The sequence below is a fragment of the Sedimentibacter sp. genome (assembly GCF_032080165.1).
Classification (GTDB): domain Bacteria; phylum Bacillota; class Clostridia; order Tissierellales; family Sedimentibacteraceae; genus Sedimentibacter.
Genome location: NZ_DAMASY010000012.1, coordinates 1 through 110,122 on the forward strand (window position 1 = coordinate 1; position 110,122 = coordinate 110,122).

The window sequence follows — 110,122 nt, forward strand, 5'->3', positions numbered from 1 at the left end:
CTCGTTTAATATTTTTCCTTGCTCAAGCTTTCGCTTAGCTTTTTTTACTTTGTTTTGTTTGTTCAATTTTCTTAGAACCGCAGTCTCATTCACCAATTTATCTGCTCCTTGCGTCGCATAAATTGGGAATTCGTTGCGAATGACCTACCATCAATTTTTCTCTCCCTTGCGGTCGAAAAAATTGGGTTAGGGCATCTTTTCAGGTTTCTTATGCTGTTTTATTGTCTATGTTCGGTTTTTCGCCGTCTCTTGAGACAGCTTGAACAGTTTATCACATCTTTTTGATGGTGTCAACTGTTAATTTTTTCTTGTTGCTCCCTGCTCTTTTAAGACAGGATTGTCAGTCTAACACGAATCATGTCTTCTGTCAACTGACAATTTTTTCTTATGAAATCCTTCAATCAAGAAAATCAAAGCTTTGTTAGTTTATCACAACTGATTTTAATTGTCAATAAATTTTTTACTTATTTTTCAACTAAATTTTACATTTTTCAAATAAATGCTTTATTATTTTAGCCTACTTGATTACCTTTGTCAATCCCCTATTTTACATTTTATCCAACTCTGCTCTTATACTAAACGCGACAGGATCGTTCGGATTGATTTTTAATGCAGTTTGTATATCCTCTTTTGCTCTGTCTAACTGGTTGTTATGCATATATGCTACTGCACGATTGCAGAACACTTCACAGTTACCCGGGTCAAATCCTAACAAATCCGAAAACAATTCAGATGCTTCTACGTACTTACCCCTACAGAGCTTACATAATCCTAATTCATTTAAGGCATCCTTTTGATTCTTTTCTATTTTTAATACATTTTCAAAATATGTTTCTGCTATATCGTATTCTCCAAGCATTCTATATGCAAGTCCTATAAAAAACAACAAGTTCCACCAGTTTCCGAATTCCTTAGTTAACGGCAACAGTAAATCTAAACCTTTTTCAGGTTGATCTTTCAATATAAGATTATAACCGTTTTCAAAATCAACATATGGCTGCAATTGAATTAGTTCATTTCTTATTTCATCTATTCTCAGAGCATCATCATCATATTCCTGATGTCTCTCCCAAATAAGTTTTGCTTTAATATACTGTTGGCTTCTTTTGTAATAAAATCCTAACTTATAATGTGCCAATGCAGATTTATTATTATAATCTATGCACTTTTCAAAATACTTGTTAGCTTCCTGCAAATAATATCCACTTAATTCATCCTTATCATCAGAATATAACTTAAGTCCCATTTTTTCTAAGACGCAAGCATAAACGAAACAGCTTTTTTCGTTTTCTTCTATATTAATTAATGCCTTACCATAAACTAATCCGTCCTCGTGTTCATTTTCATCGAATTTATTTATACAATATATTATATAAGATGTAACATCAAATTTTAACGCTTCAAAAATTCTATGGTAATCTTCTGAAAATTCAAAATCTATATCAGAGCCAAATAAATAGATTATTCCATCTATTATATTGTTAAGTGAAATACCATCCATTTCTTTTTGCTTCTCTATATCTTTTAATAGATTAGAAACCCTGATTGGTATAGCAAGCTCCTTATCTGATATAAAAATATTGTCCTTAAAATTAATTGATGCTCCTTTTTTTATAGTAATAAATGATATGTCGCTTCTTTTCTTTTCATAAAACTCTTCAAAGAATTTATCTCTTTTGTTCATAATTTATCTCTCCAATCAAATCATTTATGGTATATGTGTTGCATCTGTTAAAAATATTTTCTTTATCCTTGTATATAAATAATGTCGGATTATTATTTATATCAACTATTCTAAAGTCATTTACTATTTTTTCATTTCTCTTTGATTCTTTAAAATACTTAGTTATAAACATTAAATCATTTGCCAGGTGCCTTTTAATGAGTTTGTATTTGTCTTCTGCATTTCTGTTCAAATAATCGGGCAAATCCTCAAACTGATTATTAAAAACATAATCATAGCGCATGGAATGAATAAATTCATCGGTCAATTTATCATTATATTTTATATAATCAAACAATATTTTGTAAAGTTTTTTTCTGCTGTGAGACATCCTGTATAAATCACTTTTCTGCCAGTATATGCTGAAGGATTCATAAAATTCAAAAGCTGATTCAATATATATGTGATTGAATATATAGTTTAATGATTTTTCAAAGTATTTTTCATTGTAATACTTATCCACTATTTCTTCAATATTTTTTAACCTTAATAGTTCATTAAGGGTTATATATTTTGTACAAATTACTTCGTAAGGTGCTGTCTTTCTATACCTGATTTCATGCTTGAATCTATCATTATAAATTCTGGTTCCCTTTAAAACCTTTAAAAATCCAAGCTGTATTTTTTCTGCATTAAGCTTATGAATTCCATCAAATGACCTTTTAAATGTATCATAATTTTCATAAGGTAATCCTGCAATTAAGTCAAGGTGAATATGTATATTGCTGTTTTCTCTTATTTTCTCTATGACCTTATTAAGCTTTTCCACATTCATATGTCTGTTTATTTCAAACAAGGTTGCTTCATTTAACGACTGTACTCCTATTTCAAACTGAAACATATTTACAGGAAGCTTTTTTAAAAAATTAATAAATTCTTCATTTATTATATCAGCAGTTATTTCAAAATGGATTGTCATGTTGTTGATGTTGTGTTCAATAATAAAATCTATTATTTCCATTGACCGCTTATAATCAGCATTGAAGGTTCTGTCCACAAATTTAATTTGTCTTGCCTTTGTTTTTAAGAGCATAGATAAATCCTTCTTTACTCTGTCCATTGAAAATACTCTCATTCTTTTGTCAATTGAAGACATGCAAAAGCTGCAGCAGAATGGACATCCTCTTGATGATTCATAATATATTATTTTATCTTCAAATTTTTCGTCCTCATCATATGGATAATTTATTGTGTCTAAGTTTAGGATGGGTTCTCTCAGCTCATTAATTACAATATTTTCGTTTTCTCTGTAGCTTAATCCTTTTACACTGCCATAATCGGTCTTCTCTTTATAGAATTCCGTAATAAATTCTTTGAACGTAATTTCTCCTTCTCCGGATACAACAAAATCTATATACGGTTCATTTTTCATAAATCTTTCTACTTCAAAGGAAACTTCAGGACCACCGCATAAAAGTTTTACATTCTTGTTTGTTTCTTTAATTATATATGCTATTTCTTTTACGTATTCTACATTCCATATGTATGTTGAAAAGCATATCAAATCAGCATTAACCGATAATATTTCATTTAATATATATTCTAATTTCTGATTGATTGTAAACTCCTTAATTTCAATATTATCATCCTTGCAGTATTTTTTTAAATACCTTACCGCAAGATTAGCATGAATGAACTTTGAATCAAGAGTTACCAGTAATATTTTCATATGTTCACCTTTATTAATCCCGATTTATTTCTTATTATAACTTGTTTATCATCTCTTTTAACTACCATGCATTTCCCTAATAGCGGGTGAGTAAATGAAGAATATTTTAAAAATTCTTTGAATTCAGGCATATTTGCTTGGGGTAATTTCAATTTATCCGGACTGATAATTCCTTTCCTGAGCTTATATAAATATGCCGAAAAACTATTTAGTACTGATTCTTTTTCATTCTCTGTTGTTTCTATGGATTTGCCATGCAGTATATAATTAATTGACTTATACCTATTTATAATCTCTTCAGATAAAATATCGTTGGTTAATAATTTAATTCTTTCTTTTTCGAATTCAATAAAATCGGATTTTTCTATAATAATATTATTTTTTTCTGAAAACTCCTTTAATGAAAAATCAATTATCCTTTCCTTGGTAATTTCATTTATCATTTCATAATCTGCGTTATTATTACTTAAATATACATCTATGGTCGAAGATAATATAATTGCATTTAACAATGAATTTTTATTTGATGAATATATTGTTGCGGTTTTTAAAGCTTCGTTTATTAAGATGTCCCAAATTGTGTTAGCAATCACAATCGGTATTATCTTTGATTCCAAAAGATTATCTTCTTTATTTGAAAGCTTATTATTAATAAAATAATTATCTATAACTTCATCCTCACCATTTTTATATAATTTAAATATTTCAAGCTCTTTTTTATATCTTTCAACCTCAATAAAACATCCTATTTTGTCTTCATAGGGGACAAGTGATTTTACGCTGATTAAAAATAATTGTAAATCTATATTGGGTATTTTATCGCCAAAGTTGTCTTCATAACAATTAATTAATAGATTATATATTTTAGATTGCATCTAACCCTCACAAAAAAATAGAATCAATTACATGACTGATTCTATCAGATTGATGACAAAGTCATCAAGATGGCAGGCTGTTGAAAAAGTTCATCCTGCAAGGCGCCGGAAGACGGGCAACCGCAGCGTATTCAGACATACGTGAGGATTGACCGGCTGAACGGCAACGAAGCAGGGGGGCTTTTTCAGCAGCCTAATAGAATCAATTACTTTGATTCTATTATACATTCAATAAATTTATAAAGCAAATTAAGTATTTAAATTTTCATCAAATGATTTTTTATACTCTGTTGCAAATGTTAATACTCTCTGTGAATAATCACTTTCCGCAGGATTAGAGTTGTTTGACATGTTTTTTTCCATATAATTTACTAAACCCTGCTGTCCTCTGTTGTATGCAGTAAGAGCTTTGTGAATATCCTTGTTGTAAAGATTATACAAATAACTGATTTGAGTTATTGTTAACTCTAAATTATACCTAACGTCAAATAATTTATCCGGATCATATACGTATCCTAAATTCTCAGCAACAGGTTTTGCGGTATTTTCCATGAGCTGTCCCAAGCCACGCTCTCCTGCCTTTCCTTTAGCATACGGGTTGAAATCACTTTCTCTTTTTATAACCCCTAAGACTACAAAAGGATCCAGCTCTTTCTCTTTGCATTCCCTGATTATGAACAGGCAGTCATCATAACTGAAGTTAGTTAACTGTTGTGTATATTCTGCTAATTTTTTTTCCTTTGTTAAAGTATCTTTTAAATTAGATACCAATGATTCTCTTATAAATAAATTTTCCGGTTCAACATAGCTTTGAGACATATCCCCTGTTTCTGCTGCCATAGTCAAATCAACCATCATATAATATGACAGCATACAAATTACAAAAAGAATTGTCAAGTATTTTTCACATTTCATCTTATCACCCTTTTATGTTATATAATTAATTCAATAAGATTATTGCCCGTTATTCAATGGTTTCAGTGGGAGAAAAAACTCCCAATGAAAAAATTAAGTGGAACCCGCCGCATATAAGGCGGGGGACATCTTAATTTAATTATATTTTTACTTTATTTTCAGGTCAATGACGAAACATAACAAATAATGTTGAAAAATGCTACATTCTTTCCGGCGCTTCCATTCCTAACAGCTCCATACCTTTTTTCAGTACGGTATTTACTGTCTTTGTTAACAATAATCTTGCTTTTTTGATTTCATTATCTTCTACTATGATTGGACATTCATGATAAAAACGGTTAAATTCCTGTGCCAAACCAACAATATATCTTGTTATGAAAAATGGCTCGTATTTATCGTGTGCGCCAAGAACCGAAACTTTAAAACCATCTAATTTCTTAATAACATTAAATGCCTCTTTGTCTGTTAATATTGAATAATCAACATTATCATCTACTTTTAGCTCAGCCTTACGAAGTATGCTGCAGGTTCTTGCATAGGTATATTGAACGTATGGTCCTGTTTCACCTTCAAAGCTTAATGTTTTCTCCCAAGAGAAAGTATAATCCTTAATTCTGTTGTTAAACAACTCCTGAAAAATAACAGCTCCGATTCCCACCTGTTTAGCAACCTCTTCTTTATTTTCTAAATCAGTATTTCTTTCGTTTATAATTTCAGTAGTTTTATCAATAGCTTTGTTTAAAACATCCTCTAAGAAAACAACTCTTCCTTTACGTGTTGATAAAACACCATCTTCTAAGCTAACTGTTCCAAACATTACATGAACACAATCATCTGCCCATTCATAACCCATTAAACTTATAATTTTTCTCCATTGCTCAAAGTGTAATTTTTGCGGAGCACCAACAACATATATATTTTTATAGAAATTATATGTTTCTTTTCTGTATTTTGCTGCTGCTATATCCCTTGTAACGTATAGTGTTGAACCATCGCTTTTTTGAACAACCGCATCTGTAAGACCAAACTCTTGAAGCTCTACGATTTTTGCACCTTGCGAGTCCTTTAAAAGACCTTTTTCTTTTAGCTCTTTCATTACAGCAGGCATTTTATCAGAATAGAAGCTTTCTCCTGCATAAGAATCAAATTTTATGTTAAGCATATCATAAACTCTGTTAAATTCCATTAAGCTTACTTCTCTGAACCAATTCCAAAGCTTTATAGCTTCTTCATTGCCGTTTTCAAGCTCTTTAAACCAATATCTCGCTTCTTCCTTATATTCCGGATGTTCTTCAATTTCCTGATTGTATTTCACATACAACTTCAACAACTCCTGAATAGGATTCTTTTCAATTGCTTCAACAATTTCCGGACTTCCCCATTTCTTATAAGCTGAAATAAGCATACCAAATTGCGTACCATAATCTCCTAAGTGATTTATTGTTATGGTGTTGTATCCTAAGTATTTATAAATTTTATAAATAGAATTTCCTATAATAGTAGTTCTGATGTGTCCGATATGGAAGGGTTTAGCAATATTCGGAGATGAAAATTCAACTATAACCGTCTTTCCTTCACCTACATTTGTGCTTCCGTAACTTTCTTTTTCCTTAAATGCCGTTTTTAATATTTTTTCGGCATAATGCTTTTTGTCCACAAAAAAGTTTACGTATGGTCCCATACTTTCTATTTTTTCAAATTCTTCAACACTTCCTATTTTCTCAGTTAGTTCAGCTGCAATAGCCGCAGGTGACTTCCTGTATTTTTTAGCAAATTTAAAACATGGTACCGCAAAGTCTCCCATATCAGGACTTGGCGGTGTTTCTATTAATAAAAGAGCATCCTCTACCGATAAATCCGTTTCTATGGATGTGAAAATTCCAGCAACCCTTTCTTTAAAATCCATAATCTACCTCCAATGGTATTCCTTTTTATGTAATATTATTTCACAATAATAACACAGCACATTTTACCTGTCAATTAAACAATTAATTTGTTACAGGTCCAGCTCTGTTTCTCCGTCACCTTGTGTTATGTGCCATTTATCATGTCCTGTCAATTCCTCCAATGTAACTTTATCAGATAAAACATTTGCAATCATCATATTATTTTTGGGAGGTTTTCTTGTAATCATAAAACCATTACTTAACAGCACCTTTTTATATTCACCATACAAGCCTGTTCCGATTACCACATACTCTAAGCCATTGTCATAACAATATTTTGAAACACCGTTAGCCAATGATTTTATGTATCTTTCATTTGTAGGGTCTGTGAAAAACTCAACTGCAGATGTCATTTTAGAACCATTTGCAATAGAATTATGTAATATAGCAAATCCTATTATTTCATTATTTAATTTCATTAGTACAGTCACGTAATTAACATCAGGTCTTATATTATATCTGTAGTTACAATATTTATAATCTCTCACAAGAAGCACCTTGTATTTTGATTTGAATTTATCCCAGCATTCTTGTATATCTTCAGGAACTTCATTTAAAATTTCAAATTTAATTTCTTTGTCCATCTGCATTTTCAGCTTATTCTTCATGTACATTGAATAAACTGAATTTCCTAAAGCTGCTATGCTTCCTATTTTTATTCTTCTTCTTAAAATGTTGGTTATCAATATGGGTTTAACATACACTTCTTTTTCAAACAATGTAGGCCATCCAAATCTTTGATAAGCAGGATATGACTGGTCGTTTGCAAGTCCTATAATTACATCTACACCATCTTTCAGACCTCTTTCGCAGGAGTTTTCAGTCATCATTCTGAAAATTCCCTGTTTCTTGTAATCAGGATGAGTCATTGATTTTACCGAATGAGCCGTAAGCAGTACCTTACCGTTTACATACAGTTCATTTGGCAAAAGACCGTCACAACCTATAACCTTATCTCCTTCTTTTAATAAATACATCATATTGCCTGATTTATTGTAAGGGTTTTTATCAAAAAGCCATTCATACATTTCCTTTTTACTGTTTGTATTTTCACCAAAGGATATTACGGATAATTCTTCAAAAGCTTCAAAATCTTTATCCATATCCAATCTTACTATTTGTCTATCCATACGACCTCCAAACACAGTTTTTCTTATGATTATTGTATTTTATGCTTTTTATTCTTTATTATAATGTTTTATATTTATAAATGCAAAAGTTTATTTGAATTTCTTTTACATATCCATACTTTTTTTAAATTCAAGTTTGACATATATATTAAATTTTTGTATAATATTTAAAAAAAGAAAGGTAACATGTGGAATGATTAGATAATTTACTTTTAATTGTGTAAATGAATATTAATGAAATAAGCCCATGCGGTTTATTTTGTGATTTTACTATTGAGAGTGATTATATTCCATACCTTTATTATTATATTGAAGATATTATTGTGTAAAATAATTTTTACACTGATATTCTTTTATGGAAACTAATTTTCTCTCTATTTTAAGGAGGGATTTTTTTATGTCATTAATAAGTGTAAACAATTTAACCTTTGGATACGAAGGAAGTTATGAAAATATATTTGAAAACACATCCTTTGAAATTGATACCGATTGGAAGCTTGGCTTCATCGGAAGAAACGGAAGAGGTAAGACCACATTTTTAAAATTGTTAATGGGAAAATACAAATACAGCGGCAGCATAACAAGCTCGACAAATTTTGATTACTTTCCTTTTGAAACAAATGGAGAATTAAAAACAATAGATGTTGCAAAAAACATTATAGCTACCTTCTCCCTATGGGAAGAAGAAATGAGTAGATGCATAGCTAAAAATACTGAAAATTCAATGATTCGATATGGCGAGCTGTTAAATCTTTTTAGTTATAATGATGGTTATATCATAGATGAGCTGATTGAAAAGGAAATCAGAAAACTAAAAGTTAATGCTGATGTCCTTTCCCGAAAATTTAATACTCTTAGCAACGGAGAAAAAACTAAGGTAATGCTTGCTGCTTTATTTTTGAAAAAGAATAATTTTTTGTTGATTGACGAACCGACAAACCATCTTGATCAAGAAGGAAGAAACTGTGTTGCCGAATATTTAAATCAAAAGAAAGGATTTATTTTAATTTCCCATGACAGACATTTTTTAGATTCTACGGTTGACCATATACTTTCAATAAATAAATGCAATATTGAAGTTCAAAAAGGCAATTTCAGCAGCTGGCAAGAAAATAAAAGCAGGAGAGATAATTTTGAAATCAATCAAAATGAGAAACTAAAAAAAGAAATAAATCAGCTTGAAGAAAGCTTTAGAAGAACAGCCGGTTGGAGCGACCTCGTAGAAAAATCAAAAATAGGAACACACGTATTTGACAGGGGCAGTGTCGGTCATAAGGCTGCAAAAATGATGAAAAGGGCGAAGGCAATTGAACAAAGAAAAGAAAAATCAATAGATGAAAAAAAGAAGCTGCTTAAAAATATTGAAAAATATGATGCTTTGAAATTGATTCCTCAGGAATACCACAAAGATATCTTGATTAATGCGGATAATCTGAGCTTAAGCTTCGGTGAAAGAAAAATTTTAAGCAATGTAAGCTTTACCGTAAAACGTGGGGACAGGATTTCTATAAAAGGAAAAAACGGTTCCGGAAAATCCAGTTTAATAAAAATACTCTTGGGCGAAATTAAAAACTATGATGGGACTCTGAATATGGGAAGTAATCTCAATATTTCATTCATTCCTCAGGATACATCATTTTTGAAAGGAACATTCCAGAATTTTATTGTGAACGAAAATATCAATGAGAGTATATTCAGAACTCTTTTGGCAAAATTGGATATGGATTCCGAGAATTTTGTTAAAAATTTGGAGGAATTAAGCGAAGGACAGAAAAAGAAGGTATTGATAGCTAAAAGCTTATCTCAAAGCTCTCATATTTATATATGGGATGAACCCCTTAATTTTATAGATGTGTACTCAAGAATTCAAATTGAAGAGCTGATTAAGACCTTTGAGCCAACCATGATTTTTGTTGAGCATGATTTTACATTCAGCGAAAACATTGCTACACAAAACATTGAACTATAGCTGTTGATAAAATAGGCGGAACCCAAAGGTTCCGCTCAGGCTGCTGAAAAAGTCCCCCTGCTTCGTTGCCGTTCACCCGGTCAATCCTCACGTATGTCTGAATACGCTGCGGTTGCCCGTCTTCCGGCGCCTTGCAGGATGAACTTTTTCAACATCCTATCATCTTGATGACTTTGTCATCAATCTGGGCGGAACCCAAAGGTTCCGCTTATTTATATAAATCTCTATTTAAATGTTACCACTGTTACTCCGTCACCGCCTTCGTTGAAGGTGCCTAATCTTGATTCTTTTACGTGTTTGTGTTTTTTTAAGAATTGGGTAACACCCTCTCTCAAAACACCTGTTCCTTTACCGTGAATAACCTGAACTTCGTTTAAATTGGACATGAAAGCATCATCTAAATATTTGTCAAGCTCAAGGATTGCTTCATCTAAGTTTAATCCCCTTAAATCTATTGCAGGATTGATAGCGGAGGTTTTTAATTTTATCATCCGTGAAGTGTTTGTTTTTTGTTTTTTTTCTTCGTCAGATTTGATTTTTATTAAATCTGATTTTTTTACCTTTGTTTTAATTAAACCTATTTGAACCATTACATTTTGAGAATTATCAACATCCGATATTATGTGACCCTTCTGATTTAAGCTTCTGACTAATACCGCATCACCGTTTGACAAAGGAGTTTCATCATCGTAATTATCATCCTCAAAAATTTGCTCGGTATATTGGTTTTCTTCAAATTCCTTGGTTTTTTCATTTAAGCTTTGTCTCAGCTCATTAACTCTTCGGACTTTGTCCTTATCCATATCTAAGCTCAGCTTTCTGAGCTCCTTAATAATTTCTGCCGCTTCTTTCTTTGCACTTTCTACTATTTTTCTTGCCTCATAGTTTGCTTCATTAACCATTTTCTCACTTTTTTCGAGAGCCTTTCTTTCTTTGGCAAGGAAGCTTGCATGCTTTTTCTGACTTTCTTCATTTAATCTATCAATTTCACTTTTCTTTTCTTCAATATATATACGATTTTCCTCTATTTGCTTTAATGCATCTTCAAATTCAACCTTATCAGTTTCAATAGTTCTTTTGGCTTTATCAATAATATTCTGACTTAATCCTAACTTTTTGGAAATTTCAAAGGCATTGGATTTTCCGGGAACTCCTATCAAAAGCTTATAGGTTGGGCTTAATGTTTCCACATTAAATTCAACACTTCCGTTTATTACCCCTTCTGTCGTCAATGCATACAGCTTCAACTCACTGTAATGGGTCGTTGCCGCCGTTATAATTTTTCTATCATGCAGAGTGTCAAGTATGGAAATTGCAAGAGCTGCACCCTCTGTTGGGTCTGTTCCTGCTCCTAATTCATCAAACAGCACAAAAGATTTATCATCAACCTCTTTCATTATTTTTACGATGTTAGTCATATGAGAGGAAAAGGTGCTTAAGCTTTGTTCAATGCTCTGCTCATCCCCGATATCAGCATAAACAGCACTAAAAACGGATATTTCTGTTCCGTATTCAGCAGGCAGATGAAGTCCTGCCATACCCATAAGCGAAAATAACCCTAAAGTTTTTAACGAAACAGTTTTTCCCCCTGTATTAGGTCCTGTTATAATTAATGTGGCAAATTCATCACCGATCCACGCATCTATGGGTACAACAACATTTTTATCTATTAAAGGATGTCTTCCTTTCTTGATACGAATATATCCTCTGTCATTAAGCTTCGGCTCAACAGCATTTATACTGACGGCGAATTTTCCCTTTGCAAATATGAAATCAAGCTCCTTCAGTATATCTTGATTGGTTAACATTTCATTTGCAATTTCACCAATCATTCCGCTTAATTCCAACAGAATTCTTTCTACTTCCTTTTTTTCAGCCAACTTTAATTCAGATATTTCATTTGTCATTTCTACAATTGCAATCGGCTCAATAAACAGTGTGGAACCTGTAGATGACTGGTCATGTATAATTCCCTTTATCATGCTTCTGTATTCTTTGCGGACAGGGATTACATATCGGTCATTTCTCATAGTGACAATATTTTCTTGAAGATACTTCTGAATTGTGGAAGAGCTTACTATCTGATTAATTTTGTTTTTGATAGCATTTTGTTTTATTTGCATTTCTCTTCTTATCCGCTTTAAATCCGGGCTCGCATCATCTGCAATCTCTTCTTCACTGATAATAATATTATATATTTTTTCTTCTATATCTTTATTTGTATAAATTCCATTACACAAATCTTCTAAAATTTCGTAGCTTCTTTCTTCTTTATTGTTAAGGAGAACATAATTTTTTACTAACCTTGCCGCTCTTAAAGAATCAGCACAGCTTAACAGACCTCTGAGAGATATAATGCCTCCTACAGAGCCTCTTTTAACGTATTCCTTTATTTGGGTAAGGCCGCCTAACGGAGGAGCTCCTTTTTCTATTATTATAGAAACACTTTCCGCAGTTTGTTTCTGCTTGAATTTAACACCCTCTAAATCAGATGAGGTATCAAGTTTTTTAGCTTCTTCTTTTCCTAAAGATGTTTCAGCATACTCTGCAAGTTTTTCTATAATTTTATCAAATTCCAAAACTGATTTTGATTTTTGTTTCATGTTTTTTACCTCTGTTTTTTTATTAAAGAGAAATCCTTTGTTAACACTCAGGATGACGTAAAACCTAATTGAGATCCTTCACTGCGTTCAGGATGACATATAAGCTATTGTCAAATTCGGGGGACATTCCTTAAATGCTTGCCCCAAAGACATTCCCTTCATTTAAGGTGTGTCCCCATACCTCTAAAGGATATTTTTCAAATAATGACCTCGAGTAAAGCTGTTTTCCTTTAATATGTTTGCCGTTTTAACTCCGTTTATTTCACAATACAATGTATCAATTACATCCTCTGTATTATCAAGCCATTTTGTATCAACCATAAAATAGTCAATATTTTTGTCTGCAAAGTCCTCAGTCTTTCCTAAAATGGATAGCGGAACACTGTTGTATATATGTGTTAACCTGTTATCCCTTTCTATATTAAAATAAACACCTTTTCTGTCTTTCAAAGAATATTTGTTTCTGTGCTCACAAGTGCTGCAATCCTGTAAATTTTTGCAGTTTTTAATTAAAGACATGGGACAGTTTTTCATAACCATAAGCTGCAAATATTCATGTGACTTGATTTCTGTCTTAATAGAAGTATTATTATTTATACTTTCCATATCTCTTATGTTTGATTCCGCTGAAAGTGTTAAGCTTACTGCACCGTTTTCTTTTAGAAGTTCTGTTGAAAATGAATTTATTACGTTAAAAAATGAGCCGCAATGAATTTTTAAGCTGCTGTTTTGCTTAAAAAAGTAGAAGCTTCCTGCATTGTTAACACAAACACCGTCAAATATTTCTTCGTATAATTTTAAATTACTTTTAAATTCATTGTATTGTGCCATCGAAACTATATTCGGTATAAATAAATATTTTTCCTTAATGCTGATTTTTCCGGCTAAATCCAAATTCAAATTATAAGGTACGTAAATTCTGTCTACCTTATGATTATCTATTAAATTAAAATCCTCATCACTGTTTATTTTGACACTTATTTTAGGTTTGCTAATTTTACCTGTTTTATCGAAGCTAAAAACTTCATTGCGAGTAAAATGAATCGGTTCTCTGTTATAGACAATTGCTCCCTTTTCATAAAGCAGTTCCGTTGCAGCTCTTCTAAGTTGATTTAGTGTGCTTTTTCTGATAAAAACATTGTCTTGCTTTTCTATTTTTAATTCCCGCAGTTCATAAATTGTATTGCCGAGCTTACCTAACTGCTCCTTAATAATATCCTCTGTTACGGCGTTTTTTAAGCTGCTTTCACATGGCTCCTCACTTTTAACCAATACATTATTCTTACCGTCTGAAGCAAGCAGTTCCGCTTTTTCACCAATTTTTAATTTTATTTCAAATTTTAATACATTTCTTTTATACTCTGAAAATTCATGAGCTATATCATTATTTTCTTCTTCTATTTCATCAATGTTTTCACCCTTAACACCTGAACTAAGCCTTGCAAACATTTCATCGTCTTTGTTTGGTTTAAGGTATGAATTCGTATATCCTCTGCTGAAGGTTGACACGGCTCTTTCTCTAAGAGTACTTATATCTGTCTGTGTACCCTTGTAATAATCATCAATTATCTGTCCATAATATTTAACCACCTCGGAAGTATACAAGGGACCCTTCATACGTCCTTCAATTTTAAAGGTAGCAATTCCCGCGTCTATTAATTCATGAACCGTTTCCCCTGCCATGAAATCCTTTAGGCTGAGAACGGGCGCCTCATTAAATTCTTCTGACAATTCACCTTTTTCCTTATCATAAAAGCTGTAATTCAGCCGGCATGGCTGTGCGCATTTTCCTCTGTTGCCGCTTCTGCCTCCTAAGAAACTTGACATATAGCATTGACCTGAATAGCAGGTGCACAGAGCACCATGTATAAAAATCTCCAGGTCTGCATCAGTATTTTTAACTGTTTCTCTTAATTGCGCTAAGGACATTTCTCTCGCTAAGATAACCTTTTGTACATTGTACTGCTCAAAGAATTTTACACCGTATTCATCATAAACGGCTCCTTGAGTGCTTATATTTACAGGTAATGCAGGCATATATTTTTTTAGTAAATACAACAGTCCTAAATCCTGAACGATTACGGCATCTACGTCATTTTCATATAAAAATTCGGCATATCTTAATGCATCAAAAATTTCCGTATCCTTTAATATTATGTTTAAGGTAACATACACCTTTACATTTTTATTGTGTGCATATTTTATAACATGCTTCATTTGTTCATCATCAAAATTCTGAGAATTATGTCTTGCGTTAAATAATTTTCCTCCTAAGTAGACTGAATCCGCACCGCTGTTTACAGCAGCATAAAAGGATTCAATGCTTCCCGCAGGGGCTAATAATTCTGCTTTTCTTATCATTTTTTCTCCTGTTTTTAAAAAGGAACGCATAAGAAGCGTTCCGTAGTCTGTTGAAAAAGTTTAAACAGAGGTTTCTCTATCGAGCAAATCCAACAATTCCATATTATCTTTTTTCAGCTTCGTTATTTCCAATTGATTTTGAAAATTTTCTGCTTCTTTTCGGTTTAATTTCTCCTGAAGCTCGTTAATCGAGTTCATCAAATTTTCTTTGTCATTGTTAAGCATTAGCAACTCTTCTAAGTATTTTTCCCTCTCATCATTTATTATATCATATTTTTTCTTTAATTCATCGGCACTATACTTATATTCAACTATAGCTTTATCCTTGCCGTTGATTATTCCGTCTTTTTCATATATTTTATTTTGCAATACATTTATTTTATTATTAAGTGATTCGATATCGCTTTGCTTTGATTCGATTATTAAATTTAATTTTTGATTTTCATCATTAATATTATAAATTTTTTGAGTTTTCTCATCGCCTGTACTCTTTAAATCTCTGATAGCTTTTTCAAGCTGAAGAATCGATTGTTCTTTTTCATTAAGCTTTAATTGAAGCTTAGAAATTCTTCCGTTTAAGCTGCTCTTTGTGTTATTCATAAAGCTTAACTCTTTCGTAAAGTTTTCGCGCTCAATTCTAAGCTCTTCTATAGCTTCCTCTAATTCTTCATTTTTATTTTTTAATTCATTAATGAGCATTTCACTTTTTAATAATTGCTGCTCTTGTTCATTTATTTTATCCTGTTGCTTCGAAATTTGACTGTTTAAATACTCTCTATCATTATCTCTTGCTAAAAGCTTTTCTCTGTATCTTTCCTTTTCTAAAATTGCTTCTGAAGCTTCTTTTAGCGTCTCTTCTTTTTCTCTTATTGCTACTTCTTTTTCCTGTTTTAAATTCTGTATTTCTTCGCATATTTCTTTTTTATAATCATTAATTTCATTATTCAGCTTAATATATTTATCGACTATTACAAAGGAAGACAAAATTAATTTGTCAATCTCATTAAATCTTTTATTTGAATTAGTAATTATATTAATTTGTTCGTTTATGATATTTTCTATGTTTTTTACATATTCCGGACTTTCATCTGTTCTTACATTATATTTTTTATCACCAATTACAATTTCAATTTTATTCATATGCAAACCCCTTTATATTTTTCTTTTGACATTCTGAATAATTTATACTCAATTGTTAATTTTTTTTAATGTTATATTTATATTAATGTATACTACGCTTAATTTCAATAGGAAATAAAAATTTTTTAATCATAGGGGAATGCATCAAATGTTCTTACAATTTATTATGATAAATTTCGCATTGCTTTATAAAAGTTCTAAAAATATCGGCAAATATCGGAAGCCTGTTGTACATAACTTCAGGATGCCACTGAATACCTACTGCAAAAGTTAAATCTTGTGATTCAATACATTCTATAATTCCATCTTTTGCAAAAGCAGTCGGTCTATATCCTTTGGCAACTTCCTTAACACTCTGATGATGATATGAATTCGTTTTAAGCTCTTTGACCTTTAAAATTTCATACAGTTTAGAATCAGTATCGATATCTACATTGTGATATTCATAAGAACCGAACAAGTCATAACTATGGCTGTTAGCTCCCTGTACCTGAATGTTAATATCCTGATACAAATTACCTCCGTCTGCAACATTCATAACCTGTGTACCTCTGCAAATACCTAATATGGGTATGTCCTTTTTTACTGCATTGCGATAGAGCTTCATTTCAAATTCATCTCTTTCACAGTCTAAACGACCTATCTCTTTAATTGGATCTTCACCATAATAATGTGGGTTTACATCATTACCTCCGGTAAAAAGTATTCCGTCTACCATTTCCAAATACTTTTCAATAATTACGTCGTCACTTGTTATCTGAAACATGAAAGGAATTCCTCCATTATCAGAAATTGACTTTAAATTCCATTCGTTTAACCGTTGATAATAATACCCGTTATTGTATTCACTATCGGTTGTTATTCCAATGACTGGCTTCATTACATCCTCCATTTATTATTTATATGATCAGCTATGCTTTCCGCATCTAATCCATTTGCCTTAAGCAATTCTTCTACGCTTCCATGCTTTGTAAATTCATCAGGAAGAGTTTTTAACAGAACATCCACATCATCAGTAATTATTGTTTTTATTAAAGAAGCAATACCATATGAAGAACCCTCATCTATAATAACAATTTTTTTCGTTTTACTGACTGATGTATTAAGTAAATTATCATCCAATGGTTTAATGAACCGAAGATTAATTACCTCCGCATCAATATTTCGTTTTGCCAAAATTTCGCTTACCTTAATTGCTGTTTCTACCATTCTACCCGAACAGGCAATTGTAATATCTCTACCTTCCTTAACTATTACACCTTTACCTTTTTCTATTAATACATTACTGTTATTGATGGTTGACGCTGAATTTCCTCTCGGATATCTTACAGCGATAGGACCATCATATTCATTTATTGCAAATGTAAGCATATTTTCGAATTCGGCATAATCAGCAGGTGCCATTATAATCATGTTAGGTATCTGACTTAAAAATCCTTCATCAAAAACACCATGGTGAGTTTCCCCGTCATCTCCCACAAGCCCTGCCCTATCAACGGCAAACACAACATGAAGATTTTGAAGTGCCACATCATGGATTATCTGATCGTATGCTCTTTGTAAAAAGGATGAATAAACTGCTACCACAGGAACCATTCCGTTTGCAGCAAGTCCCGCAGCCATAGTTACAGCATGCTGTTCCGCAATACCCGCATCAAAAATTCTATCAGAATATATTTTTGCGAATTCCGTTAATCCGGTGCCATCTGTCATTGCAGCCGTAATCGCCACTACATTTTTATTTTCTTCGGCTATTTCACATAGTTTTCTTCCGAATACCTTAGAGTATGTGGGTATATCGGATTTTTTCAAGCTTTCTCCTGTTACCACATCAAAAGGAGATACTCCATGATATTCATCGGGTCTTGTTTCAGCATATTTATAACCCTTGCCCTTCTTAGTAATTATATGCATTATAAGGGGTCCATCTATGTTTTTAGCCGCTTTAAAGGATTCTAACATTTCCTCGGTATTATGTCCGTCAATCGGTCCCATGTAAGTAAGACCTAATTCTTCAAACAGCATTCCGGGAATGAACATTTTTTTAATTCCGTCTTTGGTTCTTTTTAAAAAAGATTTAATAGTTTTTCCTACTACAGGCATATCATTTAACAGCTTTTCAATATCCTTTTTTGTTGATAAATATCTCGAGCTTGTTCTTATCATACTAAGATAGTGTGACATACCTCCAACGTTTGGAGATATGGACATTTCATTATCATTAAGTACGATTATAAGCTTGGTATTGCTTCTGCCTAAATCATTCAGAGCTTCAAATGCCATGCCGCCTGTAAGAGCACCGTCACCGATCACGGCAACAACTTCATATTTTTCCTTTTTTAAGTCTCTTGCTCTTGCAATTCCCATTGCAGCAGAAATAGAAGTACTGCTGTGCCCTGTGTCAAAAACATCATAACAGCTTTCGCAGCGTTTAGGAAAACCACTTAAGCCGTTATATTGCCTTAACGTAGACATTTTATCTTTTCTGCCTGTAATTATTTTATGAATATAGGATTGATGACCTACGTCCCATATGATTTTATCAATAGGTGTATTAAATGAATAATGCAGCGCAACTGTTAACTCCACTACCCCTAAATTAGAAGCTAAATGTCCGCCTGTCTTTGAAACAGATTCAATTATGTATTGTCTTAATTCGTTGTTTAATATATTTAATTCTTCATTGTTTAATTTTCTTAAATCCTCAGGAAAATTAATACTATCCAATAACTTCATTATTTCCTCGCATTATAACAATTTTAAAATCAAGCTTTTCATTACTCATAATTATATATTGCTTACATAAATATGTCAAAACGATTTATTCATATTAATTTTTTATGACTCTTCTTCAAAAAATATACTGTACTTTTTTGGGATAATATTGTATCATATTTAGTATATTTACAGCAAATAGTGTGGCATAATTAAAAATTAACAGTAGGGAAAACTAAAAAAGCAAATTATAATTTAAAAATATTTGGAGGATGATTATGAACAAAAAGTGGGTTTATTTGTTTAAAGAAGGTAATGCTTCTCAAAAATATCTGTTGGGAGGAAAAGGTGCCAACCTTTGTGAAATGACGAATATCGATCTTCCGGTGCCTCCCGGATTAACGGTTACAACTGAAGCATGTACTGAGTTTTATGAACAAGGAAAAAAATTGACAGATGAAATAATTAGTCAAATTAAGACCAACTTATCGATTCTTGAAGAACAAACAGGCAAAAAATTTGGTGATGTAAATAATCCTTTATTGGTATCAGTTCGTTCCGGAGCTGCATTTTCAATGCCAGGTATGATGGACACAATATTAAATCTTGGACTGAACGATAACACAGTTGAAGGAATGGCAATAAAAACAGGAAATAAAAGATTTGCATATGACAGTTATAGAAGATTCATCCAGATGTTTGGCGATGTAGTTTTAGAAATACCTAAAGTAAACTTTGATAATGTTCTTGAAAATGTAAAAGAAGAAAAAGGATATAAATTCGATACAGAGCTTACAGCAGATGACTTAATAAACTTGGTTGATGAATTTAAAAAAATATATAAAAAAGAAACAAAATCAGAATTCCCGCAAGAGCCGGAAGATCAGCTGTTGATGGCAGTTGAAGCAGTATTCAGATCCTGGAATAACCAAAGAGCAATTACATACAGAAATTTATATGATATACCACACAACTTAGGAACAGCAGTAAACGTACAATCAATGGTTTTCGGCAACATGGGAGATACATCAGGTACAGGTGTTGCATTTACAAGAAACCCATCAACCGGAGAAAAGAAGGTATTTGGAGAATTCCTGATTAATGCTCAGGGCGAGGACGTTGTAGCAGGTATAAGAACTCCGTTATCAATAGATAAATTAAATGAAGTTATGCCTGAAATATATAAACAATTTTTAGAAGCTGCTCATACTCTTGAACAGCACTATAAGGATATGCAGGATATAGAATTTACAATTGAAGAAGGTAAATTGTACTTCCTGCAGACCCGTAACGGAAAAAGAACGGCGGATGCAGCATTAAGAGTTGCTGTTGAAATGGTTGAAGAAGATTATATAACTAAAAAAGAAGCAGTTATGAGAATAGATCCAAGATCATTAGACCAACTGTTACATCCTAAGTTTGATTCTACAGAACTTGAAAGCTCAGTGCCTATAGCAAAAGGACTTCCTGCATCACCGGGAGCTGCTACAGGAAAAATTTACTTTACCGCAGATGATGCTGTTGCAGCAGTTCAAAGAGGCGAAGATGCAATTTTAGTCAGAAAGGAAACATCTCCTGAAGATATCGAAGGCATGAATAAGGCTAAAGGTATTCTTACTTCAAGAGGCGGTATGACATCACATGCAGCTGTTGTGGCAAGAGGAATGGGTAAATGCTGTGTTGCGGGATGTGAATCAATAAATGTTAATGAAGCAAGTAAAATAATGACCGTAAAAGGCGAAACATATAAAGAAGGCGACTATATTTCACTTGACGGAAGCACAGGAAGCGTATATAAAGGTAAGATAAAAACTGTTGAAGCAAATATATCAGGTAACTTCAGTAAATTAATGGAATGGGCCGATGAATTCAGAGTACTTGGCATCAGAACAAATGCAGATACTCCGAAGGATTCTGAAGTAGCTGTAAAATTCGGTGCCGAAGGTATCGGATTATGCAGAACTGAGCATATGTTCTTTGAAGAAAGCCGTATATTCTCAGTACGTAAAATGATAATTGCTGATTCGGTTGAACAAAGAGAAAAAGCATTGGCAGAAATAATGCCTATGCAGAAAATTGACTTTAAAGGAATTTTCAAGGTAATGGGAGTTCGTCCTGTTACTATAAGATTGTTAGATCCACCTCTGCATGAATTTATACCTCATGAAGAAGATGATATAATCGAGCTTGCTAAAGATATGAATGTAACAGTTGCTAAGCTAAAAGATACAATTCATAGCTTACAGGAATTCAACCCAATGCTTGGACACAGAGGATGCCGTCTTGCAATATCTTATCCGGAAATAGCAAGAATGCAAACAAAGGCAATAATCGAAGCAGCAATAGAGGTTTCAAGAGAAGAAAACATAAATATAGTACCGGAAATAATGGTTCCTCTTGTTGGTAAAAAAGAAGAATTAAGCATATTGAGAAAGCTTATTATCGAAGTTGCCGAGGAAACTAAAAAAGAATTAAATTCCGACCTTCAGTACCTCATAGGAACAATGATAGAAATACCGAGAGCATGTGTTACAGCTGACGAAGTTGCAGAATATGCAGACTTCTTCTCATTCGGTACTAATGACTTAACACAAATGACATTTGGTTATTCAAGAGACGATGCAGGCAAATTCTTAAATGATTACAAGGATGCAGGCATACTTGAACAAGATCCGTTCCAAACAATAGACCAGATAGGTGTAGGTAAATTGGTAGAAACAGCTGTTAAGCTTGGAAAAGGTGCAAAGGAACATCTTCATTTGGGAGTTTGCGGAGAGCACGGCGGAGACCCTGCTTCCATAGAATTTTTCCACAAAACAGGACTTGACTATGTATCATGCTCACCGTTCAGAGTACCGGTGGCAAGGTTGTCGGCAGCACAGGCGGCGATACGTCATCACCAGTAATTGACAATGTCCTCCGATTTGGAGAAGTATATACACGAACTTAGACGTATAACAAAAAAATGATTGTTCTATATAACGGTGGTATAAGATAATAGATTGTGATTCATTCTATATGTAATAAAAAACAAAGACAAACTGAAATAAGGCTTAAAAGGATCTGAACAGAAGTTTAAAAATTAAATTTAAAACATAGCAAGGGTATTACCACTTGGTTTTTAAGGGTGATGTCCTCTTTTTAACAGAAACTATCATACATACATAAATAGATTAGGAGCGTTCTTAAACTTTCTATTCAAAATTATTGATTAACATGGTATAATTTTTATAATTCATTTGTATCAAATTAAAGGGAGGAAAAGTTAAATGAAAAAATTTGTTTTATTTATTTTTGCAATAGTTACTTTAGTTTTTATATTGAGTGGTTGTGGAGTGGATAGCAAGGAAAGTTCCCAAAGCACATCAAATGTGGATAACAAGGAAACTTCCCAAAGTACATCAAATGTTTCTCCAAGAGAACTTCCGCATTTGACTGCAATTCCTAGAGTAGAAACAATTGTACGACAGCCAACTTTTTGTGTAACATTAGAAGGATACATATCTATTCTAAATCCGTGGCTTGAATATCATGGAATAGAAGCACAAAATATAGAAGATATGGAATTCTATGAAGTCGCTGATTCAAGAGCATATGGTATCAATTTTGGCAGAGGATTCTCTTTTGTTTTTTATACGCCACTGAAAAGCGATGAAATAAACCAGATAGTATGCAGGATAGATCTCGATGCCACAGAAGAAGATATACAATCACTTTTCTTTGATATTATAAAAGCTACAATCTACGGTCTTGATTTTGATAATGCTGAAAGTATACTTACTGATCTAGATTATACAAATATAACAGACGGTGTAGAAAATTGGCTTGATAAAGACTTAGCTGGATACTCATACAGCGTGGATGCAAATATCGTTATGCTATTTATTAGTGCGATTAGTAACTAAAAATTTAATACAGAATTTTATGTCATTGATCACACATTAGATAAAGTTATCCGCGTTAGGAGATTTAAAAGCATACCAAATGATAAGAAAATTTACTCTATCGAACTCTTTAATACAATTTTTATATTAATCAATAGATTCCGTGAAGAAAAGTCTTTGAATCTCATTAAAAAAAATAGCTTTCTACAAAAATTGTTGAAGGCTATTTTTATGGCAAATAGAAGACAATTAACGGAAAAAACATAATATCATAGCAGCACCAATACAAATGAAAATGAAATTAACCCAGCAGAAAATCAATATCATTTATTTTCTGCTTTCATAGGATTTAATATGTCAATCTGTTGGGTGCACCTATCGATAGATTTGTCCACGAAAAAACTTCGCACAGAAGGAAATGTTTTAACCTGATTTATTTGTTATACTGAAATCACCACGTGGAAAGGAGAGTGCTAATGCAGACATCAGACATCATAAAATCCGGTATTACCTATATTGAGCAAAATTTGAAAACCGACATCGCCGCCGAGGAACTTGCGAACATGGCGGGATATTCCGTATGGCATTATCATCGTCTGTTTGTAAAAGTCACGGGAATGTCCGTATCTGCCTATATCGGCAAGCTACGGCTTAATCGGGCATTGAGTGAAATAGCCGGCGGTCGTCGTGCCATTGATGTGGCTTTGGAATATGGTTTTGATACTTATGCTGGATTTTACAAGGCGTTTGTGCGAATGTATGGCGGCTCTCCGAAAAATTATCTTTCTAAATCGGAGGTTTCAGTTATGTTTACAGAAAAGGAATTGCGGGAAATTCTTGCAAATTGGGACGTGCAGCAGGATTTACTGATACTTGATATTTACACCATGGATGGTACAAAGGTTTCAGGAAATGTGTGGTCGATAGGAGAGGATTATATCCTTAAAACAGGCAGCCGTGAAGGGATACTCGCGAATCTGAAGGTGGCAAAAGTGCTGGCAGCGCAGGGATTCGTGGCGTCAACGCCGGTTCCTACCAAATACGGTGAAGAATATTTGGATAGAGGACAAATCGTTGTATTGACACGCGGTATCAAAGGTAATCCGCTTTCTAAATCAGACCGTTTCGGTGAAAGCTGCCGGGAATTCGGGAAAAAATACGGTGAGAGCATCGCTCAGCTTCATAGGGCATTGACTGTGATTGAATCCGAAATACAACCAAATGAACAAAATTTATACACTCATGTCACCGAATGGGCATTATTAGAGGTCAGGAAACAAAATATCCAATTCAATATGGGATTGCCGGATACATTTTTTGAAGATTATATCAATAATTTCAGCATTTTGTTTGACAAGCTGCCGAAACAGCTGGTTCACCGCGATCCGAATCCTTCCAACATTCTGTTTGATGGCGGTGAAGTGACAGGATTTATCGATTTTGATCTGAGCGAGCGTAATGTCCGCTTGTGGGATCCTTGTTATTGTGCTACCGGGATATTGAGTGAATGGCGCGGAGTTGACGATATATATGAAAAATGGCCTGATGTTCTGGAGGGCATCATACGCGGATATGATAATGTGAATCCGCTGACGTTTGAGGAAAAGCAAGCGGTATTTTATGTGATTTGTTCAATTCAAATGATTTGCATAGCATACTTTGAAGGTGTAGACAAGTATAAAGAATTAGCGAAAACAAGCAGAGAGATGTTACAATTCATTTGGGAGAATGAAATGCATATTCGGAAGATTTTAGCATAAGCGGCACGGATTGAGGGCGAGGAGCAAAAAAACTCCCCGCCTTCGGCACGTTAATCGTAAATCAATTCGTTTCGGATAATTTTGTCAATTTACCGTAGATGTTCGGTTAATTTCCCCGAAGTCAGCAGATTAACATAAAGAACGCACTTGTGCTTTTTTAAGTAAGTTAAAATGAACCAAGGGTATTACCACTTAGATTGACTGCCTTACATATTCTTTTTAACCCTTCTTTCAGTAAAGAAATGGGGCATGCCAGATTTAATCGGATAAAACCGTCAGAGTTATCTACAAACATATTACCGCCTTCTAAAAGAACTCCTGCTTCGTATGCGAAAAACATAGGCAAGTCCTCATCCTTGTCAAAATATGCACCCAAATCCACCCATGCTAAATATGTTGCTTCAGATATTTTGAATTTTGCCTTTGGCAAGTTTTTTGAAAGATACTCCTCTGTAAATCTGAAATTCTCATCTAAGTAGGCACGCAATTCCTCCAGCCAGATTTCTCCTTTTTTATATGCTGCCTGAGCAGCCGCAATGCTTAAAGGATTATCAAAATTGTAATGTCTGTTAAGCCATATTTCCCTTAAACTTTCGTCTCTGATAATAATGTGCGAAAGCATCAGACCTGCCATGTTAAATGTTTTGCTTGGAGCCATACATGTAATCAATCTTTTATAATCCGGCATAACCTTTCCTAATGGGATATGTGTTTGATTGATACGAAGTAAATCACAATGAATTTCATCGGAAATAACCCAGAGATTATGCTTTTCTATAATTTCTCCGGCCTTTTTCAGCTCATCCTCTTTCCATACGCGACCGGTAGGATTGTGAGGATTACAAAAGATGAAGAGCGTTGTTTTTTCATCGGCAGCCTTTCTTTCCAAATCATCAAAATCTATAGTATAATATCCGTCATTATTAATTAGATCTGAGCATACATATTCTCTGCTGTTATAATCAGCTGCATACTTGAAATATGCGTATGAGGGTGTTAAGAACATAACCTTTTCATCTTCTTTACAAATATAGTTCACTAACTCATATAATGCCGGGATGATTCCATTTGACATAACAAGCTGGTTTTTATCAAATGTCCATCCGTAACGCTTCATACACCAACTTGCAAATGCTTCATAGTAGCTGTTTTCAAATACTCTGGTATATCCAAATATACGTTTATCCAGGCGTTCCTTAATTGCATCGATTATAACGTCCGGAGTTGCAAATTCCATATCTGCAACCCACATCCTTATAAATTCTTCGTCCTTATAAGGGAATGTCATTGTATCGTCTGCATGAAAGATATAGCTGCGAAACCCGTCCGTATTCATAGCATTTGTATGACGGCGGTCAATAATTTCATCAAAATTGTACATATTATCCTCCTTCAAATCTGGGGGACTAAAAAGAAGTGTGTCCCCTTTACTGTAATTTTTGATTATCCAATTTTATCAATCATTTACTCTCATGTCAAAGCAATTAAAGTTTCGTCATAGTAGACTTTTTTACTGTTTTTTTTATTTAGAATAGATTTTTTTCTTTTTGTGTGCTAAAATTTTTATATATAATAAAAACTGACCAAATATCAAGCTTTTGTATATTTTTATGAAACTTTTTTTATGAGGTGGAAACGATGTCTGAATTTAATATACATATTGGCAAACAAATCAGGACTTTCAGGAAAATACGCAAATTAACACTAAGCGAATTGTCTGATATGCTTAATAAAAGCAAATCCACAATTTCAAAATATGAAAGAGGAGAAATATCTGTTGATATAGAAACACTGTATGAAATTGCCGATGCCCTGCAAATTCATATGGAGCAGTTGCTCTACTACCCAAAAAAACGTACCGTTATCTCCTCTCAGAATAACAGTCCTGCATTTTTCAGCGGAGCATCTCAATTTTATTCATATCTATATGATGGACGAAGCAACAATATTATACGCTGCGTGTTCGACGTGCTGTCTGAGACTGAAAATCATCAATACAAAATTATGATGTATATGAACTTTAAGGATTTTGATAATTATCAGAACTGCGAAAATACATACTGGGGATTTATAGAACATTATGATGCACTTACCCGTATTTCCCTCAATAACAGGGACACACCGATGGAAAAAGCCAATGCTCAGATACTTGCGTCATATCTGGACTCTGACACCAAATGGGGTTTATTTAATGGATTTTCCTCCAGACCAATGATGCCTATTGCTATTAAAATGCTTTTTTCTAAAACACGACTGAAGGAAGATGCTGCCTTGATTAATCAGCTCAAGGTTTCCAAGGATGATATACGATTGTTGAAATTATATAATATGTTGTCTGCAACTTAGTCGGTAAATTAAATAATTCAAGATTATTATTTGGGGTACAATAATAAAAATTAAAAAATAAAAGAGAGAGGTTACTATGGCCAAAAATAATATATATACAATGAGTTTCGCAAGTATCTATCCCCATTATATCACAAAGGCGGAGAAAAAAGGACGCACGAAGGAAGAGGTAGATGAAATCATACGCTGGCTGACAGGATACAGTCAGGAGGAATTCGAAGAACAACTGAAAAAAGAAAACAACTTTGAAACTTTTTTTAAGGAAGCCCCACAGCTAAATCCTTCCCGGGATTTAATCAAGGGTGTGGTATGCGGTGTGCGTGTGGAAAATATCGAGGAACCGCTTATGAAGGAAATTCGCTATCTGGATAAGCTGATAGATGAATTAGCAAAGGGAAAGACGATGGATAAAATTTTGCGAAAATAAATTCTGATCAAGAAATATTTATTCCATATTATGGCATGGTAGTATTGTTAAATTAAAAATAGCTTGGTATAAGAAAAATGATTATCGGAGGTTACAATGGAGAATTATAAGCATCAGGAGGTAATGAGCAGGTTAAATATTGAAATAGGAACCTATCTTAAGGGAAAAATTTCTATAACCTTAAAGCAAGGGATTGAGTTTCTAACAATCCCTTTTATATATAATTAGCATAAGATTTTTTAAAAATTTCTTTTTTCTTTTTAACTTTTTTTACTTCTTTTATTTCTATCCTCTGTCTTTTTTGATAATTCTCTGATTTTGGAGCAACAGTAGTTATCATCATAGGATAAGGATTATCATATACAACTGTAATAGATTTTTTTATTAATTTTTGAATATTTATTAAATATTCTTTTTCTTCATATTCGCAAAACGAAATTGCTGTTCCAACATGACCTGCTCTTCCTGTACGCCCTATTCTGTGAACATAATTTTCAGGCACTTCTGGCAGATTATAGTTAATCACATGTGACAATTCATCTATGTCAATACCTCTGGCTGCTATGTCCGTTGCTACCAGAACTCTTATTGTCCTGCACTTGAAGTTATTCAAAGCTAACTGTCTTGCACCTTGTGATTTATCTCCATGAATAGCTTGTGCTGTTATTTTATTAGCTATAAGATCTTTTACAACCCTGTCCGCCTCGTGTTTTGTTCTTGTAAAAACCAATGCTGAATTAATATTTGCATCCTTTAAAAGATTCGCTAATAATTTCTTTTTATTACCCTTATCTGTAAAATAAATATATTGCTTAATATTATCAACAGTTGAAGAAACAGGTGTGACAACAACCTTTGCAAAATCAACTAAAATTGTATTCACAAGGTCTGTAATTTCTTGTGGCATAGTTGCCGAAAAGAACAATGTCTGCCTTTTATTTGTCATAACATTGATTATTCTTTTTACATCATGTATGAAACCCATATCGAGCATTCTATCAGCTTCATCCAGTACAAACATTGATAAGTTTTGCAGATTAACCTGTCCTTGATTTATTAAATCATTAAGTCTTCCAGGTGTAGCTATTAATACGTCTACCCCTCTTCTTAACATTTCTGTTTGCGGTTTTTGTGAAACGCCTCCAAATATTGATAAATATTTCAAATTAGTGTATCGTCCGTATACTTTAAAGCTTTCTTCTATTTGAACTGCAAGCTCTCTTGTGGGGGTTAAAACCAATGCTTTTATATAGCGTTTAGAGCTTTTAATATTTTGTTCATATATTTTTTGTATTATAGGGATAGCAAATGCCGCTGTTTTTCCTGTTCCTGTCTGAGCACATCCAAGTACATCTCTTCCTTTCAATGCATAGGGTATAGCCTGCTCTTGTATAGATGTAGGTTTATCATATCCTTCATCTTTTAAAGCTTTATTTATTTCTTCTATTAAATTTAAATCTTCAAATTTCATATTCTCTATTCTCTCTCTTTCTAATCAAAAAAAATCGGGATTTAGTTCCCGACTTTTAACGTACATAGTTATAGTATTAATTATATTCTATTTACGTTAGTTGCTTGGTCACCTTTATTGCCTTGAGTAATATCAAAGCTAACTGCTTGACCTTCTTCTAATGACTTGAATCCGTTTCCTTGTATAGCTGAAAAATGTACAAATACATCTTTACCATTATCTGCTGTTATAAATCCAAACCCTTTTTCTGCGTTAAACCATTTTACTGTACCTTTATTCATGAGGTACCTCCTAATATTTTATTTATACTCCATTGTAGTTAAAAAAAATTCACATATTTTTACAAATTATATACCAACAACATATATATAATCTCTAAAAACATGTGAAATCAATAAATACATCTGTAATACTTTCTTAATATAACATACTAATTTGATTAAGTCAACAGTTATTTAAGAAATACATAATTATCAAACTAATCTTTAATTGATATGATAGTTGACATATGAAAATTTATTGAATATAATACTACTAATTACATATCCGTATAACTACGAAATATGGTATGCATATTTCGTAGTATAAGAAAAAAAGCTGCGATAAGAATTAGTAGCAATCATGAATACAAACAGAAAGTTACCGGTTGATGAGAGGTGCCTTGGATAATGATTGTGAATACATCTTTGAGCTTTGCACCGAACATTTTTAAGTAGGCTGCAACGGAGAATAACACCCGTTATAGTGTTAGAGTATCTCATTGAATAATGACGTACTTAATAAGGTAAGCAGTGTGAGCTGCTTGCAAATATAAGGTGGTAACACGAGACGTTCTCGTCCTTTTAGCAATAAAAGGGCGAGTTTTTTATTGAATAAAATATTTCGAGGAGATGTTAATTATGATAAAACCAGAAGAGCAAATGCAGATTATCTCAAAAGGAGTGCACACCATAGTAAACGAAGAAGAGCTGTTTTTGAAACTCAACAAATCTTTTGACAAAAATATACCGCTAACTATCAAATTAGGACTTGACCCATCCGCGCCGGATATACATTTAGGTCATGCGGTTGTGCTCCGTAAAATTAAACAAATGCAGGATTTAGGTCATCACGTAGTAATTATTGTAGGTGATTTTACGGGAAAAATCGGTGATCCCACCGGAAAGTCAAAGGGACGAATTGCTCTCACTGATGAACAAGTGCAGAAAAATTCAATAACTTATTGTGAACAGATTTTTAAAATATTGGATAAAGACAATACTGAAGTTCGTTTTAACAGCGAGTGGCTTTCTAAACTCAATTTTGAAGACGTAATCAGGCTTGCCTCTACTACGACCGTTGCGAGAATTATGGAACGAGATGATTTCAAAAAAAGGTATGAAAACCAAACTCCGATAGGAATTCATGAATTTTTCTACCCATTGATGCAAGCATATGATTCTATTGCGCTTAATTCAGATATAGAATTGGGAGGAACTGACCAGACTTTCAATATATTAATGGGCAGAACTCTCCAGAAAGCATTAAATCAGGAACCGCAGATTGCTATATTCATGCCTATTCTTGAAGGTTTGGACGGTATAGAAAAAATGAGCAAGAGTCTTGGAAATTATATAGGTATTAATGAACCTGCAGAAGTAATGTTTAAGAAAGTAATGGAAATTCCCGACACCCTTATCATCAGATATTTTGAACTTGCAACGGATGAACACCCGAGTGAAATAAAAAAGATAAAGGAAAATCTCGATCACGGAACAAATCCAAAGGATATTAAACATCGTTTAGCTATAACCATAACTTCACTTTACCATACACCTGACGATGTGGAAAGGGCAGCTGAATACTATGATACCGCTTTTTGTAAAAAATCCATTCCTGACAATATCCCGGAGATTTTTATAGAGCAAGAAACCATCAATGATATTATTATACGGCTGATAAAAATGGATTATATTAAAAGTAAGAGTGATTTTATCCGATTAGTAAAACAGGGCGGCATTCAGTTAAATGGCAGCAAACTTTCACTACATGAAACCGACCGAGTTATTAACCATGACGATGTAATTAGAATCGGGAAAAAGCGGTTTGTAAAATTCAGTAAAAATATTTTATAATACTTATTAACAAAAATGATTTGAGTTCATATTAGTTCTCAAATCATTTTTGTTTTTTTCACTTACAGTATAAGCGACCGACACCAAATTAAAGATTTGGGTCGTCTGCTTATTCACATTGTTTTATATTTTTGTTTTTATATGTGTTAAATGTAAATTTTAAGCCGTTGTTTTCATGTATTTCTGATGCATATGATAAATACCAATTTTCATCAGAATCAAAGTTATGTAAAAATGTATCGGCATTTTCGATTGCATCAACCTTAGTTATAATTGCCTCACTGCAATAAGGATATAAATCATTGTATATTTTACCGCCGCCTATTACGAATATATCATCATCTTCATAGTTTTTAAGCTCTTCAAACAATTCATCAAATGAATTTACGACTATGCATCCCTCTTCATTAAAATCCCTGTCTGTTGTGAGTACTATATTTGTTCTGTTTTTTAATGGTTTGCCTTCTGGGAAAGACAAAAGTGTTTTTCTTCCCATTACTACTACCTTATTCATGGTTGTATTTTTGAAAAAAGCCATGTCATCATGTATGTTAAACAATAAATCTCCTTGATAACCAATTGCCCAATTCTTTGCTACTGCAACTATTAATTTCATAAATTACTCCTCTACACTGCTATCGGAACTTTAACCTTAAAAGGATTAAATTCATAATTAGATAATTTAAAGCTTTCCACAGTAAATTTATAAAAATCATCGATATTTTTATCAATTATTAAAGTAGGTGCTTTATGTTCTTTTTGTTCTATAAGTTCTTCTATTATTGGAACATGTCTGTCGTATATATGTGCATCTGCTATAACATGCACCAATTCTCCTGCTGTCAAACCACTTATCTGTGCCATCATATGTACTAAAATTGAATATTGAACCACATTCCAGTTGTTAGCGGCCAACACATCCTGCGAACGCTGATTTAATATTGCATTTAGCTTATTGCCGGATACATTAAATGTCATGCTGTAAGCACATGGATAAAGATGCATTTCGTGAAGATCTTGAAAATTATATATGTTAGTCATGATTCTTCTGCTTGCAGGGTTGTTTTTTAAATCATATATTACTCTGTCTACCTGATCAAACTCACCTTCTCTGTATTTATGCTTAATACTTAACTGATATCCGTATGCCTTTCCTATAGAGCCGCTTTCATCTGCCCACGAATCCCAAATACGACTGTTTAAATCATTAACGTTGTTTGATTTTTTCTGCCATATCCACAACAATTCATCAACAGCTGCATTGAAGTTTGTTTTTCTTAACGTCAATATGGGGAAGCCTTCCTGTAAATCATATCTATTAACTATGCCGAATTTCTTAATCGTGTGAGCCGGAGTTCCGTCCTCCCATTTAGGTCTTACATCATAATCAGTATCCCAAACGCCATTTGCAAGTATATCCTTACACATATTTATAAATAATTTATCTGCTGTACTCATTAGTCCTCCGCAACAAACATATAATATATAATTATATAATATCCGACCAACCAATACAAGCTAATAATATGCAGACGACCCAAATCTTTTGATTTGGTGTCGGTCGCTTATACTGTAAGTGCAAAAAGAATGTCATTCTGAGCGCAGCTAATTTGTTAAGATTATCCACAGTGTCTCCGAATGACGATTTTTTGTCTTTGTAACCATATTTATTTCATAGAATTTTGGTTTATAAAATTCTTTATTTGCATTTTTTGTTCAAAGCCTTTTACTCTCATTGCTTCAGATTCTTCGCTTTCGAAGTTTTTGAAATATATAGACATTTCTCCGTCTTTAACATCATCATATCTTATGCACCTGAAGCCGTTATCGTACATTTCTTTTATTTTCTCAAATTCGTTCATAATACTCTCCCCTTACGTTATATATACATAATATTCCCTGTTTATACTAAATTATGACTAAATTTGAGAAAAAAATATCTTATGAATTACAAAAAGCAATTCATAAGATTAAGCTGTCCATAATTCTCTTGTTTCATAGCTTTCTTCATCCAAAGAATACAGCACTTCATCATCAAATAACGAATTTGCAGAAGGTATTATTACATCACCGATATCCTTTAAGTTAATTTTGCAGCTTACTCCCGATAAAACACCAACACCTATGGCTCCTGAATTTTTTGCAAACATCATATCGTAATATGAATCTCCGACTATTGCAACTTCTTCAGGATTTAATCCATACATACTGCAGAATCTCTCACATTCATCCTTGTGAGGTTTTAATTTCATAACTCCGTCATTAGATCCGATAAAATCAAAACAATCATGTAGGTTTAATTTATCAATCATATGCATTGCCGACTGATATGAATCTGCTGTTGCAAGACCCATTTTAATTCCTTTAGAATTTAAATATTCATATAGAGCCCTGATATCAGTTAACGGCTTAATTTTAACTTCATCTCTTAAAACCTCTCCTCTGATAAGCTCTACCACATGCTTTTGGAATGGCTCTAATTCTATATTTCTGTATTTACTCAATACAAAATGAAGCTCTGCTGCTACATCCTCATGTGATCTGTTTGCTAATGCTCCAAATGGTTCAGCTCCATTTTCTTTTATGCCGATAGATTTTTTAAGCTCATTAAAAATATTATCATCTTCCAAACAATATTCTTTCATTAATTTTTTAATTGTATTAGCTGCTGCATCTATCCATAATGAGAAATCTATCAAAGTTCCATCCTTGTCAAACAATATTCCTTTTATCATCTTTTCACCTCCTTTAAGAAAATAGTAATGTTAATTTGTAAAAATATAATAATCGTTTTGTAAAAATCAGTAATTATACAATATTATAATTTAATTATATTTAATTATCCTTAAATTGTGATTAATTTAAATAAGAATAATTGTAATGTTATTGTAAATAATACCAATATTATAGAGAAAGGTTGTGTTTATATGCGAATACCAAGACATATAGGGCTTATACCTGACGGGAACAGAAGGTGGGCACAGGATAATGGATTAAATAAACAGGATGGTTATTATTATGGACTTAATCCGGGGCTTTCGGCTTTAAAATTAGCACAAGAATATAAAATTGAAGAAATTACATATTACGGCTTTACCACCGATAACTGCAAAAGGCCTAAAGTTCAAATCGAATCCTTTGTAAAGGCATGCGTGGATGCGGTCAATATAATTGCAAAGGAAAATGTATCACTCCTTGTTCTTGGTAATACTAAATCATCTATATTTCCAAAGGAATTATTAAAATATACCACAAGAACAAATATAGGAAACGGTGGAATAAAGGTTAATTTTCTGGTGAATTACGGCTGGGATTGGGATATATCAAATATTAACGTAAATTCCTCTAATCGCAAAACAATTATGGATTGTCTTCATTCTAAGGATATTTCGAGAATCGACCTGATTTTAAGATGGGGCGGAAGAAAAAGATTATCGGGATTCTTACCGGTCCAATCTGTTTATTCAGATATTTATACAATTGATGATATGTGGCCCGACTTCACACATGAACAATTTCATAAGGCAATGAAGTGGTACGATACTCAGGATGTAACATTGGGGGGATAATCCCCCCTCACTATGGTAATTCTATTATTTTTTCTTTTGATTGTCTGTACAAAACGAATTTATTGCCTATACTTTGTACGTATTCTGCTCTGACTGCTTCTGCTACTTTCTCTGCAGTTTCCTTAGCTTCAAGCATACTGTTATTTAATACGCTTATTTTAATCAATTCTCTGGCTGTCAATGCATCATCGATTTGCTTTATAACATTTTCTGTTACGCCGCCCTTGCCGATCTGCATTATTGAATCAATACCGTTAGCCATTGATTTCAAATAGCTTCTTTGTTTTCCTGTTAGCATTTTTTTCTCCTTAAATTGGGGACATTCCTTTAATGCTCACCGTCAAAGACTATCCATTCATTGAAGGTGTGTCCCCATACCTCTATTGGTGTGTCCCCTTTCCTATTTAATCCACAAAGTCAAATTCTACTCCGCAGACACTTATTAAATCGCCTTCTGTAGCTCCAAGCTCTCTTAATTTATCTATGACACCCTTATCAATTAAAACCTTCTGGAAGTTGCTGAAGGATTCAAAATCGTCAAAGTTAGTTGAATTAACCAACCTTTCAAGAAAGTCACCCTCTGCAAGATAATAATCATCTTCCTTAGTTACAACGATTGTATCTCTTTCCCTTCTGTCATAGAAGCTTTCAATTTCCAGCTCATCGATAAATTCAATTTCTTCTTCGATTTGAGTTAATCTTTCATATGCGCGTTTCTTTAACAAATCAAGTCCTTCGCTTGTTGCTGCCGAAACCTCTATTATTTCATATTTCTCAGAAAGCTCTTTTTTGATTCTTTCCAAGTTTTCCTTAACTTCCGGTAAATCTATTTTATTAAGTACTATTATCTGCGATTTATCTGTCAGTTTATCACTGTATTGCTTTAGCTCTTCATTTATTTTATAAAAATCTTCAATGGGATCTCTGTCCTCTTGTCCTGACGCATCAATTACATGAAGCAACAGCTTAGTTCTTTCTACGTGCCTTAAAAACTCAAGACCTAAACCGGCTCCTTCAGATGCACCTTCAATAAGACCCGGTATATCGGCAAGAACATAGCTGTGTCCTTCACCTATACTTACTACTCCCAAATTGGGCTTTAAGGTTGTAAAGTGGTAGTTTGCTATTTTGGGCTTGGCACTTGTTATTGAAGCAAGTATCGTTGATTTACCTACATTAGGAAATCCGACCAATCCGACATCTGCAAGAAGCTTTAACTCAAGAATTATTTCTCTAACTTCTCCCTTTGTTCCCGGTTCCGCAAAACGAGGAGTACGTCTTATGGAATTTTTAAATTTCGTATTTCCTTTTCCGCCTCTGCCTCCTCGTGCAACTACAAACTTTTGTCCGTGAGTCTTTAAATCCGCTAATATGATATTTGTTTCTTCATCTTTAACCAGGGTTCCGGTGGGCACCTTTAACACAAGGTCCTTTCCGTCAGAACCGTACTGTTTTTTTCCTCTGCCGTCTTCTCCGTTTTCTGCCTGATAATGTCTTTTATATCTAAAATCCATCAATGTCCTTAAGCCCTCATCTGCTGCTAATATTATGCTGCCCCCGTCTCCGCCGTCTCCGCCGGCAGGTCCGCCCATGGGCTCATATTTTTCACGTCTGAAAGCAACGCTTCCGTTTCCACCTTTGCCGGCCTTTACACTGATTTTCGCTATGTCTACAAACATATTCTCCTACCTTTTCTATTATACAAAACACCTACCGTTAAGGTAGGTGTTTTTTTGCATTATGCTTCTAATTCACAAGGATATACACTTACTTGCTTTCTTTGCTTGTCTTTTCTTTCGAACTTAACTTTTCCGTCAACTTTTGCAAATAATGTATCATCACTTCCGATACCAACATTTAATCCCGGGTGAAGCTTAGTTCCTCTTTGTCTGACAAGAATGTTTCCTGCCAATACAAATTGGCCGTCGGCTCTTTTAACTCCCAACCTTTTAGAATTGCTGTCACGGCCGTTTTTAGAGCTACCAACACCTTTTTTATGTGCGAATAACTGTAAGTTTAATTTTAAAAACATGTTTACACCTCCTCAAATTTAAGTGTAATATATTGACTGTAATCTTCCAGTAATAATTCTATACCTACTACGAAACTTCTATATATTACATCAGTTTTATCATTATTCTTTAATGTTCTGACACTCATCAGACCAATGTTCTCATCAACCTCATAACTTATATCTTCCGGTTCAATGCCTGCAACTAAGTTAATTGAGTTAAGAACTGTATATGATAAAATGGAAACTGATGCACATACTATGTCCATTCCTTCTTCGGCGTATCCTGAATGTCCTTCAACTATAAAACCGCTTATTTCTTCCTTGGTTTTATATACGGAAACTGTAATCATAATTATCCAACTATTTTCTCGATTTTAATTTGAGTATATGGTTGACGATGACCTTGTTTCTTTCTGTAGTCTTTCTTAGATTTATATTTGAAAATTATTATCTTTTTAGCTTTTCCTTGGTTTTCAACCAAACCTTCAACTACTGCTCCGTCAACATATGGTTTTCCAACATTTAATTTTCCTTCTTCAGCAACAAGTAAAACTTTATCGAATTTTACTTGTTCACCATCAGCTATGTTAAGTTTTTCAACTCTTATAACATCGCCTTCTTGCACTCTATATTGTTTTCCACCAGTTTCAATGATTGCGTACATAAAATTACCTCCTCTTCCCAGTCTCGCCATTGCAGGTACTTTACAGTTTTAACCTGATCCGCGCGGCTCTTGCAAATATAGATTTTAACAAATTATAATACATTTGTCAACTATTTTTGCTGTTTCACATACATACTAATATAATTTAATTTACCTGTCCTGTCAACAATTATTTCATCTGTAAGTACATTATTATCTTTCATTAAATATATTTTAACATTGTATTTTTGCTCTAATTTATTTATTATATCCATATATTCATTAAGTATTTTATAATAAAGCATGGAACCGGTTTTTAATACTATTGCTTCTGAGGTAGTATGCTTCTTAACTCTTTTTATTATACTTTCAAGCTTTAAAAATATATACACCTTTGAACCTGTCCTGCCCCCTCCATTGCAATGATTGCAATCTTCCGTAATTAAATTAAAGAAATTTTCTCTATCCTTTTTCCTTGTTAATTCCATTAAATTAAGCTTTGTCATACCGATGACATTGGTTTTAATTTTATCCTCTTTAAATATCACCTTTGCTTTATTGACTATAAAATTAATATTATCCTTGTTTTTAACATCTATAAAATCAATTATGATTATTCCGCTGATATTTCTTAAATTAATCTGCCTTTTTATTTCGTCCAAGGCATATAGATTAATAGCTAATGCCGTATCCTCAATGCTTTCACTTCCAACGAAGCTGCCGCTGTTAACGTCTATTACCGTCAATGCCTCTGTAACATCAATAATAATTGAGCCACCGTTATCAAGATCTACCTTCCTTTTAAAAAGCATGCTTATTTGTTTTTCCACATTGTATTTTTCAAAGGAATTGTCTCCATCTATAATTTTGATATCACTTAACTCAGCATATCCGGTCAAAAGTTCTGCAATTTTTTCTTTTATTTCCTTATCTTCAACATATATTTCTTTTACGGAATTATCAATATAATTATAAAACAGCTTTTCAATAAGAGAATTGTTTTCGTATAACAGCTTGGGTGCATATGAATAGTTGTATTGTTGTTCTAATTTTTTAAAAACAGTTGTAAGCATATTGTATTCTTGCTCTACATTTTCCTTTGAACAACCCTTTGAAAAAGTCCTCACAATCATACCATTTCCGTCTGTCATGATTTCCTTTCCCATTTGTTCAAGACGATTTCTTTCATCTATATCTTTGATTTTCTTTGAAAGATTTACTTCTATGCTGTTAGGAATAAAGGCAATATACTTTCCTGTAAGGGATATATCCGTAGTAACAGAAATATTTTTCTCACCCATTGGCTCCCTGACTATTTGTAAAAGGAGTTCATCACCTTTTTTTAGAACTTTACTTATATTATCAACATCTCTCTTTTTAATATTTTTTTCTTTTAAGAATTTATCCGAAAGCAGGTCGTCTAAAAATAAATACGCATTTTTTTCAAGCCCGATATCAATAAAAGCCGCGTTCATACCGGGAAGAATGTTCATAACCCTTCCCTTATAAATGTTGCCTATAACTTGTTTATTATTTTTTTCTTCATAGATATAATCAATAAGCCTGCCATCCTCCAAGATCGCGACTTGATCAAAGAATATTGAACTGTTGATTAAAACCTGCTTCATTCTATTGCTCCGTTATAACAATGATTTTTTGTTCTCGTCTAACGTATCTACCTTTAAAATAGTATAATAATCTATATTAAAGCCCTTATCTAATATAATTTTAATTAAATCATCTGCCTTCATGCTGCCGGTTTCGGTTGTTAAAAATGTTGCTTCTATAACTGTCTTGTCACCTTTTAAATATGCATTAAGGTATGTTATAAAATCTTTTGTATTGATTTCTCTTGTAATATTTTTATTTTTCTTGTTTTTTTTCTGCTTGCTGAAAACAACACCCGTTTCAATAATTTCTTTCATTAAGTCATTAAGTTTATTAAAATCAAGAGTAACAAATTCAATATTAAATAAATATTCTGTATATGAGCTTCTTGCCATTAATGAACGGCTATCGTCTGAACATGCCGCTTTTAATATCTGCATTTCTTTAGGCATAACATCATTCATTCTATTTACAAAATCATCTGGCGTAATTTCTTCATTTAACTCTATTTCAAAATATTCACCGATGCTTTCAATACCGAGCGATAATGGGAACCCGAAAGATGTTCTCATATGGGGATTAAACCCTTCTGAATACTTTGCATCAATTCCTGCTCTTTTAACTGCTCTTTGAATAAACCTCAGAACATCTAAATGAGAGATATATTTTAAATTTCCTGTCTTAGTGTATTTAACTATTAATGACATGAGGGCAGGCACCTCCTATTAATTTATGGTTAACACCGCAGTTATAGCATTGCTGCCTGCAGTCACTTGTAGTCAAGCTCTCAATTGATTTGTTGTATTCACTGATTAAAAATTTCTTAGTAATTCCCGTATCAATAAAGTCCCAAGGAAGAACTTCCGTTAATTCTCTTTCTCTTTTAGCAAAAAAGTCAGGGTCTGTATTTGTTTCTTGGAAAGCTTCCATCCATTTACTGAAGTCAAAAACATCGTACCATCCGTCAAATCGACATCCCTTTTCCCATGCTTTTATCAATGCATTTGAAAGCCGTCTGTCTCCTCGTGCAAAAACAGCTTCCAAATAGCTTAGCTTTGGTTCATGGTAGCTGAATGACACCTTTTTATCTTTTATTTCTTTTTGTAAAGATTTTGCCTTGTCATAAAATTCATCCATACTGTCCTGTTTAACCCATTGGAACGGCGTGAATGGTTTTGGAACGAAGCAGGATGCACTTACGTTAATTTTCAAGTTGCCTTTGATTTCATCCTTCGGTCTTTGGAAGAATTTATCTTTTACCTTGTAGCTTAGCTCCTTGATACCCATTACATCTTCCATTGTTTCTCCCGGAAGACCAATCATGAAGTACAATTTAACAGTCGACCAACCTAAATTAAATGCTGTTTCCACAGGTCCCAATATTTGTTCTTCGGTGAGGTTTTTGTTTATAACATCCCTCATGCGTTGAGTTCCTGCTTCAGGAGCAAATGTAAGTCCCGATTTTCTGACTTCCTGCAATCTTTCTATTATATCAAAAGTCATTGAATCAAGGCGAAGCGAAGGCAATGAAATGCTTATATTTTTATTTTCATATTTATCTAATAATTGTAATGTTAAATCCGGCAGACATGAATAATCACCGGTGCTTAGAGAAGTAAGAGATATCTCATCGTGTCCGGTGGAATTAATCAAGCTTTCAACCTGATTAACGAGAGTATTTGTGCTTTTCTCTCTGACCGGTCTGTATACCATTCCTGCCTGGCAGAAACGGCACCCTCTCGTGCATCCTCTGAATACTTCTAAAACAACTCTGTCATGAACAACATCAATATATGGTAAAATACTTTTTTCAGGATAAAAGCTTTTATCTAAGTCCTTGATAATTCGTTTTGTAATTACCTCTTTAGCATTACTGTTTAATATTTTTCTTCCCTTTATAGTACCGTCATCGTTGTACATTTCTTCATAAAACTGAGGTACGTATACACCCTCTATGCGTGCCGCCTTTTCTAAAAATGAAAGTTTATTAAAACCGCTGACCTTCTCTTTTTCGTAAAGATCCATCAGCTCAAGTATCAGCTCTTCAGATTCTCCTATTGTAAATAAATCAACAACTTCATAAAGCGGCTCCGGATTATATGCACAGGGACCTCCCGCTATGACGATTGGCATGTCATCCGTTCTGTCCTTTGATTTTAGAGGAATATCAGCTAAATTTAACATATTCAATACATTTGTATAGCTCATTTCATATTGAAGCGTAAAGCCGACGAAATCAAATTCCTTTAACTCATCCTTGCTTTCTAAGCCGTACAAAGGTATGTAATTTTTTCGCATTACCTCTTCCATATCTGTCCAAGGAGCAAATACTCTTTCGCACCATATGTTATCTTTACTGTTTAGTAAATGATACAAAATATGAAGACCTGTATGCGACATACCAACTTCATACACATCAGGGAATGCAAATGCAAATCTTATATTAACATCATTATTATTCTTAACAACAGAGTTAAGCTCACTGCCGACATATCTTGCCGGTTTTTCAACGCTTAATAGTTCCCTGTCTAATTTCTTTATATCTATCATTGTTGCTCCTTTTTATACTATCTTTTCCTAAAGTTCTCCTATTACTCTGCCACTCTCTTATAATTCTGAAATTCTAAGATATTTTAACACAATCATTTTAAATTGACAACTTATAATTAAATTATATAATAGAGTGTATAAATAAAACTGCAGGAGGTATCATGAACTATCAGGAAGCAATTGACTTTATTCACTCTACATATAAATTCGGCTCAAAATTGGGTCTAACCAATATTACAAAATTAACGGAGCTGTTAGGAAACCCACAGGATTCATATAAAATTATACATATTGCCGGAACGAACGGAAAGGGCTCAATAAGTAATATGATACACGATGTATTAATGGCTGCCGGTTACAAGACAGGATTGTTTATAAGCCCTTATTTAGAAGAATTTACAGAAAGAATTCAAATAAACAAAGCACAGATTGACAAGGATTCATTAGCAAGAATAACCGGTCTGGTAAAGGAAAAAATAGATATAATGGTGGAAGAAGGATACAATCATCCTACCGAATTTGAGGTTGTTACCGCCATAGGATTTAAATACTTTCAGGAGAAGAAAATAGATTTCTTAGTATTGGAGGTTGGCTTGGGCGGCAGGTTCGATGCTACCAATGTTGTTTCAAGCACACTGGTTTCGATAATTACATCAATCAGCTACGACCATATGGAATACCTTGGAGATACATTAGAAAAAATCGCCTTTGAAAAGGCAGGTATCATAAAAGAGAATTCCAATGTCGTGATTTATCCTCAGGATGATAATGTGGTTAATACAATAGTTGATATAGCAAAGACGAGAAATTCTAATTACTATTTAACCGATAAAAATAATATAGAAAAAATAAATGGAAACTTAACGGGTCAATGGTTTAAATACTTAAAAAATGATATATTTGATTTGCCGGTCGTTAAAATATCTTTCTTAGGAGAGCACCAGCTTTACAATGCCCTGACGGCACTCAGAACTCTTGAAGTTATAAAGCTGTCAGGTTATAATATCACTGAGGAAAGCATACTCACCGGCTTTGAAAACCTAAAATTTGCGGGCAGATTTGAAATATTACACGAAAATCCCGTCATAGTTATTGACGGCGGTCACAACATAAACGGCATTGAATATTTTTCAAAGGCAGTAAAGGAATATTTCAGGGATAATAAAATTATTATGTTTTTTGGTATGCTAAAGGATAAGAACCCTAAGGATGTACTTAACTATTTAGTTCCTCTTTGCAAGGAAATATATACATTGACACCTAACAATGCAAGAGCAATGAAAGCATCAGATTTAGCTGAATTAATTAAAAACAATTATAATATAAACGTAACATCCTTAGATAATTACGAGGATATTTTAAAAATAGTCAAAGATGCCGATGAAAGCGAATACATCGCCTTTGTAGGTTCATTGTATATGATTGGAGAAGTAAGAATACTTCTTAAAAAAGAATATTTGTTTAATTAAGCGCTATGGAAAAGGAACGGATGTTTTTATGAACTACCGTTCCTTAATATTACTTAATTGTCGGGTCTTCCATAATACCTATGAAAAGCGGTATTCCTGTTGTAACATCAACGATTCCGTATACAAAAGGTCTGTCAAATGTTAATTGTGGAATCTCTAAAGGCATTGATTGCGGCATAACAACAGATGTAACCGCAGCTGCTTCCGTACCCTTTTCATCCACCTTAATATAGGTTTTATGCTTAACCTCGCTTATAAACAAATCTTTGGTATTAGATTCATTCATTTTTGAAAAATCGGCGTTACCGGGTATAAATGGTACATTCATACCTAAATTGGACAGTTCATTCTTTAAGCTGTCTTCATAACTGCTTTCAAACTTCGGAAGCAAAAGCTCAATTTCTTTTTCTTCTTTATTTTTCATCAAATTTATCAAATCGAAAGTTGATAAATTATTAATCAAATCTCGCGGAGTATCACCTTCCTCAGGCAGTAATCCGATAAAGGCGAATTGTTCATCAAGATATGGCAGTATTACTCCCGTTACACTATTGAATTGCAAATAATCCATATTCCCTCTCCGACTCATATATTCTGTTTTCACAATTTTGTCCGGGCTATTGAAATCTCCTTCACGAGTGTTGTGAGGTAAAAACTGATATTTCCAGTCTCCGTTAAAGTAAATTGCATTAATTAAAAACATAACTACGTCATCGTCTATTTCTTCGACTATTTTATCAATTTTATCATTTGTTGCGTCCTTAACCCATTTATTTATGGTATCAACTGCCGACTTCTGTCTGAAATCAAGCTTTCGGATCGCAGCCGAATAGTAATCGGCATTAATATGTAAAAAATCCTTATTTGCCTTAAAATCGTCTCTGTACCAAATTGAATTTGTTATAGAAAGTTTAACAATTTCATCCCTGTTTATTGCATTCATCCATTCGTAAAGACCTTTATTCAAATCATCCAATGTAATATTCTCAGCACTTAATGCCTTCAGCATTTCTTCCTTTGTTTCTCCGTCTGCTCCGTTTGCAGTCATAGCCAAAGCAAAATAAACAGATGGCGGTGAAATCATCATATTGCCTTCATTGTCGATGCTCTCTTTAAACACCTTCCAGGTGAAATCCAAAACAGCTTGATTCAACTTGCTATCCATTGGTTGGGATATCCCTTTTTCATTATTTGAGTTTATACCTTTCATTAAATCATCAGAAGATGAGCATCCTGTAAGAATAATCATTATAATAAGTAACGAGCATAGAATCATATTTAATTTACATCGCATAGAAATACCTCCTTTGTTACTTAGACGCTTATTGACTTAAAATGTTCCTTTATTTACTAAAAACTCGTACTCATGACATATTTTTTTGTAACCCCTTGAATTAACATAGATTTAATTGTAATATATAATGTAAGTAAATAAATAAGTTGGGAGTTGATCATTATGGCGTATAACATGTTTAAAAATTATATTGACAATAGGGGGATAAAATTTAAATGATTCCCCCTAAATAAATGGAGGAATTTAATGAAAAACGAACTATCTTTAAAAAAAGTTGACGAAAACAATTTTATCGAGTGCTTTAATTTAAAACTTGGAAGCGGCCAAGAAAAATATGTATCTCACCCCATCCGTAGCTTAGCTCAGGCATATGTGTATTATAATCAATGTACACCCTTCGCCATTTATAAGAAAGACATTATTGTAGGATATGTTATGGTTATTTATGATTATGATGAAGAAACATATAATATTTGGCATATGATGATTGATGAAAAATATCAAGGTAATGGATATGGTACTGCAGCTGTTGTACTATGTATAGATTATATAAAATCAAAACCATTTGGGGAATCAAATGTTATTGTACTTACATGCAATATAGATAACATTACGGCTTGCCATATCTATGAAAAATTAGGTTTTAAAGATACAGGTGAACGGGACGATGAAGAAATGATTATGAAATTCACCTTAATATAGGTTTTATGCTTAACCTAAGCTTATAAACAAATCTTTTTTATCGGATTCATTCATTTTTGAAAAATTGGCACTACCGGGTATAAATGGTACATTCATGCCTAAATTGGACAATTCATCAACCCGTCCATTACATACAAAAGGATTTGTGCTTTTGCACAAATCCTTTTTATATGTAAATTTTAAAAATCAATGAGCCCTAAACTTATTTTTAAGCAATCATTAACCTCACCCATCAAGTTCGTATCAAACCTTCCTATTTTTTCTTTCAATCGCTTTTTATCAATAGTACGGATTTGTTCCAGCAATACAACTGAATCCTTAGGTAAGCTGAATTCCTCAGAACTTATTTCTATATGAGTAGGTAATTTTGCCTTGTTAATCTGAGATGTAATCGCAGATACTATAACTGTAGGGCTATATCTGTTACCAATGTCGTTTTGTACTACTAATACCGGTCTTACGCCTCCCTGTTCTGATCCAATCACCGGGCTTAAGTCGGCATAGTAAACATCTCCCCGTTTTACTATCAAACTATTCACTTCCCAATAATTTTGTTTCGTAACTTAAAAAATCTTCATAATCCCCTTCTGAGTATTCTTCTGTAATGCTTTTATTGATATTGCTCATTTCCAAATATCCGGCTTTCATCTTATTTCGGATTTCTAACTTTCTTTTCTCAATTAAATAATATCTTATGGATTTTCTTATGAAATCACTTCTGTTAGTTCCCTCTTCTTTAACTGCATTATCTAATTCCCTCAATAAATTTTCAGGGATCGAAATTAATATTTTTTTATTATCAGCCAAATCACACACCTCGATTACTCAAACTCAGTTCATTAAATATAGCTTATGTAATTTTACCACAATAATTATAATAGTAGTATGGTAAGTTTTGTATTAACTGAGAAAATTATAGTTCTTCCATATTTATTTTTTCATATAAAATAGTTTTAACTAAATTATCATTTTTATAAATAAAAATTGAATCTGGAAGCAGGTTTTCTTTATTAAAAGTTAAGACATGCTTATAAGTACCGTCAAAATAAACCAATTCTTCTGGCAGAACATCAAGGTGGTTGTCGAATTTCTTTAAGTCAAAATCATAAATCAATGAATCAGTTATATTGAAATTTTCAATTACTACACTGCTTTCAGGAAATTTATCATTGTTCAAAACACATCTGTTGCTTGATAGAAAAGCTGAATTCCAAGATTCCTTTCCTGAATCAATTTTAATACTGTAATTTGAATCCCTGCAAATAATACTAACCTTATAAGCGTTTTCGCTGTTTTCAGTATACACCTTCATTACAGCTTCTCCTGTATAATTAGCAGGAATCATAAAGGGGTTATCGCTGACTTTAGAACACCCGCAAACAGTTATCACAAATAAAATCAAGCATACTATTTTTAACTTCATAACATCAAACCTGCTCCCATAACCATATATAATAGATTATGACGTGATATAAATAAATATGCTTAAAAAGGGAACTACACATTATTTTCTTTATTCCGTTACACAAAAAGCAACAGCCAAATCAGCAGTATGAGAAATTGACACCTGAATGTTGGTTATACCCAAATTATTGGCTAAATTCAGTGCATTATTCAATAAATTTACGTATGGCTTATCTGATTCATCCTTTAATATTTCTATGTCGCATGGACCAAAGTTTGAAAATCCGGTCCCTAAGCTTTTAGATACCGCTTCCTTTGCCGCAAACATTCCTGCTGCCGTTTGATAATTAAACTTCCTTTTATTTAAATAATCAACTTCATTTGCTGAATAGATTTTTTTAATGAATCTATCATTCTGCAAATTATTCTTAATCCTTTCAACCTCAGTTATATCAATTCCTACACCTTTTATCATATGTTCTCCTTCAGAAAAAATAAATTGACAAAGAGCTTTCATTATATAATAATTATATTATATGAACAAAAGTAATACAATTCTTATTTAAACAAAGGAGTATATATGAGTAACATTACAGTAGTCTCTCACCCACTGATTCAACACAAATTAACGATGCTAAGAGACAAGAATACATCCTCTAAGGATTTTAGAGAGTTAGTCAGAGAAATCGCCATGCTTATGGCATATGAAGTTACAAGAAACCTACCGGTTAAAGATATTGAAATCGAAACACCTATAGCCAAAACAACAGGCAAATCATTATCAGGAGAAGATATTGCAATAGTACCCGTATTAAGAGCAGGTCTCGGAATGGTAGACGGCATGCTTGATTTAATACCAAATGCTAAAATAGGTCATATCGGCTTATACAGAAATGAAGAAACATTGCAGCCGGTGGAATACTACTGCAAGCTTCCAAGTGATATAGGAAACAGAATAGTGATAATTACAGAACCGATGCTTTCTACCGGCGGCTCAATGATTGGAGCATTAACATTACTTAAAAAATGCGGTGCTAAAAAAATTAAATCAATACATTTGGTATGTGCTCCTGAAGGACTTAAAAAAGTAACTGAAGCTCATCCTGATGTAGAAATCTATACTGCAGCAATCGATGAAAAATTTAATGAAATCGGTTACATAGTACCTGGATTAGGAGATGCAGGAGATAGATTATTCGGAACAAAGTGAGCGCAGTAAAGGATTTGTCACAGAAGTCTATCATGATAAAGTAAATATATATTAAGGACGTGAGTAATTCACGTTCCTTTTGTTTGAGGTAATTATGGACAATTTAACAAAGAAAAACAATGTATTTTTATCAACACTTTTAGTAATAGCAATACCTGTGGTTATTCAAAACATTCTTAGTATAGGTCTTAATATGATTGATACTATCATGGTAAGCAAATTAGGCGAAAATGCAATATCTGCTGTAGGTCTTGGGAACAGAATTTATTTTATTTTTACTACTATTTGTTTTGGAATATACAGCGGAGCTTCAATATTTATAGCGCAATACTGGGGTGTGAGAGATACTGAAAATATAAGAAAAGTATTTGGCATAGATATAATAATCGGCTCTATACTGTCTATTTTATTTTCAATTGTGGTTTTCTTCTTTAGAGAACAGATAATGAGGATATTTATTGATGACCCTGTTGTTATAGAACTTGGCGGACGATATTTAAAAATAGTAGCATTTTCATACTTTTTTACAGCGATATCTTTTGCCTACAGCTTTAACTCAAGAGCTATCCATAGATTAAAAATGCCGGTAACTATAAATGCCATAGCACTATGCATCAACACTTTTTTCAACTGGGTTTTAATAACCGGAAACTTAGGATTTAACGCGTATGGTGTAAATGGTGCTGCAATTGCAACCTTCATAGCAAGAATTTTTGAATTCACAGCACTAATTTTTTTAATATATAAAGATAAAAATCATCCTCTGGCAGGTACAATTAAGGATTTTATTTCGTGGGACAAGTCAATGCTAAAAAAAGTACTGAATACATCTTTCCCTGTAATATTATCCGAAACAGCATGGTCTGTTGGAACTTCAGTTTATTTTATAGCTTATGGCTTCATGGGTTCATATGCTATAGCTGTAGTACAGATTGCATTTAATATATCTGACTTTTTTCAAACCATATTTTTCGGCTTAGGTAATGCAAGTGCAGTTATGATAGGTAATGAATTAGGTAAAAATAATTTGGATAATGCTTTTGATTACAGTCAAAAATTTGTTAAAATTACTTTGTTTTTAAGTGTTATATTTGCTTCTCTGTTATTTGTATCAAGAGGATTCATAATTAAATACTTTAATTTAGAACCTATTACAAGCGAATTTCTAAACAAGACTTTAGTTGTATATTCGTTATATTTTACACCTAAGATGTTTACTTATCTGTTTATATGCGGTATCCTAAGAGCAGGCGGAGATACGAAATTCTGCATGATTGTAGATATTATCTCAATATGGTTCATCGGTGTTCCGCTTTCATTTATATCAGTGCTGTTGTTCAAATTACCTATACATTATGTAATAGCAATAGTATTCAGCGAGGAATTAATAAAAGCAATTGTTGTAATAAACAGATATAGAAGTAAAAAATGGCTTAATAATTTAATTATGAATTAAAAGGGAGGCTTATGAAACACATATTTATTATCAATCCAGCAGCCGGTAAAGGTAAATTACAAGAGAATATAGAAAAATCAATACATCATGAGTTAAAGACAAAAAAAATCGACTATGAAGTATATATCAGTAAATCTAAAGGTGATATAAAAAACTTTATAACAAATAAATGTGAAGATAATGTACAGAGTGTTTTTTACGGCTGCGGCGGTGACGGAACCCTTCATGAAGTTGTAAATGCATGTATAGGATTCGAGAATACTTATATCGGGGTTATACCCTGCGGCTCAGGTAACGATTTTGTTAAGAACTTTGATAATCATGATTATTTTTACAATATAGATTCGCAAGTTAATGGAGAAGTGATAAATTTAGATTTAATCAGAGCTAAAGATAAATATGCAGTTTCTGTCTGTAATATCGGCTTTGATGCTGATGCAGCTTTCAGTATGCATAAATTTAAAAAGATTCCGTTCATAACCGGCTCAGGATGCTATATTATGTCTGTTATTTATAACTTATCTAAAAAATTAGGAAAAAAATTAGATGTAATAATTGATAATAATGAAGTTTTAAAAGGATCATTTCTGCTTGGAGTTGTTGCCAACGGTCATTCATACGGAGGTGGCTACAAATGTGCTCCCTTGGCTGAAATTAATGATGGTATCATGGATTTGTGCTTCGTAAGCAATATTTCCCGATTTAAAATCCTGAGCTTATTAAGCAGCTATAAAGAAGGTACACATCTTACAAATGAGAAGCTTAAAGATATCATAATATATAAAAAATGCAAACACGTTAAAATAAAAAGTAAAGAACCTATAAATATATGTATAGACGGAGAAAACTTTATACATGATGAGGTTGAACTTGAAGTAGTAAAAAACATACTTAAATTTTGGATTCCAAAAGGCGTCCGAGTACAAACAGGGCAATCCTTTGCAACCGCTCAGGATGAAAACAATTAAGAAGAGCTATTTTTGATTGAAAATCAATCAAAAATAGCTCTTCTTGTTTTTAGTCTTATACTGCTAAAATGTGCGATTTTCAATAATGAAAATTTTGGTTGATAAACTTATAAAAATTGGTTATAATGTTAGTAGGAAAGTCGGAAATTCCCACCACGAGAAGGGAGATGATAAAATATGATATCTGAATTAAGAGCAAAATCGCAAATTACAATACCAAAGGAACTTGTAGATAAATTAGGTCTGTCTGAAGGCGACAAATTAGAAATTTACGAAAAAGACGGTGTAATATGCATTATGCCGGTTGTAGTATATCCAAAGAAATATTTGGACGAACTTAGAGAAGAAATTGAAATAGCGAAATATAAAATCGCATCCGGCGAGCTTCCTGTATTTGATAGTGTTGATGTATTATTTGAAAAATTGGAGGAAAAATAATGTCCTACCAATTCACCTTTACACAGCGGTTTCAAAAGCATTTTAGTATGCTGACTGTTCAAGAAAAGAAACAACTTAAAAAGAAATTGGAATTGCTTGCAATAAATCCCGGACATCCTTCTTTGAGAACTAAAAAAATTCAAGGCACTAAAGATTTGTTCGAATGCAGCGTAAATATGAATATCCGCATTATTTGGTATTATGAAAATAATACTATGATTATCCTTGTAGACGTAGGTCACCATGATATTTTAAAACAGTTTTAAACATATCGGCAAAACCAGATAATTATAATTTATCTGGTTTTGCTTAATCAATGGATAATCTTTCGATTAAATTGTTATTTTTCATGATAGAGTTTACTACTACAGTACCTGCGATAGTTACTACCACAAACTCTCCTACCGCTACATAAAAAGCATTCAATAAAAACGGAGTATTAAATAAATAGGTTAATTCTAAGCCAACCAGCAAAGCGTTTGATACTACGGGTCCCAAGCTTGCAATTATAAGCGCTTTTTTATTGTAGCCTAAAATCTTTCTGACAGATACTATAAACATTATAGCCAGCAATGTTGCAAATGAACCAACGACTATGTCGATTACACCCAAAGGACTTGCAAGGTTTGCCAATGCACATCCTAATATTAAACCCGGACCATATTTAGGTTCTATAAATGCAAACAATACTAATATTTCCGATACTCTGAATTGTAATTGTTCGTAGCTCATCCATGCGAATGCATAGGTAAGAGCTGCATAACCGGCTGCTATAAGAGCAGTACGTGTTATGAATTGTATATTATTTTTTCTCATTAAAAAAACTCCTTTCGAATAACGAATTCTTAGGGAGCCACAAAAAAACTTGATTTTTTAAGTGGGTGCCAAGAAAACACTGTGTTATATTTGTTATGCAATTCACTAATACTAACCAATTATATTATATAATTATTTATTTTTCAAGTATTATTTTAAGTTTCTTACCCTCACTTTTGAAAAAACTTCATCATGAGTATATCTGATATCAGTCAAAGTTGCTCTTTATCTGCTTCATCCAACTTAAGTTCTATTTCATCTGTTAATTCTGCATATTTTTCTATACTTAATACAACCATAGAGTCATGTCCATTTTTTGTAAGGTACACAGGCTGTCCTTCTTTGATAACCATATCTTCAATTTCCGGAAACTTATTTCTTAAATCTGACACTGGTCTGATATGAATCATATTTTCACCTCATTGCATTATATTTTATCATTATTTTATCGTAAAATCAATATATTTTTTAAAGTCAGTCGTTTACACTGCAAAAATTAAAACAAAAGAGCCACATCTCTGTAGCTCTTCTAATTGGAAATATCTCCAAATTATACTTACAGTATAAGCGACCAACACCAAATATAAAATTTGGGTTGTCTGCTTATCTCTTGCTGAACTGTGAAGCTCTTCTTGCTTTTTTCAAACCATATTTCTTTCTTTCCTTCATTCTTGAATCTCTTGTCAAGAATCCGGCTTTTTTAAGAATTGGTCTTAATTCTTCATCAACCTGTAAAAGTGCTCTTGAAATACCGTGTCTGATTGCTCCTGCCTGACCTGTATATCCGCCACCCTTTACATTTACTAATACATCGTATTGACCCATAGTATCAGTAATCATTAACGGTTCTCTTACTAAAACTCTTAAAGTTTCATATTTAATATAATCATCTAATTCTCTTTTATTTATAAGGATTTTACCTGTTCCCGGTACCATTCTTACTCTTGCTATTGCTTTTTTTCTTCTGCCTGTGCCTCTGTATTGTACATCCATTTAATCGTCCTCCTCTCACTAAAACTCGTACACTTGTGGTTTTTGAGCTTGATGGTTATGCTCTGGACCTGCGTATACTTTAAGTTTCTTTAACATTTTTCTTCCAAGTGAATTTTTAGGAAGCATTCCCTTTACTGCAAGATAAACAGGTTGTGTCGGTTTAGCTTGGAATAAGTTTCTATAAGGAATCTCTTTCAATCCACCCGGATGAAGTGAGTGGTGTCTGTATAATTTTTGATCTAATTTTTTACCTGTCAATACAACTTTTTCAGCATTAACTATTATAACAAAGTCTCCTGTATCAACGTGTGGTGTATATGTTGCTTTATGTTTACCTCTTAATATCTTAGCAACTTCTGTTGCAAGTCTACCTAAAGTTTTTCCTTCGGCATCGATCACATACCATGCCCTTTCAACTTCATTAGGTTTAGCCAAGAAGCTTTTCATCATGTTTCCTCCTGTATTTCTGCTATTATACTATTAAAATTATAATATATCGAAAAAACCTAACTCCGGGGCATTGGAACGGTTTTTCTCTAATCTTATCATACCTATGATATTTTATACTAAAGCAAATGATAAGTCAATACTTTTTTGTTCAAATTATCTGCTTTTCATCTGTCATTGTAATTCACGTTCATTAAAAATAATCCCTGAGCATGTGCTGTCTGCCCTAAAAGTGTTCTGTCCTTATTAATTATTGCCTCTTCTATACAATTTATACTTTTAGTGCCTTTTCCTATATCTATTAAAGTTCCTGCTATAATTCTAACCATATTGTACAAAAATCCGTTCCCGTTTATGTAAAATCTGATTAATTGATTTTCTTTAATCAGTTTTGTTTCATAAACAGTCCTGATACTTGTTTTAACATCCGACCCGGCAGCCATAAAGCCTTTAAAGTCATGTGTTCCTACTAAATACTCTATAGCGACCTTCATTTTATCAAATTCTAACCTGACAGGAACAAAGCATGAATATCTGCTGTAAAAAGGATCCCAAACTCTATCATTATATATTTGATACATGTATGTTTTATCATGAGCATCAAATCTTGAATTAAATTCTATAGGAACATCCATTGAATCAACTATTCTTATATCGTTAGGTAAAACCGAATTTAACGCAATTCTTATTTTCTCTTCGGGAATATTAGTGTCCGCAGTAAAATTTGCAACCTGTCCTAATGCATGAACTCCGCTGTCAGTCCTTCCTGAACCGATTAAATTAACCTTTTGCTTCATTATGATACATATTGCATGTTCAATGGTTTCTTGTACTGTAGCTCTGTTTAACTGGGTCTGCCACCCATGATATTGTGTCCCGTCGTAGCTTATTTTTAGCTTTATATTTCTTACCATATCTTAATCATAATTATTGCTGCAAAATATACTATAAAAATCCCTGATGCAACAAAATCACCTTTTGATATTTTTAGTTGTCTCATACGTGTTCTGTTTTCTCCGCCTCTGTAGCATCTTGCTTCCATAGCCATAGCAAGCTCATCCGCACGTCTGAAAGCACTTATGAAAAGCGGAACAAGCAGCGGAACTAAGTTTTTGGCCCTGCTCATAATATTTCCGCTCTCAAAATCAGCACCTCTCGATTTTTGTGCCTTCATTATTTTCTCTGTTTCTTCCATTAATGTTGGTATGAAACGAAGAGCTATTGTCATCATCATGGCAAGCTCGTGTGCCGGCAGACCGAATCGTTTAAGCGGATTCAGCAAGCTTTCTATACCATCCGTCAATATAATCGGGGATGTAGTCAAAGTTAACAATGACGTTCCCATAATCAGAAGAGTAAGACGTATAGCCATAAAGCCGGCCTGTCTTATTCCTTCTTCAGTTATTTTTATAAAACCAACCTGAAAAATTATTTTACCGGGCGTCATTAATAGGTTAATAATAAAGGTTATTATTATTATCATTAAAATCGGCCTTAAGCCTTTTATAACAAATTTCAGCGGAACCTTAGACACCTTTATTGCTAAAGCTAAAAACAAACCGACTACTAAATAAGTTACAAAGCTTTCAATCAGAAATAAGGATATTATAAAAACAAATGTCATTATTATCTTAACCCTCGGATCAAGCTCATGAACAGGCGATTCCACCGGGTAATGCTGTCCTATAGTTAAATTTTTAAACATTTCTCTTCCTCACTTCTTTCAAAATTTCTTCCTTTGCCTCTTCAACAGTGAGTATATCTGACTTGATATTAAAGCCCTTTTTTCTAAGTTCATTGACTATTTCTGCAACCTGAGGCACACCAAGACCGATTTTTCTTAACTCTTCAGCCTGAGAATAGATTTCCTTAGGTATTCCTTCCATATGGATTTTGCCTTTATATAAAACTATTACTCTGTTTACTAACTTAGCTATATCCTCCATGCTGTGAGAAACTAAAATAACAGTTACATTGGCTTTTTCATGAAGAATTTTTATTTTTTCAAACAAGTCATTTCTGCCTGCGGGATCTAATCCGGCCGTTGGCTCATCCAATACTAAATAGCTTGGTTTCATTGCCAATACACCTGCAATTGCAACCCTTCGTTTTTGACCTCCCGACAAATCAAAAGGTGAAGCATCTTTTATTTTATTATAGTTAAAACCGACTAACTCCAAAGATTCCTTTACTCTTTTATCTATTTCATCCTGCGGTAATTTTAAGTTCATCGGACCAAAAGCAACATCCTTAGCAACAGTTTCTTCAAACAATTGATACTCAGGATATTGAAAAACAAGCCCGACGGTTTGACGCACCTTACTGAGAAGCTTTTTATCCTCTCCTACAGTTATCCCGTCAACTATTATTTTCCCCTCTGTAGGCTTTTCTAATCCGTTAAAAAGCTGAATAAGAGTAGATTTACCCGATCCTGTATGTCCTATTATACCGAGAAAGTCACCCTCTTTAACCTCTATGCTGATATCATCTAAAGCCACTGTTCTAAAGGGAGTACCTTCACTATAAACATACTTTATATTTTCTGCTTTTATTGACATAACAAATCCACCAATTCCTTTACGTCTATTATATCCGGAGGAATATTAATACCTTCCTTTACAAGCTCCTGAGCAAGCTCAGTAACCTGAGGAACATCCAATCCAAATTTCTTAATTTCGTCAATATTTCTAAACACTTCTTTTGGAGTGCCGTCTAATTTTATGTTGCCTTTATCTATTATTACAACTCTGTCCGCTTGTACTGCTTCATCCATATAATGAGTAATTAACAAAATTGTTTTTCCGTTTTTATTTAATTTTTTCAGAGTATCCATTACTTCTCTTCTGCCTGAAGGATCGAGCATTGCAGTCGGTTCATCCAACACAATGCAATCTGAATTTAAAGCAAGTATGCCTGCAATTGCTATTCTTTGTTTTTGACCGCCTGAAAGCATATGCGGGGGTCTTTTCCTATATTCATACATACCAACCGTATTTAAGGCATCATCTACTCTCCTCCTGATTTCAGAAGGTTCTACACCCTGATTTTCCGGTCCGAATGCGATATCCTCTTCCACAATAGTTGCAACAAGCTGATTATCCGGATTCTGAAATACCATTCCCGCTGCCTGCCTGATATCCCATAACTTTGAATCATCAGAGGTATCCATACCTTTTACATAAATTTTTCCTTCTGTAGGTAATAAAATAGAGTTCATCAGCTTGGCAAGCGTAGATTTTCCGGAACCGTTATGACCTATAATCGCAGTAAATTCACCCTGTCTTATTTCAAGATTAACCCCATCCAATGCATAAACATTGCTTTCTTTATCATATTTATATTTAACATTTTCAATTTTAATTATATTTTCAATCATATAAGCACCCGTATATTTATTTTCATACTGTTTTTTTTAATGCGGACAAATATTTGTCCGTAACATAAGAAAACAGTACTTACTAATTCACTTCAAGGGAACTAATTTAATGCGAATTAGTATTACTGCAATAAATAATAACATTATTCCAATAAATTTACAACATAAAAATTGACAGTACCACCTAACTGTCAATTTAACCCAATACTTTATATACACGCTTCACTTTTTTAATAAACTTACCGATTCAATTACCATTGCTACAACTGCCGTAATATAAACATAATCAGTATTAACCCGTACAAAGTACAGAACAACGACGGCTAAGCTTAATGTTATGACTATTATTCTGCTTATTACCTTGTATTTCTTTCTTTCATTTTTACTCAAAGGCTTATTTTCATTTTCTGTAGGTGCAAGTAAAAATACCATAATTATCGAAAATAAAATTCCAACAGCTAAAATTATTTCTCCGTATGCTATTAAATACGTATTACTTAAAGCTGATATTAAAAATATTATCAGTGTTACAGAAAAACATTCTATATGTGTCTTGGCATGATAACCGCCTGCATAAACCCTAAGCCCTGAGAAAAAAATCGTAAAAATTATAAGCTCCGCTATTTTTTCTATAATAAATGCAACTACAGTAAGAATACATATGTTAATTAGCAAGGACAATATTACTTCAAAACTGTATGCATATATTTCTTTATCATCGTCTGAAGAATTTAGCTTCAAGCTAATTTCTTCAGACAATAATGCAGATAGCTTTTTAATCATTTTTTAACAGGCACTGCGGAACTTTCGGTTGATTTACCCACAGTATACAGGTCGTCCCCATCGTTGTTTGAGCTGTAGCTACCAAAAGCATGGCAATACATGATAAAAAGGAAAAAGTTTTTTTCACTTTACATCCCTCCCTTTCAAACTTAACATTATAATACAACATAATTGTATATTATTCAACAATTTTTTACAAAATTGTCTAAACGGTCGATATCAACGTCTGAACGGTACAGCTGTATTTCAGCACTTTTTTTAAAATAATAATGCATAAAATATTATTTTATATTAAGCAAGCGAATGTATATTTATTAAATTTTCATTCAGCATTTGAATATTAATTTTAAAAACATTATCGTCACTGATAATTTCCATAAATCCATGATGTTTTTCCGCAATATTTTTTATACTTTTTAATCCGTAGCCGTGCTTTGTTTTATCCTCTTTGAGTGTTAAAAACCTATTACCTTTTTTCAACAATTCTCCTTTATATGGATTCTCTGATTGTATTATAAAATATTTATCAATCATGTTTATAGATAGGTTAATGTATTTTCCATCACATTTATTATTTGCTTCAATTGCATTATTCATTATATTATTTAAAATCCGGCAGATTTCTTCTTTGTCAATCAATATTTCGTTATCGTCCGTCAAATTGGTTTGCACTTTAACATCAATATTTTTAGAAATTGCTTCTTTTATTTTAAAATTCAAAAAAGACGTTATAATATTATCACTGTCTATTTGTTGAATAAGGTGTATATCCAGCTCCTTTAGCTTTTTTTCAATATGAGCATTGATTTTATCTCTTTGATCCAATTGATTATAGCCGTGAATAATGGCAAACTCTCCTCTCATATCATGTTTTAAAATTCTTATTTCCTCTAAAACAGAATTCACATCTGAGAAATATGTATTCTCCATTTTAATTTTCTGAAGCTCTAAATCACTTTTATTCTTTTCGTCCATATCTTTGATTATTCTATCGATCATAGCAATTGCTGTTATTGACAAAAGAGAAACACATGTGGTAAGTAAAGCTAAATATTTATTAACATTTTCATCAGTTTCAATGTTTACATTCATCCAAATAACAAATATTATTGTTGTAACAGTTAATAATAAAATAGTGCCTACCAAAAAATAATATTTATTATTAAGTGAGTTAAATTTATTTTTGTCGATTCTTTTTTTCATCATTAAATAAAAATAAACATACAAGGTTTGTGATATAACCATTACTTCAAATCTGGTAAAAGTTTGTTGTGATATTAACGGCATTTTAATTCCTGTTACCGATGTAACCAAGACAGCAGCCAAAAGCTCACATATACCCATTACAGTAATAAGCAATAATAAAATGGCAGCTTTTGAAAGTAAATTCCCTTCAAAAATTATTACAGAGCTTATGTAAATCAGAAAGATATATCCCAAATAATAAAAAGGATTTAAATCAATAGATATACTAAAATTTAAGATACATAGTACTACTATCATAGCAAGGATAAAAATTTCTACCATATACTTAAAACGGAATCTTTTTTTATAATATAAACTATACGTTTTAAAAATTACAAATACTTGAAGAAAGTTAACAAATATCTCTATTATGAACCATATAACCATTGTATCCACCACCTATTATTTTATTTTAAACTTGTTTATTAACTCAGACAGACAGCGTCTGCTTGCGTCTTCTTTGTTATCGTTGATGAAAATAATAATATTTTTATTAATCTCTTTTATATTATTAAAATTAACAAGGCATGATTTACTTGACCTTATAATATTCTCATTATCTGAAAGCTTTTTTTCAACGCTTTCAAGTGTTTGTGATACGATAATCTCTTTATTGTCTAAATAATAAATATGTAATTTCCTGTCTTCCTTCTTCCTTAATATGTGTGTAACATCATCAATAGGTATGCGGTGAATGATTCCCCTTATATCCTTTACATCTAAATAATTTAAGCTTCCTCCTAATTCAATAAGACATTCATCTAATACTTTTTCAATTATAGAAAAACTCACAGGCTTTAATAAATAGTTTCTCGCCCCGACGCTATAGGATTCATAGGCATATTCTTTATGTGATGTCAAATAGAATATAGTAGCTTTATCACTCATTTCTCTTATTTTCAAACCTGTTTCAATACCATTTATTTCGGGCATTTCCATATCTAAAAATATAATATCAAATTTGTTTTCCTTAAAAGCTTGTACCAGATCATGTCCTGAATTAAATGTACTCACTTCGCAATTCGTTCTATTATTAACAACTTTTTTTATGATTTCGGTAATAATTTCGCTATATTCCTTTGAATCATCACAAACAGCAATATTTATCGCCATATTTTCACATCCTACATTAGTATATATAATATTTTATCACAAATTGTAAATTATTCAATGAATAATTAATCATAATGTAATCGATTTACAATGGATAATAATACAGGGCATGAATTAAATTAACTTATAATAATTAAAAGCGTCAAAAAAAGCAATTTAATTTACTGAAATCAAATTGCTTTTTTTATACTTACAGTATAAGCGACCGACACCAAATCGGAGATTTGGGTCGTCTGCTTAACTATACTAATTCAATTATCGCCATTTCTGCTCCGTCGCCTCTGCGTGGTCCCAATTTAAGAATTCTGGTGTATCCACCGTTTCTTTCCTTGTATTTAGGAGCAACTTCTTCAAACAACTTACTTACAGCGTTTTTATCGTATAAATAAGCTGCTGCTTGACGTCTTGCATGTAGGTCTCCTCTTTTGCCAAGAGTGATAGTTCTTTCAGCTACTCTTCTTAATTCTTTAGCTCTTGTTACAGTAGTAACAATTCTGCCATGATTAATTAAGTCAGCTGTCATATTACGAAGCATCGCTACTCTGTGGTCAGACTTGAAACCAAGCTTTCTGTGACTACCCATGCTTAGTCCTCCTTTTACAGCTAATTATCATTTTTTCTAAGAGATAAACCTAATTCCTCAAGTTTCTTAGCTACCTCGTCTAAAGATTTCTTTCCAAGGTTTCTTACTTTCATCATGTCATCTTCTGACTTGTATGTAAGCTCCTCAACAGTATTTATTCCTGCTCTCTTCAGACAGTTGTAAGATCTAACTGACAAATCCAGTTCCTCTATCGTCATTTCTAAAACTTTTTCTTTTTCATCTTCTTCTTTTTCTACCATTATTTCAACGTCATTAACGTGGTCAGTCAATGATATAAATAAGTTTAGATGTTCATTTAATATTTTAGCCCCTAAAGAAACTGCTTCTTCAGGTTCAATTGTACCATTAGTCCATATCTCGATTGTCAGTTTGTCAAAATCTGTTCTGTTACCAACTCTGGTATCTTCAACAGTAAAGTTAACCTTTTTAACCGGTGTGTAGATAGAATCTATAGGTATTACGCCAATTGCTTGACTGTCCTTCTTATTTCTTTCTGCTACAACGTAACCTCTGCCCTGCTCCATTTCCATTTCGATAATGAGCTCAGAGCCTTCCTCCAAGGTTGCAATATGCAAATCTTCATTGATTATATCTACATCTGTTCCAGTTATAATATCTGCCGCAGTAACTACCTTTGGACCTTTAGCATCTATCAGAAGCTGTGCAGGCCCAGGTACGTTCATTTTTGCAGCAAGGTTCTTTATATTAAGAATTATTTCTGTAACATCTTCTCTTACTCCCGGTATTGTAGAGAATTCATGCAATACACCTTGTATATTAATTGATGTTACAGCTGCTCCAGGTAACGATGAAAGAAGTATTCTTCTGAGTGAATTTCCAAGTGTTGTTCCATAACCTCTTTCAAGTGGTTCAACTACTATTTTCCCATATGAGTTATCATCATTTTTTTCAATTAACGTAATATTAGGTTTTTCTATTTCTATCATCCCAACCCTCCTTAGATGTGATGTTTGCCGAGGGTAATAATTCTTAATTACTTATTACTTAGAATACAACTCGACAATCAGATGCTCTTCTATTGGTATTTCTATATCCTCTTTAGCAGGTTCAGCTATTATTCTGCCTGTAAAGTTTTCCGGTTCTACCTGCAGCCATTGTGGTGCAGTCTTTTTGTGGTTTTCAACTAAAGCTTTGAATTTATCTGAGCTTTGGCTTTTTTCTTTAATTTGTATAACATCGCCAACTTGTAAAATCATAGATGGAATATCTGACTTTTTACCGTTAACGGTAAAGTGGCCGTGAACTACCAATTGTCTTGCTTCAGGTCTTGAGCTCGCAAAACCTAATCTATAAATTACATTGTCAAATCTAAGCTCTAATAATTTCAATAAGTTACTACCTGTTTTTCCGGCCATTTTATCAGCCAATTTGAAATATTGTGCAAATTGTCCTTCTAAAACGCCATAATATTTTCTAACTTTTTGTTTTTCTCTTAACTGCATGCCATAGTTAGATAATTTTTTATTGTTTTGACCATGTTGTCCGGGAGCATAATTTCTTCTTCCGATTGAACACTTGTCAGTATAACATCTGTCGCCTTTAAAATATAACTTTAATCCTTCTCTTCTGCAAATTCTGCAGACAGGTCCAGTATATCTTGCCATCTTTTCACCTCGTTTCCATTATACTCTTCTACGTTTTGGTGGTCTGCAACCATTGTGTGGTATCGGAGTAACGTCTTTTATTAAATTAACTTCTAAGCCCGCCGCTTGCAAAGATCTGATTGCAGCTTCTCTGCCTGAGCCCGGTCCTTTAACGTATACTTCTACTGTTTTTAAGCCGTGTTCCATAGCTTTTTTTGCAGCTTCTTCAGCAACCATGCTTGCTGCATAAGGAGTAGATTTTCTTGAACCCTTGAAACCTAATTGGCCTGAACTTGCCCAGGAAATTGCATTTCCCTGCAAGTCTGTAAGAGTTACAAGTGTATTGTTAAAAGTTGACTTAATATGTGCCTGGCCTTTTTCAATATTTTTACGTTCTCTTTTTCTTACTCTTGTTACTTTTTGTTGTTTTTTAGCTGCCACTTAAGTCCCTCCTTTTACTTCTTAGATTTTTTTCCTGAAACTCTCTTCGGACCTTTTCGAGTTCTTGAATTATTCTTAGTGTTCTGTCCTCTGACAGGCAGTCCTTTTTTATGTCTTATTCCTCTGTAGCAGTTTATTTCTTTTAATCTCTTAATATTCAATGCTACTTCTCTTCTTAAGTCACCTTCTACCGGACGCTTATCTATTTCAGTTCTTAATTGTTGTATTTCATCTTCTGTCAGGTCTTTAACTCTTGTATCAGGGTTAATACCTGTTGTTTTTAAAATTTTGTTAGAAGTTGCTCTGCCAATACCAAATATATAAGTTAAACCTATTTCAACTCTTTTTTCTCTTGGCAAGTCAACACCAGCGATTCTGGCCATTAAGTTACACCTCCTACCTTCGTAGTTACTTAATATTTTATCAGCTTATTAGCCTTGTTTTTGTTTGTGCTTTGGATTTTGACAGATTACCATTACTTTTCCTTTTCTTCTGATAATCTTGCATTTTTCGCACATAGGTTTTACTGATGGTCTTACTTTCATTGTAATACCTCCTTACTTTTTCCTCCAGGTTATTCTTCCTCTTGTCAAATCATACGGTGATAATTCAACATTCACAGTATCTCCCGGAAGGATCCTGATATAGTTCATCCTCAGTTTTCCAGAAATATGCGCTAAAATCTGGTGCCCATTTTGAAGCTCAACTTTGAACATAGCATTAGGAAGTGCTTCCAGGACTTTCCCTTCGACTTCTATTACATCTTTCTTGGACATTGATCACTCAACCTCCATTTCTTTAGATACACTATGCGTATAAGGATTTAGTAACCTTCTAACATATGCATCATCTAAATTTTCATTACTTTGTAACTTATCTGCAAATTCTGTCAACACTGTATTATAAATCATTAAATGTTTCACTTTCTTCTTTTTGGGAGAACTTAGCTTTCTCAGATCTCCGTCACATACAAACACGAATTGTTCATCCAAAGTCCCGCATATAATAAAGACTCTGTCTTTATCTCTGCCTGCTTTTGATTTAACTATTTGACCAATTTTTAAATCTGTTGTTATTTCCAAAATATCACCCCTATAGCACGGTTAACAGCATCGGTTCCCCATCTGTAATTGCAACCGTGTGTTCATAGTGAGCCGACGGTTTACCGTCAACAGTCACTACTGTCCAGTCGTTGTCAAGTATTTTCACATTATATACTCCTGCATTAATCATCGGCTCGATAGCAAGGACCATACCTTCCTGCAGCCGCGGTCCCTTGTCCGGTCTTCCGAAATTAGGTATTTGCGGTGATTCATGCATCTTTTTACCAACTCCGTGACCTACGAAATCTCTTACTACAGAGAATCCCTTTGATTCAGCATGACTTTGTATTGCGTGGGAAATGTCAGATAATCTGTAATTTGTTGTAGCAAACTTTATACCTTCGTAAAAGCTTTGTCTCGTTGCTTCAACTAAACGCCTTTTTTCGTCATTAACTTCACCTACGAAAAAAGTCTTTGCACTGTCTCCTACATATCCCTCAAATGTTGCACCGATATCTATACTGACAATATCGCCTTCAATCAGCTTTCTGTCACTTGGAAATCCGTGCACCACCTCTTCATTTACAGAAGCACATATTGAAAATGGAAATCCGTTATAACCTTTAAATGTAGGTATTGCATTTTGAGATCTTAAAAATTCTTCAACTAATCGGTCAAGTTCTTTTGTTGTAACACCGGGTTTGATATTGTTCCTCACTAATTCATGAGCTTTTGCTACCAAACGGCCGGCTTTTCTCATTATTTCTATTTCTCTTTTTGTCTTGAGGATAATCATATTACTTATTCCTCATTTTTGCAACAATTTCTTTGCCAACCTCAGTTATAGGTTTTTCTCCGTTTATATTAACTATTATACCTTTTTTGGTGTAATAATCAATAAGTGGTTCTGTTTGCTCCTGATAAACATTGATTCTTTTTGTAACTGTTTCTTCAGCATCGTCTTTTCTCTGAAGAAGTTCGCCGCCGCAATTGTCGCATATTCCTTCTTTTGATGGCTTGTTGAATGATATATGAAATGTTTGACCGCAGTCCTTACATATTCTTCTTCCAACAGCTCTTTCAACAAGAAGTTCTTTTTTTACTATTATATTAATAACATAATCAAGCTTTTGGTTCATGCTGTTTAAAGCATTTTCAAGGGCATCTGCCTGAAAAATTGTTCTTGGAAATCCATCTAACAGAAATCCATTTTTGCAATCATCCTTAAGCAATCTGTCTTTTACTAATTCAATTGTCAATTCGTCAGGAACAAGTAAACCTTGATCCATGTATTCTTTTGCTTTTTTGCCTAAAGCTGTTCCTTCTTTAATATTCTGACGGAATATATCTCCCGTAGAAATATGTGGTATTGAAAATTCCTTTACAATTGTTTCTGCTTGAGTTCCCTTTCCGGCTCCCGGAGGTCCCAATAAAATTGCTCTCATTTTCCTTACCTCTCTTTATTTTAAAAATCCCTTGTAGTGTCTCATCAACATTTGTGCTTCTATTTGCTTCATCGTTTCAAGAGCAACACCTGTTACGATTAACAGTGATGTTCCACCAAAGTTTATATTTAAATTAGTGAACGAGAATACTAAAGTAGGTATTGTAGCAATTATTGCCAGTGCAATAGCTCCTGCTATTGTAATTCTGTTTAACACTCTGTTTAAATAGTCTGCAGTTGGTCTTCCCGGTCTGATTCCAGGTATAAAACCGCCATTTTCTTTCAGCGTATTTGAATATTCAAACGGATTGAATTGTACCGCTGTATAGAAATATGTGAAGAATATAATCAGTAATATATTTAATACTGTATAGATATATACTCCGGGGCTCTGAGCCACTGAGAAATATTTTTGTACATTTACTGCCATATTCGGGAAGAAAAATGCCAAGGTTTGTGGTATTGCCAAAAGTGTTGAAGCAAATATTACCGGCATAACTCCTGCCATTAATACTTTCATAGGAATATGCGTGCTTTGTCCGCCGTACATTTTTCTTCCTACTACTCTTTTAGCATATTGAACAGGGATTTTTCTTTCGCCTTGCTGAATTGCTATAACTCCAACTACTATTATTAATGCAAATATCAAGAATAATACAATTTCAATTATATTAACTGCTCCGTTTTGCATATTAAATATTACTGTTCCAACATCACTTGGATATCTTGAAATTATACCAATCATGATAATCAAAGATATACCGTTACCTATACCTTTTTCTGTTATTAACTCACCCAGCCACATCAGAAATGCTGTACCGGCTGTCAATACTATTACTACTGACAGAATTGATAAAAAGCTCTGATCTATTATTGCTGAATTGAAGAATCCAACAGCGTATGCAGTAGCTTGAATCAATGCAAGAACAACAGTAATGTATCTGGTCCACTGAGCCATTTTTTTCTTTCCGTCTTCACGTTTAAATATTTCTTCAAGCTTTGGAATGGCAATTGCCAATAGCTGAAGAATAATTGAAGATGTAATGTATGGATAAATATTTAATGCAAATATTGTAAAGTCCTTAAAAGCACCACCGGACATCATATCGAAGAAATCTAATAATCCTCCTGCAGTTCCTGCGAACATGTTACCTACAATCGCTCTGTCTATACCCGGAACAGGTATTACAGCGCCAAGTCGATATATTACAAGCATTAAAAAGGTAAATATCATTTTTTTTCTTAAATCAGGTATTTTCCATGCATTTCTTAAAGTTTCAAACAACTTAAATCACCTCAGCTTTTCCGCCGGCAGCTTCGATTTTTTCTACCGCTGATTTGCTGAATTTATGAGCTTTAACTGTAAGCTTCTTAGCAAGTTCACCGTTTCCGAGTATCTTCACACCATCAAGTTGTTTTTTTAATATACCCTCTGATTTAAGAAGTTCCGGAGTAATCTCTGCTCCATCTTCGAATTTGTTTAATACTTCAACATTTATTTCAGCAAATTGAGTACCAAAAATGTTCGTGAATCCTCTCTTTGGTAATCTTCTGTAAAGAGGCATCTGTCCTCCCTCAAATCCTGGTCTCACTCCACCGCCGGAACGTGATTTTTGTCCGTTCATACCTCTTCCGGCTGTCTTTCCTTGTCCTGTTGCAGTACCTCTACCTAACCTTTTTCTGTTTTTTGTACTACCAGGATTAGGTTTTAATTCATGAAGTTTCATCATTAACACCTCCTTATAGTATTATTCTATAACCTCTACCATGTGTTCTACTTTTCTGATCATTCCTCTTATTTGAGGAGTGTCTTCCTTTTCAATCACCTGGCCAATTTTTCTCAAACCTAAAGCTTTCATGTTTTTTACCTGGTTAGGTGTTTTAGCAATTATACTTTTAGTTTGTTTTATTTTTATCTTTGCCATAATTTTCACCTCTTAGCTATAAATTTCTTCTACAGATTTACCTCTGATTTTTGCTACATCTTCAGGCTTCTTAAGAAGTTTTAGAGCTTCAATTGTTGCATTAACTACATTTCTTGGATTGTTTGATCCTAATGATTTTGTTCTTATATCTCTTACTCCGGCTAATTCAAGTACCGCACGAACAGGGCCTCCTGCTATGATACCTGTACCTTCCTTAGCAGGTTTTATAAGAACTCTGCCTGCGCCATATCTGCCAATTATTTCATGTGGCACTGTTGTGTTAATCAGTGGCACTTCAATCATATTTTTCTTAGCATCCTGGATTGCTTTTCTGATGGCATCCGGAATTTCTATTGCTTTAGCCATTCCTATACCAACATGACCATTTTCGTCACCAACAACAACCAATACACTAAATCTAAAGTTTCTACCGCCTTTAACAACTTTAGTAACACGGTTGATGCTTATAACTTTCTCTTTAACATCCAGTTGGCTTGCATCTATACGTCCACGTTGTTCCATGACTAACCTCCTTATTAAAATTCAAGTCCGCTTTCTCTTGCTCCATCTGCAAGTAATTTTACTCTACCGTGATATAAATATCCGCCTCTGTCGAAAACTACCGCATTTATACCTTTATTTTTCGCTCTTTCTCCCACTGTCTTACCTACTAATTTTGCTGCATCTGTCTTAGTAAGCTCAGCTATCTGGTTAACCAACTCTTTATCTAATGTTGAAGCTGATGCAAGAGTTGTTCCTGTAGCATCGTCAATTACTTGAGCGTATATGTGCTTAGAGCTTTTAAAAATATTCAATCTTGGTCTCTCAGGAGTTCCTACGATTTTGTTTCTTATACTATAGTGTCTTTCTTTTCTTTTTTGATTTTTATCAATTTTTTTAAGCACTAATACTCACTCCTTTCATATATTACTTATTATTTACCAGTTTTACCTGCTTTACGTCTAACAACTTCATTAGAGTATTTAATTCCTTTACCCTTGTATGGTTCAGGTCTTCTCCAGTCTCTGATTACAGCCGCATAGTTTCCTACTTGCTGTTTATCTGTACCTTTAACTACTATTTTAGCTCCTTCAACTGCTGTTTCGATTCCTTTCGGATCTTCCATTTCAACAGGATGAGAGAACCCTAAGTTCAATACTAATTTATTTCCTTGCTTTTGTGCTCTATATCCAACACCTACGATTTCAAGCGTCTTAGAAAAACCCTCGGAAACTCCAACTACCATGTTGTTAATAAGAGTTCTTGTAAGTCCGTGAAGTGATCTGTGTTCTTTTTGATCATCAGGTCTTGAAACATTGATTACTGCGCCTTCTATTTCAATTTTCATTGACTTTGGCAACTGCTGTTCAAGCTGTCCTTTAGGACCTTTAACAACTGCATAATTGTGAGCATCGATTTTTACTTCAACATTTGCAGGTATATTTACAGGTTTAATACCTATTCTTGACATCTTAGCACCTCCTATTCGTTATTTTACCATACGTAGCAGATTACTTCTCCGCCAACACCCTGTGTTCTTGCTTTTTTATCTGTAACTATTCCTTTAGAAGTAGAAAGTATAGCTATACCTAAACCGCCTAATACCTTTGGAGTTTCATCTTTTCCTACGTAAACTCTAAGACCAGGTTTAGATATTCTCTTAATACCAGTTATAACTCTCTCTTTATTTTGTTGGTATTTAAGTTCAACTCTTATAATACCTTGTTTACCGTCATCTATAACATCAAAGCCCTTAATGTATCCTTCTTCCTGCAATATATTAGCTATTTCTCTTTTAATCTTAGAAGCCGGAACATCAACAAATTCATGTTTTGAATGATTAGCATTTCTTATTCTCGTTAACATATCTGCGATAGGATCTGTCATTACCATGTAAGTAACCTCCTTCCATTTTATAAAATTTTACCAGCTGGCTTTTTTAACGCCTGGGATCTGACCTTTATAAGCCAGTTCTCTAAAGCATATACGGCATATGCCGAATTTCCTTAAATAAGCATGAGGTCTTCCACAAATTTTGCATCTTGTATATTCTCTTGTTGAGAATTTTTGTTTTCTCTGTTGTTTAACTTTTAGAGATGTCTTTGCCATTATCGTTTCCCTCCCTTACTTAGTAAAAGGCATACCCATTAATCTCAACAGCTCACGTGCTTCTTCGTCAGTGTTTGCTGTAGTTGTTATAATTATGTCCATACCTCTTATTTTATCGATTTTATCATAATTTATTTCCGGAAATATCAATTGCTCTTTAATTCCTAAAGCGTAATTTCCTCTACCGTCAAATGATGTTTTTGAAACACCTCTGAAGTCTCTAACTCTCGGTAAGGCAATGTTTACTAATTTATCGAAGAATTCATACATATGATCTCCTCTTAATGTAACCTTGCAACCTACTGCCATTCCTTCTCTTACTTTAAAGTTAGATATAGATTTTCTGGCTTTAGTTACTACAGGTTTCTGACCTGCAATAATAGTCATTTCTTCAACTGCGTTTTCTAAAAACTTTGCATTTTCTTTAGCTTCGCCAACGCCCATATTGATTATTATTTTCTCTATTTTAGGTGCCTGCATAACGCTTTTGTACTGAAACTTTTCCATCAGTGCAGGCAATACTTGTTCCTTATATGTGGCTTTTATTCTTGCCATATGGTTCGTACCTCCCTTCGAGCATTATTCAAAAACATGACCGCACTTTTTACATGCTCTTACTTTTTTACCATTTTCTATTTTCTTTTCGGTTCTTACACCTGATTTGCATTTATCGCAATATAGCATAACATTTGAAACATTAATAGAGCCTTCGCGGTGTACTATACCAGCTTGTTGCATCTGATTTGTCTGCTTTTGATGTTTTGTAAGCATATTTACATTTTCAACGATGATTCTATTATCTTTAGGCAAACTTGTTAAAACTTTACCTGTCTTGCCTTTATCGCTGCCTGCTATAACTACAACTTTATCGCCTTTTTTAACGTGCATCTTTATACACCTCCTATTAAAGTACTTCCGGTGCTAATGAGATTATTTTCATAAACTTTCCATCTCTTAATTCTCTTGTTACAGGTCCAAATATACGAGTACCAACCGGTGTTTTATCTTCTTTAATAATTACAGCTGCATTTTCGTCGAATTTTATATAAGTTCCGTCTTTTCTTCTTATTTCCTTTTTAGTTCTGACGATAACTGCCTTAACTACATCACCCTTCTTAACAACTCCACCAGGTGTTGCAGATTTAACTGCGCATACTACTATATCACCAACGCTTCCATATTTAACGACTGATCCGCCCATAACTCTTATAACAAGAACTTCTTTAGCTCCTGAATTATCTGCGACTCTTAACCTCGATTCAGTTTGTATCATGACTTAACCTCCCTTCAATTGTCTTGGGGTTTTATTTAGCTTCCTCTAATATTTCAACTAATCTCCAGCATTTTTCTTTTGATAATGGTCTGGTTTCCATTATTTTAACTGTATCTCCAATGTTGCACTTGTTTTCTTCGTCATGTGCTTTATATTTTTTTGTCATTTTAATTTGTTTTTTATAAAGAGGATGTGCTACAAGCTTTTCAGTAGCAACTACTATTGTCTTATCCATTTTATTACTAACTACTTTTCCAATTCTTACTTTTCTGTTGCCTCTTTCCAAAGTAAAGATCCTCCTTTCTTATTACTGCGCATTAATGCTTAATTCACGTTCTCTGAGAACTGTTTTAACACGTGCAATATCTTTCTTGACTTTTTTAATTCTCATCGGATTGTCAAGCTCTCCGGTTGCAAGTTGAAATCTTAAATTGAACAGTTCTGTTTTTAAATCAGAAACTGATTTATTTAACTCTTCAACTGATTTATTTCTTAGTTCATTAGCTTTCATTTGCTTCACCATCCTTCTCTGATGCCTGATCCTTCACGATAAATTTGCATTTGATAGGCAATTTATGCATGGCAAGTCTCATTGCTTCTCTGGCTACTTCTTCAGATACTCCTGACATTTCAAATAATACTCTGCCCGGTTTAACTACAGCTACCCAATACTCAGGAGAGCCCTTACCTTTACCCATACGTGTTTCGGCTGGTTTCTTTGTTACAGGTTTATCCGGGAATATTTTAATCCAAATTTGACCGCCTCTCTTAACAGATCTTGTCATTGCTCTTCTGGCAGCTTCTATTTGGTTAGATGTTATCCAAGCTGGTTCAAGTGCTTGAAGCCCATATTCGCCATAAGTTACTTTGTTGCCTCTTGTTGCAACTCCTGTCATTCTACCTCTTTGTTGTTTACGGCGTTTTACTCTTTTAGGCATTAACATAATAATTTCCTCCTTCCTTCAGGACTTATTACTTTTTGTCTCTCTTAAAATTATTGTTTGGTCTTCTTCTCTTCTTGTTATCTCTGTTGTCATTAAGTGCTTTTGTTGGTTCTTGATTGTCTGATAATAAAGAACCTTTCTTTCTTAAAACTTCTCCTCTGCATATCCAAACCTTAACACCGATTTTTCCGAATGTTGTGTTTGCTTCTGCAAAGCCGTAGCTTATATCAGCTCTTAAAGTTTGAAGAGGAATTTTACCCTCTGAATATCCTTCGGTTCTTGCCATATCAGCACCGTTCAATCTTCCGGATACACTTGTTTTAATACCTTTTGCACCTAATTTCATTGTTCTTTGCATTGCCTGCTTCATAGCTCTTCTGAAAGATATACGCTTTTCAATCTGACTAGCGATATTTTCAGCAACTAATTGTGCATTTAATTCAGGAACCTTTATTTCTTCAACATTAATTATAACAGTTTTACCGGTAATTTTTTCGATACTGTTTTTTAACATATCAACACCAGTACCGCCTTTTCCGATTATCATACCCGGTTTAGCTGTGAACACACTTACTTTTATTCTGCTGGCAAATCTTTCGATATCAACTTTAGCAATACCTGCTTGATTCAAGCTGTTTTTTATAAATTCACGAATCTTATAATCTTCGGTTAAATTTTCACCAAAATTCTTTTTGTCAGCATACCATTTTGAGTCCCAATCATTGATTATACCAACTCTCAGTCCATGAGGATTTACCTTCTGACCCATTTTTTACCTCCTTTACAGTTGTTATTCTCTTTCTTTTACTACAGCACCTACGTGACTGCTTCTTTTTAATATTTTATATGCGCTTCCTTTTGCTCTCGGTCTCCATCTCTTAAGAGTTGGTCCCTGATTTGCATAAACTTCAAAAACATATAATTTATCTCTATCCATTTCAAAGTTGTTTTCAGCATTAGCTGTAGCTGATTGAACTACCTTTTCTAAAATTTTAGCTCCCTTGCTTGGGTAAAATTTCAAAATTGCTAAAGCTTCATCAACATTTTTACCTCTTACCATATCACATACGAACTTCATTTTTCTTGGTGATATTCTTATATATTTAGCAACTGCTCTTGCTTCCATTTAAGCGTGCCTCCCTTCTTATTTAACTTTTGAAGATTTATCGTTCTTATCATGTCCTCTATAAGTTCTTGTTGGAGCAAATTCGCCGAGTTTGTGTCCAACCATATCTTCAGTTATATATACAGGAACGTGCTTTCTGCCATCATGTATAGCTAATGTATGGCCTACCATTTCGGGGAATATTGTTGATCTTCTTGACCAAGTTTTTAATACTTTTTTATTGTTGGCTTCATTCATTTCCACAATCTTTTTCAAAAGCGTTGGTTCGCAATAAGGCCCTTTTTTTAATGATCTACCCATTCACTATTTCCTCCTTTCACAAAACCTGATTACTATTTAACGTTTCTTCTCTTAACGATCATCTTGTCAGATTTCTTATTCTTCTTACGAGTTTTAAACCCGAGTGCAGGTTTACCCCAAGGTGTTACAGGTCCTGTTCTACCTATAGGAGATCTACCTTCACCACCACCGTGAGGGTGATCGTTAGGGTTCATTACAGAACCTCTTACTGTAGGTCTGATGCCCATATGTCTCTTTCTGCCTGCTTTACCGATTGTTATATTCTCATGATCCAAATTTCCTACTTGACCGATTGTCGCTCTGCAGTCCATACTGATCATTCTAACTTCACCGCTTGGTAATCTAACTTGTGCATATTTGCCTTCCTTAGCCATAAGCTGTGCTGCATTTCCGGCTGAACGTACCATTTGAGCACCTTTGCCAGGTTTTAATTCGATGTTGTGAATCATTGTACCTACAGGGATGTTTCTAACCGGAAGTGCGTTACCGATTTTAATGTCTGCATCCGGTCCTGAAACGATAGTATCACCAACTACTAATTTATAAGGAGCGATAATATATCTTTTTTCTCCATCTACATAATTAATAAGTGCTATGTTTGCGCTTCTGTTAGGATCATACTCGATTGTTGCAACTTTGCCCGGTACTCCGTCTTTATTTCTTTTGAAATCTATGATTCTATATTTTCTCTTTTCTCCACCGCCTTGATGACGTACAGTTATTCTTCCGTGCGCGTTTCTTCCGGCTTTACTTTTTAATGGAGCTAAAAGAGATTTCTCAGGTTCATTAGTTGTAATTTCTTCAAATGTTGAAACAGTCATTTGTCTCAACGCCGGAGAGGTTGGTCTGTATTTTCTAATACCCATGAGATTTTCCTCCTTTTTTTCAATTTATTAACGTTTAAATTCCTTCGAAGAATTCTATTGTTTTGCTTTCTTGTGTTAAAGTAACAATAGCTTTTTTCCAGTCAGCTCTTTTACCCACATGTATGCCTTGTCTTTTTGTTTTTCCAAGCATATTCATTGTGTTTACACTTGCTACTTTAACTCCGAATATTTTTTCCACTGCATTTTTAATTTCTGTTTTATTAGCCTTTTTATCAACAACAAAAGTGTATTTTTTTTCTGCCATTGCATCCATACTTGCTTCTGTTACTATAGGTTTTTTTATGATATCGTGTGGATCGCGCATTATGCGTACACCTCCTCCACTTTATTAACTGCTTCTTTTGTAATTAAGAAAGAATCACAGTTTAAAATGTCATAAACATTGATTGTGTTAACATATGCTGTCTTTACTCCCGGAATGTTCGCTGCAGATCTAACTACAGTTTCATCTCTTTCAGGAATAACTATTAATGTCTTTTTGTTTGCTTTAAGATTTTGCAACACCTTAACCATTTCTTTTGTTTTTGCTTGTTCAAGCGTTAAGCTATCTACAACAATTATTTCTTGATCTTGAACTTTTGAACTTAATGCTGATTTAAGTGCCAATCTTTTAACTTTTTTAGGAATCGAATAGCTGTAATCTCTCGGTTTTGGAGCAAATACAACTCCGCCGCCTTTCCATTGCGGTGCTCTTATACTACCTTGTCTTGCTCTTCCTGTTCCTTTTTGTCTCCAAGGTTTTCTTCCGCCGCCTCTTACATCAGCTCTTGTCTTTGCTGATTGAGTTCCTTGTCTTTGATTAGCCAAATAATTTTTTACAGCTTCATACATTACATGCGTATTTACTTCTACACCAAATACAGAATCATTTAATTCAATTTCTCCGACCTGGCTGCCTTTTATATCATAAAGAGCTACTTTTGGCATCTTTAATCCTCCTTTCCGTGCAATTATTTACTATAATTTCTAACTGCTTCTCTTATTTTTACTAAACCTTTTTTAGGTCCCGGTATTGCACCTTTTAAAAGTATCGCGTTCTTGTCAGCGTCAACTCTTATTACTTCAAGGTTTAATACTGTTACTTTTTCATGACCCATATGCCCATGAGCTTTTGTGCCTTTTACTACTCTTCCAACACCTGCCGAAGCTCCTAAAGAACCTCTTAATCTGTGGAATTTTGAACCGTGGCTGGCATCACCTGTATGGTGTCCGTGTCTTTTAATACTTCCTTGGAATCCCTTACCTTTGGAAATTCCTACAACGTCTACTTTTTCTCCAACTTGGAAAATATCAACACCGATTGCCTGACCTACTTCATAGTCATCAATGTTGTCAACTCTGAATTCTCTTAAAAATCTTTTTGGTTCTACTTTTGATTTATCAAAATGACCTTTTTTAGGTTTATTAACATTCTTTAATTTAATGTCACCAAAGCCAACTTGAATAGCATTGTAGCCATCTTTTTCAACTGTCTTTTTTTGAACCACAACCATATTGCCTGATTCAACAACTGTTACAGGAACAACGTCTCCTTGTTCTGTAAACACCTGAGTCATCCCGACTTTTTTACCAAGAATTGCTTTCATCTTACACCTCCTATTTTCTTACAGCGGATTACACTATGGTAATCATTCTAAGCAGAGTGTATATTTAATATATTTCTCTCTACTTTTTCTTATAATTTGATTTCAATGTCTACACCAGCAGGCAAATTCAATTTCATCAATGAATCTACAGTTTTTGGAGTAGGGTTGGTTATGTCTATCAATCTTTTATGAGTTCTTTGTTCAAACTGCTCTCTGGAATCTTTGTACTTGTGAACTGCTCTAAGTATTGTGATAACTTGTTTTTCTGTCGGCAGCGGGATAGGACCTGCTACAGTTGCACCTGTACTTTTAGCTGTTTCCACGATTTTTTGTGCAGATTGATCAATTAATTGATGATCATAAGCTTTCAACCTAATTCTTATTTTCTGTGCGTTTGCCATTTTTTACCTCCTTCTTCGTATGTCATCCATACAACTCGGAATTGCGTCGATAAACCCAGCCGGGTGTATCCTAATTTTTTTTAAAATCGCAATACCGGTCGCCCTGTTTTATAACAGGACATACTCTGCAAAAATTACCTGATTTCATTGTAAAATCAGCAACCTTTTACGTCATCGCATGTGGCAAGCTTTATTATAATATACCAATTAACCGTATAAATCAAGCATAAATTTTATTTTTTTTAATTTATTGCGAAAACTTAATAAATATTACATTCCGTTAACAATAGATCGGCTATAGATATGCTATAGATGGGCAATTGGTGAGATTTTTCGCTGTCGCTCAGGATGACAAAATAACCGCTGGTTTTGTCATTCCGAACGCAGTGAGGAATCTCATAAAAAATAGCTTTCGTCAGAAAGCTATTTTTTATCTTCTATTAATTGTTAATCAATTGCTTATTTTATGATGCTTGTAACAACTCCAGATCCAACTGTTCTTCCGCCTTCTCTGATAGCGAATCTTAATCCTTCTTCGATGGCGATTGGGTGGATTAACTCAACTATAAATCTTGAGTTGTCTCCCGGCATACACATTTCTATTCCTTCTTCAAGGTCTATTTGTCCTGTGATGTCTGTTGTTCTGAAATAAAATTGTGGTCTGTATCCGTTAAAGAATGGTGTATGTCTTCCACCTTCTTCTTTTGTTAATACGTATACTTCTGCATTGAATTTTGTATGTGGTGTTATTGATCCCGGTTTTGCAAGTACTTGACCTCTTTGGATTTCTGTTCTTTGAACTCCTCTGAGTAATGCTCCTATGTTATCTCCTGCTTGTGCCTGATCAAGTAATTTCTTGAACATTTCTACACCTGTACACACTGTTTCTGTTGGTTCGTCTGCTAATCCTACTATTTGAATCTTATCCTGAACCTTCAATACTCCTCTTTCTACTCTTCCTGTTGCAACTGTTCCTCTTCCTGTGATTGAGAATACATCTTCTACAGGCATTAAGAATGGTTTGTCAATATCTCTTTCCGGTGTTGGTACCCATTCGTCAACTGCTTCCATTAATTTAAGTATTTTATCTCCCCATGGTCCGTCCGGATCTTCTAATGCTTTTAATGCTGATCCTACTATGATTGGTGTGTTGTCTCCGTCAAATTCATATTCTGAAAGTAATTCTCTTACTTCCATTTCAACTAATTCGATTAGTTCAGGATCGTCAACCATATCTTCTTTGTTTAAGAATACTACTAACTTTGGAACGCCTACCTGTCTTGATAACAGGATGTGTTCTCTTGTTTGTGGCATTGGACCGTCAGCTGCTGATACAACTATTATACCACCATCCATTTGTGCTGCTCCTGTAATCATGTTCTTTACATAGTCGGCATGACCCGGGCAGTCTACGTGTGCGTAGTGTCTGTTTGGTGTTTCATATTCTACGTGTGCTGTAGAAATTGTAATTCCTCTTTCTCTTTCTTCCGGAGCTTTATCTATATTATCATAGCTTATAAATTCTCCGGTTCCGTATCTCTTGTTTAAAGTCATTGTGATTGCTGCTGTTAATGTAGTCTTACCATGGTCTACGTGGCCTATGGTACCAATATTTACGTGTGGCTTATTTCTTTCAAATTTTGCTTTTGCCATTTCTTTATCCTCCTATAGGTTTATTTATTTATTATTTTTTCAGCGACACTGTTTGGAACTCTTTCATAGTGATGGAATTCCATTGAGTAACTTGCTCTACCCTGAGTCATAGATCTTAAGGTAGTTGCATAACCAAACATTTCTGACAACGGAACAAAAGCATCTACTACCTTAATTCCATTTCTATCTGAGAACCCTTCGATTCTGCCTCTTCTTGAGTTAGCGTCTCCCATAACGTCTCCTAAGTATTCTTCAGGAGTAGTTATTTCAACTTTCATGTATGGTTCTAACAATACCGGTGATGCTTTTTTCATTGCTTCCTTGAATGCCATAGAACCGGCAATCTTAAATGCCATTTCACTTGAGTCTACTTCGTGGTATGAACCATCATACAATGTTACTTTAAAATCAATAACAGGGAATCCTGCAAGCACACCGTTTTCGGCTGCACCTCTGATTCCGGCTTCGACAGCTGGAATATATTCTCTTGGAATAGCTCCACCAACAATTGAATTAACAAATTCAATACCTTTACCCGGTTCTTGTGGTTCCATAGTGATTTTAACGTGACCGTATTGTCCTTTACCACCGGATTGTCTTGCATACTTAACGTCAACATCTGCATTACTTGTAACTGTTTCTTTGTAAGATACTTGTGGCTTCCCTACATTTGCTTCAACCTTAAATTCTCTTAATAACCTATCTACGATTATTTCCAAATGCAATTCGCCCATACCTGCAATAATTGTCTGTCCCGTATCAGGATTTGTATATGTCTTGAATGTAGGGTCCTCTTCAGCAAGTTTCTGAAGACCGATACCCATTTTTTCCTGACCTGCTTTAGTCTTAGGCTCAATAGCTACTTCGATAACCGGTTCCGGGAATTCCATAGATTCTAACACAACCGGGTGTTCCGGATCACACAATGTATCTCCGGTAGTAGTAAACTTCAAACCTACTGCTGCTTCTATGTCTCCTGAATAAGATGTCTTAATTTCTTCTCTTTTGTTTGCATGCATCTGAAGAATACGACCAATTCTTTCTTTCTTGTTTTTAGTAGAATTTAATACATAGCTTCCTGATTCTAATGTTCCGCCATAAATTCTAAAGAAAGTAAGTTTTCCAACAAATGGGTCAGTCATTATTTTGAATGCTAATGCTGCTAAAGGATCTTCGTCCTTAATTCCTACAGGTATTTCCTCTTTTGTATCAGGGTTAAAACCTTTCATTTGTGGCACATCAATCGGACTTGGCAAGTAGTCAACTACTGCATCCAACATCAATCTAACACCTTTATGTTTATATGAAGTACCGCAAATTACAGGAATTATCTTAACATTAGTAGTTGCAGTTCTGACAGCTTTTTTGATTTCTTCAACAGTAATTTCTTCACCGTTTAAGTATTTTTCCATCAATGTTTCATCAGTATCTGCAATAGCTTCAATTAATTTTTCTCTGTATTCATTTGCTTGATCTATATATTCTTCCGGTATCTCAGTAATAGTAATGTCTGTTCCTTCATCGTTTCCATAGTTTATAGTTTTCATTTCAACTAAATCTATTATTGCTCTGAAGTTTTCTTCAACCCCGATTGGTAACTGAATTGCAACAGCATTAGCTTTTAATCTGTCAACAATTGTACCTAATGAGTAGAAGAAATTTGCACCTAATTTATCCATTTTGTTTATAAAACAAATTCTTGGTACATGATATTTATCTGCCTGTCTCCAAACAGTTTCTGACTGGGGCTCAACCCCCATTTTAGCATCAAATACTGTTACTGCTCCATCAAGTACTCTCAATGATCTCTCAACTTCAACTGTAAAGTCTACGTGACCTGGTGTATCTATAATGTTAATTCTTACATCTTTCCAATGACAAGTAGTAGCAGCTGAAGTTATTGTAATTCCTCTTTCCTGCTCTTGCGCCATCCAATCCATCTGAGATGCACCTTCATGAGTTTCGCCTACTTTATGAATTTTCCCGGTATAGAACAGGATTCTTTCGGTAGTAGTTGTTTTTCCCGCATCAATATGCGCCATAATACCGATATTTCTTGTATTCTCTAAAGAATATTCTCTCATTATTTCCCTCCTTCACGCTGCGAATAAAATCTTACTACTTAGATTATTACCATCTAAAGTGTGCAAATGCTTTATTAGCCTCTGCCATTTTATGTGTATCTTCTCTTTTCTTAACGCTTGCTCCTACGTTGTTAGCTGCATCCATTAATTCTTTTGCAAGCTTTTCACGCATGGTTTTTTCTCCTCTTTTACGAGAATAACCTACAAGCCATCTTAATCCTAAAGTCTGTCTTCTCTCTGGTCTAACTTCGACAGGAACCTGATAAGTTGCTCCGCCGACTCTTCTTGCTTTAACCTCAAGTACCGGCATGATGTTGTTCATTGCTTTAGTAAATACCTCAATTGGTTCTTCACCTGTTTTTTCTCTTATAATGTCAAATGCATCATAAACAATTTTTTGAGCAACACCTTTTTTACCATCGTACATTAGTTGGTTAATCAATTTGGAAACTACCTTATCTTTGTAGATAGGATCTTCCATTACTTGTCTTTTAGGTATGTGACCTTTTCTTGGCACTTTGCTTCCCTCCTTAATATAATTTTAATTCACAGGTACTCGACAATAATTTAATGCCGTCGTGCACAACTATATATTATGGCGCATTTTATGCATCATAACCTAAGCATAGTGTGCCGGAATCATCTTATTATTTCTTTGCTTTTTCCCTTTTAGCTCCATATTTGGATCTTGCTTGTTTTCTTTTAGCAACACCAGCTGTATCAAGGGTACCTCTTATAATGTGATATCTAACCCCTGGTAAGTCTTTAACTCTTCCGCCTCTTATAAGAACAACACTGTGTTCCTGTAAGTTGTGGCCTACACCCGGGATGTATGCAGTTACTTCAACACCTGTTGTTAATTTAACTCTGGCAATTTTTCTAAGAGCTGAGTTTGGTTTCTTTGGTGTTACAGTTTTAACTGAAGTACATACACCTCTTTTTTGTGGTGAATTAGATTCATTCATCTTTTTTTGAAGAGTATTATAGCTTACATTTAGCGCTGGAGAATCGGATTTATAAGTAACTTGTTGTCTTCCTTTTCTCACTAACTGGTTAATTGATGGCATTCGTGCACCTCCTTTTTTATTAATGTTAATTTATTTTAAAACGGCAGCAGCCGCTGCGTTTACATTGATACCTACAGACGCTCCAAGCTCTTTCATGCTATCAAAATATATTATTTCTATATTTTTTTCCTTGCAAACATCTGTAATAGGTTTAGTAACATGCAAATCAGCATCCTTTGATATATAAATCCTTTGAGCTTCGTCTCTGTGCAAAGCTCTCAAAGTCTGCTTCTTTCCGATTACTATTTTTTTATCTGTATCCATTTCTTCACCTTTATAAACATATTCAGTTCATGGGGTATAACCCCCATGAACTTTGATTTATTTATAAATTGGGGACATTCCTTTGGGCTAATCTCCAAAGTCTATCCCTACCTAAAGGTGTGTCCCCACACCTTTTTGCACTCAAGTATTCTATCATCTATAAAATTAGATGTCAATTATTTTTTTGTTATTCGCTTACCGCAATTTCGTCTTTTTCTACTTCAACATCATTGCTTGTTATTCCAATGTTTCTGTATTTTTTCATACCTGTTCCTGCAGGAATCAGTTTTCCGATAATTACATTTTCTTTAAGACCGATCAAGTTGTCAACCTTACCTTTAGTAGCTGCATCCGTAAGTACTCTTGTTGTTTCCTGGAATGATGCAGATGCAAGGAAAGAATCTGTAGCCAAAGATGATTTTGTTATACCTAATAGGGCAACTTCACCTGTTGCAGGCTCTGAACCTTCTGCTGTTGCTTTGTCATTTTGTTCTTTGAATTCAAATGTTGATACCAAGCTTCCCGGAAGAAGAGATGTATCCCCTGAATTTTCAATACGAACTTTATTAACCATCTGTCTTATGATTACTTCAACGTGCTTGTCACTGATATCAACACCCTGCATTCTGTAAACTCTTTGAACTTCCATAAGGATGTATGACTCAAGTGCTTTCATGCCCTTTATGTTCAATATATCGTGCGGATTTATTGACCCTTCGGTAATCTTATCACCAGCTTCAATGTAATCACCGTCATTAACCAATATTTTAGAACCATAAGGTATCAAATACGTCTTGCTTTCCACCGTTTCATTATTAGTAACGGTAACTTCTCTCTTATGGACTTTTTCTGTTAATGTAATTTTACCCGGTATCTCGGAAATAATCGCCTGACCTTTTGGCTTTCTTGCCTCAAAAAGCTCTTCTATACGCGGCAAACCTTGAGTAATATCACTTGCTGCAGCTATACCTCCCGTATGGAATGTACGCATTGTAAGCTGTGTACCCGGTTCTCCGATTGACTGAGCAGCTATGATACCAACAGCTCCTCCCACATTAACCAGCTTGCCTGTTGCAAGGTTAGTACCGTAGCATTTTGAACACACACCGTGTGGAGTTTTACAAGTAAGAACTGATCTTACCTTAACCTTTTTAATGCCGGAATTTTGTATTTTGTGTGCTGTTTCTTCTGATATAAACTCACCTGACTTAACCATTACTTCGCCAGTTTCAGGGTTTATAACATCATCAGAGGCATATCTATCTGAACATCTTTCGCTTAATTCTTCTATAACTTCCTTACCGTCAACAAAAGCTTCAACTTCTATACCGTCAGTTGTTCCGCAATTAATTTCTCTTACTATGACATCCTGACTTACGTCAACCAATCTTCTTGTTAAGTAACCTGAATCGGCTGTTCTTAAAGCTGTATCAGTTAATCCCTTACGAGCACCTGTTGCTGACAAGAAGAACTCAAGAACTGAAAGTCCTTCACGAAAGTTTGACTTAACCGGTACCTCAACCGTCTTACCCACGGCACTTGCCATAAGACCACGCATACCTGCAAGCTGTTTAATCTGGTTACGTCCTCCACGGGCTCCTGATACCGACATGATGTAAATAGAATTCAGCGGGTCCAGATTATCCATAAGTGCGTTTGTTACATCCTCTGTTGTCTGGTTCCAAATTTTAATTACATTTTCATATCTTTCTTCATCAGTCATCAAACCTCTTCGGTATTTTTTCTCGTATTCGATAACTTGTTTTTCGGCTTTTTCAATAAACTCTTTCTTTTCTTCAGGAACTGTTATATCGCTTACGCTTATAGTAATAGCTCCTCTTGTTGAATATTTATATCCTGTAGATTTGATACCGTCCAATACGTCAGCTGTTTTAGAGTTTCCGTATTTTCTGAAGCATCTGTATATTATTTCTTCTAATGATTTCTTAGTAACCGTCTTGTCTACTTCAAGAGAGAATTTATCTTTTTCTCTGTCTACAAAACCAAGGTCCTGAGGTACATTTTCATTAAAAACAAATCTTCCTACAGTGCTTTCAACGTATCTTGTTTCTCCGTCAATTGTTTTTCTTATTTTAACTCTGGCATGCAGGTCAATGTTATTATTGAAATATGCCATCATCATTTCATCATAATCCTTAAATACCATTCCATGACCTTTTGAATTTTCTATTTCAAGGGTCATGTAGTAGCTTCCAAGAACCATATCCTGTGTAGGAGTTGTAATAGGTCTTCCGTCCTTTGGAGCTAAAATGTTATTTGTAGACATCATCAAAAATCTTGACTCTGCCTGTGCTTCAACTGACAATGGTACGTGAACAGCCATCTGGTCACCGTCGAAGTCCGCATTATAAGCAGTACATACTAACGGATGCAGCTTAATCGCTTTTCCTTCTACAAGGACAGGCTCAAAAGATTGAATACCTAATCTGTGAAGTGTAGGAGCACGGTTTAACATAACAGTGTGGTCCTTAATTATTTCATCTAATACATCCCAAACTGCAGTGTCAACTTTTTCAACCTTTTTCTTCGCGCTCTTAATATTGTGAGCTGTTCCGTTTTCAACTAACTTTTTCATTACAAACGGCTTAAATAATTCAAGCGCCATCTTTTTCGGCAAACCGCATTGATTGAATCTGAGCTCGGGACCGACAACTATAACAGAACGTCCTGAGTAGTCAACTCTCTTACCAAGTAAGTTTTGTCTGAATCGACCTTGTTTACCTTTAAGCATATCCGAAAGAGATTTTAAAGGTCTGTTTCCCGGACCTGTTACAGGTCTGCCGCGTCTTCCGTTATCTATTAAAGCATCAACTGCTTCCTGAAGCATTCTTTTTTCGTTTCTTACGATTATGTCAGGAGCACCTAAATCAAGCAATCTTTTTAATCTGTTGTTTCTGTTTATAACTCTTCTGTAAAGGTCGTTTAAATCAGATGTAGCAAATCTTCCACCGTCAAGCTGAACCATAGGTCTTAATTCGGGCGGAATTACGGGAATCACATCAAGCACCATCCATTCAGGTCTGTTGCCTGAAACTCTGAATGCCTCAATAACTTCCAACCTTCTTGTTATTCTTATTTTCTTCTGACCCTTGCTGTCTCTAAGCTGTGATTTTAATTCTTCCGATTCTTTTTCAAGGTCTATTTTTTCAAGAAGCTTTTTAATTGCTTCTGCACCCATTTCAGCTTTAAAAGCATTTTTATAATGATCTTTATACTCTCTGTATTCCATTTCAGTCAAAAGCTGTTTTTCGGACAGAGATGTATCTCCTGCTTCTGTAACAACATACTGTGCAAAATACAGTATTTTTTCTAAAGCTCTCGGAGACATGTCAAGTATCAATCCCAGTCGGGACGGGATACCTTTAAAGTACCATATGTGGGAAACAGGAGCAGCAAGCTCTATGTGTCCCATTCTCTCTCTTCTTACCTTTGCTTTTGTAACCTCTACTCCGCAGCGGTCACAAACTACACCTTTATATCTGACTCTTTTATACTTTCCGCAATGACATTCCCAGTCCTTAGTCGGTCCGAATATTTTTTCACAAAACAGACCATCCTTTTCGGGCTTTAATGTACGGTAATTTATTGTTTCCGGTTTTTTAACTTCTCCTCTTGACCATTGTCTAATCTTGTCAGGGGATGCCAAGCCAATTCTTATTGATTCAAAATTATTGTAATCTATCAAGGAGTTCGCTCCCTTCATTTAAAATTTTATTTCAATCGGTCCTTGTTTATTTGGGGACATTCCTTTAATGCTTACCCGCAAAGATTATCTCTTCATTAAAGGTGTGTCCCACTTCCTTAATAATCATCATCGCTGTTATAATCGTCGTTATCTAAATCAATGTCTTCGTCATAGATATCTATGTCATCAATATCCTCCACATCTTCAACATTGTCTGAAACTTCGGTATCTGACTCATCTTCAACAATATTCATTCCATCTTCGTCAACATATCTTACATCACTTAAATTTTCACCATCAACCGGTAAATCATCGTCAATATCCATAGTGTCGACTATTTCAACTTCATCCTGTTCACTGGTAATTATCTTAATATCCAGAGACAAGCTTTGTAATTCTTTTACAAGTACCTTAAATGATTCAGGGATACCCGGTTCCGGAATATTTTCACCTTTAACAATGGCTTCATATGTTTTAACCCTACCGTTAACATCGTCTGATTTAACAGTCAGGATTTCCTGCAATGTATGAGCAGCCCCATATGCTTCCAATGCCCAAACTTCCATTTCACCGAATCTTTGTCCTCCGAATTGTGCTTTACCACCCAATGGCTGTTGAGTAACCAACGAATAAGGTCCTGTTGAACGAGCATGTATCTTATCATCAACCAAATGGTGAAGCTTCAGCATATACATGTAGCCAACAGTAACCGGACCGTCAAAATATTCTCCTGAACGTCCGTCTCTTAAGGCAATTTTACCGCTTCTTGGGTAACCTGCCATTTCAAGAGCATCCCATATATCATCCTCAACTGCTCCGTCAAATACAGGTGTAGCAACTTGCCATCCTAATTTTTTAGCAGCTAAGCCAAGATGCACTTCCAACACCTGACCGATGTTCATACGCGAAGGAACTCCAAGGGGATTAAGAACTACCTGAAGCGGTGTACCATCCGGCAGGAACGGCATATCTTCCTCCGGCATAATATGTGATATAACACCCTTATTACCATGGCGACCGCACATTTTATCTCCTACATTTATTTTACGTTTTGTAGCGATGTACACTCTGACCATCTTACTTACCCCGGGGCTTAATTCGTCTCCGTTTTCTCTTGTAAACACTTTTACGTCAACGATTATACCTGATTCACCGTGAGGAACCTTCAATGAAGTATCTCTGACTTCTCTTGCTTTTTCACCGAAAATTGCCCTTAATAATCTTTCCTCGGCAGTAAGCTCTGTTTCTCCCTTAGGTGTTACTTTACCTACAAGAATATCTCCTGATTTAACCTCAGCTCCTATTCTTATAATTCCTCTTTCATCTAAGTCCTTCAAAGAGTCATCTCCAACGTTAGGGATATCTCTTGTTATTTCTTCAGGACCTAATTTTGTATCTCTTGCTTCTGATTCATATTCTTCTATGTGGACGGATGTTAAAACATCGTCCATAACCAATTTTTCATTCATCAACACAGCATCTTCGTAGTTGTACCCTTCCCAAGTCATAAAACCAATCAGAAGGTTTTTACCTATTGCCATGTCCCCATTGTCGGTAGAAGGACCGTCAGCAATTATCTGACCCCTTTTAATTTCATCACCCTGATATACAATAGGTCTTTGATTAACGCATGTACCGCTGTTTGAACGTTTAAATTTAAGCAGCGGATATCTGTCAATCATGCCGTTGTCATTTCTTTTTATTAAAATTTCGGCAGCGGTTACAGAAATACAAACACCGTCACATTCAGCTACTATAACAGCACCTGAATCCTTCGCCGCTTTATATTCCAAGCCGGTTCCTATAAATGGCGCTTCTGTTATCAATAAAGGAACTGCCTGTCTTTGCATGTTGGCACCCATTAATGCACGGTTAGCATCGTCGTTTTCAAGGAACGGAATCATACCCGTTCCAATAGATATAACCTGTTTTGGAGAAACCTCCATGTAATCAACCATATCTCTTGAAACTATTTCATTAACACCGTCAATTCCTCTGACAACAACACGGGTGTGTTCAAATGAACCATCTTCATTTAACGGCTCATTTGACTGAGCTATGATTTTTGTATCTTCTATATCAGCTGTAATATAATCTATAATATCTGTTACCTGACCGGTTTCTTTGTTTACTTTTCTGTACGGAGCTTCAAGGAATCCATAGTCATTTATTCTTGCATATGTTGCAAGTGATGTTATCAAACCGATGTTTGGACCTTCAGGAGTTTCTATAGGACACATCCTGCCATAATGAGAATGGTGAACGTCTCTTACTTCGAAGCTCGCTCTGTCTCTTGACAATCCTCCCGGTCCCAAAGCAGACATTCTTCTTTTGTGAGTTAATTCTGCCAATGGGTTGGTTTGATCCATGAACTGTGACAACTGGCTGGAACCAAAAAATTCTTTGATAGCAGCCGATACAGGTCTGATATTAATTAACACCTGCGGAGTTACAACGTCAACGTCCTGAATTGTCATTCTTTCTCTTACAACTCTCTCCATTCTTGACAAACCAACTCTAACCTGATTTTGAAGAAGTTCACCTACCGAGCGCAATCTTCTGTTGCCAAGATGGTCTATATCATCTGTCTGACCTAATCCTTTAAATAAACCTAATTGATAATTTGTTGAAGCAATCATATCTTCAATTATTATGTGTCTTGGAGATAAAAGCTTCATATTATCTATTATTGCTTTTTCTATATCTTCGCTTGAACTGTTTTCTTCAAGTATCTTTTTCATAACCGGATAGAAAACTCGTTCCTTTAAGCCAAGTTTTTCAAAATCTATATCTAAGACAAATGTTTTTGGATCTACAAATTTATTTGTTACTATTTTAGTAACCTTATCTTCTGAGTTTAATACATTAATAGAAAAAATGCCGGCAGCTTCTAATTTAAATATTGCTTCGCTATCAATTGCATCATTTTTATGTATTAAAATTTCGCCTGTCTCTGTATTAATTATATCTTCGGCAGCTTTTTTCCCGATAACTCTGTTTTCAAAGCTTAGTTTCTTATTAAATTTATATCTTCCGACCTTCGCAAGATCGTATCTCTTCGGATCAAAAAATAAAGAATTTATTAATGATGAAGCACTGTCCAATGTAGGCGGCTCACCCGGTCTTAATCTTTTGTAAATTTCAATCAAAGCTTCATCTGAGTTAGTAGTGTTGTCCTTTTCAAGCGTTTTCAAAAGCTGCTCTGTTTCTCCTAAAGTTTCAATAATCGTAGAATTAGAAGAAAGCCCCATAGCTCTGACAAGCACTGTGGCAGGTAATTTTCTTGTTCTGTCAACTCTTACATAAATAATGTCATTGGAATCTGTTTCGAACTCAAGCCATGCACCTCTATTAGGTATAAGCGTAGCTTCGTATAATTCCTTTCCTACCTTATCCCTTGTCATGTTGAAATAAACACCTGGTGATCTAACTAACTGACTAACAATAACACGTTCCGCTCCATTGATTATAAATGTACCTTTTTCAGTCATTAGAGGAAACTCGCCCATGAAAGCTTCTTGCTCCTTGATTTCTCCCGTTTCCTTATTAATTAATCTCACTTTTAATTTTAACGGTACAGAATATGTTGCGTCTCTTTCCTTACATTCGACCTGACTGAATTTAGGCTCACCATATAAAGAATGATCAACAAATTCCAAAATCAAATTGCCGGTATAGTCCTCAATTGGCGAAATATCATCAAAAACCTCTCTAAGTCCTTCGTTTAAAAACCATTCATAAGATTTTTTCTGAACTTCAATTAAATCCGGTAAATCTAAAACCTCATCAATTTTAGAGTAAGACATCCTCACTCTGTTACCTATTTTCACAGGATGCGGCATTCTTTCACCCCTCAGTTTAATTTTTTTCGGCATACAAATTCTATGCCAACATTTTATGCTCATGGCAATATATAATAATATCACCAATAATTTTTTTTGTCAATATTTTTTTACATATTCGATATTTTTTAGAAAAAACACCTAAAGTATTATTGACTATTTTAGAAAATATATACATAATTTCTTAAAATTACAAAAAGACTTTACTGTTTTTGTAAAGTCCTTTTGTCAAATGAAGGGGGACACACCTTTAAGGACAGTCAGCCCCTGAGGATAGACCTTAAAGGAATGTCCCCATTATAATAATTATTTTATTTCTGCTGATGCGCCTTCAGCTTCTAAAGCAGCTTTCATTTTGTCAGCTTCTTCTTTAGAAACACCAGTTTTCAATGTAGTAGGCGCTCCATCAACAGCATCTTTAGCTTCTTTTAATCCAAGACCTGTTAATTCTCTTACTACTTTTATAACTTTAATTTTTCCTGCTCCTGCATTTGAAAGTACTACGTCAAATTCAGTTTTTTCTTCTTCAGCCGGAGCTGCTGCGCCGCCAGCTACTGCACCTGCAACTGCTACAGGAGCTGCTGCTGATACTCCGAATTCTTCTTCGATTGCTTTTACTAATTCATTTAATTCTAATACTGTTAATTGTTTTATTTCATCAATAAATTTTGTGATTTTTTCACTTGCCATTTTTAATATCCTCCTATTATTTCATTAATTATTCAGTGTTTATTTTTCACTGTTTGTTTTTTGTTTATGCTACTTCTTCGTTTTTCTTACTAATCTGATCAAGCATATAAGCAAGATTTCTGATATTTCCTTGTAATACTCCTGCCAATTGTCCAAGTAGAATTTCTCTTGGTGGAACGTTAGCTAATGCTTTTACCTCATCAGCATTCATTACTCTGCCTTCAGCTATACCTGCTTTTATTACAATTGTATCGTTGCTTGTTTTAGCAAAGTCATTAGTAACTTTAGCAGCAGATATTTCATCGTTTTGAGATATAGCAATCGCATTAGGTCCTTCCAAATTAACTGTAATATCCTTATAGCCTAACTCTTCAAACGCAAAGCGCATTAATGTGTTTTTGTAAACCTTGTATTCTACACCTGCTTCTCTGTATTTATTTCTTAACTGAGTTGCTTTTTCAACAGATAAACCTTTATATTCAACTAATACAACTGATTTAGCATTTCGTAACTTTTCAGTTATCTCACTTACAACTTGTTTTTTCTGTTCTAAAACTGATTGATTCATGGGTTGCACCTCCTCTTTAATAGAGATAATTTAATTGCATCTGTATTCGCAGTCAAATTCACCAATTTTTCTGCTCACTGTCGTTCGCAAAAATTGGGAATTTGTTGCGTTTGACCTACCGCCATTTTTCTCTCCCTCTGGTCGGAAAAATGGGGTTAGGGCATAAAAAATCTCTCCGCAGACGAAGAGAAACTTTTAATATATCTATGTTCTCACCTCGGTTGGATGATTAAACTCAAAGAGTACCAACTGTCTGCGGTTATTTTATTCAATTTTTATATTAATTCATAGTTCCTTGTCAATACATTAATCCATTAGTTTTGTTGCATTAAGCTTGATTCCAGGTCCCATTGTGCTTGCTATTGTAACACTTCTTAAGTATTTACCTTTTGCAGCAGCCGGTTTTGCTTTTATTATAGCATCCATAATAGCTTTAATATTGTCAACTAATTTTTGTGTACCGAAAGATTTTTTTCCTACAGGAACGTGAATAATATTAGTTTTATCTAATCTGTATTCAACCTTACCTGCTTTAATCTCCTGAATTGCCTTAGCTACATCAAATGTTACCGTACCTGATTTTGGGTTTGGCATTAATCCTTTAGGACCTAATACTCTACCTAATCTACCAACAACACCCATCATATCCGGAGTTGCTATAACTACATCAAAATCAAACCAGTTTTCTTTTTGAATTTTATCAGCCAATTCAGCTTCGCCTACGTAATCTGCTCCGGCTTCTTCAGCTTCCTTAGCTTTATCGCCTTTTGCAAATACTAAAACACGAACTGTTTTACCTGTTCCGTGCGGCAGAACTACTGCGCCTCTTACTTGTTGGTCTGCATGTCTTGAATCTACACCTAATTTTACGTGAGCTTCTACAGTCTCATCAAAATTAGCTTTTGCTGTTGTAAGCATTGCTTCTACAGCTTCCTCCAAGTCGTATAATTTCAATTTATCAATTGATTTCATACTGTCTTGATATTTCTTTCCTCTCTTTGGCATATCCTTAACCTCCTTAGTGGTCTAACAGCTTATCGCCTTCCACTGTGCCATGTTACTATTTTTCTACCGTTACACCCATACTTCTTGCAGTACCTGCTACTAAGCTCATAGCTGCTTCAATTGTATTGGCATTTAAATCCGGCATTTTTAATTTTGCGATTTCTTCGCATTTTTCTTTAGAAAGTTTTGCTACTTTCTTTTTGTTTGGTTCTCCCGAACCGCTTTCGATTCCAACTGCTTTCTTAATTAGAACTGCTACAGGCGGAGTTTTTGTGATAAATGTAAATGATCTATCCTGATAAACAGTTAATACTACCGGTATAATCATACCTGCCTGATCAGCTGTCTTTGCATTGAATTCTTTACAAAATCCCATTATATTCACACCATGAGGTCCTAACGCTGTACCAACCGGTGGAGCTGGTGTTGCCTTACCTGCCGGTATTTGCAGTTTAACTAAAGCTGTTACCTTTTTAGCCATATGTTGCACCTCCTTCATACGAAACGCATGTATCTATTGATAAAGTACTAAACTTTTTCAATCTGATCATAATCAAGTTCGATAAGAGTTTCTCTTCCAAACATTGATACAAAAGCTTTAATTTTTCTTTTTTCCTGACTGATGCTTTCAACAGCACCAATAAAATCTTCAAATGGTCCTTCTTTAACCTTAATGGTATCTCCCGGTGCAAGTTCAATCGCCGGCAATCTTTCAATAACACCAAGCGCCTTAACTTCTTCATCTGATAAAGGAACCGGTTTAGACCCCGGACCGACAAAGCCGGTTACTCCCCTCGTATTTCTTACAAGATACCAAGATTCATCAGTCATTATCATTTTGATAATTACATAACTGGGGAACATTTTTCTTTCTTTCATTTTTTTCTTGCCGTTTTTAACTTCAGCTACTTCTTCAACCGGCACTCTAACTTCGAAAATTATATCCTGCATTTCTCTGTTTTCTACAAGCTTTTCGATGTTAGCTTTTACTTTGTTCTCATGTCCCGAATATGTATGAACTACATACCATCTTGATCCTTGAGATTCTTGTTTCATACCAGTGCTCCTTTATTATACAATCAATGCAACCAAGTTCTGGAATATGAGATCTAATCCCCAAATTACGAGTGTCATAGCAAAAGTAGTAGCAAGTACAACTACGGTATAATTTGTTAATTCCTTTTTAGTAGGCCAATTTACTTTTTTTAATTCAGCTCTTACGCCTTTAAAATAACTGCTTACCCTACTTGAAAATTTTGGTTTTTCATTTTCTCTATTTGACATTTACAACACCTCTAATACGGTTATTATTTTGTTTCTTTGTGTAAAGTATGTTTTTTACAGAACTTGCAGTATTTATTCAACTCTATTCTTTCAGGGTTTTCTCTTTTGTTTTTTTCTGTATCATAGTTTCTTTGTTTGCACTCTGTGCAAGCTAACTTAACTGCTACTCTCATTCCACACCTCCGGACTCTTGTTTACATAGCCAATTATCTTTATCAAGATATCATAATTAAATTCAACTGTCAACATTTTTTTAATGTTTCAGGGTTTACTGAACTCACTAAAAAAAGCCCCTGCCAAAGCAAAAGCTTTTTTTATAGCAATTTATTTTACAATAATAAAAACAGATTGTCAATATATATTTTGAAAATATTTGTCATTCCGAACGCAGTGAGGAATCTCATAAAAAATAGCTTTCGTCAGAAAGCTATTTTTTATCTTCTATTAATTGTTAATCAATTGCTTATTTTATGATGCTTGTAACAACTCCAGATCCAACTGTTCTTCCGCCTTCTCTGATAGCGAATCTTAATCCTTCTTCGATGGCGATTGGGTGGATTAACTCAACTATAAATCTTGAGTTGTCTCCCGGCATACACATTTCTATTCCTTCTTCAAGGTCTATTTGTCCTGTGATGTCTGTTGTTCTGAAATAAAATTGTGGTCTGTATCCGTTAAAGAATGGTGTATGTCTTCCACCTTCTTCTTTTGTTAATACGTATACTTCTGCATTGAATTTTGTATGTGGTGTTATTGATCCCGGTTTTGCAAGTACTTGACCTCTTTGGATTTCTGTTCTTTGAACTCCTCTGAGTAATGCTCCTATGTTATCTCCTGCTTGTGCCTGATCAAGTAATTTCTTGAACATTTCTACACCTGTACACACTGTTTCTGTTGGTTCGTCTGCTAATCCTACTATTTGAATCTTATCCTGAACCTTCAATACTCCTCTTTCTACTCTTCCTGTTGCAACTGTTCCTCTTCCTGTGATTGAGAATACATCTTCTACAGGCATTAAGAATGGTTTGTCAATATCTCTTTCCGGTGTTGGTACCCATTCGTCAACTGCTTCCATTAATTTAAGTATTTTATCTCCCCATGGTCCGTCCGGATCTTCTAATGCTTTTAATGCTGATCCTACTATGATTGGTGTGTTGTCTCCGTCAAATTCATATTCTGAAAGTAATTCTCTTACTTCCATTTCAACTAATTCGATTAGTTCAGGATCGTCAACCATATCTTCTTTGTTTAAGAATACTACTAACTTTGGAACGCCTACCTGTCTTGATAACAGGATGTGTTCTCTTGTTTGTGGCATTGGACCGTCAGCTGCTGATACAACTATTATACCACCATCCATTTGTGCTGCTCCTGTAATCATGTTCTTTACATAGTCGGCATGACCCGGGCAGTCTACGTGTGCGTAGTGTCTGTTTGGTGTTTCATATTCTACGTGTGCTGTAGAAATTGTAATTCCTCTTTCTCTTTCTTCCGGAGCTTTATCTATATTATCATAGCTTATAAATTCTCCGGTTCCGTATCTCTTGTTTAAAGTCATTGTGATTGCTGCTGTTAATGTAGTCTTACCATGGTCTACGTGGCCTATGGTACCAATATTTACGTGTGGCTTATTTCTTTCAAATTTTGCTTTTGCCATTTCTTTCCTCCCTGAATTCTAATTATTCATTATTATTTTGTTTTTTATGTAGTTGTCACCATTACGGCATCAGCCGTTATTTGGAGCTTACGAGCAGACTTGAACTGCCGACCTCCTCATTACCAATGAGGTGCTCTACCGCCTGAGCTACGCAAGCATTATGTCAATGTATTTATTATCAAATACATAATAAAAATGTCAATGTACATTATACCACAAAACAACAATAAATCAATAGCAAAAATCATGCAAATATTAAAAAAGCAGCAGTACAAATGAGGTTACTCATCGCAGGGGAAAAACTCCGAAAAATGGGGTTAGGGCATCGCAGGGGAAAAACTCTGAAAAATGGGGTTAGGGCATAAAAAAAAATGGTTATTCACCTAACCATTTTTACTAACATAATATTTTTTCTCTGTTGTTGCTTATTTTCTTTTTAGCTCTTTGCAATGCGTTATCGATGGATTTTATACTTTTATTTAAAGAAGCCGATATTTCTACGTATGACTTACCCTTTCCATACTCAGTTAAAACAATCTTTTCGAATTCGCTTAATTGTTCTGACATTACGCTGTAATATTGTTTAATTTCTTCCTTACATATAATTACATTTTCCGGATTTAATCTTTCTAAATCAGAATAGCAGCCTACAATATTAATTTCATAATCATTGTTGGAGTAATCACTAATTGACTGAATATTGCTTAATACTTCATAAGATTTCGTTTTACGTATTGCTGTAATAACCTGCCTTCTGATGCAAACTTCAGCAAAGCCGCGGAAGCTGTTTCCCAATTCTTCGTTATACCCTTCTATTGCCTTCATTAAGCCAATCATAGCTTCCTGAAACAAATCATCTATTCCGCCGCCCACTAAGAAAAAGGAACTTGTAATCCTTTTAATTATATACGTATACCTCTTATACAAACACCTTTCGGCATGGTCATTGCCATCCTTTATCTCCCGAATAAGTTCCTCATCTGAAAGTGTGTCATATCTTTTTTTATAATCCAAATTACTAAAAATGCTAATAGAACTTATCATTTATTTCCCCCATTAAACTTTTTAAATTAGCAATTTTTTTTCACAAAGAAGCAAAGAATTATATGCATATCCTTAAGAATGTTGTATGAAAATTATATTAAATTTTACAATTAGTGTCAAGACATTATATATTTCTTCTCATTTTTTCTAATTTTTTCAAAGTTTCAGGAGCTAAAACCTGGTCAATATTTGTTCCTTTTTGTCGAGTTTTTTCATATTTTGTTCTTATATCCTTTTTCACATTTTCAAGTTCCAAAAGCATTTCCTGCGCAGATATTCGTGTTCCTCCTCTTGAGATTACTATTTGTTGTATAGCCGAATCAGAGGTCGCCACCTGTACGCTTTCGTGTCTGCCTATTTTATCAAGCTGTTTTTCTATATAACTGTCTGCTGTTTCATGTTCCTTTGTATAAATAATTTCAACACCTGCTATTATTTCTTTTTTCTCAATGCTTCCCTTAACTAAATGTGCGTCAAAAACAACAATTACTTTTATGCCTCTGTATGCCTGATATTCAACTAACAGCTCTATAAGCTTATTTCTTGAGTTTTCTATGTTCCCGGAAACTTCTTTATAATAATGCCATTGATTTATAATATTGTATCCATCTACAAACAAATATTCTTTTTTTGTGCGAGCCATTTTAAAGCCCTCTTTGCTTCATGATTTCATATATTATAATAGAAGCAGCACATGATGCATTTAAAGAATTTACTTTGCCCTTCATGGGAATTTTAACTAAGGTGTCGCATTTTTCCTTAACTAATCTGCCGATTCCAAAACCTTCGCTCCCTATAACCAAGCCTACGGGAGCATCAAATTTCTCATCCGATATATTATTGCCGTCCATGTGAGCACCATATATCCACAAACCCTTTTGTTTTAACTCTTCAATTGTATTACTTATATTTGTAACTCTTGCAATAGGTAAATACTCAACGGCTCCGGCGGAGGATTTAGCAACCACACCGTTAACCTGAGCTGCCCGTCTCTTAGGTATAATAATACCATGAACACCTAAACATTCTGCTGTTCTTATAATTGCCCCTAAATTATGCACATCCGTTATTTCATCGAGAATAATAACAAACGGCTTTTCGTTTTTTTCCTTTGCGAGATTTAAAATATCATCAATTTCCTTATATTCATACTCCATTGCTTCGGCTATGACACCCTGATGTCTTTTATTTTCGCTTAATCTATCCAGCGTAGCTTTATCAACATTTTTCACAAGGATATTTTTCTGTTTGGCAAGCTCAATTATTCTCTTTAATGAGCCATCTGTCGCATCCCTGCTTACTAATATGGTATCTATTTCTGCTTCACTCCTTAAAGCTTCAATTACAGGATTTCTACCTTCAATTATCCTCATTTTTTTCATCCTTTTCGTTTATTATATTAACTGCTTTATTAAATAAAATCATCAATCTGTTAATGTCATTGCTTAAATAAAGGTATCCAAACAATGCCTCAAAGCCGGTGGCATATCTGTATTCCATCATCTCGGCATTTTTAGGTGAGGATGTTATTTTTGCATTTCTTCCTCTTTTAACTATTCGTTTTTCTTCTTCTGTCAAATCATTCTCAAGTCTACTTATTACATAAGCTTGAGAATTGGCTTTCACGAAGCTTACGGATAGCTTATGCATTTTATTTACATTTATATCATGGTTATGAATAATGTAGCTCCTCACTAACAGCTCATAAACAGCATCACCTGCATAAGCCAACTGCGCAGGTGAATACATAGAAAAATTTTTTGTTGAATCTGAGATGCTGCTTAAATTTCTTAACAATTCTTCATCTGTTGTTTTGTTTAGTTTATTCTCTTCCAATTTACACCCTGTCTTGTATCTTTTAGCATTATACCCTTTTCTAATAGCTCCGCCCTTATAGAATCGGCTAACTGGTAATTTTTATTCTTTTTGGCTTCCTGTCTTTTTTGAATCATTTCTTCAATATATTCAGCCATATCATCACGAACACCGTCGCTGCTCTCATCTTCTTTTAATAAGTCTAAGGACAAGACCTGTTCAAAATCTTCTATTAATTTTATCTTTTCATTATTAGTAACATCATCTGCTTTTAACATATTGAACAAAACAGTCAATGCATTTGCAGTATTTAAATCATCTTCGAGGCATTTTTTAAATTCATCCTTAATATTAACCGCTGCTTCACTAAACTCGGTTATTTCGGCTAAATCAGCATTCTCTTTTAATGCTTTAACTCTGCTTTTTAGTTTTAAGTACGCATTTTCGGCAGACGCAAGTGAATCGAATGAAAATGATAATTGTTTTCTGTAATGAGAATTTAATACAAAATATCTGTAGGACAGCGGATTAAATCCCTTTTTCTCCAACAGTGATAAGGTTAAAAACTCACCGCTTGACTTACTCATTTTTCCTTCGTTATCAATTAAAAATTCACCATGCCACCAATATTTAACCCATCGCTTGCCTGTATAGCTTTCAGTCTGTGCTATTTCATTAGTATGGTGAACAGGAATATGGTCAACACCACCGCAGTGTATATCCATTTGTTCTCCCAGATTGGTTAAACTGATAACCGAGCACTCGATATGCCAGCCCGGATAACCTACTCCCCAGGGAGAATCCCATTTCATTGTTTGATTTTCAAACTTTGATTTAGTAAACCATAAAACAAAGTCCTGCGGATTCTTTTTTGCTTCATCGACAGAAACTTCCTCTCTTGAAGCAATCTTTAATTGTTCTAAATCCATCCCCGAAAGCTTCGTATAATTATCAACCTTGGTTATATCGAAATATACATTGCCGTTGGCAAAATAAGTATATCCCTTTTCCTCTAATGTCTTTATAAAATCTATGTACTGGCTGATATAATCTGTAGCTTTCGCTACAATATCCGGTTTTTTAATATTTAATTTTTCAATGTCGGTAAAAAATGCATCAGTATAATGCTGCGCAATTTCCCAAACGGTCTTATTTTCTCTTTTAGCACCCTTCAGCATTTTATCTTCACCGTCATCGGCATCCGATTCAAGGTGTCCCACATCCGTTATATTCATAACTCTTTTAACGGGATACCCGACATATCTCAATGTTTTTTCAAGTATATCCTCATGTATGTACATCCTTAAATTACCTAAGTGAGCGTAATTATAAACAGTTGGTCCGCAGGTATATATTTTTACCAAATTCTCATCTATAGGTTTAAAATCTTCAATCTTTCTTGAAAGTGTATTATAAATCTTCATAAGAATCTCTCCTCTTTATTCTTTAAATTATTATATAATAGGTAAAAGATAGTATCAAGTTATTTTTAATACTTAAGTGTAATATAACTGTAACGGTTAATTTGTCGAACAATGGTATAATGTGCGTATAAAAACATATCACAGGAGGGCAGTATGAAAAAAGTATTAGCTTTTGTCATTTTAACATTAATCCTTTCAATTTCTTTTGCATATGCACAAACAGGGTATACAAATATTTCAAGCATTGCACTGTACAACGATGCAGATTATTCTTCCAAGATTAGCGACACTCTTAAAATAAGCACTAAATTACATATCTTAAATGAAAATCAAAACTGGTACTATGTTAAAACAACAAATGGTAAGACAGGATGGATAGAAAAATATTTTGTTACTGTGCCTTCACAAAGGTTTGTTGTCAATAATACAAATAACAAAATCAATATAAGAACATCGCCCACAACAAGTTCAAAGGCTGTCGGCCAGTTAAATCCCGGAGAAAAGATAAAATATGTTGATACGTATCACAGCTGGCATATAATTGAATTCGGCGGTGACGAATACTACATAGCAAGCTGGTTAACGGATATAGAATATGATACTTCTCAGGAAATAATATTATTATATGACACTATAAATATTCGTGACAACGCATCCACAAGCAGCAAAGTAATTTCACAAGGAAATAAAAATGATACATACAAGGTAACAGGTGAAAAAAACGGATGGCTTCAAATAAAGCTTCCTGACGGAAAAACCGGCTATGTGGCAGGATGGCTCACATCATATAATAGCAATTATTTTTCTGAAGGTAATCAAGGACATAAAAAAACTACAGATGATTTAAACCTGAGAACCGGGCCATCTGTTAACAATAACAGCATTACCACTCTTAAAAAGGGAGAGTCCATAACGGTTATAGAAAATGTTGACGGATGGAGCAAAGTCGTTGCAAACAACGGAATAGTCGGATGGGTAAATGATTATTACCTGAAAGATGTATATCCATTATCCGGGAAGGTAATACTGCTTGACCCGGGACATGGCGGAAAAGACCCCGGAGCCATAAGTTTTTCAGGCAAATATGAAAAGCATATAAATCTTGAAGTTGCAAATAATTTAAAAAATGCTTTGGAAGCATTAGGTGCAAAAGTACATATGACAAGAAATAACGATACATATATAGCTAATAAAGAAAGAGGCAGAATGGCTGACAGATTAAATGTGGACATATTCCTGTCAATTCACCATAACTCTTTAAACAACAGTGACTATTTCGGACTTTCAACATATTACAACACTATTACGTACAAAAACCCGTCACACGGTTATGATTTGGCAGAAGCAATTTACTTGAACGCAATAACCATTAACGGTGTTTACAGAGACGGTATATTAGACAGAAATTTTGAAGTATTGAGAGAAACAAACAGACCTGCCGCTTTGATCGAAATCGGCTTTATGTCAAATCCTCAGGAAGAAATGAATATCCATAACGTAAGCTTTCAAAACGTAATGGTAGAAAAAATAGCAAACGGAATAGTGGATTATTTCAACAATTGATAAACAATGGATTTGCAGTTTATTAGCGATTGATTAGCAACAGAATAAGGAAGGGACGCCAACGCGTCCCGATTTTTTTGTTGTCTATCACTAATCCATCGTAATGAACAGATCCGTAAAAACTTCCACTATCAAGTCATCCTTCACTGCCAAAGACAATAGTTTGTTATGCTTTATGAAATCAGGAATACTTTTAGTGAATTTAATAGGATGTTTCCTAAACTCATCAATAACTAAATTAAAAAATTCCAAGGAATTATAAATATTGAATTTTTCAATTCCTAACTTTTCCGCAATTCTTTCGGTCAACCTTATGCAAATATCCTCATAATCGGCTCTACCCTTCATATCTAAGATAACCTCCAGCCTTGGAAGTATCTTTTCAAAAAACAGGCGGTCGATACTGATATTTTCAAACCCTAAGGTTCTTCCGACTATTTCAATCTTATCTTTGTTAGACATCAGGAAATTCAACAAAAGCTCAATGAAATCTCCTTCATAAGGAATACAATAATACCTGAAACCTTTCAGCTTTTTAAATACCTTCATGGTATCATAATAACCAAGCTTTATCAGTTCATCAGCTCTTTCACGATTAAAGTCAAGTGCCTCAAGTATACTTCCCAAGCTTCCGTCCGCCGGCTGAATATATGTAATTCTTACATCCTTATTTTTAACTTTTCTGACAATACCCACAGCCATGGTTCTCACTGCTATTATATCTTTATAGCCCTTATTAACAAGCATGCTTATGGGAAGATTGTTATAAAAACCACCGTCTAAGTATTTTTTGCCGTCAACTTCCTCTATTCTAAAAGCGGGAAGATTGGCACTGGCTATTAAAAAATCCGTAAGCTTTCCTTCAGGTATATCCTCCTTATAAAGCTCCACAGATTTTTTGTCAGTCAAATTTACGGTTACTATACCATAATCGATTGGAGAATTTCGTATTTTGTCTTCATCAACATACGTATCGAACAGTACTCGGATTTTTGACGTATCTAAGCCTCGATTATTCAAAATTTCTTTAGATTGATAAAGCAAATAAGAAAAATTAATTTCTTGAAGATTAAAATGCTTTAAATCTACTATTGCTTTTTCATTAATATCAAACAATTCATAAGAATTGATGCTGTACCAAATTTTTTCTAATAAGTCATAATCACCTTGTACCATCATAGCACCATTAATGGCCCCGATAGATGTACCGGCAATTCCCCCTATTTCAATATTTAATTCTTTTAATGCCTTATAAGCTCCAACATGATAAGCGCCCTTTGCGCCTCCGCCTTCTAATACTAATCCGTACATTTTTTACTCCACAGATAATAATTTAACAGAACTTGCACCCTTTAATTTTTTTAACTCTGTAATAACATCGTCAATTGGTTTTTCTATGTCGGAAATATCAAGTGATAAATTTACGGACGCCTTACCGTTAATAGGAATACTTTGATTAATAGTAAGAATGTTTGCATTTTCTTGCGACATATAATTTAATACACTCGACAAAATCCCTTTTTCATGTCTTAGCATCATAGAAATTACTGCTTTTCTTCCTATTGAATTTTCTGAAGGAGAAAATACGTAATCCTTATATTTATAATATGTGCTTCTGCTGATTCCAACTATTTTAACCGCCTCGCTGATACCTTTAACGCTGCCGTTATTAATTAAATTTCTTGCCTCAATAACCTTGTCATATACATCCGGTAATATTTTTTTACTAACAATTAAATACTTTTTTAACATATATCCACCTCTCCAATTTTATTGTACAATTACGCCTAACTTATCTGCACTTAAAAATTTCATATCCCATTTGTTTTTCAAATATTTTATACTATTTTCCATATTTTTAATAAAATCAGGATCATCGGTTATATTCATTAAGGTCGGACCTGAACCGCTGATAAAAAATGCATGCGCGCCATTTTCCATACAGATTTTCTCAATCTCGTCATATTCATGTATTAAGGTTTTTCTGTATTGCTGATGCAGCATATCTTTTAAGCTGACATTTATTAATTTAAAATTTCCTTCCTCTAAAGCTTTTAATAAAACTGCAGTTCTTGAAACGTTAAAAATCGCATCCTTAAAAGAAACCTCTGAAGGCAAAATCTTTCTTGCCTCATGGGTTGAAGTTTCGAAACCCGGTATTAAGGCACAAAATTTAATTTTGTCACTTATATTATAATTTACTGAGTAAACTTCGTTTTCAACAATAGAAGCGGTTAATCCGCCATATACAGCAGGTGCGACATTGTCCGGATGACCTTCAATTTCAATAGCAATTTTAAACAGTTCATCCCTTGATAAATTCCCATGTAATAAAGCATTTGCCCCAAAAACACCGCCTACTATACATGCCGAGCTGCTTCCCAGACCTCTGGATACCGGTATATGAATATCCATAGTTATTTTTAAACCGCTGACATTTTTACCTAATAATTTTGCAGTTTTTGCAAAAGATCGATACACTAAATTTTCTTTATTTTTATATCTATCCAAACAACCTTCAAATACCAATCCCTCATTTATTTCTTCAAATGTATACGTATTATACAAATTAAGTGCAAGTCCCAATGTGTCAAAGCCGGGACCTATATTGGCAGTAGTTGCCGGAACAGTAACCTTTACCATTTTATCTCCATATGTCTTCATATCTAATTTATCTTCCTTACAAACTCTTCCATTTCATTAACTTCGCATACTTTTGTATGAATTACTTTTTTATTTTTGAGTCCTTTTAAATTCTCAGGAATAGGAACCCCTGTTCTTTCAGATAATTCTTCCATTATTTCAAATTCATTTTTATCATTTGCTCCAAACAACGACTCATAAACACTTTTAGAAAACTTATAAGGGCTCGCTGTTGATAAAACTATACTAACACTTTCATCCCCTGTTTCCCTTTTATAGTCCATAAGTGTTTTATAGGCAACGGCAGTATGAGTATCAAGAAGATAATTGTATTTATTGTATACTTCTTTGATCGTTTTCTCGGTATCTTCTTTAAAAACACAGCCCGCATAAAATTCTTGCCTGATTATTTCTTTCATTTCAACGGATACTTCATATTTCCCTTGAGAGTTTAATTGCTCCATCATGGCTTTTACAGCTTCATTATCTTCATTGCTCATATAATACAGCAATCTTTCTAAGTTGCTTGAAATAAGAATATCCATAGAAGGTGATATGGTTTTGTGAAATTCTCTGTTTCTGTCATAAATACCTGTTTTTATAAAGTCGTACAATACATTGTTTTCGTTAGAGCCGCACAAAAGTTTATTAATTGGAAGACCGAGCATTTTAGCATAGTAACCTGCCAATATATTGCCGAAGTTTCCTGTCGGAACAGAAAAGTTAACCATGTCTCCCATGCTGATTTCATTTTTTTCAATCAATTGAACGTATGTGTGAAAATAATAAACAATTTGCGGTACTAATCTACCTATATTTATAGAATTGGCAGAAGAAAACATCTTATTACTTTCTTCAAATTCTTTTATCAGCTTTTCATTGGTGAATATTTTTTTTACTCCTGTTTGAGCATCATCAAAATTCCCCTTTATGGCACAGACGTAGGTATTTTCTCCCTCTTGCGTTACCATTTGAGCTTTTTGCACCTCACTTACCCCTAACTCAGGATAAAAAACTGCAATTTTGGTACCTTTTACATCCTTAAATCCTTCCAAAGCTGCTTTTCCAGTATCCCCTGAAGTTGCGGTAAGAATTATAACTTCTCCGTATATATCATTCATTTCATAGGATGTTGTCATTAAATGCGGTAGTATTGAAAGTGCCACATCCTTAAATGCTGATGTGGGACCGTGGAACAATTCTGTTATAAATGAATCGCCAACCTTTACAACAGGAGTAATTTCATCGTTGCTGAATTTATTAGTATATGCCTTATTAACGCATTCCTTTATCTTATCCTTAGGTATATCATCAAGCATCAAACCGATAACTGTTTCCGCAATTTCTATGTAATTTTTACTCTTTAAGTTTTCTATATCAATACATTTATCTATGTCCCTTAAAACAAATAAACCGCCGTCTTCAGCGATACCCTTCAATACCGCCTTTGAAGCAGTTGTCTTTAATTTTGAGTTTCTTGTACTCTCATAACTCTTAAACATAAGTCCTCCGCTGTCCATATTAATAATAGATATATAATATACTGTTCTCGGAATTATTACAAGTGTTTTTTAAAATAATACTAATTCGCATTAAATTAGTTCCCTTGAAGCGAATTAGTATATACTGTTTTCATATGTCGCGGACAAATATTTGACCGCATTTTAAAATAAAACAAAAACAGTATAAAACATATATCTGACTGCAATAACCGATTGCAATAAGTTATAAATGTGGTAGAATAGTAATATATAACACGAATTTATATGAAGATTCTCAGTCTCACTCACAAAAATATTTACTCCCTATGGTCGTATATTTTTGGAATGAGTTGATAAAGACCTACCGCTACTTTTTAGAAAAAACACTCTAAAAAATAGGGTTAGGGCTTCTTTCGGGCTAAAGCCCTCAGAATTACTAAAAGGAGCAGCATCTATGAAATACATAAGTATACTTGGTTCCACAGGTTCCATAGGAACACAAACACTGGAAGTTGTTAGAGAACATGCAGAAAACTTGAAAGTATGTGCCATTACCGGAAACAATAATATAGAACTGCTAAAAGAACAAATAATAGAATTTGAACCGGTGCTTTGCTCAGTTATGAGCGAAGAAAAAGCACTAATTTTGAAGAAAATGCTTCCAAAAAATTGCATGACAGAAATAACCTTTGGTATGGAAGGACTTATACAAGCGGCAGAATTTGAAAAAAGCGAAATAATAGTAACCGCAATATCAGGTATGATAGGATTAAAACCAACGGTTGCGGCTATAAAAAAACATAAAAAGATTGCTCTTGCCAACAAGGAAACATTGGTTACGGGCGGAAACTACATAATGGACTTAGCTAAAAAATACAATTCTCAAATAATCCCTGTAGACAGCGAGCACAGTGCTATTTTCCAATGTTTAATGGCAAACGATTATAAGTCAATCAATAAAATATTATTAACTGCTTCAGGCGGTCCATTCAGAAATAAAAATACGGAATATTTAAAAAATGTAACGGTAGAAGATGCTTTAAATCATCCGAATTGGTCAATGGGTAAAAAAATCACTATAGATTCAGCAACCTTAATGAATAAAGGCTTAGAGGTAATCGAAGCAAAATTTTTATTTGACATAGAGCCGGAGCAAATAGAGGTTCTTGTCCACCCTCAAAGTATTGTACATTCGGGAGTTGAATTTATAGATCATTCAACAATTGCACAGCTGGGTCTTCCCGACATGAGAGTTCCTATCCAATTTGCTTTGTTTTATCCTGAACGTGTGTATAACAGCTATAAAAGCTTATCACTTACGGATATAGGAAATCTAACCTTTGAAAAGCCGGATACGGAAGTGTTTAAATGCCTGAAATTGGCTTTTGATGCTTTAAAAGCGGGTGGCACGATGCCGGCAGTATTAAATGCTTCAAATGAAGTATGCGTTGATTTGTTTTTAAATAAAAAAATAAGTTTCCTTGATATAGGAAACATAAATGAACAGGTTATGCTAAAGCACTCTCAGGTAAATATTGATTCAATAGAACCAATATTAGAAGCTGAAAAATTTGCGAAACGCACAATAAAGGACATGTTGGTTTAATCCAACATGTCCTTTATTGCTTTATTATTTACGTCGTCATCAACATTAACGATTATTACATCAATCCCGATTTTTAATATTTCTTCCCACTTAATTCTTCTTGCTTTGGACTTTCCAAGCATACCCATAAATCTACTCGCTTCTTCTATATAAAATCCCATAATTTTGCCTTTTTTTGTATCTATTTCCACGTCATCAAACCTACCCATAATTTCTCCGTCTTTAATATTAACTACATCTTTTTCAATCAGATCCCAATAATTAGTCAAAAAACTCACCACCCTAATATGATATACTATAAATTATGTACAAACACTGCTAAATATTACATAAAAAAAACTGCATTCAGAATAACATATTTGCCATACTAAATGCAGTAGAATCTTACTGTTAATCCCCCTCTATTTAAATCCTTTTTTCAGCTGAGCAAGAGCCGACTTCTCCAATCTCGAAACCTGTGCTTGAGAAATTCCGATTTCTTCAGCTACCTCCATTTGAGTCTTTCCTTTATAAAAACGCATATCAACAATTTGCTTTTCCCTTTCAGATAAATTGTTGATACTATCCTCCAACGTTATTTTTTCAATCCATTTTTCATCTATATTTTTTTCATCCTTTACCTGGTCAACCACATAAAGTGCATCGCCGCCATCATTGTAAATAGGTTCGAACAACGATATTGGCTCCTGAATGGACTCTAACGCAAATATGATTTCTTCCTTATCAACGCCAATTTCATTAGCTATCTCAGCGATAGTAGGTTCCTGAGAACCGCTTGAAGTTAATCGTTCTCTGATTTGCAACGCTTTATACGCCGTATCCTTCATTGACCTTGATACTCTGATAGAATTATTATCTCTTAGATATCTTCTGATTTCACCGATAATCATTGGTACAGCATATGTAGAAAATTTTACGTCCAAAGACAAATCAAAATTATCAATTGCCTTTATAAGACCTACGCAACCAATTTGAAACAAATCATCAACTGGCTCATTTTTAGAATTAAATCTTTGAATAACGCTGAGCACAAGTCGCAAATTTCCTTTTATAAACTGTTCTCTAAGCTCCGTGTCGCCTTCTTGGATTTTCTGAATCATACCTCTCATTTCTGATGTTTTAATCGTAGGCAATTGAGAAGTATTAACGCCACATATAACTACTTTGTTTATCATCGCCGTTTTTCCCCTTTAACAAATTTATCCCCCTTAAAAATTATCTCCGTAGCACTGCTTTTTATACTGCTTTGTTTATTTCCTTTTTTAGCCGATTTAGTATCTTTTTTTCAAGACGAGATATATAAGATTGGGAAATACCAAGCATATCTGCAACTTCCTTTTGAGTGAAGCTTTTAGAATTATTAAGACCAAATCTTAATTTCATGATCATGTATTCCCTTTTGTTTAATTTCTTGATTGAATCATTCAATAAATTTAAATCCACTTCATTTTCCATATCCTTGAAAACAACATCTTCTTCAGTACCCAAAATATCGGACAATAAAAGCTCATTTCCGTCCCAATCGATATTTAACGGTTCATCTAATGATATTTCTGCCTTTGCTTTGCCCACACGTCTTAAATGCATTAAAATTTCATTTTCAATACATTTGGAAGCATATGTTGCAAGCTTGATATTTTTTTCCGCTTTAAATGTATTAACCGCTTTTATAAGTCCAATTGTTCCTATTGATATTAGGTCCTCAACATTAATTCCTGTGGATTCAAATTTTTTTGCAAGATAAACTACCAAACGCAAGTTATGTTCAATCAGAATTGTCTTGGCTTCATCCGAATCCTTTAATTTATTTATTATTTCCTTTTCTTCTTCCTGGGACAGAGGTGCGGGAAGAGTATCACTTCCGCCTATATAAAAAATATCTTCTGCAAATCCCAGCTTATCTATTATAAAGTTAAATAAATTTCTAAAAAATTTTTTAACATGATTTAACAAGCTCATTATTTTGTTCCAACTCCCATTCAAGTATTTTATTAAACAATAAAGCGTCGTAATCCTCCTTTTGACTGATTTTTTTCGGATACAATCCAATAATTGCATCTGCTGTAATTTTTTTATTGACATTATCCATTATCTCAATATCATCAGGCGTAATACAAACCATCATTTCACCGTTTGAGCTGATTGTATTAAACCTTATTATCTTCAGATTAATATCGCTGTGATTACTTAAAATTTCCTCATAGCTTTTTTCTTTGTTGTAAAAGCTTAAAACACTGTTATACAATTCATCCCCTAAAATATTTTTAATGCATTGTATATTTACAACAATCACCGGCTTTCCGGTCAATGGCTCGATCAGCGCATTTCCCGTATCAATGAAACCGTTAATTGACTTACTTCTGTCTGACAACCTGATAGTCACTGTCCTCATGTAATTACTTTTTTCCTGCCTTAAATTTATTTCCTTAAAAAAGAAACTTAATGCTACGTATCCCGTGAAAAGTGATATAACAATTGCATTTACGGTAACTCTGTCATAAGTAAAATAATATAGTCCGGTAATTATTCCGACCATTATCAAAGAAGTAATATAAAAACAAATGATAATTCTTATATTAGCAAGTATTCCCTTACAATCAAAAGCAATCATAAGCATTAATACAGAAACACTGAATTTTACTATAAAGTAAGTCATAAAATCTTTGCCTGAATATGCAGTTGCTATAACATATAATGCACCAACTGCCGAAGCAGCAATTAATCTTTTGTAAACAATACTTTTCTTTAGCAGCTTACCTGTGATAAATAACAAGATAAAATCAATAATAAAATTTTCAGCGAAGACATATTCAACATAATAAACCATCTCCACCCCCGAAGCTGTTAAGCTATGTTATCAATTATAAGTGACAATTTAAAAATATTTTGTCAATTCATGTCTCCAAAAATAAAAAAAAGCACGACTTTATGTATATGGTCATGCACTATCATATAGCAAAAATATATTTTTATTACTTAATTTTTTCTATCATTTCATTCATATTTTTACTTTTTTCAATAACCTTAAGTCGTGCTGCCCCCTATTATCATTCTTAACGTCAGCGAAGAATCTCCATTCTTCTGCTACGGTTCTTTAAATAAAATACAAATAAAGTGCACATAATAACGTACATCAATGTTGACAAAATCCAAAGCGTACCATATAATGTACATGTAAGGAGGTAAATCAAAATGACAAATACCAATGCAACAAATTTTAGAAAAAACCTATTTAACTATTTGGACATGGCTATTGATTTCAATGACGTTATCAATGTAAATACAAAAAAAGGCAATGTTATAGTAATCAGCGAGGATGATTACAACGGGCTGCTGGAAACCTTATACCTTACTTCTATTCCCGGAATGAAAGAAAGGCTGATTGAAGGTGCAAACGCAGAAACCAAGGATTGTGTGGAATTCGAATGGTAGGCAATTATAAAATTGTTATACTCAAATCGGCAGAAAAGGACAAGGAAAAAATAAAATCCGTCACTGCACTGAAATCAAAAACCGACAAACTACTGGAGGTCATTAAAAACAATCCGTTTCAAAACCCCCCGCCCTATGAAAAACTGCTCGGCAATATGAACGGCTTGTATTCAAGACGAATTAACCGTCAGCACAGACTTGTTTACCGTGTTGTTGAAGATGAAAAAACAGTAATTATAGTGAGCATGTGGTCACACTACGAATAGACAACGAGGCAGAGCTTTCAGCTCTGCCTCACTATTATTCAGTTTTCTATGATATTTACGGCCATACCTTGTTGGCTTTCATGCCGGTCCAAAGTTCATCTCCGTCTTCCTCGTAAATGTAATCGTGACTGTTTGTAGCTTCCATTACAGCTTCATAATACCAGTCATCACTTGTCATATCCGGCCAGAACATTGCGTCAGGATGTATGTTTTCTTCAGGAACCGCTCTTTCCAATACATTGTTAATCAATGTCATTGCCTCAGCTCTTGTAATATCTTGCTCAGGTTTGAAAGTGAAATCAGGATAACCTTTAATCCATCCCTTGATTTCAGAAGAGGTAATATACTTCTCTGCCCAATGATCGAATATGTCTGTGAATTTAGTTGTATCTTGCAGTTCAAGCATGTCGAACTTAGCTGCAATAGTTGCAAATTCTGCTCTTGATATAGGATCTGACGGTCTGAACGTTCCATCCGGATATCCTTTGATTATGCCCGCATTGTACAATGTTGATATAGCTCTGTTTGACCATCTGTCTGCTGTAATGTCAGTAAATGAATTCGCATCACTCAACCACTCGTTCCTGCTCTCATCAGTCAGCAATCTATAGAATATCATAGCCACTTCTTCTCTTGTAATCATACCCATCGGCTTAACTTCTCCATCCGGATAACCTATTACGTAAGCAAAGTGATCATCTTTCTCAAGGTCAGCTAACGGAATTTCAGAATCTTCGATGATTACCGGAGGATTCGGTCTGCCAGGTCTGCTAGGTCTGTTTCTGTCATAATATAAATTTACAATTGTAGTTGTCACTAATTTAACGCCTGTACCTGTAACAGCTGATCCTGTTATTGCTGAACCTGAAGTAACGTCTATAACTTCAATTACCTCTACAGTATCTTGATTAATAACTCTTCTTACGTATGTGTAACCGGAATCATAATGCAGCTGTACATAGTTGGCAATGTCACTTTCTGTTACAGATCCTTCGCCATCTTCTCCATATCTCTTGTTATAGGTATTAGTATTATAACCTGTTTCGTACATCCAGTTAATTTCATAGAAATCAGATTCATCTATAACTCCTTGTTTTGAGTAATAGAAAGTAATAGAGTTTTCATTTAAACCTAAGGTTATAACTTTTTCAGTTTGACCAACCTTATTATATTCTTCAACATCTATTGCATATTCTGTTACTTCAGTGCCATAGATTCCTGACTTGGTTACTGAATCTGCTACCGGCAAATCAGTTCCCAATTCCAGATAATTAACAGTGTAATTTACTGTATCGGCTGTGTTGGTAACTACAAATCCACCTTCATTTACATTCCCGGAAATCTCTACACTATATCCAACCACAGATACTTCATCAATGTTGTAATCAGAATAATCAATTTCCGTAAAATCCCACCAAGCTTCACCAACTTCAAATTTAGGTAATTTAAATGAATCTGTCCAATCATTATTTTCATTTAGGGTTAAGGTGTAATCTGTTGGTTCTCCTTCAGAATCCAACAATACTATTGTAACCTCATCTCCTACAGAACCGTACCATTCTTTTGTTACAGGTACATTCATAACCTCTATATTATATAATTCAAAACCATCATTTCCATAGTTTTCAAATTTATAGATATAGTTGTCGGGAAGTTCTTCTTCTATTGTATGTTCTGAATAATTAATCTCCTCATTATCCGGACCATACATCGGTACAATAAATGTTCCAAACCAATTTTCATCAAGACTTATTGTTGTCGAATCAACTTTAATGCCCTCTTTATCAAGCAAATGAACGGTTATATTTTCCGGTCTCATTGATGAGAAAGCTGTTAATTGTGGTATCTGAGATGGAGTTTCACTGTCGTACCAGAACTTGCGAACATTAAGTTCTATTGTAGCACTGCTATCTTTTACATATTGTACTACCATCACATTTGTACCTGAGGTTATTGTCACGCTTGGCGTATTATTTAATTTATAACCATCTATGTTCTTGTCAGGATAGGTTGTTATTGTTTCTCCGAATTCTGCCGTAAGTCCTGTCTCAGTTTTCGAATCATCTTTAACTCCGTTATAGTAGTATTCTATGCTGTAATTGTATGTGTCTTTTACATATTCTACTACCATTACATTTGCACCTGAGGTTATTGTCACGCTTGGCGTATTATTTAATTTATAACCATCTATGTTC

General features: G+C 34.0%; 123 protein-coding genes, 1 tRNA gene, 1 pseudogene and 2 other annotated features. Of the genes and pseudogenes, 20 read left to right on the top strand and 105 right to left on the bottom strand.

Features of this window, described 5'->3' with window-relative positions:
• Positions 1-547: 547 nt before the first annotated feature.
• From RT412_RS14280 to RT412_RS14305, 6 genes are all read right to left on the bottom strand, one after another.
• Complete coding sequence (locus RT412_RS14280) at positions 548-1,684, bottom strand: tetratricopeptide repeat protein (RefSeq protein ID WP_313342539.1); 1,137 nt, start codon at positions 1,682-1,684, stop codon at positions 548-550.
• Positions 1,668-3,392: a DUF4080 domain-containing protein gene (locus RT412_RS14285; RefSeq protein ID WP_313342542.1), complete on the bottom strand. Its 1,725-nt coding sequence runs from the start codon at positions 3,390-3,392 to the stop codon at positions 1,668-1,670. Before RT412_RS14285 ends, RT412_RS14280 begins: the two co-directional genes overlap by 17 nt.
• On the bottom strand, positions 3,389-4,267 hold the full coding sequence (locus RT412_RS14290; RefSeq protein WP_313342545.1) for a hypothetical protein: 879 nt from the start codon (positions 4,265-4,267) through the stop codon (positions 3,389-3,391). Before RT412_RS14290 ends, RT412_RS14285 begins: the two co-directional genes overlap by 4 nt.
• 249 nt (positions 4,268-4,516) lie before the next feature.
• A complete protein-coding gene (locus tag RT412_RS14295) occupies positions 4,517-5,182 on the bottom strand; it encodes a transglycosylase SLT domain-containing protein (RefSeq protein WP_313342548.1) in 666 nt (221 codons plus the stop codon).
• A 199-nt stretch (positions 5,183-5,381) separates the two neighbouring features.
• On the bottom strand, positions 5,382-7,091 hold the full coding sequence (argS, locus tag RT412_RS14300) for an arginine--tRNA ligase (protein WP_398439564.1): 1,710 nt from the start codon (positions 7,089-7,091) through the stop codon (positions 5,382-5,384).
• 87 nt (positions 7,092-7,178) lie between these two features.
• A complete protein-coding gene (locus tag RT412_RS14305) occupies positions 7,179-8,258 on the bottom strand; it encodes a GNAT family N-acetyltransferase (protein ID WP_313342554.1) in 1,080 nt (359 codons plus the stop codon).
• A gap of 397 nt (positions 8,259-8,655) precedes the next feature.
• On the opposite strand from RT412_RS14305, the gene abc-f reads away from it, so the two are divergent.
• On the top strand, positions 8,656-10,227 hold the full coding sequence (gene abc-f / locus RT412_RS14310) for a ribosomal protection-like ABC-F family protein (RefSeq protein WP_313342557.1): 1,572 nt from the start codon (positions 8,656-8,658) through the stop codon (positions 10,225-10,227).
• 224 nt (positions 10,228-10,451) lie between these two features.
• Here abc-f and RT412_RS14315 read toward each other — a convergent pair whose 3' ends face one another.
• The 5 genes from RT412_RS14315 to dxs form a co-directional block, all read right to left on the bottom strand.
• The gene (locus RT412_RS14315; RefSeq protein ID WP_313342560.1) at positions 10,452-12,830 is read right to left on the bottom strand and encodes an endonuclease MutS2; all 2,379 of its coding nucleotides are present in this window, start codon (positions 12,828-12,830) and stop codon (positions 10,452-10,454) included.
• A 183-nt stretch (positions 12,831-13,013) separates the two neighbouring features.
• A complete protein-coding gene (locus tag RT412_RS14320; RefSeq protein WP_313342563.1) occupies positions 13,014-15,191 on the bottom strand; it encodes a U32 family peptidase in 2,178 nt (725 codons plus the stop codon).
• 60 nt (positions 15,192-15,251) lie between these two features.
• A complete protein-coding gene (locus RT412_RS14325) occupies positions 15,252-16,331 on the bottom strand; it encodes a cell division protein ZapA (protein WP_313342565.1) in 1,080 nt (359 codons plus the stop codon).
• A 154-nt stretch (positions 16,332-16,485) separates the two neighbouring features.
• Entirely contained in the window at positions 16,486-17,211 is a 726-nt protein-coding gene (locus RT412_RS14330) for a gamma-glutamyl-gamma-aminobutyrate hydrolase family protein (protein ID WP_313342567.1), read from the bottom strand.
• Positions 17,211-19,067: a 1-deoxy-D-xylulose-5-phosphate synthase gene (gene dxs / locus RT412_RS14335; RefSeq protein WP_313342569.1), complete on the bottom strand. Its 1,857-nt coding sequence runs from the start codon at positions 19,065-19,067 to the stop codon at positions 17,211-17,213. The genes RT412_RS14330 and dxs overlap by 1 nt, the downstream gene beginning before the upstream one ends.
• A 257-nt stretch (positions 19,068-19,324) precedes the next feature.
• On the opposite strand from dxs, the gene ppdK reads away from it, so the two are divergent.
• From ppdK to RT412_RS14350, 3 genes are all read left to right on the top strand, one after another.
• Positions 19,325-21,952 (top strand): pyruvate, phosphate dikinase, encoded by a 2,628-nt coding sequence (gene ppdK, locus RT412_RS14340; protein WP_313342571.1) that lies wholly within the window; start codon positions 19,325-19,327, stop codon positions 21,950-21,952.
• Between the two features lie 363 nt (positions 21,953-22,315).
• Positions 22,316-22,951, top strand: a complete 636-nt coding sequence (locus tag RT412_RS14345; RefSeq protein ID WP_313342574.1) for a hypothetical protein — start codon at positions 22,316-22,318, stop codon at positions 22,949-22,951.
• 455 nt (positions 22,952-23,406) lie between these two features.
• Entirely contained in the window at positions 23,407-24,690 is a 1,284-nt protein-coding gene (locus RT412_RS14350; RefSeq protein WP_313342577.1) for a helix-turn-helix domain-containing protein, read from the top strand.
• A gap of 166 nt (positions 24,691-24,856) precedes the next feature.
• Here the strand turns inward: RT412_RS14350 and RT412_RS14355 are convergent, their stop codons facing one another.
• Positions 24,857-26,071, bottom strand: coding sequence for a PatB family C-S lyase (locus RT412_RS14355; protein WP_313342580.1), 1,215 nt, complete (start codon positions 26,069-26,071; stop codon positions 24,857-24,859).
• A 257-nt stretch (positions 26,072-26,328) separates the two neighbouring features.
• Between RT412_RS14355 and RT412_RS14360 the strand changes: the two genes are divergently transcribed.
• The 3 genes from RT412_RS14360 (at position 26,329) to RT412_RS14370 (ending at position 27,691) form a co-directional block, all read left to right on the top strand.
• Positions 26,329-27,036, top strand: a complete 708-nt coding sequence (locus RT412_RS14360; protein ID WP_313342583.1) for a helix-turn-helix transcriptional regulator — start codon at positions 26,329-26,331, stop codon at positions 27,034-27,036.
• A gap of 76 nt (positions 27,037-27,112) precedes the next feature.
• Positions 27,113-27,463: a DUF2200 domain-containing protein gene (locus tag RT412_RS14365; protein WP_313342586.1), complete on the top strand. Its 351-nt coding sequence runs from the start codon at positions 27,113-27,115 to the stop codon at positions 27,461-27,463.
• Between the two features lie 96 nt (positions 27,464-27,559).
• Complete coding sequence (locus RT412_RS14370) at positions 27,560-27,691, top strand: hypothetical protein (RefSeq protein ID WP_313342589.1); 132 nt, start codon at positions 27,560-27,562, stop codon at positions 27,689-27,691.
• Here the strand turns inward: RT412_RS14370 and RT412_RS14375 are convergent.
• Together RT412_RS14375 and RT412_RS14380 are read right to left on the bottom strand one after the other, a co-directional pair.
• Positions 27,678-28,934 carry a DEAD/DEAH box helicase gene (locus RT412_RS14375; protein WP_313342592.1) on the bottom strand — a complete coding sequence of 419 codons (1,257 nt, stop codon included), beginning with the start codon at positions 28,932-28,934 and terminating at the stop codon, positions 27,678-27,680. The genes RT412_RS14370 and RT412_RS14375 overlap by 14 nt on opposite strands.
• A gap of 80 nt (positions 28,935-29,014) precedes the next feature.
• A complete protein-coding gene (locus RT412_RS14380) occupies positions 29,015-29,215 on the bottom strand; it encodes a cold-shock protein (protein WP_313342595.1) in 201 nt (66 codons plus the stop codon).
• 309 nt (positions 29,216-29,524) lie between these two features.
• Positions 29,525-29,779: a binding site (T-box leader), on the top strand.
• A 54-nt stretch (positions 29,780-29,833) separates the two neighbouring features.
• On the opposite strand from RT412_RS14380, the gene tyrS reads away from it, so the two are divergent.
• Complete coding sequence (gene tyrS, locus RT412_RS14385; protein ID WP_313342598.1) at positions 29,834-31,048, top strand: tyrosine--tRNA ligase; 1,215 nt, start codon at positions 29,834-29,836, stop codon at positions 31,046-31,048.
• A 109-nt stretch (positions 31,049-31,157) separates the two neighbouring features.
• On the opposite strand, the gene RT412_RS14390 is transcribed toward tyrS, so the two are convergent.
• The 4 genes from RT412_RS14390 to RT412_RS14405 form a co-directional block, all read right to left on the bottom strand.
• A complete protein-coding gene (locus RT412_RS14390) occupies positions 31,158-31,664 on the bottom strand; it encodes a dihydrofolate reductase (RefSeq protein WP_313342601.1) in 507 nt (168 codons plus the stop codon).
• Positions 31,665-31,675: 11 nt separating this feature from the next.
• Positions 31,676-32,506: a thymidylate synthase gene (thyA, locus tag RT412_RS14395; protein ID WP_313342603.1), complete on the bottom strand. Its 831-nt coding sequence runs from the start codon at positions 32,504-32,506 to the stop codon at positions 31,676-31,678.
• Positions 32,507-32,715: 209 nt separating this feature from the next.
• Complete coding sequence (locus RT412_RS14400; RefSeq protein ID WP_313342606.1) at positions 32,716-32,910, bottom strand: hypothetical protein; 195 nt, start codon at positions 32,908-32,910, stop codon at positions 32,716-32,718.
• Between the two features lie 108 nt (positions 32,911-33,018).
• Entirely contained in the window at positions 33,019-33,783 is a 765-nt protein-coding gene (locus tag RT412_RS14405) for an HAD family hydrolase (RefSeq protein ID WP_313342608.1), read from the bottom strand.
• Between the two features lie 192 nt (positions 33,784-33,975).
• Between RT412_RS14405 and uppS the strand changes: the two genes are divergently transcribed.
• Positions 33,976-34,617 (top strand): polyprenyl diphosphate synthase, encoded by a 642-nt coding sequence (gene uppS / locus RT412_RS14410; protein ID WP_313342610.1) that lies wholly within the window; start codon positions 33,976-33,978, stop codon positions 34,615-34,617.
• A gap of 10 nt (positions 34,618-34,627) precedes the next feature.
• On the opposite strand, the gene yhbY is transcribed toward uppS, so the two are convergent.
• The 8 genes from yhbY to RT412_RS14450 form a co-directional block, all read right to left on the bottom strand.
• A complete protein-coding gene (yhbY, locus tag RT412_RS14415) occupies positions 34,628-34,915 on the bottom strand; it encodes a ribosome assembly RNA-binding protein YhbY (protein WP_313342612.1) in 288 nt (95 codons plus the stop codon).
• Between the two features lie 106 nt (positions 34,916-35,021).
• Positions 35,022-36,296, bottom strand: a complete 1,275-nt coding sequence (obgE, locus tag RT412_RS14420) for a GTPase ObgE (protein ID WP_313342614.1) — start codon at positions 36,294-36,296, stop codon at positions 35,022-35,024.
• Positions 36,297-36,355: 59 nt separating this feature from the next.
• The gene (rpmA, locus tag RT412_RS14425; RefSeq protein WP_179237872.1) at positions 36,356-36,649 is read right to left on the bottom strand and encodes a 50S ribosomal protein L27; all 294 of its coding nucleotides are present in this window, start codon (positions 36,647-36,649) and stop codon (positions 36,356-36,358) included.
• 2 nt (positions 36,650-36,651) lie between these two features.
• A complete protein-coding gene (locus RT412_RS14430; RefSeq protein WP_313342617.1) occupies positions 36,652-36,981 on the bottom strand; it encodes a ribosomal-processing cysteine protease Prp in 330 nt (109 codons plus the stop codon).
• A gap of 2 nt (positions 36,982-36,983) precedes the next feature.
• Positions 36,984-37,295 (bottom strand): 50S ribosomal protein L21, encoded by a 312-nt coding sequence (gene rplU, locus RT412_RS14435; RefSeq protein WP_313342620.1) that lies wholly within the window; start codon positions 37,293-37,295, stop codon positions 36,984-36,986.
• A gap of 110 nt (positions 37,296-37,405) precedes the next feature.
• Positions 37,406-38,902 (bottom strand): Rne/Rng family ribonuclease, encoded by a 1,497-nt coding sequence (locus tag RT412_RS14440; protein ID WP_313342623.1) that lies wholly within the window; start codon positions 38,900-38,902, stop codon positions 37,406-37,408.
• Positions 38,903-38,914: 12 nt separating this feature from the next.
• Positions 38,915-39,589, bottom strand: a complete 675-nt coding sequence (locus tag RT412_RS14445; RefSeq protein ID WP_313342625.1) for a TIGR03936 family radical SAM-associated protein — start codon at positions 39,587-39,589, stop codon at positions 38,915-38,917.
• Positions 39,573-41,432 carry a TIGR03960 family B12-binding radical SAM protein gene (locus RT412_RS14450; RefSeq protein ID WP_313342627.1) on the bottom strand — a complete coding sequence of 620 codons (1,860 nt, stop codon included), beginning with the start codon at positions 41,430-41,432 and terminating at the stop codon, positions 39,573-39,575. The genes RT412_RS14445 and RT412_RS14450 overlap by 17 nt, the downstream gene beginning before the upstream one ends.
• A gap of 161 nt (positions 41,433-41,593) precedes the next feature.
• Here RT412_RS14450 and RT412_RS14455 point away from each other — a divergent pair, with 161 nt between their 5' ends.
• Entirely contained in the window at positions 41,594-42,901 is a 1,308-nt protein-coding gene (locus RT412_RS14455) for a folylpolyglutamate synthase/dihydrofolate synthase family protein (RefSeq protein WP_313342630.1), read from the top strand.
• A 49-nt stretch (positions 42,902-42,950) separates the two neighbouring features.
• On the opposite strand, the gene RT412_RS14460 is transcribed toward RT412_RS14455, so the two are convergent.
• Positions 42,951-44,195 carry a serpin family protein gene (locus RT412_RS14460; protein WP_313342632.1) on the bottom strand — a complete coding sequence of 415 codons (1,245 nt, stop codon included), beginning with the start codon at positions 44,193-44,195 and terminating at the stop codon, positions 42,951-42,953.
• 246 nt (positions 44,196-44,441) lie between these two features.
• Here RT412_RS14460 and RT412_RS14465 point away from each other — a divergent pair, with 246 nt between their 5' ends.
• Positions 44,442-44,897, top strand: a complete 456-nt coding sequence (locus tag RT412_RS14465) for a GNAT family N-acetyltransferase (RefSeq protein WP_313342635.1) — start codon at positions 44,442-44,444, stop codon at positions 44,895-44,897.
• Between the two features lie 179 nt (positions 44,898-45,076).
• Here RT412_RS14465 and RT412_RS14470 read toward each other — a convergent pair whose 3' ends face one another.
• From RT412_RS14470 to acpS, 4 genes are all read right to left on the bottom strand, one after another.
• Positions 45,077-45,427: a type II toxin-antitoxin system PemK/MazF family toxin gene (locus tag RT412_RS14470; RefSeq protein WP_313342637.1), complete on the bottom strand. Its 351-nt coding sequence runs from the start codon at positions 45,425-45,427 to the stop codon at positions 45,077-45,079.
• A 1-nt stretch (position 45,428) separates the two neighbouring features.
• Positions 45,429-45,704, bottom strand: coding sequence for a ribbon-helix-helix protein, CopG family (locus RT412_RS14475; RefSeq protein WP_312815740.1), 276 nt, complete (start codon positions 45,702-45,704; stop codon positions 45,429-45,431).
• Between the two features lie 106 nt (positions 45,705-45,810).
• Positions 45,811-46,320, bottom strand: a complete 510-nt coding sequence (locus RT412_RS14480) for a hypothetical protein (RefSeq protein WP_313342640.1) — start codon at positions 46,318-46,320, stop codon at positions 45,811-45,813.
• 90 nt (positions 46,321-46,410) lie between these two features.
• Positions 46,411-46,776, bottom strand: a complete 366-nt coding sequence (acpS, locus tag RT412_RS14485; protein WP_313342643.1) for a holo-ACP synthase — start codon at positions 46,774-46,776, stop codon at positions 46,411-46,413.
• A 105-nt stretch (positions 46,777-46,881) separates the two neighbouring features.
• Here acpS and upp point away from each other — a divergent pair, with 105 nt between their 5' ends.
• From upp to RT412_RS14510, 5 genes are all read left to right on the top strand, one after another.
• Positions 46,882-47,511, top strand: a complete 630-nt coding sequence (gene upp / locus RT412_RS14490) for a uracil phosphoribosyltransferase (protein WP_313342646.1) — start codon at positions 46,882-46,884, stop codon at positions 47,509-47,511.
• A gap of 94 nt (positions 47,512-47,605) precedes the next feature.
• On the top strand, positions 47,606-48,967 hold the full coding sequence (locus RT412_RS14495) for an MATE family efflux transporter (protein WP_313342649.1): 1,362 nt from the start codon (positions 47,606-47,608) through the stop codon (positions 48,965-48,967).
• Positions 48,968-48,978: 11 nt separating this feature from the next.
• Positions 48,979-49,935, top strand: a complete 957-nt coding sequence (locus tag RT412_RS14500; RefSeq protein ID WP_313342652.1) for a YegS/Rv2252/BmrU family lipid kinase — start codon at positions 48,979-48,981, stop codon at positions 49,933-49,935.
• 177 nt (positions 49,936-50,112) lie between these two features.
• Positions 50,113-50,373 (top strand): AbrB/MazE/SpoVT family DNA-binding domain-containing protein, encoded by a 261-nt coding sequence (locus tag RT412_RS14505; RefSeq protein ID WP_313342654.1) that lies wholly within the window; start codon positions 50,113-50,115, stop codon positions 50,371-50,373.
• On the top strand, positions 50,373-50,639 hold the full coding sequence (locus tag RT412_RS14510) for a type II toxin-antitoxin system RelE/ParE family toxin (protein ID WP_313342657.1): 267 nt from the start codon (positions 50,373-50,375) through the stop codon (positions 50,637-50,639). The genes RT412_RS14505 and RT412_RS14510 overlap by 1 nt, the downstream gene beginning before the upstream one ends.
• Positions 50,640-50,682: 43 nt before the next feature.
• Here RT412_RS14510 and RT412_RS14515 read toward each other — a convergent pair whose 3' ends face one another.
• From RT412_RS14515 to cysS, 65 genes and pseudogenes are all read right to left on the bottom strand, one after another.
• Positions 50,683-51,189 (bottom strand): QueT transporter family protein, encoded by a 507-nt coding sequence (locus tag RT412_RS14515; protein ID WP_313342659.1) that lies wholly within the window; start codon positions 51,187-51,189, stop codon positions 50,683-50,685.
• Between the two features lie 150 nt (positions 51,190-51,339).
• A pseudogene (locus tag RT412_RS14520) lies at positions 51,340-51,599 on the bottom strand (type II toxin-antitoxin system Phd/YefM family antitoxin).
• 193 nt (positions 51,600-51,792) lie between these two features.
• Positions 51,793-52,182, bottom strand: coding sequence for a 30S ribosomal protein S9 (rpsI, locus tag RT412_RS14525; protein WP_313342661.1), 390 nt, complete (start codon positions 52,180-52,182; stop codon positions 51,793-51,795).
• 18 nt (positions 52,183-52,200) lie between these two features.
• Positions 52,201-52,629: a 50S ribosomal protein L13 gene (gene rplM, locus RT412_RS14530; RefSeq protein ID WP_313342937.1), complete on the bottom strand. Its 429-nt coding sequence runs from the start codon at positions 52,627-52,629 to the stop codon at positions 52,201-52,203.
• A gap of 167 nt (positions 52,630-52,796) precedes the next feature.
• Positions 52,797-53,543, bottom strand: a complete 747-nt coding sequence (gene truA / locus RT412_RS14535; protein ID WP_313342663.1) for a tRNA pseudouridine(38-40) synthase TruA — start codon at positions 53,541-53,543, stop codon at positions 52,797-52,799.
• Complete coding sequence (locus tag RT412_RS14540; protein ID WP_313342665.1) at positions 53,537-54,334, bottom strand: energy-coupling factor transporter transmembrane component T; 798 nt, start codon at positions 54,332-54,334, stop codon at positions 53,537-53,539. Before RT412_RS14540 ends, truA begins: the two co-directional genes overlap by 7 nt.
• Positions 54,327-55,187 carry an energy-coupling factor transporter ATPase gene (locus RT412_RS14545; RefSeq protein ID WP_313342668.1) on the bottom strand — a complete coding sequence of 287 codons (861 nt, stop codon included), beginning with the start codon at positions 55,185-55,187 and terminating at the stop codon, positions 54,327-54,329. Before RT412_RS14545 ends, RT412_RS14540 begins: the two co-directional genes overlap by 8 nt.
• Complete coding sequence (locus RT412_RS14550) at positions 55,178-56,005, bottom strand: energy-coupling factor transporter ATPase (RefSeq protein WP_313370496.1); 828 nt, start codon at positions 56,003-56,005, stop codon at positions 55,178-55,180. Before RT412_RS14550 ends, RT412_RS14545 begins: the two co-directional genes overlap by 10 nt.
• Before the next feature lie 222 nt (positions 56,006-56,227).
• The gene (locus RT412_RS14555) at positions 56,228-56,788 is read right to left on the bottom strand and encodes an accessory gene regulator B family protein (RefSeq protein WP_313342675.1); all 561 of its coding nucleotides are present in this window, start codon (positions 56,786-56,788) and stop codon (positions 56,228-56,230) included.
• Positions 56,781-56,915, bottom strand: a complete 135-nt coding sequence (locus RT412_RS14560) for a cyclic lactone autoinducer peptide (protein WP_313342677.1) — start codon at positions 56,913-56,915, stop codon at positions 56,781-56,783. The genes RT412_RS14555 and RT412_RS14560 overlap by 8 nt, the downstream gene beginning before the upstream one ends.
• 164 nt (positions 56,916-57,079) lie before the next feature.
• Complete coding sequence (locus RT412_RS14565; RefSeq protein WP_313413313.1) at positions 57,080-58,420, bottom strand: GHKL domain-containing protein; 1,341 nt, start codon at positions 58,418-58,420, stop codon at positions 57,080-57,082.
• 15 nt (positions 58,421-58,435) lie between these two features.
• Entirely contained in the window at positions 58,436-59,146 is a 711-nt protein-coding gene (locus tag RT412_RS14570; RefSeq protein ID WP_313342681.1) for a LytTR family DNA-binding domain-containing protein, read from the bottom strand.
• A 241-nt stretch (positions 59,147-59,387) separates the two neighbouring features.
• The gene (gene rplQ, locus RT412_RS14575) at positions 59,388-59,729 is read right to left on the bottom strand and encodes a 50S ribosomal protein L17 (RefSeq protein ID WP_179237919.1); all 342 of its coding nucleotides are present in this window, start codon (positions 59,727-59,729) and stop codon (positions 59,388-59,390) included.
• Between the two features lie 20 nt (positions 59,730-59,749).
• Entirely contained in the window at positions 59,750-60,697 is a 948-nt protein-coding gene (locus tag RT412_RS14580) for a DNA-directed RNA polymerase subunit alpha (RefSeq protein WP_313342684.1), read from the bottom strand.
• A 54-nt stretch (positions 60,698-60,751) separates the two neighbouring features.
• Positions 60,752-61,375: a 30S ribosomal protein S4 gene (gene rpsD / locus RT412_RS14585; RefSeq protein ID WP_313342687.1), complete on the bottom strand. Its 624-nt coding sequence runs from the start codon at positions 61,373-61,375 to the stop codon at positions 60,752-60,754.
• Positions 61,376-61,393: 18 nt separating this feature from the next.
• Entirely contained in the window at positions 61,394-61,795 is a 402-nt protein-coding gene (rpsK, locus tag RT412_RS14590; protein WP_213925113.1) for a 30S ribosomal protein S11, read from the bottom strand.
• 14 nt (positions 61,796-61,809) lie between these two features.
• Positions 61,810-62,178, bottom strand: a complete 369-nt coding sequence (gene rpsM, locus RT412_RS14595) for a 30S ribosomal protein S13 (protein ID WP_313342690.1) — start codon at positions 62,176-62,178, stop codon at positions 61,810-61,812.
• 48 nt (positions 62,179-62,226) lie between these two features.
• Complete coding sequence (rpmJ, locus tag RT412_RS14600) at positions 62,227-62,340, bottom strand: 50S ribosomal protein L36 (RefSeq protein ID WP_179237924.1); 114 nt, start codon at positions 62,338-62,340, stop codon at positions 62,227-62,229.
• A gap of 12 nt (positions 62,341-62,352) precedes the next feature.
• A complete protein-coding gene (gene infA, locus RT412_RS14605; protein WP_179237925.1) occupies positions 62,353-62,571 on the bottom strand; it encodes a translation initiation factor IF-1 in 219 nt (72 codons plus the stop codon).
• A gap of 3 nt (positions 62,572-62,574) precedes the next feature.
• Entirely contained in the window at positions 62,575-62,877 is a 303-nt protein-coding gene (locus RT412_RS14610; RefSeq protein WP_313342694.1) for a KOW domain-containing RNA-binding protein, read from the bottom strand.
• Between the two features lie 10 nt (positions 62,878-62,887).
• Positions 62,888-63,634, bottom strand: a complete 747-nt coding sequence (gene map, locus RT412_RS14615; RefSeq protein WP_313342696.1) for a type I methionyl aminopeptidase — start codon at positions 63,632-63,634, stop codon at positions 62,888-62,890.
• A 1-nt stretch (position 63,635) separates the two neighbouring features.
• Positions 63,636-64,283, bottom strand: coding sequence for an adenylate kinase (locus tag RT412_RS14620; protein ID WP_313342699.1), 648 nt, complete (start codon positions 64,281-64,283; stop codon positions 63,636-63,638).
• Positions 64,284-64,298: 15 nt separating this feature from the next.
• Positions 64,299-65,567, bottom strand: a complete 1,269-nt coding sequence (secY, locus tag RT412_RS14625) for a preprotein translocase subunit SecY (RefSeq protein ID WP_313342702.1) — start codon at positions 65,565-65,567, stop codon at positions 64,299-64,301.
• Between the two features lies 1 nt (position 65,568).
• Positions 65,569-66,009, bottom strand: coding sequence for a 50S ribosomal protein L15 (gene rplO, locus RT412_RS14630; protein WP_179238018.1), 441 nt, complete (start codon positions 66,007-66,009; stop codon positions 65,569-65,571).
• Between the two features lie 21 nt (positions 66,010-66,030).
• Positions 66,031-66,207 (bottom strand): 50S ribosomal protein L30, encoded by a 177-nt coding sequence (rpmD, locus tag RT412_RS14635; protein WP_313342705.1) that lies wholly within the window; start codon positions 66,205-66,207, stop codon positions 66,031-66,033.
• Positions 66,208-66,219: 12 nt separating this feature from the next.
• Complete coding sequence (rpsE, locus tag RT412_RS14640) at positions 66,220-66,729, bottom strand: 30S ribosomal protein S5 (protein ID WP_313342708.1); 510 nt, start codon at positions 66,727-66,729, stop codon at positions 66,220-66,222.
• 14 nt (positions 66,730-66,743) lie between these two features.
• Positions 66,744-67,112 (bottom strand): 50S ribosomal protein L18, encoded by a 369-nt coding sequence (rplR, locus tag RT412_RS14645; protein ID WP_313342711.1) that lies wholly within the window; start codon positions 67,110-67,112, stop codon positions 66,744-66,746.
• A gap of 29 nt (positions 67,113-67,141) precedes the next feature.
• Positions 67,142-67,678 carry a 50S ribosomal protein L6 gene (gene rplF / locus RT412_RS14650; RefSeq protein ID WP_313342714.1) on the bottom strand — a complete coding sequence of 179 codons (537 nt, stop codon included), beginning with the start codon at positions 67,676-67,678 and terminating at the stop codon, positions 67,142-67,144.
• A 23-nt stretch (positions 67,679-67,701) separates the two neighbouring features.
• Complete coding sequence (gene rpsH, locus RT412_RS14655) at positions 67,702-68,100, bottom strand: 30S ribosomal protein S8 (RefSeq protein ID WP_313342717.1); 399 nt, start codon at positions 68,098-68,100, stop codon at positions 67,702-67,704.
• 30 nt (positions 68,101-68,130) lie between these two features.
• Positions 68,131-68,316: a type Z 30S ribosomal protein S14 gene (locus tag RT412_RS14660; RefSeq protein WP_019229589.1), complete on the bottom strand. Its 186-nt coding sequence runs from the start codon at positions 68,314-68,316 to the stop codon at positions 68,131-68,133.
• A gap of 15 nt (positions 68,317-68,331) precedes the next feature.
• Positions 68,332-68,871 (bottom strand): 50S ribosomal protein L5, encoded by a 540-nt coding sequence (gene rplE / locus RT412_RS14665; protein WP_313342719.1) that lies wholly within the window; start codon positions 68,869-68,871, stop codon positions 68,332-68,334.
• A gap of 24 nt (positions 68,872-68,895) precedes the next feature.
• Positions 68,896-69,204, bottom strand: a complete 309-nt coding sequence (gene rplX, locus RT412_RS14670; protein ID WP_313342722.1) for a 50S ribosomal protein L24 — start codon at positions 69,202-69,204, stop codon at positions 68,896-68,898.
• Positions 69,205-69,220: 16 nt separating this feature from the next.
• Positions 69,221-69,589, bottom strand: a complete 369-nt coding sequence (gene rplN / locus RT412_RS14675) for a 50S ribosomal protein L14 (protein WP_313342725.1) — start codon at positions 69,587-69,589, stop codon at positions 69,221-69,223.
• 31 nt (positions 69,590-69,620) lie between these two features.
• Positions 69,621-69,875: a 30S ribosomal protein S17 gene (gene rpsQ / locus RT412_RS14680; protein WP_179237938.1), complete on the bottom strand. Its 255-nt coding sequence runs from the start codon at positions 69,873-69,875 to the stop codon at positions 69,621-69,623.
• A gap of 21 nt (positions 69,876-69,896) precedes the next feature.
• The gene (gene rpmC, locus RT412_RS14685) at positions 69,897-70,100 is read right to left on the bottom strand and encodes a 50S ribosomal protein L29 (protein ID WP_179237939.1); all 204 of its coding nucleotides are present in this window, start codon (positions 70,098-70,100) and stop codon (positions 69,897-69,899) included.
• The gene (gene rplP, locus RT412_RS14690) at positions 70,090-70,533 is read right to left on the bottom strand and encodes a 50S ribosomal protein L16 (protein WP_313342730.1); all 444 of its coding nucleotides are present in this window, start codon (positions 70,531-70,533) and stop codon (positions 70,090-70,092) included. The genes rpmC and rplP overlap by 11 nt, the downstream gene beginning before the upstream one ends.
• A 28-nt stretch (positions 70,534-70,561) precedes the next feature.
• The gene (rpsC, locus tag RT412_RS14695; RefSeq protein ID WP_313342733.1) at positions 70,562-71,302 is read right to left on the bottom strand and encodes a 30S ribosomal protein S3; all 741 of its coding nucleotides are present in this window, start codon (positions 71,300-71,302) and stop codon (positions 70,562-70,564) included.
• Positions 71,303-71,323: 21 nt separating this feature from the next.
• Positions 71,324-71,659: a 50S ribosomal protein L22 gene (rplV, locus tag RT412_RS14700; protein ID WP_313342736.1), complete on the bottom strand. Its 336-nt coding sequence runs from the start codon at positions 71,657-71,659 to the stop codon at positions 71,324-71,326.
• 18 nt (positions 71,660-71,677) lie between these two features.
• Positions 71,678-71,959: a 30S ribosomal protein S19 gene (gene rpsS, locus RT412_RS14705; protein ID WP_312701630.1), complete on the bottom strand. Its 282-nt coding sequence runs from the start codon at positions 71,957-71,959 to the stop codon at positions 71,678-71,680.
• Between the two features lie 32 nt (positions 71,960-71,991).
• Positions 71,992-72,825 (bottom strand): 50S ribosomal protein L2, encoded by an 834-nt coding sequence (gene rplB, locus RT412_RS14710; RefSeq protein WP_313342741.1) that lies wholly within the window; start codon positions 72,823-72,825, stop codon positions 71,992-71,994.
• A gap of 34 nt (positions 72,826-72,859) precedes the next feature.
• Positions 72,860-73,150: a 50S ribosomal protein L23 gene (rplW, locus tag RT412_RS14715; RefSeq protein ID WP_312814607.1), complete on the bottom strand. Its 291-nt coding sequence runs from the start codon at positions 73,148-73,150 to the stop codon at positions 72,860-72,862.
• On the bottom strand, positions 73,150-73,773 hold the full coding sequence (gene rplD, locus RT412_RS14720; RefSeq protein ID WP_313342746.1) for a 50S ribosomal protein L4: 624 nt from the start codon (positions 73,771-73,773) through the stop codon (positions 73,150-73,152). Before rplD ends, rplW begins: the two co-directional genes overlap by 1 nt.
• A gap of 23 nt (positions 73,774-73,796) precedes the next feature.
• Positions 73,797-74,432, bottom strand: a complete 636-nt coding sequence (gene rplC / locus RT412_RS14725) for a 50S ribosomal protein L3 (RefSeq protein WP_313342749.1) — start codon at positions 74,430-74,432, stop codon at positions 73,797-73,799.
• Positions 74,433-74,521: 89 nt separating this feature from the next.
• Positions 74,522-74,833, bottom strand: coding sequence for a 30S ribosomal protein S10 (gene rpsJ, locus RT412_RS14730; protein WP_312814601.1), 312 nt, complete (start codon positions 74,831-74,833; stop codon positions 74,522-74,524).
• A 459-nt stretch (positions 74,834-75,292) separates the two neighbouring features.
• Complete coding sequence (gene tuf / locus RT412_RS14735) at positions 75,293-76,486, bottom strand: elongation factor Tu (RefSeq protein ID WP_313342752.1); 1,194 nt, start codon at positions 76,484-76,486, stop codon at positions 75,293-75,295.
• Positions 76,487-76,506: 20 nt separating this feature from the next.
• The gene (gene fusA, locus RT412_RS14740; protein WP_313342941.1) at positions 76,507-78,573 is read right to left on the bottom strand and encodes an elongation factor G; all 2,067 of its coding nucleotides are present in this window, start codon (positions 78,571-78,573) and stop codon (positions 76,507-76,509) included.
• A gap of 43 nt (positions 78,574-78,616) precedes the next feature.
• Positions 78,617-79,087 carry a 30S ribosomal protein S7 gene (rpsG, locus tag RT412_RS14745; protein ID WP_313342755.1) on the bottom strand — a complete coding sequence of 157 codons (471 nt, stop codon included), beginning with the start codon at positions 79,085-79,087 and terminating at the stop codon, positions 78,617-78,619.
• 130 nt (positions 79,088-79,217) lie between these two features.
• Entirely contained in the window at positions 79,218-79,637 is a 420-nt protein-coding gene (gene rpsL / locus RT412_RS14750) for a 30S ribosomal protein S12 (RefSeq protein ID WP_313342758.1), read from the bottom strand.
• Between the two features lie 30 nt (positions 79,638-79,667).
• Positions 79,668-79,901, bottom strand: coding sequence for a ribosomal L7Ae/L30e/S12e/Gadd45 family protein (locus tag RT412_RS14755; RefSeq protein ID WP_313342761.1), 234 nt, complete (start codon positions 79,899-79,901; stop codon positions 79,668-79,670).
• A 187-nt stretch (positions 79,902-80,088) separates the two neighbouring features.
• The gene (gene rpoC / locus RT412_RS14760; RefSeq protein WP_313342764.1) at positions 80,089-83,607 is read right to left on the bottom strand and encodes a DNA-directed RNA polymerase subunit beta'; all 3,519 of its coding nucleotides are present in this window, start codon (positions 83,605-83,607) and stop codon (positions 80,089-80,091) included.
• Between the two features lie 116 nt (positions 83,608-83,723).
• Positions 83,724-87,449: a DNA-directed RNA polymerase subunit beta gene (gene rpoB / locus RT412_RS14765; RefSeq protein ID WP_313342944.1), complete on the bottom strand. Its 3,726-nt coding sequence runs from the start codon at positions 87,447-87,449 to the stop codon at positions 83,724-83,726.
• Positions 87,450-87,755: 306 nt separating this feature from the next.
• The gene (gene rplL, locus RT412_RS14770) at positions 87,756-88,139 is read right to left on the bottom strand and encodes a 50S ribosomal protein L7/L12 (protein WP_313342767.1); all 384 of its coding nucleotides are present in this window, start codon (positions 88,137-88,139) and stop codon (positions 87,756-87,758) included.
• A 64-nt stretch (positions 88,140-88,203) separates the two neighbouring features.
• Positions 88,204-88,707 (bottom strand): 50S ribosomal protein L10, encoded by a 504-nt coding sequence (gene rplJ / locus RT412_RS14775; protein ID WP_313342770.1) that lies wholly within the window; start codon positions 88,705-88,707, stop codon positions 88,204-88,206.
• Positions 88,708-88,862: 155 nt separating this feature from the next.
• Positions 88,863-88,984 (bottom strand) — a sequence feature (ribosomal protein L10 leader region).
• Between the two features lie 29 nt (positions 88,985-89,013).
• Positions 89,014-89,712 (bottom strand): 50S ribosomal protein L1, encoded by a 699-nt coding sequence (gene rplA / locus RT412_RS14780; RefSeq protein ID WP_313342773.1) that lies wholly within the window; start codon positions 89,710-89,712, stop codon positions 89,014-89,016.
• A 55-nt stretch (positions 89,713-89,767) separates the two neighbouring features.
• Positions 89,768-90,193, bottom strand: coding sequence for a 50S ribosomal protein L11 (rplK, locus tag RT412_RS14785; RefSeq protein WP_312814585.1), 426 nt, complete (start codon positions 90,191-90,193; stop codon positions 89,768-89,770).
• Positions 90,194-90,240: 47 nt separating this feature from the next.
• Positions 90,241-90,768 carry a transcription termination/antitermination protein NusG gene (gene nusG / locus RT412_RS14790; RefSeq protein ID WP_313342777.1) on the bottom strand — a complete coding sequence of 176 codons (528 nt, stop codon included), beginning with the start codon at positions 90,766-90,768 and terminating at the stop codon, positions 90,241-90,243.
• 15 nt (positions 90,769-90,783) lie between these two features.
• Positions 90,784-90,996 (bottom strand): preprotein translocase subunit SecE, encoded by a 213-nt coding sequence (gene secE / locus RT412_RS14795; RefSeq protein ID WP_313342780.1) that lies wholly within the window; start codon positions 90,994-90,996, stop codon positions 90,784-90,786.
• Positions 90,997-91,019: 23 nt separating this feature from the next.
• The gene (gene rpmG, locus RT412_RS14800) at positions 91,020-91,169 is read right to left on the bottom strand and encodes a 50S ribosomal protein L33 (RefSeq protein ID WP_019227378.1); all 150 of its coding nucleotides are present in this window, start codon (positions 91,167-91,169) and stop codon (positions 91,020-91,022) included.
• 290 nt (positions 91,170-91,459) lie between these two features.
• Positions 91,460-92,653, bottom strand: a complete 1,194-nt coding sequence (gene tuf / locus RT412_RS14805) for an elongation factor Tu (RefSeq protein ID WP_313342752.1) — start codon at positions 92,651-92,653, stop codon at positions 91,460-91,462.
• A gap of 81 nt (positions 92,654-92,734) precedes the next feature.
• A tRNA-Thr gene (locus RT412_RS14810) sits at positions 92,735-92,810 on the bottom strand.
• Positions 92,811-93,049: 239 nt separating this feature from the next.
• On the bottom strand, positions 93,050-93,697 hold the full coding sequence (locus RT412_RS14815; protein ID WP_313342783.1) for a sigma-70 family RNA polymerase sigma factor: 648 nt from the start codon (positions 93,695-93,697) through the stop codon (positions 93,050-93,052).
• Between the two features lie 124 nt (positions 93,698-93,821).
• Positions 93,822-94,340 (bottom strand): NYN domain-containing protein, encoded by a 519-nt coding sequence (locus RT412_RS14820; RefSeq protein WP_313342785.1) that lies wholly within the window; start codon positions 94,338-94,340, stop codon positions 93,822-93,824.
• Between the two features lies 1 nt (position 94,341).
• Positions 94,342-95,070: a 23S rRNA (guanosine(2251)-2'-O)-methyltransferase RlmB gene (gene rlmB / locus RT412_RS14825; protein WP_313342788.1), complete on the bottom strand. Its 729-nt coding sequence runs from the start codon at positions 95,068-95,070 to the stop codon at positions 94,342-94,344.
• Entirely contained in the window at positions 95,057-95,533 is a 477-nt protein-coding gene (locus tag RT412_RS14830; protein WP_313342791.1) for a ribonuclease III domain-containing protein, read from the bottom strand. Before RT412_RS14830 ends, rlmB begins: the two co-directional genes overlap by 14 nt.
• Positions 95,515-96,936 carry a cysteine--tRNA ligase gene (cysS, locus tag RT412_RS14835; protein ID WP_313342793.1) on the bottom strand — a complete coding sequence of 474 codons (1,422 nt, stop codon included), beginning with the start codon at positions 96,934-96,936 and terminating at the stop codon, positions 95,515-95,517. The genes RT412_RS14830 and cysS overlap by 19 nt, the downstream gene beginning before the upstream one ends.
• A gap of 153 nt (positions 96,937-97,089) precedes the next feature.
• Between cysS and RT412_RS14840 the strand changes: the two genes are divergently transcribed.
• Positions 97,090-98,499, top strand: coding sequence for an N-acetylmuramoyl-L-alanine amidase (locus RT412_RS14840; RefSeq protein ID WP_313342796.1), 1,410 nt, complete (start codon positions 97,090-97,092; stop codon positions 98,497-98,499).
• Positions 98,500-98,589: 90 nt separating this feature from the next.
• Here RT412_RS14840 and RT412_RS14845 read toward each other — a convergent pair whose 3' ends face one another.
• Genes RT412_RS14845 through thrC form a run of 4 tightly spaced genes read right to left on the bottom strand, consistent with a single transcriptional unit; the run spans position 98,590 to position 102,644 of the window.
• Positions 98,590-99,810: a patatin-like phospholipase family protein gene (locus RT412_RS14845; protein WP_313342799.1), complete on the bottom strand. Its 1,221-nt coding sequence runs from the start codon at positions 99,808-99,810 to the stop codon at positions 98,590-98,592.
• A gap of 3 nt (positions 99,811-99,813) precedes the next feature.
• Positions 99,814-100,251 carry an ACT domain-containing protein gene (locus tag RT412_RS14850; protein WP_313342801.1) on the bottom strand — a complete coding sequence of 146 codons (438 nt, stop codon included), beginning with the start codon at positions 100,249-100,251 and terminating at the stop codon, positions 99,814-99,816.
• 18 nt (positions 100,252-100,269) lie between these two features.
• The gene (thrB, locus tag RT412_RS14855; protein WP_313342947.1) at positions 100,270-101,142 is read right to left on the bottom strand and encodes a homoserine kinase; all 873 of its coding nucleotides are present in this window, start codon (positions 101,140-101,142) and stop codon (positions 100,270-100,272) included.
• A 23-nt stretch (positions 101,143-101,165) separates the two neighbouring features.
• Positions 101,166-102,644, bottom strand: a complete 1,479-nt coding sequence (thrC, locus tag RT412_RS14860) for a threonine synthase (RefSeq protein ID WP_313342803.1) — start codon at positions 102,642-102,644, stop codon at positions 101,166-101,168.
• Between the two features lie 433 nt (positions 102,645-103,077).
• Between thrC and RT412_RS14865 the strand changes: the two genes are divergently transcribed.
• On the top strand, positions 103,078-104,229 hold the full coding sequence (locus RT412_RS14865) for a 1-deoxy-D-xylulose-5-phosphate reductoisomerase (protein WP_313342805.1): 1,152 nt from the start codon (positions 103,078-103,080) through the stop codon (positions 104,227-104,229).
• Here the strand turns inward: RT412_RS14865 and RT412_RS14870 are convergent.
• The 4 genes from RT412_RS14870 to RT412_RS14885 all read right to left on the bottom strand — a co-directional run bounded on the left by RT412_RS14870 (position 104,226) and on the right by RT412_RS14885 (position 107,056).
• A complete protein-coding gene (locus tag RT412_RS14870; RefSeq protein ID WP_313342807.1) occupies positions 104,226-104,498 on the bottom strand; it encodes a YlmC/YmxH family sporulation protein in 273 nt (90 codons plus the stop codon). The genes RT412_RS14865 and RT412_RS14870 overlap by 4 nt on opposite strands.
• Before the next feature lie 132 nt (positions 104,499-104,630).
• On the bottom strand, positions 104,631-105,404 hold the full coding sequence (gene sigG / locus RT412_RS14875; protein ID WP_313342808.1) for an RNA polymerase sporulation sigma factor SigG: 774 nt from the start codon (positions 105,402-105,404) through the stop codon (positions 104,631-104,633).
• A 61-nt stretch (positions 105,405-105,465) separates the two neighbouring features.
• Complete coding sequence (gene sigE, locus RT412_RS14880) at positions 105,466-106,188, bottom strand: RNA polymerase sporulation sigma factor SigE (protein ID WP_313342811.1); 723 nt, start codon at positions 106,186-106,188, stop codon at positions 105,466-105,468.
• The gene (locus RT412_RS14885; RefSeq protein ID WP_313342813.1) at positions 106,166-107,056 is read right to left on the bottom strand and encodes a sigma-E processing peptidase SpoIIGA; all 891 of its coding nucleotides are present in this window, start codon (positions 107,054-107,056) and stop codon (positions 106,166-106,168) included. The genes sigE and RT412_RS14885 overlap by 23 nt, the downstream gene beginning before the upstream one ends.
• Before the next feature lie 365 nt (positions 107,057-107,421).
• Between RT412_RS14885 and RT412_RS14890 the strand changes: the two genes are divergently transcribed.
• Together RT412_RS14890 and RT412_RS14895 are read left to right on the top strand one after the other, a co-directional pair.
• Positions 107,422-107,661 (top strand): type II toxin-antitoxin system Phd/YefM family antitoxin, encoded by a 240-nt coding sequence (locus tag RT412_RS14890; protein ID WP_313163697.1) that lies wholly within the window; start codon positions 107,422-107,424, stop codon positions 107,659-107,661.
• On the top strand, positions 107,655-107,927 hold the full coding sequence (locus RT412_RS14895; protein ID WP_313342816.1) for a Txe/YoeB family addiction module toxin: 273 nt from the start codon (positions 107,655-107,657) through the stop codon (positions 107,925-107,927). The genes RT412_RS14890 and RT412_RS14895 overlap by 7 nt, the downstream gene beginning before the upstream one ends.
• Positions 107,928-107,982: 55 nt before the next feature.
• On the opposite strand, the gene RT412_RS14900 is transcribed toward RT412_RS14895, so the two are convergent.
• The coding region (locus RT412_RS14900; protein WP_313342818.1) for an S-layer homology domain-containing protein at positions 107,983-110,122 on the bottom strand (2,140 nt) is incomplete at its 5' end.

Coding starts and splice junctions, on each gene's coding strand:
- RT412_RS14890 (WP_313163697.1), top strand. CDS start 107,422: ATGACAAATACCAATGCAACAAATTTTAGAAAAAACCTATTTAACTAT.
- RT412_RS14820 (WP_313342785.1), bottom strand. CDS start 94,340: ATGGCTCGCACAAAAAAAGAATATTTGTTTGTAGATGGATACAATATT.
- uppS (WP_313342610.1), top strand. CDS start 33,976: ATGCGAATACCAAGACATATAGGGCTTATACCTGACGGGAACAGAAGG.
- ppdK (WP_313342571.1), top strand. CDS start 19,325: ATGAACAAAAAGTGGGTTTATTTGTTTAAAGAAGGTAATGCTTCTCAA.
- RT412_RS14510 (WP_313342657.1), top strand. CDS start 50,373: ATGTCCTACCAATTCACCTTTACACAGCGGTTTCAAAAGCATTTTAGT.
- RT412_RS14345 (WP_313342574.1), top strand. CDS start 22,316: ATGAAAAAATTTGTTTTATTTATTTTTGCAATAGTTACTTTAGTTTTT.
- rplJ (WP_313342770.1), bottom strand. CDS start 88,707: ATGAATCAATCAGTTTTAGAACAGAAAAAACAAGTTGTAAGTGAGATA.
- rplQ (WP_179237919.1), bottom strand. CDS start 59,729: ATGGGTAGTCACAGAAAGCTTGGTTTCAAGTCTGACCACAGAGTAGCG.
- rplO (WP_179238018.1), bottom strand. CDS start 66,009: ATGAAACTTCATGAATTAAAACCTAATCCTGGTAGTACAAAAAACAGA.
- RT412_RS14515 (WP_313342659.1), bottom strand. CDS start 51,189: ATGAGAAAAAATAATATACAATTCATAACACGTACTGCTCTTATAGCA.
- rplU (WP_313342620.1), bottom strand. CDS start 37,295: ATGTACGCAATCATTGAAACTGGTGGAAAACAATATAGAGTGCAAGAA.
- RT412_RS14445 (WP_313342625.1), bottom strand. CDS start 39,589: ATGTCATTAATAGTTAAATACACTAAGACAGGAAATTTAAAATATATC.
- rplK (WP_312814585.1), bottom strand. CDS start 90,193: ATGGCTAAAAAGGTAACAGCTTTAGTTAAACTGCAAATACCGGCAGGT.
- RT412_RS14390 (WP_313342601.1), bottom strand. CDS start 31,664: ATGAAATTAATAGTTGCAGTAGCAAAGAATTGGGCAATTGGTTATCAA.
- RT412_RS14355 (WP_313342580.1), bottom strand. CDS start 26,071: ATGTACAATTTTGATGAAATTATTGACCGCCGTCATACAAATGCTATG.
- RT412_RS14290 (WP_313342545.1), bottom strand. CDS start 4,267: ATGCAATCTAAAATATATAATCTATTAATTAATTGTTATGAAGACAAC.
- RT412_RS14495 (WP_313342649.1), top strand. CDS start 47,606: ATGGACAATTTAACAAAGAAAAACAATGTATTTTTATCAACACTTTTA.
- obgE (WP_313342614.1), bottom strand. CDS start 36,296: ATGTTTGTAGACATAGCGAAAATCAGTGTAAAGGCCGGCAAAGGTGGA.
- RT412_RS14365 (WP_313342586.1), top strand. CDS start 27,113: ATGGCCAAAAATAATATATATACAATGAGTTTCGCAAGTATCTATCCC.
- infA (WP_179237925.1), bottom strand. CDS start 62,571: ATGTCCAAGAAAGATGTAATAGAAGTCGAAGGGAAAGTCCTGGAAGCA.
- RT412_RS14280 (WP_313342539.1), bottom strand. CDS start 1,684: ATGAACAAAAGAGATAAATTCTTTGAAGAGTTTTATGAAAAGAAAAGA.
- rplM (WP_313342937.1), bottom strand. CDS start 52,629: ATGAAAAGCTTCTTGGCTAAACCTAATGAAGTTGAAAGGGCATGGTAT.
- RT412_RS14320 (WP_313342563.1), bottom strand. CDS start 15,191: ATGATAAGAAAAGCAGAATTATTAGCCCCTGCGGGAAGCATTGAATCC.
- secE (WP_313342780.1), bottom strand. CDS start 90,996: ATGTCAAATAGAGAAAATGAAAAACCAAAATTTTCAAGTAGGGTAAGC.
- rpsD (WP_313342687.1), bottom strand. CDS start 61,375: ATGGCAAGATATACTGGACCTGTCTGCAGAATTTGCAGAAGAGAAGGA.
- truA (WP_313342663.1), bottom strand. CDS start 53,543: ATGGTAAGAAATATAAAGCTAAAAATAAGCTACGACGGGACACAATAT.
- rplP (WP_313342730.1), bottom strand. CDS start 70,533: ATGTTAATGCCTAAAAGAGTAAAACGCCGTAAACAACAAAGAGGTAGA.
- RT412_RS14370 (WP_313342589.1), top strand. CDS start 27,560: ATGGAGAATTATAAGCATCAGGAGGTAATGAGCAGGTTAAATATTGAA.
- RT412_RS14815 (WP_313342783.1), bottom strand. CDS start 93,697: ATGATAAGTTCTATTAGCATTTTTAGTAATTTGGATTATAAAAAAAGA.
- rpmG (WP_019227378.1), bottom strand. CDS start 91,169: ATGAGAGTAGCAGTTAAGTTAGCTTGCACAGAGTGCAAACAAAGAAAC.
- RT412_RS14350 (WP_313342577.1), top strand. CDS start 23,407: ATGCAGACATCAGACATCATAAAATCCGGTATTACCTATATTGAGCAA.
- upp (WP_313342646.1), top strand. CDS start 46,882: ATGAGTAACATTACAGTAGTCTCTCACCCACTGATTCAACACAAATTA.
- RT412_RS14845 (WP_313342799.1), bottom strand. CDS start 99,810: ATGTACGGATTAGTATTAGAAGGCGGAGGCGCAAAGGGCGCTTATCAT.
- cysS (WP_313342793.1), bottom strand. CDS start 96,936: ATGAAGATTTATAATACACTTTCAAGAAAGATTGAAGATTTTAAACCT.
- RT412_RS14620 (WP_313342699.1), bottom strand. CDS start 64,283: ATGAGAGCAATTTTATTGGGACCTCCGGGAGCCGGAAAGGGAACTCAA.
- yhbY (WP_313342612.1), bottom strand. CDS start 34,915: ATGCTAACAGGAAAACAAAGAAGCTATTTGAAATCAATGGCTAACGGT.
- map (WP_313342696.1), bottom strand. CDS start 63,634: ATGATTATCCTCAAGACAAAAAGAGAAATAGAAATAATGAGAAAAGCC.
- RT412_RS14380 (WP_313342595.1), bottom strand. CDS start 29,215: ATGAATAAAGGTACAGTAAAATGGTTTAACGCAGAAAAAGGGTTTGGA.
- RT412_RS14325 (WP_313342565.1), bottom strand. CDS start 16,331: ATGAATAAAATTGAAATTGTAATTGGTGATAAAAAATATAATGTAAGA.
- RT412_RS14755 (WP_313342761.1), bottom strand. CDS start 79,901: ATGGATACAGATAAAAAAATAGTAATCGGAAAGAAGCAGACTTTGAGA.
- rplA (WP_313342773.1), bottom strand. CDS start 89,712: ATGCCAAAGAGAGGAAAGAAATATCAAGACAGTATGAAATCAATTGAT.
- tuf (WP_313342752.1), bottom strand. CDS start 76,486: ATGGCAAAAGCAAAATTTGAAAGAAATAAGCCACACGTAAATATTGGT.
- tuf (WP_313342752.1), bottom strand. CDS start 92,653: ATGGCAAAAGCAAAATTTGAAAGAAATAAGCCACACGTAAATATTGGT.
- rlmB (WP_313342788.1), bottom strand. CDS start 95,070: ATGAGGATAATTGAAGGTAGAAATCCTGTAATTGAAGCTTTAAGGAGT.
- RT412_RS14480 (WP_313342640.1), bottom strand. CDS start 46,320: ATGAAGTTAAAAATAGTATGCTTGATTTTATTTGTGATAACTGTTTGC.
- RT412_RS14540 (WP_313342665.1), bottom strand. CDS start 54,334: ATGTTTAAAAATTTAACTATAGGACAGCATTACCCGGTGGAATCGCCT.
- RT412_RS14375 (WP_313342592.1), bottom strand. CDS start 28,934: ATGAAATTTGAAGATTTAAATTTAATAGAAGAAATAAATAAAGCTTTA.
- RT412_RS14330 (WP_313342567.1), bottom strand. CDS start 17,211: ATGAAGCCAGTCATTGGAATAACAACCGATAGTGAATACAATAACGGG.
- RT412_RS14865 (WP_313342805.1), top strand. CDS start 103,078: ATGAAATACATAAGTATACTTGGTTCCACAGGTTCCATAGGAACACAA.
- RT412_RS14850 (WP_313342801.1), bottom strand. CDS start 100,251: ATGTTAAAAAAGTATTTAATTGTTAGTAAAAAAATATTACCGGATGTA.
- rplC (WP_313342749.1), bottom strand. CDS start 74,432: ATGAAAGCAATTCTTGGTAAAAAAGTCGGGATGACTCAGGTGTTTACA.
- rpsH (WP_313342717.1), bottom strand. CDS start 68,100: ATGGTAATGACAGATCCTATCGCAGATATGTTAACGAGAATAAGAAAT.
- rplB (WP_313342741.1), bottom strand. CDS start 72,825: ATGGGTATTAGAAAATACAGACCAACCTCTCCGGCGTTGAGACAAATG.
- RT412_RS14430 (WP_313342617.1), bottom strand. CDS start 36,981: ATGATTACAGTTTCCGTATATAAAACCAAGGAAGAAATAAGCGGTTTT.
- rplW (WP_312814607.1), bottom strand. CDS start 73,150: ATGCGCGATCCACACGATATCATAAAAAAACCTATAGTAACAGAAGCA.
- RT412_RS14565 (WP_313413313.1), bottom strand. CDS start 58,420: ATGGTTATATGGTTCATAATAGAGATATTTGTTAACTTTCTTCAAGTA.
- RT412_RS14545 (WP_313342668.1), bottom strand. CDS start 55,187: ATGTCAATAAAAGCAGAAAATATAAAGTATGTTTATAGTGAAGGTACT.
- rplL (WP_313342767.1), bottom strand. CDS start 88,139: ATGGCAAGTGAAAAAATCACAAAATTTATTGATGAAATAAAACAATTA.
- tyrS (WP_313342598.1), top strand. CDS start 29,834: ATGATAAAACCAGAAGAGCAAATGCAGATTATCTCAAAAGGAGTGCAC.
- RT412_RS14570 (WP_313342681.1), bottom strand. CDS start 59,146: ATGGCGATAAATATTGCTGTTTGTGATGATTCAAAGGAATATAGCGAA.
- sigE (WP_313342811.1), bottom strand. CDS start 106,188: ATGAGCTTGTTAAATCATGTTAAAAAATTTTTTAGAAATTTATTTAAC.
- rpmD (WP_313342705.1), bottom strand. CDS start 66,207: ATGGCAAAGATAAAAATAAAACAAACTAAAAGTATAATTGCTAAAACA.
- rplF (WP_313342714.1), bottom strand. CDS start 67,678: ATGTCAAGAATAGGTATTAAACCTGTAAATATACCTGCAAATGTTGAA.
- rpsE (WP_313342708.1), bottom strand. CDS start 66,729: ATGGAACAACGTGGACGTATAGATGCAAGCCAACTGGATGTTAAAGAG.
- rpsS (WP_312701630.1), bottom strand. CDS start 71,959: ATGGGTAGATCATTAAAAAAAGGGCCTTATTGCGAACCAACGCTTTTG.
- RT412_RS14405 (WP_313342608.1), bottom strand. CDS start 33,783: ATGATAAAAGGAATATTGTTTGACAAGGATGGAACTTTGATAGATTTC.
- rpsM (WP_313342690.1), bottom strand. CDS start 62,178: ATGGCCAGAATCGCTGGTGTTGACTTGCCAAGAGAAAAAAGAGTTGAA.
- thrC (WP_313342803.1), bottom strand. CDS start 102,644: ATGTTTAAGAGTTATGAGAGTACAAGAAACTCAAAATTAAAGACAACT.
- rpmJ (WP_179237924.1), bottom strand. CDS start 62,340: ATGAAAGTAAGACCATCAGTAAAACCTATGTGCGAAAAATGCAAGATT.
- thrB (WP_313342947.1), bottom strand. CDS start 101,142: ATGGTAAAGGTTACTGTTCCGGCAACTACTGCCAATATAGGTCCCGGC.
- RT412_RS14505 (WP_313342654.1), top strand. CDS start 50,113: ATGATATCTGAATTAAGAGCAAAATCGCAAATTACAATACCAAAGGAA.
- RT412_RS14400 (WP_313342606.1), bottom strand. CDS start 32,910: ATGAACGAATTTGAGAAAATAAAAGAAATGTACGATAACGGCTTCAGG.
- RT412_RS14305 (WP_313342554.1), bottom strand. CDS start 8,258: ATGGATAGACAAATAGTAAGATTGGATATGGATAAAGATTTTGAAGCT.
- rplV (WP_313342736.1), bottom strand. CDS start 71,659: ATGGAAGCAAGAGCAGTTGCTAAATATATAAGAATATCACCAAGAAAA.
- RT412_RS14555 (WP_313342675.1), bottom strand. CDS start 56,788: ATGATTAAAAAGCTATCTGCATTATTGTCTGAAGAAATTAGCTTGAAG.
- rpmC (WP_179237939.1), bottom strand. CDS start 70,100: ATGAAAGCTAATGAACTAAGAAATAAATCAGTTGAAGAGTTAAATAAA.
- rplX (WP_313342722.1), bottom strand. CDS start 69,204: ATGCACGTTAAAAAAGGCGATAAAGTTGTAGTTATAGCAGGCAGCGAT.
- acpS (WP_313342643.1), bottom strand. CDS start 46,776: ATGATAAAAGGTGTAGGAATTGATATAACTGAGGTTGAAAGGATTAAG.
- RT412_RS14580 (WP_313342684.1), bottom strand. CDS start 60,697: ATGATAGAAATAGAAAAACCTAATATTACGTTAATTGAAAAAAATGAT.
- RT412_RS14465 (WP_313342635.1), top strand. CDS start 44,442: ATGAAAAACGAACTATCTTTAAAAAAAGTTGACGAAAACAATTTTATC.
- RT412_RS14660 (WP_019229589.1), bottom strand. CDS start 68,316: ATGGCAAAGACATCTCTAAAAGTTAAACAACAGAGAAAACAAAAATTC.
- dxs (WP_313342569.1), bottom strand. CDS start 19,067: ATGAAGTTATTGGATAGTATTAATTTTCCTGAGGATTTAAGAAAATTA.
- rpmA (WP_179237872.1), bottom strand. CDS start 36,649: ATGTTTTTAAAATTAAACTTACAGTTATTCGCACATAAAAAAGGTGTT.
- RT412_RS14460 (WP_313342632.1), bottom strand. CDS start 44,195: ATGCGATGTAAATTAAATATGATTCTATGCTCGTTACTTATTATAATG.
- abc-f (WP_313342557.1), top strand. CDS start 8,656: ATGTCATTAATAAGTGTAAACAATTTAACCTTTGGATACGAAGGAAGT.
- rplD (WP_313342746.1), bottom strand. CDS start 73,773: ATGCCAAAAGTAGCTCTTTATGATATAAAAGGCAGCCAGGTCGGAGAA.
- RT412_RS14295 (WP_313342548.1), bottom strand. CDS start 5,182: ATGAAATGTGAAAAATACTTGACAATTCTTTTTGTAATTTGTATGCTG.
- nusG (WP_313342777.1), bottom strand. CDS start 90,768: ATGAAACAAGAATCTCAAGGATCAAGATGGTATGTAGTTCATACATAT.
- RT412_RS14895 (WP_313342816.1), top strand. CDS start 107,655: ATGGTAGGCAATTATAAAATTGTTATACTCAAATCGGCAGAAAAGGAC.
- thyA (WP_313342603.1), bottom strand. CDS start 32,506: ATGAGTACAGCAGATAAATTATTTATAAATATGTGTAAGGATATACTT.
- rpsC (WP_313342733.1), bottom strand. CDS start 71,302: ATGGGTCAGAAGGTAAATCCTCATGGACTGAGAGTTGGTATAATCAAT.
- rpsL (WP_313342758.1), bottom strand. CDS start 79,637: ATGCCATCAATTAACCAGTTAGTGAGAAAAGGAAGACAACAAGTTACT.
- sigG (WP_313342808.1), bottom strand. CDS start 105,404: ATGATAAACAAAGTAGTTATATGTGGCGTTAATACTTCTCAATTGCCT.
- RT412_RS14885 (WP_313342813.1), bottom strand. CDS start 107,056: ATGGTTTATTATGTTGAATATGTCTTCGCTGAAAATTTTATTATTGAT.
- RT412_RS14455 (WP_313342630.1), top strand. CDS start 41,594: ATGAACTATCAGGAAGCAATTGACTTTATTCACTCTACATATAAATTC.
- RT412_RS14840 (WP_313342796.1), top strand. CDS start 97,090: ATGAAAAAAGTATTAGCTTTTGTCATTTTAACATTAATCCTTTCAATT.
- RT412_RS14450 (WP_313342627.1), bottom strand. CDS start 41,432: ATGATAGATATAAAGAAATTAGACAGGGAACTATTAAGCGTTGAAAAA.
- rplE (WP_313342719.1), bottom strand. CDS start 68,871: ATGGCAAGAATAAAAGCCACATATAAGGAACAAGTATTGCCTGCACTG.
- RT412_RS14315 (WP_313342560.1), bottom strand. CDS start 12,830: ATGAAACAAAAATCAAAATCAGTTTTGGAATTTGATAAAATTATAGAA.
- RT412_RS14285 (WP_313342542.1), bottom strand. CDS start 3,392: ATGAAAATATTACTGGTAACTCTTGATTCAAAGTTCATTCATGCTAAT.
- rplN (WP_313342725.1), bottom strand. CDS start 69,589: ATGATACAAACTGAATCGAGGTTAAGAGTCGCAGATAATTCAGGAGCT.
- RT412_RS14550 (WP_313370496.1), bottom strand. CDS start 56,005: ATGATTGAAAATATAATTAAAATTGAAAATGTTAAATATAAATATGAT.
- RT412_RS14440 (WP_313342623.1), bottom strand. CDS start 38,902: ATGAAGCAGGTTTTAATCAACAGTTCAATATTCTTTGATCAAGTCGCG.
- RT412_RS14500 (WP_313342652.1), top strand. CDS start 48,979: ATGAAACACATATTTATTATCAATCCAGCAGCCGGTAAAGGTAAATTA.
- rpsI (WP_313342661.1), bottom strand. CDS start 52,182: ATGGATGTACAATACAGAGGCACAGGCAGAAGAAAAAAAGCAATAGCA.
- rpsJ (WP_312814601.1), bottom strand. CDS start 74,833: ATGGCAAACGCACAGAAAATAAGAATTAGGTTGAAAGCTTATGATCAT.
- rpoB (WP_313342944.1), bottom strand. CDS start 87,449: ATGCCGCATCCTGTGAAAATAGGTAACAGAGTGAGGATGTCTTACTCT.
- RT412_RS14360 (WP_313342583.1), top strand. CDS start 26,329: ATGTCTGAATTTAATATACATATTGGCAAACAAATCAGGACTTTCAGG.